This window comes from Leisingera sp. ANG-M6 (assembly GCF_000813905.1).
GTDB lineage: Bacteria > Pseudomonadota > Alphaproteobacteria > Rhodobacterales > Rhodobacteraceae > Leisingera.
The window spans coordinates 1-112,848 of the sequence record NZ_JWLG01000011.1; the positions used below are offsets into that span (position 1 = coordinate 1).

The 112,848-nt window shown below is 63.4% G+C and carries 105 protein-coding genes and 2 tRNA genes (1 of these 107 only partly in view); 43 read left to right on the plus strand and 64 right to left on the minus strand.

Features of this window, described 5'->3' with window-relative positions:
• From RA24_RS08360 to RA24_RS08390, 7 genes are all read right to left on the minus strand, one after another.
• The coding region (locus RA24_RS08360; protein WP_241480920.1) for a phage integrase SAM-like domain-containing protein at positions 1-598 on the minus strand (598 nt) is incomplete at its 3' end.
• 162 nt (positions 599-760) lie between these two features.
• Positions 761-835: transfer RNA gene (locus RA24_RS08365), tRNA-Phe, on the minus strand.
• An 81-nt stretch (positions 836-916) separates the two neighbouring features.
• The gene (locus RA24_RS08370; RefSeq protein WP_019295074.1) at positions 917-1,120 is read right to left on the minus strand and encodes a DNA gyrase inhibitor YacG; all 204 of its coding nucleotides are present in this window, start codon (positions 1,118-1,120) and stop codon (positions 917-919) included.
• Positions 1,117-2,139 (minus strand): ribonuclease E/G, encoded by a 1,023-nt coding sequence (locus tag RA24_RS08375; RefSeq protein ID WP_039190965.1) that lies wholly within the window; start codon positions 2,137-2,139, stop codon positions 1,117-1,119. The genes RA24_RS08370 and RA24_RS08375 overlap by 4 nt, the downstream gene beginning before the upstream one ends.
• On the minus strand, positions 2,136-2,717 hold the full coding sequence (locus RA24_RS08380) for a Maf family protein (protein ID WP_039190967.1): 582 nt from the start codon (positions 2,715-2,717) through the stop codon (positions 2,136-2,138). The genes RA24_RS08375 and RA24_RS08380 overlap by 4 nt, the downstream gene beginning before the upstream one ends.
• A 176-nt stretch (positions 2,718-2,893) precedes the next feature.
• Positions 2,894-3,112, minus strand: a complete 219-nt coding sequence (gene infA / locus RA24_RS08385; RefSeq protein ID WP_005978431.1) for a translation initiation factor IF-1 — start codon at positions 3,110-3,112, stop codon at positions 2,894-2,896.
• Between the two features lie 83 nt (positions 3,113-3,195).
• On the minus strand, positions 3,196-4,074 hold the full coding sequence (locus RA24_RS08390) for a carbon-nitrogen hydrolase family protein (protein ID WP_039173198.1): 879 nt from the start codon (positions 4,072-4,074) through the stop codon (positions 3,196-3,198).
• 254 nt (positions 4,075-4,328) lie between these two features.
• Between RA24_RS08390 and RA24_RS08395 the strand changes: the two genes are divergently transcribed.
• On the plus strand, positions 4,329-5,249 hold the full coding sequence (locus RA24_RS08395; protein WP_039190969.1) for a hypothetical protein: 921 nt from the start codon (positions 4,329-4,331) through the stop codon (positions 5,247-5,249).
• 39 nt (positions 5,250-5,288) lie between these two features.
• Here RA24_RS08395 and RA24_RS08400 read toward each other — a convergent pair whose 3' ends face one another.
• From RA24_RS08400 to RA24_RS08415, 4 genes are read right to left on the minus strand one after another with little or no spacing between them, the layout of a single operon-like run.
• Entirely contained in the window at positions 5,289-5,876 is a 588-nt protein-coding gene (locus tag RA24_RS08400; protein ID WP_039146819.1) for a GNAT family N-acetyltransferase, read from the minus strand.
• Positions 5,873-6,271 carry a ketosteroid isomerase-related protein gene (locus RA24_RS08405; protein WP_039173191.1) on the minus strand — a complete coding sequence of 133 codons (399 nt, stop codon included), beginning with the start codon at positions 6,269-6,271 and terminating at the stop codon, positions 5,873-5,875. Before RA24_RS08405 ends, RA24_RS08400 begins: the two co-directional genes overlap by 4 nt.
• Positions 6,268-6,726: an arsenate-mycothiol transferase ArsC gene (locus RA24_RS08410; protein WP_019295067.1), complete on the minus strand. Its 459-nt coding sequence runs from the start codon at positions 6,724-6,726 to the stop codon at positions 6,268-6,270. Before RA24_RS08410 ends, RA24_RS08405 begins: the two co-directional genes overlap by 4 nt.
• Positions 6,727-6,729: 3 nt before the next feature.
• Positions 6,730-7,209 carry a UPF0262 family protein gene (locus RA24_RS08415; protein ID WP_019295066.1) on the minus strand — a complete coding sequence of 160 codons (480 nt, stop codon included), beginning with the start codon at positions 7,207-7,209 and terminating at the stop codon, positions 6,730-6,732.
• 160 nt (positions 7,210-7,369) lie between these two features.
• On the opposite strand from RA24_RS08415, the gene RA24_RS08420 reads away from it, so the two are divergent.
• Positions 7,370-8,128 carry an SDR family oxidoreductase gene (locus RA24_RS08420; protein WP_039190971.1) on the plus strand — a complete coding sequence of 253 codons (759 nt, stop codon included), beginning with the start codon at positions 7,370-7,372 and terminating at the stop codon, positions 8,126-8,128.
• Between the two features lie 81 nt (positions 8,129-8,209).
• Here the strand turns inward: RA24_RS08420 and hisD are convergent, their stop codons facing one another.
• From hisD to RA24_RS22480, 5 genes are all read right to left on the minus strand, one after another.
• Positions 8,210-9,511 (minus strand): histidinol dehydrogenase, encoded by a 1,302-nt coding sequence (gene hisD, locus RA24_RS08425; protein WP_039147045.1) that lies wholly within the window; start codon positions 9,509-9,511, stop codon positions 8,210-8,212.
• A gap of 123 nt (positions 9,512-9,634) precedes the next feature.
• A complete protein-coding gene (locus RA24_RS08430) occupies positions 9,635-10,147 on the minus strand; it encodes a GNAT family N-acetyltransferase (protein WP_019295063.1) in 513 nt (170 codons plus the stop codon).
• Between the two features lie 3 nt (positions 10,148-10,150).
• On the minus strand, positions 10,151-10,627 hold the full coding sequence (locus RA24_RS08435; RefSeq protein ID WP_019295062.1) for a DUF2948 family protein: 477 nt from the start codon (positions 10,625-10,627) through the stop codon (positions 10,151-10,153).
• Positions 10,624-11,895 carry a UDP-N-acetylglucosamine 1-carboxyvinyltransferase gene (gene murA, locus RA24_RS08440; RefSeq protein WP_019295061.1) on the minus strand — a complete coding sequence of 424 codons (1,272 nt, stop codon included), beginning with the start codon at positions 11,893-11,895 and terminating at the stop codon, positions 10,624-10,626. Before murA ends, RA24_RS08435 begins: the two co-directional genes overlap by 4 nt.
• 6 nt (positions 11,896-11,901) lie before the next feature.
• Positions 11,902-12,057: a hypothetical protein gene (locus tag RA24_RS22480; RefSeq protein WP_019295060.1), complete on the minus strand. Its 156-nt coding sequence runs from the start codon at positions 12,055-12,057 to the stop codon at positions 11,902-11,904.
• Between the two features lie 85 nt (positions 12,058-12,142).
• On the opposite strand from RA24_RS22480, the gene RA24_RS08445 reads away from it, so the two are divergent.
• From RA24_RS08445 to RA24_RS08475, 8 genes are all read left to right on the plus strand, one after another.
• A tRNA-Thr gene (locus RA24_RS08445) sits at positions 12,143-12,217 on the plus strand.
• A 177-nt stretch (positions 12,218-12,394) separates the two neighbouring features.
• Positions 12,395-12,664 (plus strand): hypothetical protein, encoded by a 270-nt coding sequence (locus RA24_RS22225; protein ID WP_152612822.1) that lies wholly within the window; start codon positions 12,395-12,397, stop codon positions 12,662-12,664.
• A gap of 143 nt (positions 12,665-12,807) precedes the next feature.
• Positions 12,808-12,957: a periplasmic nitrate reductase, NapE protein gene (gene napE, locus RA24_RS08450; RefSeq protein WP_019295059.1), complete on the plus strand. Its 150-nt coding sequence runs from the start codon at positions 12,808-12,810 to the stop codon at positions 12,955-12,957.
• Between the two features lie 12 nt (positions 12,958-12,969).
• Complete coding sequence (napF, locus tag RA24_RS08455; protein WP_039146831.1) at positions 12,970-13,485, plus strand: ferredoxin-type protein NapF; 516 nt, start codon at positions 12,970-12,972, stop codon at positions 13,483-13,485.
• Complete coding sequence (locus RA24_RS08460) at positions 13,482-13,760, plus strand: chaperone NapD (RefSeq protein ID WP_019295057.1); 279 nt, start codon at positions 13,482-13,484, stop codon at positions 13,758-13,760. Before napF ends, RA24_RS08460 begins: the two co-directional genes overlap by 4 nt.
• Positions 13,757-16,255 (plus strand): nitrate reductase catalytic subunit NapA, encoded by a 2,499-nt coding sequence (gene napA, locus RA24_RS08465; protein ID WP_039146835.1) that lies wholly within the window; start codon positions 13,757-13,759, stop codon positions 16,253-16,255. The genes RA24_RS08460 and napA overlap by 4 nt, the downstream gene beginning before the upstream one ends.
• 8 nt (positions 16,256-16,263) lie before the next feature.
• Positions 16,264-16,734 (plus strand): nitrate reductase cytochrome c-type subunit, encoded by a 471-nt coding sequence (locus RA24_RS08470; RefSeq protein WP_019295055.1) that lies wholly within the window; start codon positions 16,264-16,266, stop codon positions 16,732-16,734.
• The gene (locus RA24_RS08475) at positions 16,734-17,402 is read left to right on the plus strand and encodes a cytochrome c3 family protein (RefSeq protein WP_019295054.1); all 669 of its coding nucleotides are present in this window, start codon (positions 16,734-16,736) and stop codon (positions 17,400-17,402) included. Before RA24_RS08470 ends, RA24_RS08475 begins: the two co-directional genes overlap by 1 nt.
• 126 nt (positions 17,403-17,528) lie before the next feature.
• Here the strand turns inward: RA24_RS08475 and trhO are convergent, their stop codons facing one another.
• Positions 17,529-18,440 carry an oxygen-dependent tRNA uridine(34) hydroxylase TrhO gene (trhO, locus tag RA24_RS08480; RefSeq protein ID WP_039190972.1) on the minus strand — a complete coding sequence of 304 codons (912 nt, stop codon included), beginning with the start codon at positions 18,438-18,440 and terminating at the stop codon, positions 17,529-17,531.
• 177 nt (positions 18,441-18,617) lie between these two features.
• Here trhO and pncA point away from each other — a divergent pair, with 177 nt between their 5' ends.
• From pncA to pncB, 3 genes are all read left to right on the plus strand, one after another.
• Positions 18,618-19,214: a bifunctional nicotinamidase/pyrazinamidase gene (gene pncA, locus RA24_RS08485; protein WP_039190974.1), complete on the plus strand. Its 597-nt coding sequence runs from the start codon at positions 18,618-18,620 to the stop codon at positions 19,212-19,214.
• A 69-nt stretch (positions 19,215-19,283) separates the two neighbouring features.
• Complete coding sequence (locus RA24_RS08490; RefSeq protein ID WP_039190976.1) at positions 19,284-21,545, plus strand: ATP-binding protein; 2,262 nt, start codon at positions 19,284-19,286, stop codon at positions 21,543-21,545.
• 62 nt (positions 21,546-21,607) lie between these two features.
• The gene (gene pncB / locus RA24_RS08495; protein WP_039146842.1) at positions 21,608-22,897 is read left to right on the plus strand and encodes a nicotinate phosphoribosyltransferase; all 1,290 of its coding nucleotides are present in this window, start codon (positions 21,608-21,610) and stop codon (positions 22,895-22,897) included.
• A gap of 120 nt (positions 22,898-23,017) precedes the next feature.
• On the opposite strand, the gene RA24_RS08500 is transcribed toward pncB, so the two are convergent.
• The 4 genes from RA24_RS08500 to RA24_RS08515 all read right to left on the minus strand — a co-directional run bounded on the left by RA24_RS08500 (position 23,018) and on the right by RA24_RS08515 (position 27,968).
• On the minus strand, positions 23,018-24,469 hold the full coding sequence (locus RA24_RS08500) for an aldehyde dehydrogenase family protein (RefSeq protein WP_039190978.1): 1,452 nt from the start codon (positions 24,467-24,469) through the stop codon (positions 23,018-23,020).
• Complete coding sequence (locus RA24_RS08505; RefSeq protein WP_039190979.1) at positions 24,462-26,069, minus strand: ABC transporter ATP-binding protein; 1,608 nt, start codon at positions 26,067-26,069, stop codon at positions 24,462-24,464. The genes RA24_RS08500 and RA24_RS08505 overlap by 8 nt, the downstream gene beginning before the upstream one ends.
• Entirely contained in the window at positions 26,066-26,881 is an 816-nt protein-coding gene (locus RA24_RS08510) for an ABC transporter permease (protein WP_039190981.1), read from the minus strand. Before RA24_RS08510 ends, RA24_RS08505 begins: the two co-directional genes overlap by 4 nt.
• 139 nt (positions 26,882-27,020) lie before the next feature.
• A complete protein-coding gene (locus RA24_RS08515; protein WP_039190983.1) occupies positions 27,021-27,968 on the minus strand; it encodes an ABC transporter permease in 948 nt (315 codons plus the stop codon).
• A gap of 140 nt (positions 27,969-28,108) precedes the next feature.
• Here RA24_RS08515 and RA24_RS08520 point away from each other — a divergent pair, with 140 nt between their 5' ends.
• Positions 28,109-29,230 (plus strand): acetoin utilization protein AcuC, encoded by a 1,122-nt coding sequence (locus RA24_RS08520; protein ID WP_152612823.1) that lies wholly within the window; start codon positions 28,109-28,111, stop codon positions 29,228-29,230.
• A 39-nt stretch (positions 29,231-29,269) separates the two neighbouring features.
• Here RA24_RS08520 and RA24_RS08525 read toward each other — a convergent pair whose 3' ends face one another.
• Positions 29,270-30,232: a hypothetical protein gene (locus RA24_RS08525; protein WP_237754592.1), complete on the minus strand. Its 963-nt coding sequence runs from the start codon at positions 30,230-30,232 to the stop codon at positions 29,270-29,272.
• Positions 30,233-30,418: 186 nt separating this feature from the next.
• Positions 30,419-31,897: an ABC transporter substrate-binding protein gene (locus RA24_RS08530; protein WP_039190988.1), complete on the minus strand. Its 1,479-nt coding sequence runs from the start codon at positions 31,895-31,897 to the stop codon at positions 30,419-30,421.
• Positions 31,898-32,064: 167 nt separating this feature from the next.
• Here RA24_RS08530 and panB point away from each other — a divergent pair, with 167 nt between their 5' ends.
• From panB to glpK, 3 genes are all read left to right on the plus strand, one after another.
• Positions 32,065-32,895 (plus strand): 3-methyl-2-oxobutanoate hydroxymethyltransferase, encoded by an 831-nt coding sequence (panB, locus tag RA24_RS08535; protein ID WP_039190990.1) that lies wholly within the window; start codon positions 32,065-32,067, stop codon positions 32,893-32,895.
• Positions 32,896-32,903: 8 nt separating this feature from the next.
• Positions 32,904-33,764, plus strand: coding sequence for a pantoate--beta-alanine ligase (gene panC, locus RA24_RS08540; protein WP_039191121.1), 861 nt, complete (start codon positions 32,904-32,906; stop codon positions 33,762-33,764).
• 67 nt (positions 33,765-33,831) lie between these two features.
• Entirely contained in the window at positions 33,832-35,322 is a 1,491-nt protein-coding gene (gene glpK / locus RA24_RS08545) for a glycerol kinase GlpK (RefSeq protein ID WP_039190992.1), read from the plus strand.
• A 126-nt stretch (positions 35,323-35,448) separates the two neighbouring features.
• Here glpK and RA24_RS08550 read toward each other — a convergent pair whose 3' ends face one another.
• From RA24_RS08550 to RA24_RS08605, 12 genes are all read right to left on the minus strand, one after another.
• Positions 35,449-36,705, minus strand: a complete 1,257-nt coding sequence (locus RA24_RS08550) for a flavin-dependent oxidoreductase (protein ID WP_039191123.1) — start codon at positions 36,703-36,705, stop codon at positions 35,449-35,451.
• A 78-nt stretch (positions 36,706-36,783) separates the two neighbouring features.
• Positions 36,784-37,326, minus strand: coding sequence for an isopentenyl-diphosphate Delta-isomerase (idi, locus tag RA24_RS08555; RefSeq protein ID WP_019295038.1), 543 nt, complete (start codon positions 37,324-37,326; stop codon positions 36,784-36,786).
• A 152-nt stretch (positions 37,327-37,478) separates the two neighbouring features.
• Positions 37,479-37,940 carry a c-type cytochrome gene (locus tag RA24_RS08560; RefSeq protein WP_019295037.1) on the minus strand — a complete coding sequence of 154 codons (462 nt, stop codon included), beginning with the start codon at positions 37,938-37,940 and terminating at the stop codon, positions 37,479-37,481.
• Positions 37,941-38,050: 110 nt separating this feature from the next.
• A complete protein-coding gene (locus RA24_RS08565) occupies positions 38,051-39,073 on the minus strand; it encodes a P1 family peptidase (RefSeq protein WP_039190994.1) in 1,023 nt (340 codons plus the stop codon).
• 82 nt (positions 39,074-39,155) lie between these two features.
• Positions 39,156-39,509, minus strand: a complete 354-nt coding sequence (locus RA24_RS08570) for a cupin domain-containing protein (protein ID WP_019295035.1) — start codon at positions 39,507-39,509, stop codon at positions 39,156-39,158.
• Positions 39,506-40,252 (minus strand): SDR family oxidoreductase, encoded by a 747-nt coding sequence (locus tag RA24_RS08575; protein ID WP_039190996.1) that lies wholly within the window; start codon positions 40,250-40,252, stop codon positions 39,506-39,508. Before RA24_RS08575 ends, RA24_RS08570 begins: the two co-directional genes overlap by 4 nt.
• A gap of 76 nt (positions 40,253-40,328) precedes the next feature.
• A complete protein-coding gene (gene arfB, locus RA24_RS08580; RefSeq protein ID WP_039190998.1) occupies positions 40,329-40,748 on the minus strand; it encodes an alternative ribosome rescue aminoacyl-tRNA hydrolase ArfB in 420 nt (139 codons plus the stop codon).
• Between the two features lie 263 nt (positions 40,749-41,011).
• Complete coding sequence (locus RA24_RS08585; protein WP_019295032.1) at positions 41,012-41,647, minus strand: queuosine precursor transporter; 636 nt, start codon at positions 41,645-41,647, stop codon at positions 41,012-41,014.
• 175 nt (positions 41,648-41,822) lie between these two features.
• Positions 41,823-42,734 (minus strand): esterase-like activity of phytase family protein, encoded by a 912-nt coding sequence (locus RA24_RS08590; RefSeq protein WP_039191000.1) that lies wholly within the window; start codon positions 42,732-42,734, stop codon positions 41,823-41,825.
• Positions 42,707-43,576, minus strand: a complete 870-nt coding sequence (gene mepA, locus RA24_RS08595) for a penicillin-insensitive murein endopeptidase (protein ID WP_039173080.1) — start codon at positions 43,574-43,576, stop codon at positions 42,707-42,709. The genes RA24_RS08590 and mepA overlap by 28 nt, the downstream gene beginning before the upstream one ends.
• On the minus strand, positions 43,573-44,970 hold the full coding sequence (locus tag RA24_RS08600) for an MFS transporter (protein ID WP_272946445.1): 1,398 nt from the start codon (positions 44,968-44,970) through the stop codon (positions 43,573-43,575). The genes mepA and RA24_RS08600 overlap by 4 nt, the downstream gene beginning before the upstream one ends.
• Positions 44,971-44,987: 17 nt before the next feature.
• The gene (locus tag RA24_RS08605; RefSeq protein WP_039191002.1) at positions 44,988-45,536 is read right to left on the minus strand and encodes an acyl-CoA thioesterase; all 549 of its coding nucleotides are present in this window, start codon (positions 45,534-45,536) and stop codon (positions 44,988-44,990) included.
• Between the two features lie 133 nt (positions 45,537-45,669).
• Between RA24_RS08605 and RA24_RS08610 the strand changes: the two genes are divergently transcribed.
• The 3 genes from RA24_RS08610 to yaaA all read left to right on the plus strand — a co-directional run bounded on the left by RA24_RS08610 (position 45,670) and on the right by yaaA (position 48,934).
• Positions 45,670-45,957 carry a YggT family protein gene (locus tag RA24_RS08610; protein WP_019295027.1) on the plus strand — a complete coding sequence of 96 codons (288 nt, stop codon included), beginning with the start codon at positions 45,670-45,672 and terminating at the stop codon, positions 45,955-45,957.
• A 125-nt stretch (positions 45,958-46,082) separates the two neighbouring features.
• The gene (recQ, locus tag RA24_RS08615; RefSeq protein ID WP_039191003.1) at positions 46,083-48,140 is read left to right on the plus strand and encodes a DNA helicase RecQ; all 2,058 of its coding nucleotides are present in this window, start codon (positions 46,083-46,085) and stop codon (positions 48,138-48,140) included.
• Positions 48,141-48,169: 29 nt separating this feature from the next.
• The gene (gene yaaA, locus RA24_RS08620; protein WP_039191006.1) at positions 48,170-48,934 is read left to right on the plus strand and encodes a peroxide stress protein YaaA; all 765 of its coding nucleotides are present in this window, start codon (positions 48,170-48,172) and stop codon (positions 48,932-48,934) included.
• 292 nt (positions 48,935-49,226) lie between these two features.
• Here yaaA and RA24_RS08625 read toward each other — a convergent pair whose 3' ends face one another.
• Positions 49,227-51,578 (minus strand): response regulator, encoded by a 2,352-nt coding sequence (locus RA24_RS08625; protein ID WP_039191007.1) that lies wholly within the window; start codon positions 51,576-51,578, stop codon positions 49,227-49,229.
• 150 nt (positions 51,579-51,728) lie between these two features.
• Between RA24_RS08625 and RA24_RS08630 the strand changes: the two genes are divergently transcribed.
• The 3 genes from RA24_RS08630 to RA24_RS08640 all read left to right on the plus strand — a co-directional run bounded on the left by RA24_RS08630 (position 51,729) and on the right by RA24_RS08640 (position 60,201).
• A complete protein-coding gene (locus RA24_RS08630) occupies positions 51,729-57,179 on the plus strand; it encodes an alpha-2-macroglobulin family protein (protein ID WP_193747118.1) in 5,451 nt (1,816 codons plus the stop codon).
• Positions 57,180-57,301: 122 nt separating this feature from the next.
• Positions 57,302-59,323, plus strand: a complete 2,022-nt coding sequence (pbpC, locus tag RA24_RS08635) for a penicillin-binding protein 1C (protein WP_039191009.1) — start codon at positions 57,302-57,304, stop codon at positions 59,321-59,323.
• 29 nt (positions 59,324-59,352) lie between these two features.
• Positions 59,353-60,201 (plus strand): 2-keto-4-pentenoate hydratase, encoded by an 849-nt coding sequence (locus RA24_RS08640; protein WP_039191011.1) that lies wholly within the window; start codon positions 59,353-59,355, stop codon positions 60,199-60,201.
• 147 nt (positions 60,202-60,348) lie between these two features.
• On the opposite strand, the gene RA24_RS08645 is transcribed toward RA24_RS08640, so the two are convergent.
• The 4 genes from RA24_RS08645 to RA24_RS08660 are packed head-to-tail and all read right to left on the minus strand — an operon-like array spanning position 60,349 to position 67,096.
• Positions 60,349-62,391 (minus strand): membrane protein, encoded by a 2,043-nt coding sequence (locus RA24_RS08645; protein ID WP_039191013.1) that lies wholly within the window; start codon positions 62,389-62,391, stop codon positions 60,349-60,351.
• Between the two features lie 9 nt (positions 62,392-62,400).
• Positions 62,401-65,202 (minus strand): DUF4159 domain-containing protein, encoded by a 2,802-nt coding sequence (locus RA24_RS08650; protein WP_039191014.1) that lies wholly within the window; start codon positions 65,200-65,202, stop codon positions 62,401-62,403.
• Entirely contained in the window at positions 65,199-66,092 is an 894-nt protein-coding gene (locus tag RA24_RS08655; RefSeq protein WP_039191016.1) for a DUF58 domain-containing protein, read from the minus strand. Before RA24_RS08655 ends, RA24_RS08650 begins: the two co-directional genes overlap by 4 nt.
• Positions 66,089-67,096 (minus strand): AAA family ATPase, encoded by a 1,008-nt coding sequence (locus RA24_RS08660; RefSeq protein WP_039191017.1) that lies wholly within the window; start codon positions 67,094-67,096, stop codon positions 66,089-66,091. The genes RA24_RS08655 and RA24_RS08660 overlap by 4 nt, the downstream gene beginning before the upstream one ends.
• A 64-nt stretch (positions 67,097-67,160) precedes the next feature.
• Here RA24_RS08660 and RA24_RS08665 point away from each other — a divergent pair, with 64 nt between their 5' ends.
• The 4 genes from RA24_RS08665 to RA24_RS08680 all read left to right on the plus strand — a co-directional run bounded on the left by RA24_RS08665 (position 67,161) and on the right by RA24_RS08680 (position 69,442).
• A complete protein-coding gene (locus RA24_RS08665; protein WP_039191019.1) occupies positions 67,161-67,745 on the plus strand; it encodes a DUF1285 domain-containing protein in 585 nt (194 codons plus the stop codon).
• A 268-nt stretch (positions 67,746-68,013) separates the two neighbouring features.
• Positions 68,014-68,766, plus strand: a complete 753-nt coding sequence (locus tag RA24_RS08670; RefSeq protein ID WP_019295015.1) for a hydroxypyruvate isomerase family protein — start codon at positions 68,014-68,016, stop codon at positions 68,764-68,766.
• 112 nt (positions 68,767-68,878) lie between these two features.
• Positions 68,879-69,115: a DUF2798 domain-containing protein gene (locus RA24_RS08675; protein ID WP_039191021.1), complete on the plus strand. Its 237-nt coding sequence runs from the start codon at positions 68,879-68,881 to the stop codon at positions 69,113-69,115.
• A gap of 90 nt (positions 69,116-69,205) precedes the next feature.
• A complete protein-coding gene (locus RA24_RS08680; RefSeq protein WP_039191023.1) occupies positions 69,206-69,442 on the plus strand; it encodes a DUF2798 domain-containing protein in 237 nt (78 codons plus the stop codon).
• A 395-nt stretch (positions 69,443-69,837) separates the two neighbouring features.
• Here RA24_RS08680 and polA read toward each other — a convergent pair whose 3' ends face one another.
• Positions 69,838-72,645 carry a DNA polymerase I gene (gene polA, locus RA24_RS08685; protein ID WP_039191025.1) on the minus strand — a complete coding sequence of 936 codons (2,808 nt, stop codon included), beginning with the start codon at positions 72,643-72,645 and terminating at the stop codon, positions 69,838-69,840.
• A 175-nt stretch (positions 72,646-72,820) separates the two neighbouring features.
• On the opposite strand from polA, the gene RA24_RS08690 reads away from it, so the two are divergent.
• Complete coding sequence (locus tag RA24_RS08690; RefSeq protein WP_039191027.1) at positions 72,821-73,186, plus strand: hypothetical protein; 366 nt, start codon at positions 72,821-72,823, stop codon at positions 73,184-73,186.
• A 12-nt stretch (positions 73,187-73,198) separates the two neighbouring features.
• On the opposite strand, the gene RA24_RS08695 is transcribed toward RA24_RS08690, so the two are convergent.
• Positions 73,199-73,684 (minus strand): flavodoxin family protein, encoded by a 486-nt coding sequence (locus tag RA24_RS08695; RefSeq protein WP_039191029.1) that lies wholly within the window; start codon positions 73,682-73,684, stop codon positions 73,199-73,201.
• Between the two features lie 43 nt (positions 73,685-73,727).
• On the minus strand, positions 73,728-73,910 hold the full coding sequence (locus tag RA24_RS08700; RefSeq protein WP_039191030.1) for a zinc-finger domain-containing protein: 183 nt from the start codon (positions 73,908-73,910) through the stop codon (positions 73,728-73,730).
• Positions 73,911-73,981: 71 nt separating this feature from the next.
• Here RA24_RS08700 and RA24_RS08705 point away from each other — a divergent pair, with 71 nt between their 5' ends.
• Positions 73,982-74,911 (plus strand): ABC transporter ATP-binding protein, encoded by a 930-nt coding sequence (locus RA24_RS08705; RefSeq protein ID WP_039191031.1) that lies wholly within the window; start codon positions 73,982-73,984, stop codon positions 74,909-74,911.
• 354 nt (positions 74,912-75,265) lie between these two features.
• Here RA24_RS08705 and RA24_RS08710 read toward each other — a convergent pair whose 3' ends face one another.
• The 15 genes from RA24_RS08710 to dctP form a co-directional block, all read right to left on the minus strand.
• Positions 75,266-76,120 carry a DMT family transporter gene (locus RA24_RS08710; RefSeq protein ID WP_241480921.1) on the minus strand — a complete coding sequence of 285 codons (855 nt, stop codon included), beginning with the start codon at positions 76,118-76,120 and terminating at the stop codon, positions 75,266-75,268.
• Between the two features lie 29 nt (positions 76,121-76,149).
• Complete coding sequence (locus tag RA24_RS08715; RefSeq protein WP_039191035.1) at positions 76,150-76,488, minus strand: tRNA-binding protein; 339 nt, start codon at positions 76,486-76,488, stop codon at positions 76,150-76,152.
• Positions 76,489-76,499: 11 nt separating this feature from the next.
• Positions 76,500-77,564, minus strand: coding sequence for a tartrate dehydrogenase (locus RA24_RS08720; protein WP_039191037.1), 1,065 nt, complete (start codon positions 77,562-77,564; stop codon positions 76,500-76,502).
• 12 nt (positions 77,565-77,576) lie between these two features.
• Positions 77,577-79,031, minus strand: coding sequence for an NAD-dependent succinate-semialdehyde dehydrogenase (locus RA24_RS08725; RefSeq protein ID WP_039191039.1), 1,455 nt, complete (start codon positions 79,029-79,031; stop codon positions 77,577-77,579).
• Positions 79,032-79,153: 122 nt separating this feature from the next.
• Complete coding sequence (locus RA24_RS08730) at positions 79,154-79,645, minus strand: Lrp/AsnC family transcriptional regulator (RefSeq protein WP_014873171.1); 492 nt, start codon at positions 79,643-79,645, stop codon at positions 79,154-79,156.
• An 18-nt stretch (positions 79,646-79,663) separates the two neighbouring features.
• On the minus strand, positions 79,664-80,386 hold the full coding sequence (locus RA24_RS08735) for a haloacid dehalogenase type II (RefSeq protein WP_039191042.1): 723 nt from the start codon (positions 80,384-80,386) through the stop codon (positions 79,664-79,666).
• A 3-nt stretch (positions 80,387-80,389) separates the two neighbouring features.
• Positions 80,390-81,745 carry an aminotransferase class III-fold pyridoxal phosphate-dependent enzyme gene (locus tag RA24_RS08740; RefSeq protein WP_039191044.1) on the minus strand — a complete coding sequence of 452 codons (1,356 nt, stop codon included), beginning with the start codon at positions 81,743-81,745 and terminating at the stop codon, positions 80,390-80,392.
• 125 nt (positions 81,746-81,870) lie between these two features.
• Positions 81,871-82,497, minus strand: coding sequence for a TetR/AcrR family transcriptional regulator (locus RA24_RS08745; RefSeq protein ID WP_039191046.1), 627 nt, complete (start codon positions 82,495-82,497; stop codon positions 81,871-81,873).
• Between the two features lie 3 nt (positions 82,498-82,500).
• Positions 82,501-83,811 (minus strand): TRAP transporter large permease, encoded by a 1,311-nt coding sequence (locus RA24_RS08750; protein WP_039191048.1) that lies wholly within the window; start codon positions 83,809-83,811, stop codon positions 82,501-82,503.
• Positions 83,812-83,813: 2 nt separating this feature from the next.
• Positions 83,814-84,308, minus strand: coding sequence for a TRAP transporter small permease (locus tag RA24_RS08755; RefSeq protein ID WP_039191050.1), 495 nt, complete (start codon positions 84,306-84,308; stop codon positions 83,814-83,816).
• A gap of 54 nt (positions 84,309-84,362) precedes the next feature.
• Positions 84,363-85,361, minus strand: a complete 999-nt coding sequence (locus RA24_RS08760) for a TRAP transporter substrate-binding protein (protein WP_039191051.1) — start codon at positions 85,359-85,361, stop codon at positions 84,363-84,365.
• Between the two features lie 37 nt (positions 85,362-85,398).
• Positions 85,399-86,520, minus strand: coding sequence for a M24 family metallopeptidase (locus RA24_RS08765; protein ID WP_039191127.1), 1,122 nt, complete (start codon positions 86,518-86,520; stop codon positions 85,399-85,401).
• Positions 86,521-87,312: 792 nt separating this feature from the next.
• Positions 87,313-88,602 (minus strand): TRAP transporter large permease, encoded by a 1,290-nt coding sequence (locus RA24_RS08770; protein WP_039191053.1) that lies wholly within the window; start codon positions 88,600-88,602, stop codon positions 87,313-87,315.
• Positions 88,599-89,111 (minus strand): TRAP transporter small permease, encoded by a 513-nt coding sequence (locus tag RA24_RS08775; RefSeq protein ID WP_241480922.1) that lies wholly within the window; start codon positions 89,109-89,111, stop codon positions 88,599-88,601. Before RA24_RS08775 ends, RA24_RS08770 begins: the two co-directional genes overlap by 4 nt.
• Positions 89,112-89,249: 138 nt before the next feature.
• Positions 89,250-90,248: a TRAP transporter substrate-binding protein DctP gene (gene dctP, locus RA24_RS08780; protein WP_039191056.1), complete on the minus strand. Its 999-nt coding sequence runs from the start codon at positions 90,246-90,248 to the stop codon at positions 89,250-89,252.
• A 582-nt stretch (positions 90,249-90,830) separates the two neighbouring features.
• On the opposite strand from dctP, the gene RA24_RS08785 reads away from it, so the two are divergent.
• Positions 90,831-92,264 carry an FAD-binding oxidoreductase gene (locus tag RA24_RS08785; RefSeq protein ID WP_039191058.1) on the plus strand — a complete coding sequence of 478 codons (1,434 nt, stop codon included), beginning with the start codon at positions 90,831-90,833 and terminating at the stop codon, positions 92,262-92,264.
• 388 nt (positions 92,265-92,652) lie between these two features.
• On the opposite strand, the gene RA24_RS08790 is transcribed toward RA24_RS08785, so the two are convergent.
• Complete coding sequence (locus RA24_RS08790; protein ID WP_039191060.1) at positions 92,653-93,117, minus strand: DUF1203 domain-containing protein; 465 nt, start codon at positions 93,115-93,117, stop codon at positions 92,653-92,655.
• A gap of 220 nt (positions 93,118-93,337) precedes the next feature.
• Here RA24_RS08790 and RA24_RS08795 point away from each other — a divergent pair, with 220 nt between their 5' ends.
• The 8 genes from RA24_RS08795 to RA24_RS08830 all read left to right on the plus strand — a co-directional run bounded on the left by RA24_RS08795 (position 93,338) and on the right by RA24_RS08830 (position 103,606).
• Positions 93,338-96,301 (plus strand): error-prone DNA polymerase, encoded by a 2,964-nt coding sequence (locus RA24_RS08795; protein WP_052269564.1) that lies wholly within the window; start codon positions 93,338-93,340, stop codon positions 96,299-96,301.
• A gap of 63 nt (positions 96,302-96,364) precedes the next feature.
• On the plus strand, positions 96,365-96,613 hold the full coding sequence (locus tag RA24_RS08800) for a hypothetical protein (RefSeq protein ID WP_019294989.1): 249 nt from the start codon (positions 96,365-96,367) through the stop codon (positions 96,611-96,613).
• Complete coding sequence (locus RA24_RS22230; RefSeq protein WP_039191062.1) at positions 96,610-97,035, plus strand: hypothetical protein; 426 nt, start codon at positions 96,610-96,612, stop codon at positions 97,033-97,035. Before RA24_RS08800 ends, RA24_RS22230 begins: the two co-directional genes overlap by 4 nt.
• A 147-nt stretch (positions 97,036-97,182) precedes the next feature.
• Positions 97,183-98,700 carry a 2,3-bisphosphoglycerate-independent phosphoglycerate mutase gene (gene gpmI, locus RA24_RS08810; protein WP_039191063.1) on the plus strand — a complete coding sequence of 506 codons (1,518 nt, stop codon included), beginning with the start codon at positions 97,183-97,185 and terminating at the stop codon, positions 98,698-98,700.
• Positions 98,697-99,830, plus strand: a complete 1,134-nt coding sequence (locus tag RA24_RS08815; RefSeq protein WP_039191066.1) for a murein hydrolase activator EnvC family protein — start codon at positions 98,697-98,699, stop codon at positions 99,828-99,830. The genes gpmI and RA24_RS08815 overlap by 4 nt, the downstream gene beginning before the upstream one ends.
• Before the next feature lie 7 nt (positions 99,831-99,837).
• On the plus strand, positions 99,838-101,172 hold the full coding sequence (locus tag RA24_RS08820) for a S41 family peptidase (protein ID WP_029204693.1): 1,335 nt from the start codon (positions 99,838-99,840) through the stop codon (positions 101,170-101,172).
• A 629-nt stretch (positions 101,173-101,801) separates the two neighbouring features.
• Complete coding sequence (locus tag RA24_RS08825; RefSeq protein ID WP_039191068.1) at positions 101,802-102,866, plus strand: bifunctional transcriptional activator/DNA repair enzyme AdaA; 1,065 nt, start codon at positions 101,802-101,804, stop codon at positions 102,864-102,866.
• Positions 102,863-103,606 carry an isocitrate lyase/PEP mutase family protein gene (locus tag RA24_RS08830; RefSeq protein ID WP_039191070.1) on the plus strand — a complete coding sequence of 248 codons (744 nt, stop codon included), beginning with the start codon at positions 102,863-102,865 and terminating at the stop codon, positions 103,604-103,606. The genes RA24_RS08825 and RA24_RS08830 overlap by 4 nt, the downstream gene beginning before the upstream one ends.
• Before the next feature lie 18 nt (positions 103,607-103,624).
• On the opposite strand, the gene RA24_RS08835 is transcribed toward RA24_RS08830, so the two are convergent.
• The 3 genes from RA24_RS08835 to RA24_RS08845 form a co-directional block, all read right to left on the minus strand.
• Entirely contained in the window at positions 103,625-104,002 is a 378-nt protein-coding gene (locus RA24_RS08835) for a hypothetical protein (protein WP_019294982.1), read from the minus strand.
• Positions 104,003-104,028: 26 nt separating this feature from the next.
• Positions 104,029-104,790, minus strand: coding sequence for a DUF6478 family protein (locus tag RA24_RS08840; protein WP_019294981.1), 762 nt, complete (start codon positions 104,788-104,790; stop codon positions 104,029-104,031).
• An 82-nt stretch (positions 104,791-104,872) separates the two neighbouring features.
• Positions 104,873-105,565, minus strand: a complete 693-nt coding sequence (locus RA24_RS08845) for a hypothetical protein (RefSeq protein WP_241480923.1) — start codon at positions 105,563-105,565, stop codon at positions 104,873-104,875.
• A gap of 297 nt (positions 105,566-105,862) precedes the next feature.
• Between RA24_RS08845 and RA24_RS08850 the strand changes: the two genes are divergently transcribed.
• From RA24_RS08850 to RA24_RS08860, 3 genes are all read left to right on the plus strand, one after another.
• On the plus strand, positions 105,863-106,753 hold the full coding sequence (locus RA24_RS08850; RefSeq protein WP_019294979.1) for a CPBP family intramembrane glutamic endopeptidase: 891 nt from the start codon (positions 105,863-105,865) through the stop codon (positions 106,751-106,753).
• 63 nt (positions 106,754-106,816) lie between these two features.
• Entirely contained in the window at positions 106,817-107,767 is a 951-nt protein-coding gene (gene accD, locus RA24_RS08855; protein WP_019294978.1) for an acetyl-CoA carboxylase, carboxyltransferase subunit beta, read from the plus strand.
• Between the two features lie 142 nt (positions 107,768-107,909).
• Positions 107,910-109,178: a bifunctional folylpolyglutamate synthase/dihydrofolate synthase gene (locus tag RA24_RS08860; protein WP_039191074.1), complete on the plus strand. Its 1,269-nt coding sequence runs from the start codon at positions 107,910-107,912 to the stop codon at positions 109,176-109,178.
• Positions 109,179-109,347: 169 nt separating this feature from the next.
• Here RA24_RS08860 and RA24_RS08865 read toward each other — a convergent pair whose 3' ends face one another.
• A complete protein-coding gene (locus RA24_RS08865) occupies positions 109,348-110,253 on the minus strand; it encodes a bestrophin family protein (RefSeq protein ID WP_039146953.1) in 906 nt (301 codons plus the stop codon).
• A complete protein-coding gene (gene zapE / locus RA24_RS08870) occupies positions 110,250-111,326 on the minus strand; it encodes a cell division protein ZapE (RefSeq protein WP_029204644.1) in 1,077 nt (358 codons plus the stop codon). The genes RA24_RS08865 and zapE overlap by 4 nt, the downstream gene beginning before the upstream one ends.
• A 150-nt stretch (positions 111,327-111,476) precedes the next feature.
• On the opposite strand from zapE, the gene RA24_RS22235 reads away from it, so the two are divergent.
• Complete coding sequence (locus RA24_RS22235; protein ID WP_152612824.1) at positions 111,477-112,043, plus strand: hypothetical protein; 567 nt, start codon at positions 111,477-111,479, stop codon at positions 112,041-112,043.
• Positions 112,044-112,133: 90 nt separating this feature from the next.
• On the plus strand, positions 112,134-112,848 hold the 5' portion of the coding sequence (locus RA24_RS08875) for an MFS transporter (protein ID WP_039191076.1). The gene runs 533 nt beyond the window's last position; the window shows 715 of its 1,248 coding nt (coding positions 1-715); it begins with the start codon at positions 112,134-112,136; its stop codon lies beyond the right edge, outside the window.

Below are 112,848 nucleotides of genomic sequence, written 5' to 3' on the forward strand. Positions count from 1 at the left end.
AAATCTCTGACGACGGACAGCCACGGACCATATCACCGCGCTTGGCACACTCACCAGCGGCTTTCATGAACCGTTTGTATTCGTCGTCCGTGAAGGTGTGTCGTGGCGTGTCCACGGTCTTCTGCTTCGGCATCACCGGCAGCACGTTCAGAATGCCGTCTTCCACCGCCAGAGTCAGAACTTTGCGGATGATGATTGTGTGTTTGGCCTTGGTCGATTCTGCCAGCCGCTTTGGCCGGTTCTCGTCCAGATGAATCAGGTAATCCCGAACCTTGCCGGTGGTGATTTTCGTGACGTCAAACTTACCGAAATAGCAGATCAGCCCGTCCTTGGAGCGGTTCATCAGCTTGTTGTCGCCGTCCGACCACTTGGACTTGCCCTTCTGAATGCCCATCAGCTTCTTGGCATAGTGCTCGAAGCTGGTGGCTTTCTTCTGAGCATGGTCGCTGTTAGCCTTGCTGCGGTATGAGTCGGCAAACTCATAGGCCACTTCAATCGCTTCGAGACGCGATGTCTCTTTGGACGACCGGTGGACGTATTTCCCTGCAAGGGGGTCTCTGAAGCGAATAAGCCAGTACGGGCTTCGGGCTGTCAGCACGATGGCCAGCCCTTTCCGGAGATGCTTGATCTTGAGTATTCGGTTTTTGGAGTCTTGGGACAAATCGAGCCCGTCAGAGGAGTGTATAACTGTGTGTAACTTTTACGGGTGAAATCTGACGATCTCAACGGATCAAATAAATCAACTATTTCAGTGGTTTAGTGGTGCCCGGGGGCGGAATCGAACCACCGACACGAGGATTTTCAATCCACTGCTCTACCCCTGAGCTACCCGGGCACGGGAAGGCTGTTCGCCTTGGGTGGGGGCCTTCTATGCCGTGGGCGCGGCGGTGTCCAGAGGGTTTTTCAAAGAAAATCGCTAATGGCGCGTCTGCTGCGGTTTTTCTTTGGATGCTTGCGCGCGTTCCGCTTCTTCCAAAGCGTTTTCAATGTCTTCCGGGTCCTGGCTGGGCACTGAGTAGGCGCCGGTCAGCCATTTTCCGAGGTCGATATCGGCACAGCGCTTGGAGCAGAATGGGCGGTAGCTCTTTTGCGATTCCCCGCCGCAGACCGGACAGCTCATTTCAGCACCTCGCTCAGGGCAATTCGGCCGCGCTTGCGCTGCAATTCGTAGTGGCCGAGGTTGGTCCAGCCTGCCAGTACGGTTTCCTCGGAAGCCGCCCGGAAAGCGGCCCGCAGCGCGGTTTCAAACCCGCGGCGGTCCTTTTTCGGCATCGGGGCCAGGTCCAGCACGATCTGTCCACCCAGGCCGCGCACCCGCAGGGCGCGGGGCAGGGCCTTGGCGGCCGCCATATTGGCCTTGATGCCTGCCGCAAGAGAGGTGTCCGAACCGGTGTTCACATCCACCGCGACCAGGGCGCGGGTCGGCTCGATGAACAGGAAAGCACCCCCTGGCAGCGGCTCGCGGATGCCTTGAGCCGTGTCCAGTGCGTCCAGCACGCCGAGGCGCTCAAACCCGCCCGGCTCGCGCTCAATATCCGCAGGTTCTACCCAGTCCCGCCAGGCCAGCAGGTGCGGAGTGTCGCCTTGGGCCAGAACCTCAGGCTCGGTCCCTTCATCCTGCATCACTTGCGCCGCCATGGCCGCCATGGCGGCAACGTCTTCGGCGATCTCTTCACTGTCTGCCCCGGCGCAGGCAGAGCGCAGGATCAAGCCGTAACCAGAGGCGTCCATTTCCTCATGGGCAATCTCCAGCAGCCGGTCGCGTTCATCCTCGTCGCGGATGCTGCGCGAGATGTTCAGCCCCGGCGCCTCCGGCGTGACAATGGCGAAGCGGCTCTTGAACAGCAGCTTCTGGGTCACCGGAATGGCTTTGCCCGGCTCGGCATAGCCGGAGACCTGCACCAGGATCATCTGGCCCGGTGCCAGCCCCTTGACCTGGCGCAGGAAGGCTGGGCCGTCCGGCGTGGTCAGGAACATGCCGCCCTGGCCCTTGACCGGCCGGTCTGCGCGGGCGCGGTAGATGGTGCCGGGGGCAGGGGCGTCGCTTTCGACCAGGATGTCTTCCAGCTTGCCGTCCACCATAAGGGCTGCGGCTTCGCGGTCCTGGATGTGGTCGAGAATGATGGTGCGGCCCTTCATGCGGCGGCCTCCTGATAGAGCGGCAGCCCGGCGGCGCGCAGCAGGTTTGCGGTTTCAGAGAGCGGCAGACCGACGATGCCGGTAAAGGATCCGCTGATCCACGGAATGAAAGCTCCTGCAGGTCCCTGGATGGCATAGGCGCCGGCCTTGCCCTCCCAATCGCCGGTGGCGAGATAGGCGTTCAGTTCCTCGTCAGAGAGGTTTTTCATCTTCACCTGGCTGACCACGTCTTTCTCCCATACCCGGTCCCCGCGGCGCACCGCAACGGCGGTAATCACGCGGTGGCGGCGGCCGGAAAGTGCCAGCAGGAATTCTGCGGCTTCGCCTGCATCGCGCGGCTTGCCCAGGATGCGGCGGCCAAGCGCCACGGTGGTGTCTGCGCAGAGAACGACGTCATCAGGGCCGGCTGGAACAGTTGCGGTCTTTTCCCGCGTGACGCGCGCGCAATAGGCGCGCGGCAGTTCGCCTTTTCGGGGGGTCTCATCGATTTCCGGCGGGCACACCTCGTCCGGATGCACACCCAGTTGCGCCAGCAATTGCAGCCGCCGCGGGCTGCCCGATCCCAGGATAAATGCCATGCCGTGGCCCTCTTATCTCTTTGCGCCTGTCATAAGGCGAAATCCGCCGTCAGGAAAGCGGGCCGGGTCTTTTCCTCTTGCCCGAAATATCCCTGCCGGAAGCTGCGGCCGTCAGGCCGCCAAAAACAAAAGCCCGGCAGAATGCCGGGCCTTGATATTTCTTCCAGATCAAACGCTTACTTGAAGCGGTAGTTGATCCGGCCCTTGGTCAGGTCATAGGGGGTCATTTCCACCTGGACCTTGTCGCCAGCCAGAACACGGATGCGGTTCTTGCGCATCTTGCCTGCCGTATGTGCGATGATTTCATGGCCGTTCTCAAGCTCGACCCGAAACGTCGCGTTAGGCAGGAGTTCCTTCACGACACCGGGAAATTCGAGCGTATCTTCCTTGGCCATGTTGTCTCCATCATTGGGTTAACCCGCAAACTGCGGGACGTGCGCTTAAATGGGGTCATTTTTCCAATATTTCAAGGGCTCAATCAGCAAAGTGCGGCCTTTGTGACCGATTTCACCCGCGGCATTTGCTCCTCCCAGTGCAGCCGGTTCAGCACTCCGCCATCTGCCCTTACATGGGCGATTGCCTCCAGGTCCGCTTCTCCATAGGTCCAGCCCGGCTGGTTCAGGGTGCCTTCGGCCAGAACACCGGTGCCGGGGAAGCCCTTGTCCGGCGGGCCGAAAATGCCGCCTGTGCCGGTGTTCATGTCCACCGCTTCCGACCATTCATTGGCCCCGGTAATAGAGGCCATGGCGGTCACGCACTGGTTTTCCAGCGCCCGCGACATCGCGCCGATGCGCACCCGCCAATAGCCGGCCAGCGCCTCGGTGCAGGATGGGACCAGAATCACATCTGTCTCCGCCAGCGCGCGGCCCAGCAATGGGAACTCGCTGTCATAACAGATCAGCACGCCGATTCTCCCCAGGGACGTGTCAAAGATCTTGAGCGGCCCGCCGCCCGTGATGCCCCATTCCTCGCGCTCGAACCGGGTCATGATCTGCTTGTCCTGATGATCCCGCTTGCCAGTGGGCGTGTAAAGCTCCGCACGGTTCACCGGCCGGTCCAGCCCGCTGTTCACCGGGGCAGAGGCGCCGAGGATATGCACGCCATGTTCCGCAGCCAGTTTCAGGTGCAGCGCTGCCGCATCTTCCATTTTCTCCGATACGGAATGAATCGACTGCTCCAGATCACCTGCAACCGCAGCGCCATCCAGCGTGGACAGCTCCATCGCGCCGTATTCGGGAAACACCAGCAGCTGCGCGCCATTGCCGGCGGCTTCTGCCACCCAGGCGGCCAGCTTGTCTTCGTACTGGGCCCAGCTTTCGAGCCAGTCGAGCGGATAGGCGGCGGTGGCGATTTTCATTCGGTCTCTCCGGCAGTCAGTGGCCGCATCCCGGTGCGGTCCTTCCGAAGGATTGCCCGGCATTGCGGCCCTGCGCAAGGCTATGCGGCACCCTGGTTTCATCTGATGCCGGGCACGCCGGAAAAACTCAAACAGAATGCACATTTTTGCAACGGAAACAGCCGCGTGCTGCGTTCCATCTTGGTGCTGCCCGGCATTTTGGCCATTCTCTCGTGCAGCGGATCATTTGATTTATTGAAAGAAGGACCACTCCCTTGGCGACAAAGCTTGATGACAAGAACCTGAAAGGCGTTATTGCCGACATCCCGAAAAAAGGTTTCCGCACCAAATTCTGGCGCGAATACCGTGCCGGCGCCTGCAAGGGCAGCGGCGTCGGTAAATACATGGACCTGCTGGAAAAACTGGGAGTGCCAGCCTCAGGCGACCCGGCCAAGGCGGATCTGGATAACATGGCCGAGATCGTTCAGGCCTTCAGCATGCTGGCCAACGCGATGCTCAAGGCGCGCGGCAAGTGCGGCAAGCTGCAGTCCCACAGCCGGGAACTGTGCCTGGCCTATGCCAAGCAGATCGAAAAACGCGAAGACGCGGCGGCGGATCTTGCCCGCAATGCGGACAAGATCAAGCAGAAGCAAATGGCGCAGCAGCTGAAGGCCGAGAAGGCCAACGAGGAAACCGACAAGCATCTGGCCAAGCTCAAGAAAGAGCACGAAGAAACCCGCAAGCTGATCATCAAGGAGATCAAGGCAGCCGAGGTGCGTGGCAAGAAGATCGAAGCCGCCTGCCTGGACATTTCCAAGGATGTGAATGCTGCGCTGAACAAGCTGGAAGCAATCAAGAAGGCTTGGAAGTCCGCCTATCACAAGGAGGGCGCGGATCGCTCCAAGATCGAAGCCCAGGCCGACAAGGGCATTCGCGACCTGACCAAGGCCTACAAGATCGATGCCCACGCCAAGAACGTGAAAGGCGCTTTGCCCAAACTGTTCAAGGAACTGGCTGAGAACTACAAGCAGTTCAAACAGGAAGATTACAGCAAGAAGGAATATGTTGCGGCCGGCAGGGCGGTGACAGCAGCCAAGCGCACATTTGATGATGCCCGCGATTCCGTGAAGCTTTATGCCACCCAGCAGAAGATCGCGCTGGAAGAAGTGCAGGCGGCGCGGCCAGAAGGCGTCTGAGCCAAATCAGTCAGGCGCCCGTCGGGGCGCCTGTCTCCGTTACAGATCCCGGATCCAGAACTGCAGCGGCTTGCTGGTTTCCCCGGTTTGATCCACATCCTTCCAGGAAAAATACGCAATGGCACCCTCCAGAGGCGCATACCCGCGCTTGCGCCAGAAGGGATCCAGCGGCGCGTAATCCGAAGGCCGCAACGGATGATCCGCCGGACGCTGCACGCCGCAAAAGGCGGTTTTCTTGAACCCGTGCTTCCGGGCATGTGCCTCGCGCGCGTCAAAGAACCCATGACCGACGCCATGCCCGCGGTATTCCGGCAGCAGCACGGATTCGGCGCAGTAGAAGACGTCGTTCAGGTCAATTCCGGCGCCTTCAAACGCGGCCGCAAAATCATCTGCATGATCCGCCAGCGGTGCGCCAGTGGAGGCCCCCACCAGGGTATCCCCGTCAAAGGCCCCGACCACCACGGCGCGGGCGCTGTCGCGGTAGCTTTGCAGATACTCCCGCTCATAGGCCAGATCCCCGTCGTATAGATACGGCCAGGCGCGGAACACCGTGATCCGCAGGTGCGCCACATCGTCCAGCGCGGCCTCCAGCGCCGCGCCGGTCATGGCTTCAACCCGGATGGTCATCCGGCTGAGACCTGGGCTATCCAGTCCGCCAGGTTGTAATAGGTGGTGACGCGGGAAATCTTGCCGTCCTTCAGCTCAAAGAACGAGCCCGCAGGCAGGCGGTAGGTCTGGCCCTTGGCCTCCGGCAGGCCCTCGTCGGTTGCCAGATAGGTGCCGTTGACGATGAACTCCGCTGCGGCGCGGCTGCCGCCCTCTGCGGAAAAGATCACCATATCGGTCAGCTCTTCCTTGTAGCAGCGGTCCATATGGGCGCAGAACTCCGCGAACTTCTCCTTGCCCACCCGGATTTTGCCCTCGTTCACATGATGGGCAATCTGCTCATCCAGGCAGTCCAGCATGGTGTCCGTGTCGCCGGCGTTGAAGGCTGCGAAATAGCGCGCGATGGTGTCGGTCATGTTCTCTCCGTCGGTTCACCCCAGCGGTTCTTCAGGTGCTGGATGATTTGATCCCGTGTTTGACGGTAGATATCTAACTTGGCCTGGCGCGTCTCGCCGAGCCCGGTAGGGTCCATTATCGGCCAATATTCGACATCGAGGTGAAAAAAACGGGTGAGCTCCAGCGCCCGGCGCTGGCTGGCGGGCGACAGCGCCACCACCAGGTCAAAGGACGACAAGTCATCGCCCCAGCGCTCCATCTCGTCAAAGGAGCGCGACCGGTGGCGCGACAGTTCCACGTCGATCTCCTGGCAGACCGCGATGGAGAAGCCGTCGATCTCCATGTCGTTCTTGACGCCGGCCGACTGCACATAGGTGCCGGTGCCATAGAATTTCTTCATGATGCCCTCCGCCATCGGAGAGCGGACCGAATTGTGGTCGCAACAGAACAGAACGGACTGCGGCAGCTCCTCCACGCGTCAGCCTCCGAAGTGCAGGACGCAGATCAGGGTGAACAGGCGGCGGGCGGTGTCGGTGTCGACCTCGGCCTTGCCCTCCAGCCTCTCCTGCAAAACCCGGCTGCCTTCGTTGTGGATGCCGCGCCGCGCCATGTCGATGGTTTCGATCTGGCTTGGCGGCATTGTCTTCACCGCGGTGAAATAGCTCTCGCAGATCTGGTAGTAGTCCTTGACCACCTGCCGGAAGGGCGACAGCGACAGGTGAAACTCTGCAGCCTTCTCCCCGGCTTCGGTGTTGATGTCAAAGACCAGCCGCTTGTCGCGGATCGCCAGCCCCAAGTGGTAGGGGCCGGCCGGAATATCGCGGTCTTCCCGCTGCGGCAGGGCAAAGCTGTTGTCCTCGATCAGGTCATAGATCGCCACCTTGCGCTCCTGCTCGATCTCGGGCGTCGGGGGCGGCAGGTTGCGGTCGTCCAGTTCGATATGGCTGATGCGGCTCATGGGTCTTTGTCTCTGATATGCGCAGGGGCGTCCGGCCATGAGTATCGCACCGCTTTGCCCGGGGCAATGCAGCAGCGGGCGTCAAACGCCTGCCCGTTTGCGGCAGTGCTTGACAGGCAACGCCTCCGCAACCAGCCTGCCGCCAGCAGGAGACAACACTATGACAGCCCTTGAACAGTTTTCCCTTCACGGTCGCCGTGCGCTGGTGACCGGCTCTACCGATGGTTTCGGCTTCGCCGCGGCCCGCCTTCTGGCAGAGGCCGGAGCCGAGGTCTGGATCAATGGCCGCAGCAGGGCGCGGGTGGATGCCGCGCGCGCCCGGCTGCCCGGCACCGCCCGCCCGCTGGTGCTGGATATCGCCGACGAAAGCGCCGCGACCAAGGCGATGGCCGAGATCGCACAGGAGGGCGGGCTGGACATCCTGGTCAACAACGTCGGCCAGCGCGACCGGCGCAGCCTGCCCGAATTCACCCGTGCCGATCTGCAATCGCTGTGGGAGGTCGACCTGGTCTCGCCCTTCCGCCTGTCCCAGATGGCGGCGGCGCAGATGGCGCCCAAGGGCTGGGGCCGCATCATCAACATCTCGTCGATTGCCGGCCTCATCGCGCAATCCGGCGATGCCGCCTATACCACCGCCAAGGCCGGCATCAACGGCATGACCAAGGCGCTGGCGGCAGAGCTTGGTGCTCAGGGAATTACCGTGAACGCAATTGCCCCGGGATTCTTCAAGACCGCACCCAATATGGCTGCTGCTGCAGACCCTGCGATTGCAGAGAAGCTGAAAAACGCCACTGCGCTGGGCCGCTGGGGTGAGCCGGAGGAACTGGCGCCTGCCATCCTGTTTCTGGCCTCGCCCGCCGCGTCTTACATCACCGGGCAGGTACTGGCCGTGGACGGCGGATACACTGCGCATTATTGATCTGCCAGCCGCTTCTTTCTGGTCGGAAATATCCCGGAGTGAATGCGCGGCACGCGCAGAGGGGCAGCGCCCCTTTCTGCGTTACCCGTTCAGCGCAGCCAGACGTGCAGTTACTGACAGCCCGTGCGCTTCCAGGCTTTCGCTTTTCGCCAGCACCTCGGCTGCAGGGCCGATGGCGCGCAGCGATTCCGGGGTCATCTGGCTCAGCGTCGTGCGCTTGAGGAAATCCATCACTGACAGGCCGGAAGAGAACCGGGCAGAGCGTGCTGTCGGCAGCACGTGGTTCGGTCCGCCAACATAATCGCCAATTGCTTCGGGGGTGTACTGGCCGAGAAAGATGGCGCCGGCGTGCACTGTTTTTTCGCTCAAGGCTACCGGATCGGCGACACACAGCTCCAGGTGCTCCGGCGCAATGCGGTTCGACAGCGCTGCCGCCTCATCCAGGTCCCTCACCGTGATCACCGCGCCGAAATCGCGCCAGGAGGCGCCGGCAATGGCGCGGCGCTCCAGCGTTTCCAGGCGCTTGTCCACGGCCTCAGCTACCGCACGGCCAAAGCCTTCGTCATCGGTGATCAGGATCGACTGGGCGCTTTCGTCGTGTTCGGCCTGGCTCATCAGGTCCAGGGCGATCCAGTCCGGGTTGTTGTCCTTGTCCGCAATCACCAGGATCTCCGATGGGCCTGCAATCATGTCGATGCCGACCTTGCCGAACACCCGCCGCTTGGCCGCGGCGACAAAGGCGTTGCCGGGGCCGGTGATCTTGTCCACCGGCGCGATGCTCTCGGTGCCATAGGCCAGCGCCGCCACCGCCTGCGCGCCGCCGACGCGGTAGATCTCATCCACACCCGCCAGCCGCGCCGCCAGCAGTACCAGCGGGTTCACTTGCCCGTCCGGGGTCGGCACCGTGATGGCCAGCCGGTCCACACCTGCAACCTTGGCCGGGATCGCGTTCATCAGAACCGAGGAGGGGTAGGAGGCCAGCCCGCCCGGCACATAAAGCCCGGCGGCGGAGACCGCCGACCAGCGCCAGCCCAGCGTTGCGCCGCTCTCGTCCGTCCACTGTGCATTTTCCGGCATCTGGCGCGCGTGATAGGCACGGATGCGCTCTGCCGCCAGCTCCAGCGCGCTGCGCTCCTCTGCCGGAACATCAGCGATCGCTGCATCCACCTCGGCTTCGGTGAAACGCAGTTGCGATGCGTCCAGTTCCAGCCGGTCGAATTTCGCCGTCAGCTCCACCAGCGCCGCATCGCCGCGGGCACGTACATCTGCAATGATCCCGGCCACGATGGCATCCACATCCGGGCTGTCCTCGCGTTTGGCACCCAAAAGCGCGGTGAAGGACTGTTCAAAACCGGCATCGGCGGTGTTCAGAAACTGCGGCATCGGGATCTCCTTTGGCCCCCGCATAGCGGCATGGGGGCAGAGCCTCAAGATTTATGCGTGAAGCCGGTGCAATTGGACGCAAGGCAAAAGGACTGGGTATTCCCAGCCAAAGGCGCTGAGACCTTAGTCCAGGGCTTTGCGCATCGGAATGCAGGGGGTACCGCAGCATCCGCCGGTCTCCTCCGAGGTCTCCCAGCCGTGTTTGCGGTAGAAGTCCAGCGCTGTCCGGGTGGCATCAAGGCGGCCCTCGGTATGGCCATCCCGCAGCAGTTCTGTTTCCAAATGAGCCAGCATCGCGGCGCCAGTGCCCCTGCCGGCCGCGGCTGGGGCAACATACAGCAGGGAGATGGCACCGCCCGGAGAGAGCCCGCCTACGGCGGCGGCCTCTCCGCCATGTTCGGCCAGCCAGTAACGCCCCGGTCCGCCAACCCAGCCGCGGATCTCCTCCGGCGTCTTGTTTGCAGTCCACTCCGCGATCCGGGTGGCATCACCGCAGTGGTCGGCCTGGCACATATCGCGGATCGAGGCGATAAGAACCCGGCTCATGGCAAAGACGTCAAAAACCGTCGCGCGGCGGATCTCCAGCGGTGCCGCCGGGGCGGCGAAGGCCTGGGAAATGCCGCGCTTGTTCTGCACGGTTCAGGCGCCGTGGTCCGGCGCCTGGCCGGAAGGGGCCTGGTAGGGCCGTGTGACATCGCGCAGGGAGACCTCCAGCGCCTCCACCGACAGACGCACCGCACCATCGCCTGCAAGGGTCAGCAGCACATGGCCCGCGCCGTCTTCGCCCGGCTCAAAGGTGACAGAGAGCAGCGACAGGATCAGGTCCTTGTCCTTGCGGTCGACCCCTTGTGAGGACACCCCCAGCACATTGTCCACGACCAGCAGCGACTGCACCCGTTCATAAGTCCGGCCCCGGCGCTCTGCCGCGTCGCGGTCTTCCCAGCGAAACCGGTTGACCAGCAGGGCAAAGCGGCGCTCTGCCGCGCGCCAGCTCATTTCAGTCACCGGAAACACCGCGTCCTGCAGCAGCGAGGACAGGACTTTAAGGTCCTCCTCCTCCAGCGCGCCCAGATTCAGCGGCGCCTCGCGGCCATCCTCGAAGCTGGCATCTGTCATGACTGCTCCTTGATCCGCTCGATTTTTGCACCGACACCGGACAGCTTGCGCACCACATGCTCATAGCCGCGGTCCAGGTGGTAGACCCGGCTGACCTTGGTTTCGCCTTCTGCCGCCATGCCGGCCAGGATCAGCGAAACAGAGGCGCGCAGATCGGTGGCCATCACCGGTGCGCCCTTCAGTTTCTCGACACCGGTCACCGTGGCATGGCCGCCGTGGACTTCGATCTGGGCGCCCATGCGCACCAGTTCTGGCGCGTGCATGAATCGGTTTTCAAAAATCTTCTCCTCCAGAACCGCGGTGCCTTCGGCGGTGCACATCAGCGCCATCATCTGCGCCTGCAGGTCGGTGGGGAAGCCAGGGAAGGGTTCGGTCACCACATCCACAGCGCGCACCCGGTCGTTCTTGCGGCTGACGGTTAGGCTGTTCTTGCCTTCGGTGATCTCGATGCCGGCTGCTTCCAGCTTGGTGCAGAAGCTGTCCAGCAGGCTGCGGCGGCCGCCCAGCAGCTCCACCTCGCCGCCGCAGATCGCGGGGGCCAGCATATAGGTACCCAGTTCGATCCGGTCGGTCACCACCTGGTGGGTGGCGCCATGCAGCCGGTCGACGCCCTGGATGGTGATGTCGGGGGAGCCGTCGCCCTCAATCTGCGCACCCATCTTGCGCAGGCAATCGGCCAGATCGACGATTTCCGGCTCGCGCGCGGCGTTTTTGATGACGGTGGTGCCCTTGGCAAGTGTCGCCGCCATCATGATGTTCTCGGTCGCTCCGACGGAGGCAAAGCTCAGCTCCACCACCGCGCCTTTCAAGCCCTTGGGTGCCTTGGCGTGCAGATAGCCGTCCTTCAGCTCAATTTCGGCACCCAGCGCTTCCAGCCCGTGAATGTGCAGATCCATCGGGCGTGCACCGATGGCGCAGCCGCCGGGCAGTGACACAACAGCCTGGCCCAGCCGGGCCAGCATCGGACCCAGCACCAGGTTAGACGCGCGCATCTTGCGGACGATGTCATAGTCGGCGACATGGCTGGTCAGGTCGTGGCTCGACATTGCCAGCACCTGGCCATCCTGCAGGCTCGACACTTCGGCGCCCAGCGATTGCAGCAGCAGCGTCATGGTTTTGATGTCGCTGAGCCGTGGCGCGTTGGTCAGCGTCAGCGGCTCCTCGCTCAGCAGCGTGGCCGGCATCAGGGTGAGGCAGGCGTTCTTGGCGCCGGCAATCGGGATCTGCCCGTTCAGCGGGCCGTTGCCCGTTACCAGAATCGAATCCATCTGACGTTATTCTCCGCTCTTGCCCGTGTCCTGGTCCTGCTTGTCTGCCCGCGCCTTGGCCTGTGCCTTGCGCCGGGCCATGTTAGCCTTCAGCGCCGCCTTCAGCCGGTCTTCGCGCGATGCTGCGGAACCGTCGTTTTTAGGTGATTTCTTCTCTGCCATAAGACTTCTGTAACTTAGTGCGAAAAAACCGTCCAGAATGGTCTTGCACCCCCCCGCGTTTATGCCTAAAAGCCCCCTCACCGGCGCTGCTGTAGCTCAGAGGTAGAGCACTCCCTTGGTAAGGGAGAGGTCGAGAGTTCAATTCTCTCCAGCAGCACCATTAATCACTGAAATTGCTAAGAAATTTCGCATCATTGGGTGCAGTGCACGGTCCTGTGTTCATGGGCTGATTTCTGCCATTTCGAGGGCGCGGAGGGTTCTTCAGGCGGCATTTGCAAAAACAGACCCGCATACGCGCCTGACGAATCGATGGCGCGGACCCGGCGGCGCGGCACAGGTGCGCGCTGACCGTTACTGGCGCCGCAAATCATCCGACAGCAAGGGCGTATCCATCGCGGCAGCACCGGTTTTTGTGCGGTGCCATGCCGGCATATGCTGCAATGGCCGCCGAATCGAGTACAGGCCGGTCAGCCCCGGCCTGTCCACACCGCCGCAATTCAGTTTCACCTTTTTGAATATTTATCTTTTTCAAATCAGCAGCCTGCGAAATGATTCAGATCAAGGTGGCCGCAACAGCACATTTGCATGGTGGCGCTGGCAGAGCTGAAGCCGGCCGGCTGAAAAGGTGGATCTGACATCACTGTTAGACAGCCGTCAGTCACATCCGGATCAGCCCGCCACCGCTTGCACAGCAGGCTGCGGTCATGCCGCAGTCCGATTGTGTGAAAACAACAGCCAAGGAGGACTCATATGTCCGAACAGCCAACCAAAGCCGAAGAGAGGAACACCTTTCTGTTCCTTGCCGTGGTCCTGGCGCCGGTTCTGGCAGTGGGAATCGTCGGCGGATACGGCCTGATGATCTGGATCTCGCAGATCTTCCTGGGACCACCCACAGGTTAAGGGCCCAGGCCAATGCCAGCACATGCCAGCACCGCCCCCTCGCGCCGCGCCTTCCTGACCGGAAGAGTGGCCCGCCCGGACCCGGAATTCCGCCCGCCCTGGACGGATGAGGCCCGGGTGCAGGCCCATTGCACCAGCTGCAATGCCTGCGTGGAAAGCTGCCCGGAGAACATTATCGAGTTCGACAGCCGCAACCGCCCGCGGATCAATTTCCGCGGCGGCGAATGCACCTTCTGCGCGGCTTGCGCCGAAGCCTGCCCCGAACCTGTGTTCGATCTGGAGCAGCCGGCGGCCTGGCCGGTCACGGTAGAGATCACCGGCAGCTGTCTGAACGCCGCCGGCATCGCCTGCCAGCTGTGCACCGATATCTGCGACCCGCGCGCCTTGCGGATGGACCTGTCGGTCCGCCCGGTCGGCGCCATTCAGGTGGACGCCGGCGCCTGCACCGGTTGCGGCGCCTGCCTGTCCACTTGCCCGAACAGCGCCATCGCGATCACCGATCCCCGCCAGCAAAGGAAGTCCGCGTGACAGAAGAAATCCATATCTCCAGCCTGCTGGTGCGCAGCGACCCGGCGCGGATGGAGGCCGTTCTGGCCGACATCAAATCCATGCCCCGCGCCGAAATTTCGCAAACCGATCCCTCGGGCAAGATTGTGGTCCTGTTCGAGGCCGACAGCGACCGGGCCATCGGCGATGCACTCGCCAAAATTCAGCTTCTCGACGGCGTCGCCAGCGCGGCGCTTGTCTTCCATCAAACCTGCGATGCGCAGGACCTCGCCATTGAAGAAGGAGTCCCCCAATGACCGGACTTACCCGCCGTGACGCCATCAAGGCGCAGGCCGCCGCCGCAGCGGCGCTTGCTGCCGGCCTGCCGGTTCCCGCGGCAGCGCAGAACCTTGTTACCGACGCAAACGTGACTGAGCTGAAATGGTCGAAGGCGGCCTGCCGCTTCTGCGGCACCGGCTGCTCGATCATGGTGGCCACCAAGGCCGGCCGCGTGGTCGCCACCCACGGCGACACCCAGGCAGAGGTCAACCGCGGCCTGAACTGCGTCAAGGGCTACTTCCTCTCGAAGATCATGTATGGCGCCGACCGCCTGACCACGCCGCTTTTGCGCAAAACCAACGGCGAATATGACAAGAACGGCGAATTCACCCCGGTTTCCTGGGATGAAGCCTTCGACATCATGGCTGAGAAGTGGAAGAAGACCCTGGCCGAGAAAGGCCCGGAGGGCATCGGCATGTTCGGTTCCGGCCAGTGGACCGTCTGGGAGGGCTATGCCGCCTCCAAGCTGATGAAGGCGGGCTTCCGCTCCAACAACATCGACCCGAACGCGCGCCACTGTATGGCCTCGGCCGTGGGCGGCTTCATGCGCACCTTCGGCATCGACGAGCCGATGGGCTGCTATGACGATTTCGAGAACGCCGACGCATTCGTGCTGTGGGGCTCGAACATGGCGGAGATGCACCCAATCCTGTGGACCCGCATCACCGACCGCCGCTTCAGCCATCCGCACGTCAAGGTGGCGGTGCTGTCGACCTTCACCCACCGCAGCTTCGACCTGGCGGATATCCCGGCGGTGTTCACCCCGCACACCGACCTGGTGATGCTGAACTACATCGCCAACTACATCATCCAGAACGGCGCGGTGAACGAGGACTTCGTCGCCAAGCACGTCAACTTCAAGCGCGGCAACCAGGACATCGGCTATGGCCTGCGCCCGGAGCACCCGCTGGAGCAGATGGCCGAGAACGCGGACAAGGCCGGCGGCGCCTCGGATATGACGTTTGAGGAATTTGCCGAGTTCGTCTCCGAGTACACGCTTGAAAAAGCGTCGGAAATGTCTGGTGTTCCGGCAGAAACCCTGGAGAAGATCGCCAAGCTCTATGCCGATCCGGATACCAAGGTGATGTCGCTCTGGACCATGGGCGTGAACCAGCACACCCGCGGTGTCTGGGTCAACAACATGATCTACAACATCCACCTGCTGACTGGTAAGATCTCCACTCCCGGCAACTCGCCGTTCTCGCTGACCGGCCAGCCGTCGGCTTGCGGCACCGCGCGCGAGGTCGGCACCTTTGCCCACCGCCTGCCCGCGGACATGGTGGTCAAGAACCCGGAACACCGCGCCTATGCCGAAAAGATCTGGAAACTGCCCGAAGGCACCGTTCCGGGCTGGGTTGGCTCCCACGCGGTGAAACAGAACCGCGACCTGAAGGACGGCAAGATCAACTGCTACTGGGTTCAGGTGAACAACAACATGCAGGCCGCTCCCAACATGATGGAGGAAGGGCTGCCGGGCTACCGCAACCCCGACAACTTCATCGTGGTCTCGGATGCCTATCCGACGGTGACGGCTGAAGCTGCAGACCTGATCCTGCCCGCCGCCATGTGGGTGGAGAAGGAAGGCGCCTACGGCAACGCCGAGCGCCGCACCCAGTTCTGGTACCAGCTGGTCAACGCGCCGGGTGAATCCAAGTCCGACCTGTGGCAACTGGCGGAATTCTCCAAACGCTTCACCACCGATGAGGTCTGGCCGGCGGAAATTCTCGACGCCAACCCCGAATACAAGGGCAAGACCCTGTTCGAGGTGCTGTTTGCCAATGGCAAGGTCGACCAGTTCGAGCTGTCCGAGAAGGCCAAGGAATACGGCAACCACGAATCTGAGGACTTCGGCTTCTACATCCAGAAGGGTCTGTTCGAGGAATACGCAGAGTTCGGCCGCGGCAAGGCGCATGACCTGGCCCCGTTCGACACCTACCACGAGGTGCGCGGCCTGCGCTGGCCCGTGGTGGACGGCAAGGAAACCCGCTGGCGCTTCAAGGAAGGCTCCGACCCCTACGCAAAACCCGGATCGGACTATGATTTCTACGGCAAGCCCGACGGCAAGGCGGTGATCTTTGCGCTGCCCTACGAGCCGCCGGCGGAAAGCCCGGATGACGAATACCCGATGTGGCTGGCCACTGGCCGGGTGCTGGAGCATTGGCACTCTGGCTCCATGACCCAGCGGGTGCCGGAGCTGTACCAGGCCGTCCCGGATGCGCTGTGCTACATGCACCCGGACGATGCCAAGGCGCAGGGCTTCCGGCGCGGCACCGAGGTGCGGATCATCTCGCGCCGCGGTGAAATCCGCACAAGGGTTGAGACCCGCGGCCGCAACAAGCCGCCCAAGGGTCTGGTCTTTGTGCCGTGGTTCGATGCCCGCCGGCTGATCAACAAGGTCACGCTGGACGCCACCGATCCGATCTCGAAACAGACGGATTTCAAGAAATGCGCAATCCGTATCGAAGCAGTGTGAGGCCCGTCATGAAACATCTCCGTCTCGCCATCCTGGCTGTTCCGGTTTTTCTGGCCACCGCAGCCTTCGCTCAGAACCAGGTCGCCACGCTGCGCAACACCGCGCCGCTGGACCAAGAGGGCGAAGCTACCCAGATCCCCGGCATCGTCAACACCGACATCCGCCAGGTGCGCAACTACCCGGATCAGCCGCCGCTGATCCCGCACAAGACCGACAACTACCAGGTCGATCTGAACTCCAACAAATGCCTGACCTGCCACAGCCGCACCGCCGTGGAGGTCAGCCAGGCGCCGATGATCTCGGTCACCCACTTCATGAACCGCGAGGGCCAGACCCTCGGCGCGGTCAGCCCGCGCCGCTATTTCTGCAACCAGTGCCACGTGGTGCAGACCAACGCCCGGCCGCTGGTCGAGAATGAGTTCGTCGATGTCGACAAGGTGATCGACTACGTGAAGGCACAGCAGGGCGGGGCGGACTGATGATTGCTTTCCTGAAACGGCTCTGGTGGATCATCAGGCGGCCCAGTGCCTACTTTTCGCTCGGCTTCCTGACCATGGGCGGCTTTGTAATGGGGATCATCTTCTGGGGCGGGTTCAACACCGCGCTTGAAGTCACCAACACAGAGGCCTTCTGCACCAGCTGCCACGAAATGCGCGACAACGTGTTCGAGGAGCTGAAGCCGACGATCCACTATTCCAACCGCTCCGGCGTGCGCGCGTCCTGCCCGGACTGCCACGTGCCGCACAACTGGACCAACAAGATCGCCCGCAAGATGCAGGCCTCCAAGGAGGTCTGGGGCAAGATCTTCGGCACCATCAACACGCGGGAGAAATTCCTGGAGCACCGGCTGGAACTGGCGCAGCACGAATGGGCGCGGCTTGAGGCAAACGACAGCTTGGAATGCCGCAACTGCCACTCGGACGAGTCGATGGACATCACCCGTCAGTCCAAGCGGGCAGCGGACGCGCATGAGCGTTTCCTGTTCACCGGCGAGAAGACCTGCATCAACTGCCACAAGGGTATCGCCCACCAGTTGCCCGACATGGCCGCAGCCGAAGGCGAGGACCACGCAGGCCTGCTGGCCCCGGCGCACGGCGAGGGCCTGCTGGCCAGCACCCGCAGCTACCTGGGCCTGAGCAGCGACTGACGCTGCCAGCGCCGCAAAACACGAAAAGGCCGCTGTCCCGATGGGCAGCGGCCTTTTTTAGTGCCTGATATGCCGAATTTTCCCGGATCGATTGCGATCTGGTTCGGCTGAATGGCTTGTGCGGACCTACAGCGGAATGCTGCCCAGGTGCTCCTCGCCGCGCGCGCGGGCCAGCTGCATCTGCTTCTGCCGCTCGCGGAACCGCACTTTGTCTTCTTCCGAGGTCTGATCAATGCACAGGTGGCAGCTGACACCCTGTTCGAACTCGGGCCGCGCCTTGTCCTCGGGCAGGATCGGGCGGCGGCAGCCGTGGCACAGCTCATGCGGGCCTTCGACCAGCCCGTGGCCGACCGACACCCGGTTGTCGAAGACAAAGCATTCACCTTCCCAGGTGCTGTTGTCCGCCGGCATTTCCTCCAGATAGCGCAGGATACCGCCTTTCAGGTGATAGACATCCTCCACCCCCTGGCCGAGCAGGTAGTTGGTCGACTTCTCGCAGCGGATGCCGCCGGTGCAGAACATCGCAACCCGCTTGTTGTGGAAGCGGTCCTTGTTCTCCTCCCACCAGGCTGGGAAATCGCGGAAGCTCTCGGTCTTGGGGTCGATCGCCCCCTCGAAGGTGCCAATGGCCACTTCGTAATCGTTGCGGGTGTCGATCAGCACCACATCGTCCTGCCGGATCAGGTCGTTCCACTCTTCCGGCTCAACGTAATGCCCGACGGATGCCAGCGGATCGACGTCCGGCTGGCCCATCGTGACGATCTCTTTCTTCAGCCGCACCTTCATCTTGCCAAAGGGCGGCACAGCAGCGGTGGCCTCTTTCCATTCCAGCCCCGCACAGCCCGGCAGCAACTTGATATGCGCCAGCACCGCGTCGATGCCGGCCCGCGGGCCTGCAATGGTGCCATTGATCCCCTCCTGCGCCAGCAGCAATGAGCCTTTGACGTCCTGCGCCTGGCACAGGTCCAGCAGCGCCGGCCGGATCGCGGCAGGATCGGGGAAACGGGTGAAGTGATAGAGGGCAGCAATCGTGTACATGCCCCGCCCTTAGAACCAAGCGCGCGGGTTTTCAAGTCAAAGAACCCGCCCCGCTACACCAATAAAACAAGGGCTTTGGATGCATGTTTTTGTCTTGCGTCTGCGCCATCGTGCAGCAACAGTTCCCATGACCCGCACACACCGCTAGATATTGTGTGCCCAGCATAGGAGATGCCGATGACCCAGGCCCTGATCGTTGTCGATGTGCAAAACGATTTCTGCCCCGGCGGCGCGCTGGCGGTGCCCGGCGGGGATGAGGTCGTGGCCCCGATCAATGCGATGATGGACCGCTTCGATGCGGTCATACTCACGCAGGACTGGCACCCGGCGGGGCATTCCTCTTTTGCCTCCTCGCACCCGGGAAAAGCGCTGTTTGACACCACAGAGATGCCCTATGGCCCCCAGGTTCTGTGGCCGGATCACTGCGTGCAAGGCACTGAGGGGGCGGCCTTTCATAAGGATCTGCGCACCGATGGCGATCTGATTATCCGCAAGGGATTCAGGCCCGTGATCGACAGCTATTCCGGTTTCTTCGAGAACGACCAGACCACGCCCACCGGGCTGGAGGGATACCTGCGCAGCCGCGGTATCACGGATCTGACACTGGCCGGGCTTGCCACCGATTTCTGCGTTGCCTTCACCGCACTGGATGCGGCACGGCTGGGGTTCGGCGTGACCGTGCAACTGTCTGCCTGCCGCGCCATTGATCTGGATGGCTCTCTCAAGGCGGCTTTGGCGCAAATGGAGCAGGCAGGGGTGAAATTGCAATCCTGAGTTGAAGTTTCCAAATATTAACCAGTTACACATAACACTGGCAGGGAGTCCGGACAGCAAGGCTGACTGATGAACATAGGGAAAGGGCCGGCTGACGGCCCATTGGCCAGCTATGAAAGGAAGTACAGCTCGTTTGAGCTGATGATGCGCTATGCCAAGGGGCGCTATAAAACTTTCTGGCCGCGCCAGGTCTTTGTTTTCGGAATTTGCGTGCTGCTCGGCCTGGCGACCGACATGAGGATTGCCGCCCTGGCGTTCACAGCAGCCCTGATTGGTGACATCGCAGATAGTTTCTGCCTGTGGCGCCTTGCAGCCCTGGCGGCCAGAGACATTCCTGAAGCCAGGCTGCGGCTGCTGACGACCCTGTCCGCCGCGGTTTATGGCGCGGGAATGAGCATCTGCGCCACGCTGCCATACTGGCCCTGGGTAGAGGCCGGCGTTGATACCGATCACCATCTCGACATTCTGTTCACCATTGCCTTCCTTGCCGGCATTGCGATGAACGCCGCAATCACCCTGCCGTACCACCGCCCGGCCTCAGTCGTCTGGATGGTTTTCTTTTGTGCGGTGCCTGCTGCGATGCTCGGTGTCGATTTGGTGGAGGGCGGCGGCTTTACCACCGAATGGCAGTTGCATGCTGTTGGTATCGTGACCTTGACCGGTTTCATGTTCTGGCTGGCCGCCTACGGCCGCCGCACCTTTGAAAACACCCGCCAGTACAATCTTGCCACCGCCACCCAGCAGCAGGAGCTGGAGGCGGCAAATGCCCGCTTGCAGGATCAGCGGATGGAGGCCCGGCGCCTGGCGCTGGTCGCTGAAAACGCCAATGACAGCGTGATGCTGATGGACCGGGAGGGGCGGATCACCTGGGTCAATGACAGTTTCACCCGCATCACGGGCTATTCCTTTGACGAGGCGCTGGGCCAAATGCCCGGCGATCTTCTGAACAGCGGTGAAACCGATCCCGGGACAATCAAGATGCTGCAGGACAGTATCCGCTACGCCCAGCCGGTCCGGGTTGAAATCCGCAACCGCCGCAAGGACGGGCGCAAGGTCTGGATCGAAACCAGCCAGGTGCCGATGCTGAACAGCGACGGCAAACTGGAAACCCTGATCGCCGTCGAACGCGACATTACCGCCGCCAAGGAACACGCCCGGCAGCTGGAAAAGGCCCGCATCGCGGCAGAGGAGGGCGCCCGCGCCAAATCGGACTTCCTGGCCACCATGAGCCACGAAATCCGCACCCCGATGAACGGGGTGATCGGCATGGCGCAGCTTCTGCGCGACAGCGGCCTCAGCAAGGAACAGGCGCTTTATGCCGATACCATTCTCAGTTCCGCCGACATGCTGCTGGCTCTGATCAACGATGTGCTCGACTTCTCCAAGATGGACGCGGAGGAACTCACCCTCAGCCCGGTGAACTTCGACCCCCGCAGCTGTTTTGAAACCTCCATCCGCCTGCTGCAGGCCCAGGCGGACGCCAAGGGACTGGACCTGGCGCTGGAGATCCAGGAGGATCTGCCTGCACAGCTGCACGGCGACGACCGGCGAATCCGGCAGATCCTGATGAATCTCGCGGGCAACGCCATCAAGTTCACCAAGCAGGGCCGGGTGGCGGTTGCGCTGGGCGGCACGCCTGCAGCCGGCGGGTATGAGCTGACCTTCACGGTGACAGACACCGGTATCGGCATCGCCGAGGACAAGCTGGGTGAAGTCTTCGAACGGTTCTCGCAGGCAGACGCCGCCATCAGCCGCCGCTTTGGCGGCACCGGTCTCGGGCTGGCGATCTCCCGCCGCCTGGCAGAGGCGATGGGCGGCGGCATTGCGGTGTCCTCAGAATTGGGCACAGGCTCCTGCTTTGCAGTTCGGCTGCACCTGCAGGACGCGCAGGCAGAAAGCGCCGCGCAGACGGAACCTGCAGCGCCAAGCGCCCCAGCGGCGCTGGACGGGCTGCGTGTGCTGGTGGCCGAAGACAACGCCGTGAACCGGCTGCTGGTGGAAAAATTCCTGAACGCATTGCCGGTAGAGCTGACCTTCGCCGAAAATGGCCGCGAGGCGGTGGCAAAGTTTGAGGAATTCGTGCCGGATGTCATCCTGATGGATATGTCGATGCCGGAAATGGACGGGCTGGAAGCCACCCGCGCTATCCGCGCGCTGGCCCGGCCGCAGCCGTTGATTGTGGCGCTGACCGCCAACGCCTTCGACTCCGACCGCAAGGCCTGCCTGGCTGCGGGTATGGACGACTTCATGAGCAAGCCAATCAGCAAGCCCAAGCTGCTGGACCTGCTGGCCCGGCTGGCACCGCAGGCGCAAAGACGCCGCGCGGGCTGACCGCCTTGCCCCGGCTGCCGGGCTGTCCTATCAATCAGTGACCCTTATGCACGAGGCCGACGGTGGATATCGCAACCCGCGTCTACAATCACAAATGGAAGATCGACCCGATCGTCCGGTCGCTGATTGATACTGATTTCTATAAACTTCTGATGTGCCAGTCGGTGTTCCGCAACAAGCCGGACACCACTGTCACCTTCTCGCTAATCAACCGCTCCGCGCAGGTGCCGCTCGCAAAACTGATCGACGAGGGCGAGCTGCGCGAACAGCTGGACCACATCCGTTCGCTGTCCCTTTCCCGCGGCGAAAGCACCTGGCTGCGGGGCAACACCTTCTATGGCAAGCGACAGATGTTCCGCCCTGATTTCATGGAATGGTTCGAGGGGCTGCGCCTGCCGCCCTACCACCTGGAGCGCAAGGGCGATCAGTATGAGCTGACGTTTGAGGGCAAATGGCACGAGGTGATGCTGTGGGAAATCCCGGCGCTCGCAGTGCTGATGGAGCTGCGCAGCCGCGCAGTGATCAACAGCATGGGCCGGTTTGAACTGCAGGTGCTTTACGCCCGCGCCATGACCCGGGTCTGGGAAAAGATCGAACGCCTGCGCGAGGTGGAGGGCCTGACCATCGCCGATTTTGGCACCCGCCGCCGCCACTCCTTCCTCTGGCAGGACTGGTGCGTGCAGGCGATGATCGAGGGGCTGGGAGAGAAATTCACCGGCACCTCCAACTGCCTCATCGCCATGCGCCGCGAGGTGGAGGCGATCGGCACCAACGCGCACGAGCTGCCGATGGTCTATTCCGCGCTGGCCGGCAGTGATGCGGAACTGGCGCAGGCCCCCTATGACGTGCTGTCCGACTGGCATGACGAGCACGAGGGCAACCTGCGCATCATCCTGCCTGACACCTATGGTACTCAGGGCTTCCTCGACCGCGCGCCGGACTGGCTGGCCGGCTGGACCGGTATCCGCATCGACAGCGGCGACCCGGCCAAAGGCGCCGAGGTGGCGATCAACTGGTGGAAGGCGCGCGGCGAGGACCCGGCAGAGAAACGGGTGATCTTTTCAGACGGCCTCGACGTGCAGCAGATCCAGGACCTGCACGCGCAGTTCTCGGGCCGCACCAAGGTTTCCTTTGGCTGGGGCACGCTCTTGACCAACGACTTCCGCAAGCTGGTGCCGGATGACGCGCTGGCGCCGTTCTCGCTGGTGTGCAAGGCGGTTGCGGCCAACGGGCGACCCACGGTGAAGCTGTCCGACAACCCGGAAAAGGCGATGGGTCCGGCAGAGGAAATCGCCCGCTACAAGCGTGTTTTCGGTGTCGGAGAGCAGGAACGGCAGGCGGTAATCGTTTGATAACACTTCGCCGGTCTAGCGGCGGTTTTCCTGCTAAGCAGCATAATTAGTGGCAGCCTCTCTGCCCCAATGTTTCGCGCGCGAAACATTGGCGTAATAGTGCTGACCTAATTTTCTGCCCTAACCGTGATGCGCTGCCACGGTCTTCAGTTGCGAGAAACCGTAGAGCGCCTCAAACCCTTTTTCCCGCCCGTGGCCGGATTTTCCGACCCCGCCAAACGGCAGCTCCACCCCGCCGCCGGCGCCGTAGTTGTTGAGGAAAACCTGGCCCGCGCGCAGTCGTTTCGCCAGCCGCATCTGCCGCGCTCCGTCGCGGGTCCAGACGCTGGCGACCAACCCGTAGTCGGTGGCATTGGCAATCCTCAGTGCGTCCTCCTCGGTGTCAAAGGGGATCAGCACCTGCACCGGGCCAAAAATCTCTTCCCGCGCCAGCACATGATCCTCCGGCACATCGGCAAACAGGGTGGGGCGCACATAGGCGCCGCTTTCCGGGGCGTGCTCCACTATTGCCCCTTGCGCCGCCACCGGCAGGTCCGCGCCTTGTTTCAGATAGTCCTCGACAATCTGCTTCTGCCGGCTGGAAATCAGCGGCCCGACCCGCAGGTCCTCTGACGCCGGCCCCACGGTCAGTGCGCCATAGGCCGCTGCCATCCGTGCCTTCACGTCTTCATACACTCCGCGCTGGACCAGGATACGCGAGGAGGCGGAACAGGTCTGGCCCGCGTTCTGAATGCCGGCGTTTACCAAAAACGGCAGTGCGGCATCCAGATCGGCATCGTCAAACACCAGCTGCGGGGACTTGCCGCCCAGCTCCAGCGTGACCGGCACTACATTGGCCCCTGCCGCCTGCTGGACCAGCGCACCGGTTCTGACCGAGCCGGTGAAGGAGATATGATGCACACCGGGATGCGCCGCCAGTGCCGCCCCGGCTTCAGCCCCCAGGCCCGGTACCACGTTCAGGGCACCCGCGGGCAGCCCGGCCTCCATGGCGATATGGGCGAACGCCAGCGCTGTCAGGCAGGCCTCCTCCGCGGGTTTCAGTACGCAGGCGTTGCCCATCGCCAGTGCGGCGCCGACAGAGCGGCCGATGATCTGCATCGGGTAATTCCAGGGCACGATATGCCCCGTCACCCCATGCGGCTCGCGCAGGGTATAGACGGTGTAGCCATCGAGATAGGGGATGGTCTCCCCCATCACCTTGTCCGCCGCGCCGCCGTAGAACTCGCAATAGCGCGCCAGCGCCACCGCATCGGCGCGCGCCTGGGTCAGCGGCTTGCCCACGTCCATCGCCTCGATCGCGGCCAGCAGGTCCACCCGTTCCAGCACGAATTGGCCGATGCGGGTCAGGATGCGGCCCCGCTCCAATGCAGTCATGCGGCCCCATTCGCCGTCCAGCGCCGCCTCTGCTTCCAGCACCGCGGCCTCGATATCCGCCGCGCCGCCGCGGGGGATCTGGCAGATTTTGCTGCCGTCCGACGGGTTCACCAGCGGCAGAGTGCCGCCGCTGGCCGCGGGCAGCCACTTGCCGCCAATCAGGCAAAGCGCAGGATCGAACCAGAGGGGATCAGACATGTTGGGTGCTCCTTTCGGGATCGGAGAGGTCGGGCAGCACCGGCGCTGCGGCGATCAGCTGGCAGGTGTAGGGGTGCTGGGGATCGCTGAACACGGCTTCGGTTTCGCCCTGCTCCACGATCTCCCCGTTCTGCATCACCAGGCAGCGGTCGGTGACCGTGCGCACCACGCTCAGGTCGTGGCTGATGAACAGATAGGTGAGGGAATAGGCTGCGCACAGCTCCGCCAGCAGGTCGAGGATACGGGCGCGGACCGAAACGTCGAGGGCTGAGACCGCCTCGTCAAAGATGATCAGCTCCGGCCGTGTGATCAGGGCGCGGGCGATGGCGATGCGCTGGCGCTGGCCGCCGGAGAACTGGTGAATGTACTTGCCGGCATCCTCCGGCTTTAGCCCGACTGCGGAGAGTGTTTCGGCAATCAGATCCCTGCGCACCACCCCTGCCGGTGGATCTGGCAATGTGTGGAACGGCTCAGTAATCAGCCGATCCACGCGGTGGCGCGGGTTGAAGCTGCCGTAGGGGTCCTGAAACACCACCTGAATTTTTCGCCGGCTCGCAGGCTTCAGGTGAGTCGTCACGGGTTCCCCGTCCAGCCGGATTTCTCCGCCCTGCAGCGGTTCCAAGCCTAGAATTGCCTTTGTTAGGGTCGATTTTCCGCAGCCCGATTCACCCACCAGCCCCAGCCGCTCGCCGCGGTTCAGGGTGAAGGAGACATCGTTCACGGCGCGGAAGCTGCCAGGTTTGGCAAACAGCGAGGGGCGCGGGGTCTTGTAGTCGCGTATCGCGTTGCGGACCTCCAGCAGCGGTGCCGGGGCAGGTGGTTCCGACAGCGCCACTTGATGGTTTGAGGCTTCAAACAGCATCCGAGTGTAGGGGTGGCGCATGTTGCGCAAAAGCCAGTCCGTTTGGCCGGTCTCCACCACCTCGCCCTGGCGCATGACGACAATCCGGTCCGCCAGATCCGCCACCACCGCCAGGTCATGAGTGATGATCAGCAATCCCATGCCATAGTCCTGCACCAGATCCTTGAGCAGAGCCAGGATCTGCGCCTGGGTGGTCACGTCCAGCGCGGTGGTCGGTTCATCCGCGATCAGCAGTTTCGGGCGCAGGGCGATGGCCATGGCGATCACCACCCGCTGGCGCTGGCCGCCTGACAATTCATGCGGATAGCGCGACAGCGGAAAGCGGTCCTGAGGCAGCCCGACCCGCTCCAGCACCTCGCGGGCGCGGGCCTCGGCCTTCTCGCGCGGCATTGCCTTGTGGATCAGGATGGTTTCCATCACCTGTTCGCCGATGGTCTTCACGGGATTGAGCGCGGTCATCGGCTCTTGGAACACCATGCCGATGGACTGGCCGCGGATGGCGCACATCTGCGCCTCGGACTGCTCCAGCAGCTGGGTGCCGTCCAGGGTGATATAGCCGCGGGCCTCCGCCAGATCCGGCAGCAGCTGCATGATGGCGAGTGCGGTCATCGACTTGCCGGAGCCGCTCTCGCCGGTGACGGCAACAATCTGGCCCGGATCAACGTGAAAGGAGACGTCCTTCAGCACTTGGAAGGCGCCGATGCTGACCGACAGATTGGTGACATCCAACAGGGTCATGCGCGCGCCACCCTCAATTTCGGATCCAGATAGTCGCGCAGGCCGTCGCCCAGCAGGTTCAGCCCCAGCACGGTCAGGATGATGGCCATGCCGGGCACCAGGGCCAGATGCGGGGCAAAGCTGACCATGGTCTGCGCATCGGCCAGCATCCGCCCCCAGCTGGGCGTGGGCGGCTGCGCGCCAAGGCCGACATAGCTGAGGCCCGCCTCCGCCAGAATGCCGAGCGAAAACTGGATGGTGCCCTGCACGATCAGCAGGTTCATGACGTTTGGCAGGATATGCTCAGCTGATATGCGCGCCGAGCCCTTGCCTGCGACCCGCGCGGCCAGGATGAACTCCCGCTCCCACAGGGACAGCGCCGCGCCGCGGGTGATGCGGGCAAAGACGGGGATGTTGAAGATGCCGATGGCGATGATGGCGTTGACGGCGCCTGCGCCCAGAACGGCGGTGATCAGGATGGCGATCACCAGCGAGGGGAAGGCGAAGACCAGATCATTGCCGCGCATGATCAGTTCATCCAGCCACGATCCCTTGCGCGCGGCTGCTGCCAGCCCCAGCGGCACGCCCGCGCCCATGCCAATGCCAACCGCCACCAGGGCGACGGCGATGGAGGTGCGGGCGCCCACCATGATCATCGACATCAGGTCGCGGCCGAAATGATCAGTGCCCAGCCAGTGCTGCGCATTTGGTGTCTGCAGCTTGCCCGGGATGTTCATCGCCGCGTGGTCAAATGGTGTCCAGATGAAAGACAGTGCCGCTAGTAGCAGCACCAGCGATGACAGCACGGCGCCAAGGATCAGGTTGCGGGTCATCTATCGCCTCCAACGGCTTCAATGAACCGAGGGACGCGCCCGAGCCTGGGTGGGTGCGAAGCGCCCTCCCGGGGGGAGGGGAGGGCGCGGCCCGGCGTTGCCGGGCCAAGAGACAGAGGTGGTTTTCCATATTTCCGTGTCATGTCCGGCTCCTCAGACGCGGATCGACCAGCGCATAGGCGAGATCGACCAGGAAATTCACCGTGATGACAGCAAAGACCAAGAGCATCACCACCGACTCCACCACGATCAGATCGCGCGAGGAGATCGCCTGGAATACCAGCCGTCCGAGGCCGGGCAGGTAGAACACCTGCTCAATGATGATGGCGCCTGCCAGCAGGAAGGAGAACTGCAGCCCGATGATGGTCAGCACCGGGATCAGGGCGTTGCGTACCCCGTGCCGCCACAGCGCCTGACGGCGGCTGAGGCCCTTGGCGCGGGCGGTGCGCATGAAATCCTCGCCCAGGATATCCAGCAGCGCTGACCGCATCACCCGGGTCAGGATCGCCGCCTGCGGCAGGGCCAGCGCGATGGCGGGCAGGGTGAGCGCATGGAGGCCCGCTCTAAGCCCCGCGTCCCAGCCCGGAAACCCGCCGGCGCCGAACCAGCGCAGGTTGATGGCAAAGATCAGGACCAGCATCATCGCAAACCAGAAGTTCGGCACCGCGACGCCCAGCTGGGTTGCTCCCATCACCGCCATATCGCCCGGCTTGCCGCGGCGGGCGGCGGCATAGATGCCGGCAGGGAAGGCGATCAGCGTCGACAGCGTCAGCGCATAAAGCGCCAGCGGCAGCGATACCCACAGCCGGTCTGCGATCATTCCCGCCACCGGCGTGCGGTAGGTATAGGAGGTGCCGAAGTCGCCACTCAGCATGCCTGCGGCCCAGCTGAGATAGCGGGCCAGTTTGCCCTGATCCAGCCCCAGCTCTGTCCGCAGGGCGGCGACGGTATCGGGCTGCGCGTTGACCCCCAGCATGAAGGAAGCCGGATCACCCGGAGCCACCTCCACCACGAGGAAAATCACCAGCGAGGCAACAGCCAGGCTGAGGATCAGCGACACCAGGCGTTTCAGGGCATAACGCAGCATGGCTGCCACGTTAGGAGCCGGCGGAGGACGGGTCTAGTCTGCGGCAGAACGAAACCGGAGAAGGCAGGCAAAAAAGGCGCAACGTCAAAGGGTTGAGGTGTGCCCTTTGGCATCCGGCAGAAACCGGCTATCACTGGGCCATGCTGTCCCGCCCCTTGTTCATCGGATCCGAAATCTACCGCGGCTCCTCCTATGGCCGCACCCATCCCTTGCGGGTGCCGCGGGTCTCCACCGTGATGGACCTGTCGCGTGCACTGGGCTGGCTGCCGGATGAGGTCTATGTAAATTCCCCCCGGGCCAGGCCTGCGGCGCTGGCTGCGTGGCATACGCCCGAATATATCGCTGCGCTGCAGGCGGCGGAGGCGGCGCAGGAGGTGAGCGCGGAAGTCCGGGCGCGGCATCATCTCGGCACCATTTCCAATCCTGTATTTCCGGAAGTCTTCCGCCGTCCGGCCACCGCCGCCGGCGGGTCTATTCTGGCGGGGGAGCTGCTGGCCGGGGGCGGTATCGTCTACAACCCGGCGGGCGGCACTCATCACGGGATGCCGGACCGCGCCAACGGGTTTTGCTACTTGAACGATCCGGTGCTGGCGATGCTGTCCCTGCGCCATCACGGCGCGCAACGGATCGCCTATGTGGACATCGACGCCCATCACGCCGACGGGGTGGAGCACGGCTTTGCCGGCGATCCTGACGTGCTGATGATCTCGGTGCACGAGGAAAACCTCTGGCCCAAGACCGGCAGGCTGAGCGATGACGCGGGCGGATCAGCGCTGAACCTGCCGGTGCCGCGCGGCTTCAACGATGATGAAATGGCCCATATCCGCGATGAATTGATCCTGCCCGCGGTAGAGGCGTTTGGCCCGGATGCCATCGTGCTGCAATGCGGGGCGGATGCCGTCACTGAAGACCCGCTGCCGCATCTGGATCTGTCGAACAACGCCCATTGGACGGTGGTGCGGGCGCTGATGGGGATGGCGCCGCGCTATCTGGTGCTGGGCGGCGGCGGCTATAACCCGTGGTCGGTCGGGCGGCTTTGGACCGGGGTCTGGGCCGCGCTGAACGGGTATGATGTGCCGGAGCGATTGCCTGCGGCGGGCGAAGCGGTGCTGCGCGGGCTGGAGTTCAACGGCAACCGGCTGGGCCGCAACCCGCCGGAGCATTGGTTCACGACGTTGCGCGACCAGCCGCGCGGTGGAGAGGTCCGGCAGGAAATCCGGGAGCGGGTGGCCTATCTGCGGAACAGGTATTTCAGGGGCTAGCGCAGCATTGGCAGAATGCCAGGCGCAGACTGTGTCCCGTTAAGACGTGACCAGAAACTTCAGCACCGCAAAGCCGACGATGGCCGCATAGCCGATGGGGTAGATCCACTTCAGCGCGTAGTTGTCGAGCTTCCGGGCCAGGGTCTCGCGCCCGGCCAGTTTAAGCCGGCGCAGCACCACGTTGAAGACGATGACCGCACCGGTGGCAAGGAACATCCACTGCAGGATGAAATCAAGAAAGGTCAGGTATCCCAGCTTAGGCAGGTCCGCTGAAATCGCCCAGTTGAACGCGACAAAGACCAGCAGGTTCGCACCTGAGATTTCGATCCGCTTGCGGTACTCGTCGAGGAAAAAGACCGACCAGCTGACAGCTATCAGCACGAGCATGGGGAGGAACACCCGGATCAGGTAGTAGGTGATGTGCCTGCTGCCTTCGAACACCAGCGTGATCTGGTCGCTGTCATTGCCGGAGATCCCTTCGGCGTTGGACTTGATCAGGCGTGCATTCCCAAGAATCCATTCCTCCTCGCCCAGCAGATCGCCCAGCCCAGAGTGGTCGTTCAGGGGGTAGTAGCTCACGAATTCCGCAGGCAGAACTGAGGCGACTTCGAATTGAAACCGCTGGGTGTCGAACGGGTATTTTCTGAAATCGAAATACGGGGCCTGCAGCGTCAGCGAGGATTTTTCAACATAGACCACATGGCCGTCTGAGCGGACACCGGCTGCGGATTGGTGGATCCAGCGGTTGGATTGCTGGTTCTGGATCACGAAAACCGGGATGACTGCACCGGCAGACTTGGCGTAGTCCGCCAGCGCATCGGGCTGGAATATGCGGTAGTTCCGCCCGAACGCGCCGGCATCGAATGCCAGCGCCGGGTCTGTCCATTCGGCCCGGATGACCGCAACCGCCCCATAGTTTTCAGACTTCTGATCGACGTTGACGATCTGGTCGATCTTGATGCCGATGCCCACTTCCAGCGGGGCTTCGGGTTGTCCGGTCAAACCTTCCAGCCTGCCCGAAAGCTCCTGCTGTGCCCAGGCTGGCCAGGCAAGGCAGGAAAAACACACCGCAGCCAGAGCCAGAAGGCGGATGAGAGGCTGGAAGATACCGGAAACAATCATACTCAAGCTGCCAATTCACAAGGGAAACCGCGAAGCCCGGCCAGCGGGGGCTGCGCGGCAGTACTGTTACTCCGCCCAGCTTAGCGCGCTAAGGTCAATCGCGGCAGTGGGCGCGTTTTCCCACAGCCCTTGCAGCCCTGACTTGGCCACCCCCAGCTTGGCCAGCTGGAACAGGTAGCCGTTCACATAATCCGCCGCGATCACTTCCTGCGCCTCCTGAAGGATGGCGGTGCGGGTGTCCGGATCGGTGGAGGTATTCAGCTTTGTCATCAGCTCCTGGAACGGCTTGCTGTCATACTGGAAGTAATAGTCTGGCCGGGCATAGATGCCGATGTCCATTGGCTCGGTGTGACTGATGATCGTGAGGCCAAAGCTTTTGCCGCGGAACACGCTTTCCAGCCATTGCGCCCATTCGACGTTGATGATCTCGGCCTTGATGCCCACGGCGGCCAGCTGCGCGGCAACGATCTCACCGCCGCGGCGGGAGTAGGAGGTCGGCGGCAGGTGCAGGGTGGTCTCGAACCCATCCGGGAAACCCGCCTCCGCCAGCAGCGCCTTGGCCTGTTCCGGGTCGTATGAGGACATGCCGGTCAGATCCTTGTAGGCCGGGTGGTGCGGCGCGAAATGGGTGCCGATCGGGGTGCCGTATCCGAACATGGCGCCGTCGATGATCGCCTGCCGGTCGATGGCATGGGCCATGGCTTGCCGCACCCGGATGTCATCAAACGGCGGCTGCTTGTTGTTGGTGGACAAGATCGTTTCGCCCTCGGTCGAGCCGACCAGTACCTGGAACCGCGGGTCTGCGTCGAACTGCGGCAGGTTCTCCGGCGCCGGGAAGTTGTCAAAGGCGTCGATATCCTCGGCCATCATTGCGGCGAATGCAGCGGTGGGGTCGGAGATGAACTTGAAGGTGGCAGAGGCCAGTGCGGGCTGATCACCCCAGTAATCCGGATTGCGCGCCAGCGTAATGCGGTCTCCCTGCACCCATTCCTGGAAGGTATAGGCGCCGGTACCGACGGGATTGGTCTTGATGCCGTCAATGCTTTCCGGTGCCACGATCACCGCATCGCCCCAGGCGAGGTTGAACAGCAGGCTGCCGTTCGGTTCCTCCAGGGTGACTTGCACGGTCTGCGGGTCCAGTGCCTCCACCGAGCTGATCCCCTCGAACAGCGCCTTCTGCGCGTTGGTGCTGTCTTCAGCGCGGGCGCGGTCGAGCGAGAACTTCACGTCCGCCGCATCCAGTGCGCTTCCGTCGTGAAAACTCACGCCCTCGCGCAGTTTGAACGTATAGACCGTGCCGTCCTCAGAAATTTCCCAGCTTTCCGCCAGCCCCGGCACCACCGAGCCATCGCCCATGAAGCGCGTGAGCCCCTCGAAGACATTGCTGTAAACCACCGAGTCTATGGCCTGCGCGGCGGCGCTGGTCGGGTCCAGGTGCGGCGGCTCCAGCTGCAGGCCAATGGTGACGCTGTCCTTGGCCCAGGCGCCGCCCGCCAGCAGTGCCAGCGCGGAACTGGCGGCAAAAACAAAGGATCTGAAACCCATCTGAAATCTCCCTGTGTGCAATCTGCGGGCCTGAAAACGGCGCCTATTGGAAACGAGTTTCCCTGTTTCCCGTGCGTAATCAAGGCCGGGCGGCATTTCGCGCACTGGAAGCACGCGGCGTTAATTGGTAATCCGTGTCCACTCTAAGAACCGCGGACAGGACAGCCATGAGCGCGACAGCCAAGAAACAGGCGCCCAACGCCGAAGACATCCGTGCCTGCAAGGGCGGCACTCCTTTGGTGAGCCTGACGGCCTATACCACGCCGATGGCCCGGCTGATGGACAAGCACTGCGACTTCGTGCTGGTCGGCGACAGTGTCGGCATGGTGCTGCACGGGCTGACCTCCACCCTGGGCGTCACAATGGAGATGATGATCCTGCACGGCCAGGCGGTCGCGCGCGGTCTGAACCAGGCGATGCTGGTCATCGACATGCCGTTCGGGTCTTACGAGGAAGGCCCGCAGCAGGCGTTCCGCAACGCCGCCCGGCTGATGGCTGAAACCGGCTGCGCCGCGGTCAAGCTGGAAGGCGGCGTCGAGATGGCCGAAACCATCCGCTTCCTGGTCAAGCGCGGCATCCCGGTGATGGCGCATATTGGCCTCACGCCGCAGTCGATCAACACCCTGGGCGGCTACAAGGTGCAGGGGCGCGATGCGCAGGCTGATGCCGTGCTGGCCGATGCCCGCGCGGTGGCTGAGGCCGGGGCGTTTTCCGTGGTGCTGGAGAAGGTGCCGCAGAAACTGGCCGACAAGATTACCGCAGAGGTTGCAATTCCCACCATTGGCATCGGTGCCAGCGCCGGCTGTGACGGGCAGATCCTGGTGGTTGATGACATGCTGGGCTTCTTCACCGCGTTCAAGCCGAAATTCGTCAAACGCTACGCCGATCTTGGCCCGCTGGCTGAGGCCGGGATTGCCGAATACGCCGCCGAAGTGCGGGCACGCAGCTTCCCCGCAGCGGAGCATGTGTTCGCTGATCAAGCGCCTTCCAAAGGATGAGTGCCGGCATGACTGCTCCGATCCTGCGACGTCTGTCTGATTTGCGCGCCCAGACGGCAGACTGGCGCCGCAACGGTGAAACCATCGGCCTGGTGCCGACCATGGGCGCGCTGCACGCTGGCCATCTGTCGCTGGTGGAGGCCGCCAAACAGGCATGCGACCGCGTGATCGTGACCATCTTCGTGAACCCCAAGCAGTTCAACAATCCGGAAGATCTGGCGAACTACCCGCGTACCGAGAACGAGGACGCGGAGAAGCTTGCGCCCTACGGTGTTGACCTGATCTATGTGCCGGACCCGGACCAGATCTACCCTGACGGCTATGCCACCAATGTCTCGGTCGGCGGCAGCATCACCGCGGTGATGGAAGGCCCCTTCCGGCCCGGCCATTTCGATGGCGTCGCGACGGTGGTCGCCAAGCTGTTCCTGCAAACCAGCGCGGACAAGGCGTTTTTTGGCCAGAAGGATTACCAGCAGCTGATGGTGGTGACCCGCATGGCGCGCGATCTGGACATCCCGATTGAGGTCATTGGCTGCGAAACCGTGCGAGAGCCGTCGGGTCTTGCCATGTCCTCGCGCAACCTGCGGCTTTCGGAGGAGGCTTTGGCCAAAGCCGCCGCCCTTAACGCAGCGATGCGCGAAGCCGCCGCCAAGGCATCGGCGGGCGACTCCTGGGCGCCGCTGGAGGCCGCCGCGCGTCAGGCGCTGGCTGAGGCCGGTTTCGGTGATGTGGAATACTTCGACCTGCGCTGCGCCGAAACGCTGGAGGCGCTGGACACTCCAACCCGTCCGGCACGCCTGCTGGCCGCGGCCTGGAAGGATGGCATCCGCCTGATCGACAATATCGCAGTATCCAAACTAAATTTTTAGTAGGGGCTGGTAGCGGTAGCACCTTTGCGTTTATTGTCCCCGGTCAGAGGAGACTGGAGGGCAGCCGATGACCTATATTCTGGCAATTGATCAGGGCACCACGTCGACCCGGGCAATCCTGTTTGATGCAGGCATGCAGGTCGCGGGCACCGCGCAGCAGGAGTTCACCCAGCATTACCCGCAAGCGGGCTGGGTGGAGCATGACCCGGAGGAGATCTGGGAAACCACCGTTGCGGTCTGCCGCAAGGTGATGGCGGATCAGGATGTCACCGCCGCGGACATTGCGGGCATCGGCATCACCAACCAGCGCGAAACCACCGTGGTCTGGGACAAAGCCAGCGGCAAGGCGATCCACAACGCCATCGTCTGGCAGGACCGCCGCACTGCCGCCATCTGCGAGCAGCTGCGCGCGGCGGGTCACGCGGAAATGGTAGCGGACCGCACCGGGCTGCTGCTGGATCCATATTTCTCCGGCACCAAGGTAAAATGGATCCTCGACACTGTTCCGGGTGCGCGCGACCGCGCCGCGGCAGGCGATCTGCTGTTTGGCACCGTGGACAGTTTCCTGATCTGGCGCCTGACCGGCGGTGCGTCGCATGTGACGGACGCCACCAATGCCGCGCGCACGCTGATGTATGACATCCGCAAGGGCCGCTGGAGCCGCACCATCAGCGATCTTCTGGACGTGCCGCAGCAGATGCTGCCGGAGGTGAAGGACAGCGCCGCTGATTTCGGCACCACCGATCCGGAAATCCTGGGCGGTCCGGTCCCGATCCTGGGCGTGGCCGGCGATCAGCAGGCGGCCACCATAGGCCAGGCCTGTTTCCAGCCGGGAATGATGAAATCCACTTACGGGACGGGCTGCTTTGCGCTCTTGAACACCGGGGATGAACCGGTTGTGTCCAAGAACCGGATGCTGACGACCATTGCCTATCAGCTCGACGGCAAACCGACCTATGCGCTGGAAGGCTCGATCTTCATCGCCGGCGCCGCGGTGCAATGGCTGCGCGACGGGCTGGGGATCATCGAACAGGCGTCGGAATCGGGTGAACTGGCCCTGCGGGCCGATCCGGGCCAGGACGTGATCCTGGTGCCCGCCTTCACCGGCCTCGGCGCGCCCTATTGGGAGCCGGAATGCCGCGGCGGCATGTTCGGCCTCACCCGCAATTCCGGCCCGGCGGAGTTTGCCCGCGCCGCGCTGCAAAGTGTCGCCTATCAGACCCGCGACCTATATGAGGCGATGCGCGCCGACTGGGAGGACGACAGCCACCACACCGTGACCCTGCGCGTCGATGGCGGCATGAGCGCCAGCGACTGGACCATGCAAAGCCTGTCGGACATCCTGGGCGCCGCCGTCGACCGCCCGGTGATGCAGGAAACCACCGCGCTGGGCGCTGCCTGGCTGGCCGGTATGCGGGCCGGGATCTATCCGGACCAGACGGGGTTTGCGGATACCTGGAAGCTCGATCGCCAGTTCTCGCCGCTGATGCAGCCCGCGGCTCGGCAGGCGGCCTATGCCCGCTGGCAGCGCGCAGTGCAGGCGGTGATTGGCGTGTAACCACAGGGGCAGGGCGGGGGCTCCCGCCTGCTCCGCCGCGTTTGCAGAATGCGCCTCACAGTTGGGCGAGGCGCCGCGGTTTGCGCGGCGTTCTCGTTTTGCTGAGAAGCGGATTGTGTGTGCGGTCTAGCTGACGTGGGCGCCTGCCGGGATGGTAGCAGAGCGGGCATTCAGCTCTTTGATGGAGAAGCCCGCAATGGACTTGTACTTGGCGGCGTGGGCGGCCAGCTCAGCCTTGGGGATGACCTCGCCGATGTCAGCAAAGTCGCCACCGCAGAGATCTTCGACCCGCTGCAGCACCCCGTCCGGCCCGCCGCCCGCGCGGTTGGCGAGGCTCACCGCTGCCGTCACTGGGCGCACCTCTGCCTCATAGGCCTTGAGCGCCGCGGCAGTAACCCCGTGCTCCAGCAGTTTCGCGCCGATCACCCGCGCGTCGACGATGGCCTGGCTGGCGCCGTTCGATCCCACCGGGTAGGTTGGGTGCGCGGCGTCGCCCATCAGGGTGGTGTTGCCTTGGGTCCAGCGCGCCAGCGGGTCGCGGTCCACCATCGGGTATTCATAGACCACTTCCGCCCCGCGGATCAGGGCCGGCACGTCGATCCAATCGAACTGCCAATCCTCGAAATCCGGCAGAAACTCCTGAATGTCCGCAGGCCGGTTCCAGTCCTCCCGGCGCCAAGGGGCGGAGGGATCAAAGCTCTTTTCCGCAATCCAGTTCATGGTGACGCGGCCATCAATATCCGGCGCTGAGATCGGATAGGCCACCAGCCGCAGATGATCGTGGCCGATCATTGCCATTGCTGCGCCGCCCTTGAAAGCGGGCGCTTGGGTGCTGGCCCGCCACAGGATGCGGCCGTTCCAGATCGGCGCGCCCTCATCCGGCGCCATCTGCGCACGCAGGGCGGAGTGGATGCCGTCCGCTGCCACAACCAGGGACCCTTCCAACCGCCGCCCGTCCGCCAGTAGCAGCGCTGCGCCTTCGTTTGTGTTTTCAAACCCTGCCGCCCGTGCGCCGGTCTCAATGCAGTCCGCACCGGCACGCTCTGCCAGGGCGCGGTAGAGCATCATCTGCAGCGCTCCCCGGTGCACCGAATACTGCGGCCAGGCATAGCCCGCACCGGTACCGCGGGGCTCTTCCCAGATCGTCTTGCCCAGCTTGCTGTAAAACCCCAGTTGCCGGGTGCGCACACCGATGGCGTCCAGCTCTGCTTCCAGCCCCAGTTCGAACAGCTCCCGCACCGCGTTGGGCTGCAGGTTGATGCCAACCCCCATCGGCTTCAGCTCCTGCGCGGCCTCGAAGATGCGGATGGGCACTCCGATCTGATGCAGCGTCAGCCCCAGGGTCAGGCCGGCAATTCCACCGCCAGAGATGAGAATGGGCATGGTAAGCATACTCCCTAGTTTTGCGCGCAGATAACCACGGCATACGGGGCGGAGCAAGCAGGCAGGGAAGGAAAGAAGTCAGCGCCGTCCGGCGATGATCAGGTCGGGGCCAAAGATCACATCGGCGTAGTTGTGCAGGTAGATCTTCAACCAGGGGGTGAAGCGCTCCGGATGGCGGCTTACCTCCGCCAGCAGGTCGTGATAGTCGACCCAGCGGGTCTCCATCACCTCATCCGGGTTGGCGGCAATCCGCAGCGGCCGGTGGGCATGGGCGAGGAACACATCCACGGCCTCATGCTCGACCAGCCCGTTGCCGACATCGGCGCGGTATTCCAGGTGGTGGCGGAATTCAGGATAAAGGCCGGTCAGCCCCAGTTCCTCATTCATGCGCCGCACGGCACAGGCCGAGGGCTGTTCGTCCCACATCGGGTGGGTGCAGCAGGTGTTCGCCCACAGGCCCGGCGTGTGGTATTTCCCCATCGCCCGGCGCTGCATCAGGATTTCCACGCCCTTCACCACAAAGACAGAGACCGCCTTGTGCTTCAGTCCGCGCTCATGCGCAGCCAGCTTGTCGACCGGGGTCAATTCACCGTTCACCCAGGCGGGGATCATATGGCTCATGCTGTGTCCGTGGCAGTTTTCTGTTCTGCGGCCTGCCGCATTCCGGCGGGTATAGCAACTACCGCTAACGTTTGCGGGCACGGAAAGCAATTACGCGAAAAGCCGCGGCTAAAATGCCGCGGCTTCAGGGCCGTTTTTGACGGCTTCAGGGCTTATTCGGTGGCGGCTTCTGCACCTTCCTCAGCGGCAGCTTCCTCCGCTGGGGCGGGGCCGTTGCTGGCCAGGAAGGCATATATGTCCTCGCCGCCCTTCTTCAGGCGGAACGACATTTTCGACTTGGCCTTGCTGTCGCCGGTTTCAGCCTGCAGGAATTTCTTAGGGTCTGCCGCGAAGGCGACGAATTTCTCTTCGTCCCACACCAGTCCGGCTTCGCCAGCGGCAACCAGGTCATCGCTGTAGTTGAAGCCATCGACGGTGCCCGCCTGACGGCCTGCCAGGCCCCACAGGTTCGGGCCGGTCTTGCCGCCCTTGACGATCACATCGCCCGCGTCGGACACCACCATGTGGCACGACTTGCACTTGTTGAACCCCTTCTCGCCCTTGGCCGGGTCGCCTTCGGCAAAGGCAGGGGCGGCGAGGAGGCCGAAAATGGCGGCAGTCAAAAGAGGTTTCATATTGCTTGCTCCAGTCTATGAGTTGGCAGGTGTGACTCATGATTTATTAGCCGGCAGTGTCAACCGGCAGTTTGACGCGCATCAAAGTCCCGGCAGGAAGCTGCGGTGTTTCAAGGCTCGGCCCAGCAGGGCAGCAGGTCGCCTGGTTCAGGCCAGGCGAGATAGACCGCGCGTGCGATGGCACGGCTCAGGCACAGCGCGGCAGCATGGCAGAACTGGCCCAGTTCCGCGTCCGGTGCCTCCAGCTCTCTGGCGCCGGTGCTGGCGGCAAAGACCAGATCGCCGTCGCCGGGGCAATGGGCAGGCAGGATGGCGCGGCCGATGCCGTCATGGGCCGCCGTGGCCAGCCGCTGGCATTGCGCCTTGGAGAGTGCCGCGTCGGTGGCAACGATGGCGATGGTGGTATTGGCCCCCTCCGGCGGCAGCGGGGCGCCGCTCAGTTTCTGGATCGCTTCGACCTTGCGGCTCTGCTGGCTGCGGCCCAGCCCGGAGGCGGTATCAGGCCCGATCCCGCCGAATTCATCGCCGATTTCAAACGGCGCGGCCCAGAAATGCCGCTCCCCCGGGGTGGTGACGGCGCCCAGCGGGTTGGCTGCAACCAGGGCGCCCACGGTGACGCCGCTGTCCAGCACCAGCGATGCAGACCCCAACCCGCCCTTCAGCATCGCCGTCAGCGCGCCGGTGCCAGCGCCTGCGGTGCCAAGTTCGAATTCTCCCGCCGCCGCCTCAAAAGCCGCCCGGCCCAGGGCGCGGTAGGGGTTCTGGTCCCAGCCCTTATCCCCGCCGTTCAGCAGGTCAAAAAGAATGGCCCCCGGCACCAGCGGCACCCGCACCGGGCCGACCGGAAAGCCGCGGTCCGCCTCATGCAGCGCGTCCATCACACCGGAACAGGCATCCAGCCCGAAGGCAGAGCCGCCCGACAGCACCAGCGCATCGATCCTGGCGACCGATTTGTCGGGTGCCAGCAGATCGGTCTCCCGCGTGCCCGGCGCACCGCCCATCACATGCACCGAAGCAGTGAAGGGTTTGTCCGCCGTCAGCACCGTGGCGCCGGATTTCAATGCCGCATCCTGGGCGTTGCCGACGAGAATGCCGGGCACGTCGGTGATCAGGTTCCTGGGACCGGGGAGCATGGCGGGACGTCCTTTTTCTGGGGAGCGCGCTGGCGCGCGCGGCCTCCGGCGGGAGTATTTGAAGAAAGATGAAAAGGCCGGGTCAGATCCGCGGCTTGGGGGCTGCGGTTGCTGCATCGCCGGTGTTCGGCTCACCCTTCGGCTCTATCAGCAGCACCTTGCATTCCTGTTCGGCACGGGGGCGGTGTGTGACGCCCTTTGGGACCACGAACAGTTCGCCCGCGCGTACGGTTCGGGGCGGCTCACCCTCGATATCCATGACCATCTCCCCTTCGAGCACCAGAAAGAAGTCGTCGGTGTCCGGGTGATGATGAAAGGGAAATTCGCCCTGAAACTTCACCACCATCACATCGTTGCCGTTGTATTCCGCCACCACATGCGGGTCCCAGTGGCTGGAGAACATCGCCAGCTTTTCTGCCAGATTCACAGGCCTCATATGCAACGCCCTCCGTCTACTTCCATGGCGACGCCGGTGACCATGCTGGCCTCGTCCGAACACAGGAAGCAGGCGGCATTGCCCATGTCCTCCGGCGTCGAAAACCGCCCGATCGGGATGGTGGACAGGAACTTGGCGCGCATCTCCGGGGTGTCCTCGCCCATGAAGGACTTCAGCAGCGGCGTCTCCCCTGCCACCGGGTTGATTGCATTGACCCGCACGCCGTGCGGCGCCAGTTCTACCGCCATGGTCTTGGTGGCGGTGATCATCCAGCCCTTGGAGGCGTTGTACCAGTTGAGATTGGGGCGCGGCGAGACGCCTGCGGTGGAGGCGACATTCAGGATTGCGCCGCGCTGGTTGGCCTTCATATGCGGCACCAGGGCGCGGGCGGTCAGGTAGACCGATTTCACGTTGACGCCCAGCACCCGGTCGAAATCCGCCTCGCTGATCTCCTCCAGCGGGCTGGGCAGGTGAGTGACGCCTGCGTTGTTCACCAGGATATCCAGCTGGCCGAAGGCCGCCAGCGCTGCCTCTGCCATTGCGCTGACCGATGAGCCATCCGCGACATTTACTGTCTGCGTAATAGCATTGCTGCCCAGCTCCGCTGCCATTGCCTCTGCTGCCGCACCATTGATGTCTGCGATCATCACCCGTGCGCCTTCTACCAGGAACTTGCGCACAATGCCCGCGCCAAAGCCCGAGGCGCCGCCCGTCACGATGGCGGTCTTTCCGTCCAGCCGCATGATTTCCCTCCCGCATTGTTTGGCGCCAGCATGGGCGGAGAGGAGAGCAGGTGCAATCCCCGGAAGCGGGGCTGGGTCAATCCGGGTCGATCTTACCGCGCGTCGTTTTCAACTCGCCGCGCTGCTTCTTGGCGTCCAGCCGCCGCCGGACTGAACCGCGGGTCGGTTTGGTGGCGATCCGCCGCTTCGGTGCCACCAGCGCCTTGCGCACCAGCTCCGCCAGCCGCTCGCGCACGATCTCGCGGTTCCTTTGCTGGGACCGCGTTTCGTCGCATTGCAGGATGATGGCGCCGTCCTTGGTCCAGCGCCGCCCGGCCAGCCGTTTCAGCCGCGATTTGACCGCGGGCGCCAACGCAGGCGAGCGCTCGGCCTCGAACCGCAGCTCAACGGCGGTCGCCACCTTGTTCACATTCTGCCCGCCGGGACCCGAGGCGCGGATGAAGCTCTCGGTCATTTCCCAGTCGTGCAGGGTAATCTGGTCGTTGATGCGGATCATGGCTTGGGTGGTTTGCGGAAGGGGATCTTAAAATCGAAAGGGCTGTTCCACACGCGGGGAACAGCCCTTCGAGATGATAGGAGGTGCACCGGTTAGGTCAGCACCAATTCAGTGATCTATACGTACCAAGGGCTGCCTCGGCCGCACTCCTTCTGAACTGTTCCGGCACTGCTCTCCATAGCTTCTCTAGACAATGGGCACCTCCTTTCTGATGTTTCGTGTAAGCCCAGCCTGCCACAGATTCGGCAGATGTCAAAACAAAATCATGTGGTCTTTGCGGAGAGCTTACGCACGATGATGCGGAAGGGCACAAGCGCGAGCAGCGCCAGCGACAGTTTCACCAGCCAGTCGGCGAAGGCCAGCGAGACCCAGTAGGGCACCACCGGCCCCTGTCCGATCAGAGGCAGCATGTCGCCCGCCCAGGATACGTCATTGGCCGGTTCGATCCAGGCGAGCGAGACGGAGAAGGCAACAGTGAAGAAGATCGCGGTGTCCACCGAGGAGCCGATCAGGGTGGAGGCCAGCGGCGCCCGCCACCACTTCCCCTCGCGCAGGGCAGAGAAGATGGCAACGTCCAGCATCTGCGCTGTCAGGAAGGCGAGGCCGGAGCCAAGCGCGATGCGCAGCGTCACCGCCGGGTAGGTGAAACCGTCGCCCTGCAGCATGATCTGGGTGCCGATCAGCGAGCAGATCACCCCGGTGATGAAACCCGCAACCACGACCTTGCGCGCGGCGGCAGCGCCGTAGACACGGTTCATCACATCGGTGACCAGGAAGGCCACCGGATAGGTGAAGGCGCCCCAGGTCAGCCAGTTGCCGAACAGGAATTGCACCAGGACGTTGGAGGCCACCACCACGGCGGCCATGGCAAGAATGCCGGGAATATGCGAGCGGGTCATGCGCAGGATCCGTTTGTTTCGGGGCCGCAGAGAGGGCTCCGCAGCAAAAGACCGGATCCCTTAGACTGCCTGTGCCGGTTTCGCAAGGTTTCCGCACCCGGGGGAGGCTCCCGCCCGCGCCGTGTGCCTTCTGCAAAGGCCCCCTTGCGGTTGGGCGCGGCGCGGGTGTGCTGCGTCAGCGGGGCAGGGCGTACTCCACCAGCTCGGTGCGCTGCACCGGCAGGAAGTTATCGTCGGATACCATGGTGGCGCGCATCCGGCCGCTTGCATCGGTCCAGACCGACAGGCCTTCAAGGTTGTCATGAGTACCGGGGCCGGTTTGCAGCAGCACGGTTTCATTCTCCAGACCGCTGTCGGTGATGTCCCAGCGGCGCAGCCGGGAGCGGAAGCCCAGCAGGGTCAGATCGCGCTCCAGGAGGTAGAACCGCCCGTCGGGGCCGAAATCCGCATCCACCGGCAGGAACCCGCCGCGCGGCGGCAGGCTGAAGGGCCGGCTCCAGCGCCGCCCGTTCCAGCGCCAGACCGGGATCTGTCCGTGTTTGTCATAGGCCCGTTCCGGCAGCGTGTAGAGGTGCCCGCGGGCATTGATCGCCAGGGTCTCCAGTGACTTGTTGGGCGGCAGCTTGCGGAATCCCTTGGGCCGCGGAAGCACCTTGGCGCGGCTGTCGGGGCGGCGGTAGCGGGCGACCCGCGCCGCACCCTCAAAGGAGATGTAGCGGTTGCCGTCCGCGGCGATGGCCAGACCCTCGCTGTCGCCGGCAAAGCCGCGCAGTGTCTTGCCGGTGGAGGCGCGCAGCCGGTGCGCGGTTTTGGCCGTGACGCCGGAAATCCTGCCGTCCTTGCGCTGAATGTCCGTCGTGACCAGTGTCGCCCGGTCGCTCAGCACCACCATGGCGCGGCCGCCATCGGTGATCTTCAGCGCCGAGAAGCCGCCGAACCAGGGCTTTTTCAACGTCCAGGTATAGCTGCCCAGATACTGTGCGGTGCTGTCCGCCGCCAGCGGCCGGCTGGCGGCATAGCCTGCTGCCGCCAGTCCGGCGGCAGCGGCAACAGCCAGGATCAGTTTGATTGCAAAACGGCGGCGCATTGCTGAGGCAGGTCCGAAAGGGTGTAGTCCCGCCGTGGTTTAGGCTTTGGCGCGTTCGGGTCAACCGGTTTCGGCGGTGGCGGGTTCAGAATGTTGTTCACCCACTGCTGCGCATCGGCGCAGCCGTCACCCTTGGGCGGGGCCGCCTGATCGACACAGCCGCGGGCGCCCCGCGGGCAGGCCAGCCGCACATGAAAGTGGTAGTGATGCCCCCACCAGGGCCGGATCTTGCGCAGCCAGCGGCGGTCGCCCTTCTCGTCATTGCACATCTGCACCTTGGCGCCGGGAAAGACGAAAATCCGCGCCACCCGCTTGTCCTGTGCCGCCGCCTTCAGGATCTCGTGATGGGCGCGGCTCCAGCTCGCATTCACATAGGCGCCCTTGGCGCGGCGCATGGAGATCGAAGAGATGTTCTCCCGCGCGCTGCGGCTGAGGTTCAGCCGGTCGGGCGGGCGCATCCAGATGTCGATGTCCAGCCCGATCTGGTGGCTGCGGTGGCCCGACAGCATCGGTCCGCCGCGCGGCTGGCTGATGTCACCGATATAAAGTCCCTTCCAGCCGCGCTGCCTGGCGGCGACGCGGCTCAGGTCTTTCACAAAATCAATAGCCGCTGGATGCCCCCAGTTGCGGTTGCGGCTGAGGCGCATCGCCTGCCAGGTGGGTCCGGTCTCGGGCAGCTGCGCGGCGCCGGCCACGCAGCCCTTGGCGTAGGAGCCGAACGGCGCCGGTTTTTGCTGTGAAGCGCTGGGCTTGGCCCCGAACAGCGCCTTGGCGGGGGTCTGCGCGCTTGCCGGAACACTCAGTCCCGCAACCGCCAGACAGATGGCAAGTAACAGTCTCAACCCTGATCTCCTTCTCCTTGAACCCAGAATAACAGTACCAATCCGATCAGAAACAGGCCGATGACCGGGGTGATCCCCAGCCGGGCGCTGCCGGTGACAGTTGTTGCAACGCCGATCAGCATCGGCGCCAGAAACGCGGTGGCGCGCCCTGACAGGCCATAAAGGCCAAAGCTCTCAGTCGCGTCCTTGGGGCTGGTGTGGCGCACCATCAGGCTGCGGCTGGCCGCCTGCAGGATGCCGCCGAAACCGCCGATCAGCATACCGCAGCCAAAGAATACCGTGTCCGGCAGGGTAGAACCCTCCGCCAGCGCAACGCCGAATATCTGGTGCCGGGACATGGAGACGATGATCAGGCAAACGAAAGACAGGATCAGGATCGAGGTGATGATCACCGGCTTGGGTCCGAACCGCCGGTCGGCCTTGCCGCCGAGCCAGCTGAACACCGTGGCGGCGAAGGCGGCGACAATGCCGAAGATGCCGATCTGGGTGATTTCCCAGCCCAGCACCAGCTTGGCATAGACGCCACCGAAACCGTAGAGCCCGTTCAGCGCATCCCGGTACAGCATCGAGGAGCCGAGGTAGCTTGCCAGGCTCAGCCGGCTGCGCAGGCCGGAGACCAGCTTGACCACCATCTGCCAGGCCTTGCCCAGGCTGGCCTTGCGCCCTGTCGCGCCGCGGTCCTTCACCCAAAGGAAGTAAGGGATCATGAAGACGGCAAACCAGATTGCGGTGAAGGGGCCGACGGCGCGGGTGCCTTCCTTGGCCTCCGCATTCAGGCCCAGGGCCGGGCTGAGGCCAATGAGCGTTTTGCCGGTGCCCTGTTCCACAAACAGCAAGAGCATGATGAACAGTGCGATCACCCCGCCCAGATAGCCAAAGGCAAAACCGGAGCCGGAGATGTCGCCCACGTCCTCGCGGCTTGCCAGTGTCGGCAGCTGCGCATTGACAAAGATCAGGGCAAATTCGGCGCCGATGAAACCAAAGCCGAAACTGACCAGCATCCACCACAGGTTGCTGCCGCCCGGGTCCATGTACCACAGCCCCCAGGCGCCGATCAGATACATCAGCGAAAACATCATGATCCAGGGCAACCGCCTGCCGGTGATATCCGCCAGCGCCCCCAGGAACGGCGCCCCGAAGCCGATGATCAGCCCGGTTATGGTCAGGCACATCGACCACACGGTCTGCGCCTGCGCCTTGGCGCCCTCGCTGTCCAATCCCTGGCCCATGAAATACTCGGCGGCCACGGCGGCAAAAAACGGGCTGAACACAAAGGTGACGAGCAGGGTCTGATAAGGCTGGCTGGCCCAGTCAAAGAACCACCACCCCCAGATCCGCTTGCGCGTGGACACCTGCTGCATACCCGGCCTCTTATTCTTGTTGCCTTCAGGTATGGCAGGCGGGCAGGGGCCTAGGCAAGCCCGTCCTGCATCGGCGGCCAGGGCCGGCCGCCATCCGCCGCGCACCAGTCCCTGATCCAGCCAGGCAGCTCGGGCGAGGCTTCCGTGTCCTGTCCCAGCGCCTCCAGAACCTTCCCGGGCGGCACGATACCGTGCTTGTCCGTCACCGCCGTGCGCAACATAACATGGCTGGCGCAGTCGCCGTTTTTCTTCCACATGGATTGCTCGACATAGATGAACTTTTCATCCCAGCCCGCGGTGCGGCTGCGCATCTCGAACTTCTCGAAGCCGCGGATGCGGCGGCGGTAGCGGACGGAGGACCCTGCCACTGTCAGCCCCCAGCGTTTCTGCCGGAGCGCCTTGATCAGCCCCACCCGCTGCGCCAGCATAGTGCGCCCCAGGTCATACAGCGTCATGGTGCGGCCGTTGTTCAGCTCCATCCACATGTCCAGGTCCCAGGGCCAGCAGATGTGGCTGGAGACATGCATGCCAGTGATCGGCAGCCGCTCCATCCGGCTGGCCAGAACGGTATCCTTGATCAGGCGGAAAATCGGGTACATCGGCGCGCGCTCCTAGTTGCCATGTGCCCGTGATGCCACCCGTTTACAGCGCGTCAACCGCAACCTCGCGGAAGCCTTGCGCATTTCGCTGCGTCTGCTTACCTGTGAGGCTGTTCGAAAGAGGGAAATACCGATGGTCTCGCTGTTCCAAATCCTGATGCTGATCCTGGACGTGGTCTGGTTCTTCATCATTGCCCATGTGATCATGAGCTGGCTGATCAACTTCCAGGTCCTGAACCTTCACCAGCAGCTGGTGGGGCAGATTTGGTACGGCCTGAACCGGATCCTGGAGCCGCTTTACGCGCCGGTGCGCCGCATCCTGCCCAACATGGGCGGCATTGATCTGGCGCCGCTGGCGGTGCTGATCGGCGTCTATGCGCTGCGCATCATCCTGGTGAACAACGTCTCGGCGTTCTACTGATCTGAAAATCTCCGGCCCGGCGTTTCCTGCCGGGCTTTTTACCTGCGGGCCTTGCCGCCTCATGCCTCCTGTGGGATTGTGCCTGCCAAAGAAGAGCAGCACTGACCACGAGGCCCTCCGCCCCCATGACGGATATGACCGCCCTCAGCGGCGCGACTCCCATTCTGCGCGAGATTTTCGGCTTTGACGCCTTCCGCCCGGGGCAGGAGGAGATCGTCGACGCCGTGACCGCCGGGGAAAACGTGCTGGCGATCATGCCCACCGGCGGCGGCAAGTCGCTGTGCTTCCAGCTGCCCGCGCTGCTGCGCGACGGAATCACCGTGGTGATTTCCCCGCTGATTGCGCTGATGCGCGACCAGGTCCGCGCGTTGCAGGAGGCCGGAGTCAACGCCGGTGCGCTTACCTCCGGCAACACCGATGAAGAGACCGAACAGGTCTGGGAGGCAATCGAGGCCGGGCGGCTCAAGCTCCTCTACATGGCCCCCGAACGCCTCGCCTCCGGTGCCGCCATGGGGATGCTGCGCCGCATCGGCGTCAGCCTGATTGCGGTGGACGAGGCCCATTGCGTCAGCCAGTGGGGCCATGACTTCCGCCCCGACTACCTGCGCATCGGCGAGCTGCGCCGCGCCCTGGACGTGCCGCTGGCCGCCTTCACTGCAACAGCAGACCAGGAAACCCAGGAAGAAATCGTCCAGAAACTCTTCGACGGCGAGGCCCCCCGCAGTTTCCTGCGCGGCTTTGACCGGCCTAACATTCACCTCGCCTTCGGGGCCAAGGACAGCCCGCGCCGCCAGATCCTGGAGTTCGCCGCCGCCCGCAAGGGCCAGTCCGGCATCGTCTACTGCGGCACCCGCGCCAAAACCGAAGCGCTGTCTGCTGCGCTGCGCGAAGCAGGCCATTCCGCCTGTTTCTACCACGGCGGCATGGAGGCTGAGGACCGCCGCATCGTCGAGACCCGCTTTGCCCGCGAGGACGGTCTGATCGTGGTCGCAACGGTTGCCTTCGGCATGGGCATCGACAAGCCCGACATTCGCTGGGTCGCCCATGCCGACTTGCCGAAATCCATAGAGGCCTACTACCAGGAAATCGGCCGCGCGGGCCGCGACGGCGCGCCGGCCGAAACCCTGACCCTGTTCGGCCCCGACGACATCCGCCTGCGCCGCGCCCAGATCGACGAGGGCCTCGCCCCGCCCGAACGCCGCGCCGCCGACCATGCGCGGCTCAATGCGCTCTTGGGCCTTGCCGAGGCGTTGCGCTGCCGCCGCCAGAAGCTGCTGGGCTACTTCGGCGAAGAGGCGGCGCCTTGCGGCAATTGCGATCTCTGCGACACGCCCGCTGATGTGTTCGACGGCACTACAGTGGTGCGAAAGGCGCTGTCGGCGGTGCTCAGGACAGAGGAATGGTTCGGCTCCGGCCATCTGATTGACATCCTTCTGGGTGCCGACAACGAGCGGATCCGCGCCAAGCGCCATGACGAACTGTCGGTCTATGGCTGCGGTAAGGAATTCGGCAAGCGCCAGTGGCAGGCGGTGTTCCGGCAGATGATGGGCCATGACCTGTTGCGCCCCGACCCGGAGCGCCACGGCGCCCTGCGCTTTACCGAAGCGGCGCTGCCGATCCTGCGCGGCGAGCAATCCATTGACCTGCGCCGCGACACCATCAAATCCGCAGACCGCCGCCCGGCGGTCAAGGCGCTGGTCTCCGAGGAGGACGCCCCGCTGCTCTCGGCGCTCAAGGCCAAGCGCCGCGCGCTGGCCGAGGCGCAGAAAGTGCCGGCCTATGTGATCTTCCCCGACCGCACCCTGATCGAGATGGCCGAGCTGCGCCCGGAAACCCTCGACCAGATGGCGCGCATCAATGGCGTTGGCGCCAAGAAGCTGGAACGCTACGGCGAAGATTTCCTGGGCGTGATCACCGGTGCGGTTGAGCAGCTGCATCCGGCACGGCGCAAGCTGGCGGGCCGGGACTCCGGTTCCGTTTTTGACGGGCTGCTGGAAGCGCAGGCACAGCTCGCCCGCGGTGCATGCGGCACGCTGAAGCCGCTCAGCTGTTCGGCGTCGCTGCTGGCCAAGGTGGCGCAGCTGCGTGCTGGCGACGAGGCCGGCATCACAAGGCTGTTAGGAGAGCGCCGCGCCGAACGTTTCGCGGCGGCGTTTCTGGACGTCCTGCGCGGCGCGGGCTAGGGTCGCGCCAAGAGCAGAAGGGGGCAGATATGCTGGTAGTAACCTCTCCGGCCAAGAAGCTGGACTGGGCGGAACGGGATCAGGAGATGACCTGGCCCGCGCTGCATGACGACGCGGTGGAATTGGCGGATGTGGCGCGCGAACAATCGGTGGCAGACCTGATGAAGCTGATGCACATCAGCGAGGATCTGGCCAAGCTGAACCATGCCCGTTTCCAGGACTTTGCCGCCGACCCCAAGACAGACGCCACCCGCCCGGCGGCGCTGGCCTTTGCCGGCGACACGTATCAAGGGTTGGAGGCCGCCTCGCTGGACGGTGATGAAATGGCTTGGGCGCAGGAGCATTTCCGCATTCTGTCGGGCCTTTACGGCGTGCTGCGCCCGCTGGACGCGATGCAGCCCTACCGGCTGGAGATGGGCTCGCGCCTCAAGAACCCGCGCGGCAAGAACCTCTATGAATTCTGGGGCAGGCAAATATCCGAGGCGCTGAACGCGCAGGCAGAGGCCGTTGGCGCAGAGGTGCTGGTGAACTGCGCCAGCCAGGAATATTTCGGTGCGGTGGATCTGGCGGCGCTGAAGCTGCGGGTGGTCACCCCGGTGTTCATGGAAGACAAGAACGGCACCCCCAAGGTGGTTAGCTTCTACGCCAAACGCGCCCGCGGAGCGATGGCGCGCTATATCATCCAGCGCCGGCTGACGGATAGCGAAAGCCTCAAGGACTTCGATGCCGGCGGCTATGCCTACCAGCCGCAGATGTCGGAGCCGGACAAGCCTGTCTTCCTGCGCAAATCCTGAGTGAGAGCGGGGAGGCTCCCGCCCGCTCCGGCACATTCAAAGAATGCACCGTTCCGGTTGGGCCCGGCAGCGCGCGGAACGCGCGCAGCCGGGCCCAAGGCCGCATAAGGGCGTCTCCGGCGCAGCCGGTGCGCCCGCGGGGGCGGGAGAACCGTCGGGTGTTCCGGCGCGTCAAGACAGGATTAGATTGTGACGGCCGCAGCCTCAGCTGCTTGTGGCGGACCCAAAGCCTTGCCCACCGAGCCTTGGGACGCGGGCAGAAAGCGGCTGGCAATAGGCCCCCGGGGCCTGCTTAGGGTGCGCCGCCCGCTGCAGCCTGGGCAGGCGGACCATCAGTCTCCACCGGTTTAACGCCTGCGGGCGCATGACTGCGGATCTGGTCGTGGATCAGCGCCTTGCGCAGCGGCTTTGTCAGGTAATGGTCCAGCCCGGCAGCCAGAATACCCTCGGAATCGCCTGCCATTGCATGTGCGGTCAGCGCCACCATCGGCACATGGGTGCCTGTCCCGGCTTCCAGCCTGCGGATTTCCATCGTGGCTTCCTTGCCGTCCATCACCGGCATCGAGATGTCCATGAAGATCAGGTCAGGGCGGAAGGTCTTGAACGCCTCCACCGCCTCCAGCCCGTTGCCGGCGAACTGCAGCTCGATGTTCAGCTCCTTCACGATCTTGCGGAACACCAGCTGGTTGGTCTTGTTGTCCTCCGCCGCCAGAACCCGCATCTTGCGCACGACAGGGGCTGCAGGCGGGGCAGCGGCAGCAGGGACAGCAGGTTGTGCCGGCACCGCCGCAGCAGGTGCAGGAGGCACGGGTGAGGGAGCCGGCACCACAGCCGGTGCCGCAGGAGCAGCTGCGGGGGCTATTGAAGCAGGCGCCGCTGGAGCAGGCGCGGCGGGAACCGGGGCCGGAGCCGCGGCGTCACTGCCGATCCGGGCCAGCTGGCTGAACAGATCGCTGCGCGGTGCGGGGCTTTGCAGCACGCCGCTGACCAGCTGCCGCACATCTGGCCCGATGGCAGCATGCGGGCTGGAGTTCAGAAGCAGCACCGGCACCCGGTCCCAGCCGTAAGCCCTGAGGTCGCGGGCCAGCTGCAAGCCGTCCAAACCAGGCAGGTTATGGCCGCTCAGCACCAGGCTGATGCCGCCCTGCATCGCCGCCAGCGCCTCGGCGGCAGTGCCGGCCGTTGTCACCTGCAGCCCCAGCATCTGCAGGTGCTTCTGCAGGATCTCGCAGTTCAGCGGCACATCATCCACCAGCAGCACATGGCGCAGGCTGCCGGGCAGTTTCGGCAGCGCCTGCTCAGCCGGGCCAGTCACCGGCAGCGGCACCCGGAAGCCAAAGCAGGATCCCTTGCCCTCTTCGCTGTCGACCCAGATCTCGCCGCCCATCATCTCGATCAGGCGTTTGGAGATCGCCAGCCCCAGGCCGGTGCCCTCGAACTTGCGGTTGCGCTCGTCCTCGACCTGGTTGAATTCGCCGAACACATGCTCGATTTTGTCGGCAGGGATGCCGATGCCGGTATCCTCGATAGTGACATGCACCGCGCATTGGCCGTCTTCGGGGGAGGTGATGCCGGTCACCCGCAGAGTGACATGGCCCGTCTTGGTGAATTTCACCGCATTGCCGGCCAGGTTCGTCAGCACCTGCCGGATGCGGCCCGGGTCGCCGGTGAAGCGGGTGGGCAGGAACAGGTCGTAATCCACCAGCAGCGCCAGCCCCTTGTCGCGGGCGGTGGGCTGCAGCAGCATCACCACCTCATGCAGGCTGCGCTCCAGGTCGAACTCCTGCGGGTGCAACTCCAGCTTGTCGGCCTCGATCTTGGAGTAATCCAGAACGTCATTGATAATGACCAGCAGCGCCTCGCCCGAATTCTTGATGGTCTTGGCATAAAGCCGCTGCTCATCGTCCAGTTCGGTGTCGTTCAGAAGTTCTGCCATGCCGACCACGCCGTTCATCGGGGTGCGGATCTCGTGGCTCATATTGGCGAGGAAGGCGGATTTGGCGCGGTTTGCCGCCTCGGCCCGGGCGCGGGCATCCTGCAGTTCCTGCTCATAACGCACGGTTGAGGTGATATCGAGCGCCAGCGTCACCACATCACCGCCATGGCCGCGCTGGTCAATCAGCCGCAAGTAACGCTCATCCCAGAGCTGGACCACAACCGGTTCCGGGGAATCGGACTTCCAGCGCTCTGTCATCATCGCATGCCAGTCGCCGGCCTTCATGCTGCCGGTGCTGATCAGCCCCTCTTCGATCAGCAGCTCCAGGATCCGCGCGTAGGTGATGCCCGGCGTGACCTCTTCCAGCCCGTCAAAGATGTTGAGGTAAGCCGTGTTGGCGCCGATCAGATGGCCCGCCGCGTCAAAGAAGGCAAACCCGTCCTGAAACGCCTGGATCGAATGCCACAGCCGCCGTTCGGCGGTCTCGATCTTCTCGTTGGCGGTATGGAGGTCGGATTTCACCTTGGCGTTTTCGTCACGCACGGTGGCGACCTCGGCCTGGGTCTGGCCGATCTGCTTGGTCAGCGCCAGCGCGTGGCGGCCCAGTTTGCGGTTGGCAGCGGACAGCTCGGCTTGCTTCAGCTCAAGCAGCCGTTCGGCGGCGAGCCTTGCCCGCCGTTCCTCCGCCAGTTTGTCAGCAAGGCTCATCCCTGCAAACTCCGCAATCCATCAGCACAAAATAGCGCCCAGCAATTTCTGCGCGCAGGGCAGCGGCGCTGCTCTCCCTTTTTGTTACGCGGAGGAATCTTGCTATGACGTTAAGCCCGTGCCAGCCTGCCCCCAGTATTGGAGGGTGCCATGCCGCGTCTGTTTGCTTCTGCTTTTCTCTATTTCATTGCTTTTGTTGTGTTTCTGCCGGCTGCCCAGGCGCAGCAGGCGGTTCCCGAGTTTCGTTACCAGGCTTACGCGGATACCGATTTCTTCGGATCCGACCTGCAGCCGCTGTTTGACACCGATGCCGCGTCCTGCGCCCGGGCTTGCTCAGCGCAGGCGGACTGCGCTGGATTCGTGTTCAATCAACGGGCAAACGCCTGTTTCCCCAAATCCGCGCTGGGACAATCCAGCCCTTATGCGGGGGCCCTGTCAGCGGTGAAACAGCCCGCCGCGCCCGGGCTGGCCGCCTCCGCAGCATCGCGTGTCGCGCGGCTGGATTTCCTGTCGGATCAGGAACTGCAGCGCGCCGCCGGATTAGCCCGCACTATGGGACTGGACTACCCGCTGGAAACCAATAACGCGGATGAGGCCCGCACCGCTGCCCGCACCCTGCTTCGGGATGGCGAGTCGCTGGCTGCGCTGCGCTGGATGGCGCAGGCCGCGGTGCTGAGCGATGAGGCTGCGGATTGGACCCAATTTTCAGGATATTTGCTGCGTGCCGCCAAGGACAGCAACAGCCGCAGCCAGCAGCGCCGTTACCGTGTGCAGGCTTATTCCGCGGCGCTGAACGGCTACCTGCGGACAGAGGCACCCGAGGCGCAGGCCCAGGCGCTGCGCCAGGCAGCTGAGTCGGTGGAATCACTGGGCCGCGGGCGGGATATGCTGCCGCTCCTGCATCTGGCGGAGGAGATCATTCCTCTCAAGGCCAACGCCGAGCTGCTGAACCATGCCATCCGGAAATACGGCTTCCGAGTCACCTCCAGCACCGTCGAAAGCGACAGCGCCGCACCGCGCATCTGTGCCGAGTTTTCCGAAGATCTGGAACAGGCTGGCACCGACTACGAAAACTATGTCCGTCTACCTGAGGGCAATCTTGCCGTTACCGCTCAGGGCCGCCAGCTGTGTGTGGACGGGGTGGAGCACGGCAAGCGCTACCGCATCACCCTGCGCCGCGGCTTGCCCGCCGCCAGCGGCGAGCAGCTTCTGAAGGACGTGGAGCTGACCCACTATGTCCGCGACCGCTCCCCGCAGGTCCGCTTCCCGGGCCGCGCCTATGTGCTGCCCGCAGGCGGTCAGGCGGCGCTGCCGGTGGAAACTGTGAATGTCACGGACCTCGACCTGCGCCTGCGCCGGGTCAGCAGCCGCAACGTGCTGCGCACCCTGCAGGAGGGCTATTTCGCCAAGCCGCTCTCCCAGTGGGAGGATGAGCATTTTGCCTCGGATATTGCCGAGGAAATCTGGACCGGCAGTGCCAGCGTTGACACCGCCATCAATCAGGTGATGACCAGCCGCCTGCCACTGGAAGATGCGCTGACTGGGCAGAAGAAGCCGGGGCTTTACGCGCTCACCGCCCGGGTGCCGGGCGCTGATCCTTATGACGATGCAGGCGCCACCCAGTGGTTTGTGCTGACCGGCCTCGGCCTCAGCACCATGTCCGGTAGCGACGGGCTGTATGTGCAGGTGCAGGGGCTGCGCGATGCCAAACCGCAGGCGGATGCCGAGGTCAGCCTGATCTCCGCCGCCAATGAAGTTCTGGCGACCGCCAGCAGCGACGCCAGCGGATATGTGCATTTTGCCCCAGGCCTCACCCGCGGCACCAGCGGCGCGGCACCGGCGCTGATCACCGCGCGGGCAGGGGAGGGGGATTTCACCTTCCTGCCCCTCAATGATGCCGCCTTTGACCTCTCCGACCGCGGCGTTTCGGGCCGTCCCGCCCCGGGGCCGGTGGATGTGTTCCTGGCGACCACCCGCGGCGCCTTCCGCGCCGGGGAAACCGTGCATGCGACCGCGCTGGCCCGCGACAGCAATGCGCAGGCCATCGACGGCTTGCCGCTCACCGCAATCCTTTTGCGCCCGGACGGCGTGGAATACACCCGCCAGACCTCCGCCGCAGGCCATCAGGGCGGCCATGTCTTTGCACTTGCCACCGGCCCCGCCGCCCCGCGCGGCACCTGGCGGATCGAGATCAAGAGCGACCTCAAGGCCCCGGCGCTGGCCAGCCGCCAGATCCTGGTTGAGGATTTTCTGCCTGAGCGCATCGACTTTACCCAGAAGGTCGCCAATGCAGATGCCCTCCAGCCGGGCGGTGCAGCCCAGATTGATCTGCAAGCCGACTACCTGTTCGGCGCCCCCGGCGCAGGTCTCAAGGTAGAGGGCAGCATCCGTCTCACCGCTGCCAATACGCTGACTGAATGGCCGGGCTTCCGCTTCGGCCGCTATGATGAGGCCTCCTCCGCCCAGACCGAATACTTCGGCGGCCAGGAAACCGGCACAGACGGCAGCGCTGTCATTTCCGCCAGCCTCCCCGCTGCCACCCCGGCCGAGGGAAAGCCGCTGCTCGCCACCCTAACCACCCGCGTTGCCGATGGATCCGCCCGCCCGGTGGAACGCACGCTGGAGTTGCCTGTGCGGCCCGCGGGCCCGGTCCTTGGCATCAAGCCGCAGTTTGACGAGGTCGCGGCAGAAGGCTCAGAAGCCGGCTTTGAACTGATCGCCTTGGCCCCCGACCTCACCCCTATGCCGATGCGCGTGAAATGGACCCTGAACCGGGTCGAAACCCGCTATCAATGGTATCAGCTCTACGGCAACTGGAACTGGGAGCCGATCACCCGCCGCACCCGTATCGCCACCGGCGAGGCGCAGCTGGGCAGCGACCCGCTTGCGCTCTCCCAGCCCGTCGACTGGGGCCGTTATGAACTGGTGGTGGAGCGTCTCGACGGCGCATATGCCTCTGCCGCCTATGACTTCTACGCCGGCTGGTATGCGCCCGAAGGCAGTACCGAGACCCCCGCCCGGCTGGACCTGTCGCTGGACCGCGAAAGCTACGCCCCCGGCGACACCGCCCGCCTGCGTATCGTGCCGCAGGCCGCGGGCACGGCGCTGATTTCGGTGGTCTCCAACCACCTGGTCCACCGCATCGCGGTGGAGGTTCCGGCAGGCGAAACCGTGATCCCGCTGGAGGTCACGCAGGACTGGGGCAGCGGCGCCTATGTGACTGCAACCGTGATCCAGCCGGTGGCCGGCGACCGTGGCCGCACCCCGCTGCGCGCCCTGGGACTGGCTCACGCCAGCGTCACCCAGCCCGGCCAGCAGCTGCAGGTCGCGATTGACGTCCCCGAAGTCACCCGCCCGCGCGGCACCCAAGTGGCAAAACTCCGCGTGGACGGCGCGGCTGAGGGCGAGGAGGTCTGGCTGACGGTAGCCGCCGTCGACCTCGGCATCCTCAACCTCACCGGCTTCACCAGCCCCGATCCCAGCGCGCATTACTACGGCCAGCGCCGCCTGGGGATGGAGCTGCGTGACGTCTACGGCCGCCTCATTGACCCCGGCAACGGTGCGATGGGACGGATTCGCTCCGGCGGTGATGCGGACAGCGGCATGAAGATGCAATCGCCGCCGCCAACGCAGGACCTTGTGGCGCTGTTCTCCGGCCCGCTGAAAGTGGACGCCAATGGCGAGGCCGTATTCCCCCTGACGCTCCCCGCCTTCAACGGCACCGTGCGGCTGATGGCGGTCGCCTGGTCGGGCAAGGCTGTGGGACAGGCGGAGGCCGACATGCTGGTGCGCGACCCGGTGGTAGTCACCGCCTCGCTGCCTCGCTTCCTGGCGCCGGGCGATCAAAGCCGCGCCCGCATTGAAATCGTCCACGCAGACGGCCCCGCCGGAGACATGCAGCTGACGGCAGCCACCGCCGGCGGCCTGACGCTCGGCAGCCTGCCAGCCTCCGTCACTCTGGCAGATCAGGGCAAGGCAGTGCTGGAACTCCCCGTCACCGCTGAAACCGTGGGCGACCACGCGCTGACCCTCACCCTCACCACGCCGGACGGGCAGGAGCTGCGGCAAGACCTGCGGATGCCCGTCCGTGCCAATGATCCGGTGACCTCGGAAACCCGCCGTTTCACCCTCGCAGCCGGTGACACCTTCCTGTTCAGCAAGGACGTCTTCGTGGGCCTCCGCCCGGGCACCGCCCGCGCCATTATCTCTTCCGGCCCGCTCGCCAAGTTCGACGTGCCGGGCCTCTTGGCGGAACTGGACCAGTACCCCTACGGCTGCACGGAGCAAGTCACCTCCAAGGCGCTGCCGCTCCTCTACCTCAGCTCTGTCGCCCAGGCCGCAGGTCTGGGTGACGGCCCGGCGGTGGATGCCCGTATCAACGCCGCTATCCGCCAGGTGCTGACCCGCCAGGCCCCCAGCGGAGCCTTCGGCCTCTGGCGCGCCGACAGCGGCGAGTTCTGGCTGGATGCCTATGCCAGCGACTTCCTCAGCCGCGCCCGTGCGCAAGGCTATGAGGTGCCGCAACAGGCCTTTGCCCAGGCAATGGACAACCTGCGCAACCGCATCAACTATGCTGCCGATTTCGACATCGGCGGCGAGGAGATCGCCTATGCCCTCCTGGTGCTGGCGCGGGAGGGCGCGGCCCAGATGGGCGACCTGCGCTACTATGCGGATGTGAAGGGTGAGGGTTTCGCCACCCCCCTCGCCGCTGCCCAATTAGGAGCAGCCCTTGCGGCCTATGGCGACCAGCGCCGCGCTGACCGGATGTTCGCCCGCGCAGCGCAGATGATCGGTGCCGAGAGCCAAGGTGAAGCCCGCCTCTGGCGCGCCGATTTCGGCACCCGCCTGCGCGACACCGCGGGCGTTCTGGCTCTGGCGGCGGAAGCCGGATCAGAGGCCGTGGACCGCGTCGGCCTGTCCGCGCGGCTTTCAAACGCCAGCGGCTATCGCTCCACCCAGGAATCCGCGTGGACCCTGATGGCCGCCCATGCGCTGGCGCAGAATCCCGAGGACTCAGGTCTGCTCGTGAACGGCCAGCCGGTCCAGGGCCCGTTTGTGCAGGCGGCTGACGGTCAGGACGTGCCGGAACTTGCACTGACCGCCGCCAGCGGCAAAACAGCTGAAATAACCCTCACCACCCTTGGCGTGCCAGAGGTTCCGCCGGCCGCAGGCGGCTTCGGCTACACCATCGAGCGCAGCTACTTCACGCTGGAGGGGCAGCCGTTGGAGGTGCAGTCCGTGCAAGCAGGCGCCCGCTTTGTCGCCGTCCTGCGGGTGAAACCGCATGAGAAGACTGGCGCGCGGCTGATGATCAACGACCCGCTGCCTGCGGGATTTGAGATCGACAACCCCAACCTCCTGCGCTCCGGCGATCTGCGCGATCTCGACTGGCTGAACCCGGCTGAGGCGGAACACGCCGAGTTCCGCAGCGACCGCTTCCTGGCGGCGGTGAATGTGCGCGACGCCGGACAGGTGACGCTGGCCTATGTGGTTCGTGCAGTGACATCCGGCGTGTTCCTCCATCCGGCGGCCTCGGTCGAGGACATGTACCGCCCGGCCTACCGCGCCCGTACGGCGGCAGGGCGTGTGGAAGTCAGGTGATACGTTGGCACAAAAAAACTGAGGGCATCGCCCGTCCGCGGGGGGGCGAGTATCGCCCGCCCGGGAGGGCGGACGGGCGATGCCCGACCTATCGGCCAGGCAAGTGGCAAAAATGGAGCGCCTTGGTCCTAGCAGTCCTGATTGCAGTGACGTTCGCCGCCTATCGCGCCTTCGACACTTGGATCGACCGCACAAACCTGCCGCTCACCCTCACCGAAACTTCCACCGAAGTCCTCGACCGCAACGGCAAGCTCTTGCGTGCCTACCCGGTCGGCGACGGCCTTTGGCGCCTTGCCGTGCAGCCCGCAAACGTCGACCCGCGCTTCCTGCAGATGCTCCTGCGCTACGAGGACAAACGCTTCCGGTCCCATGCCGGCGTTGACCCCATCGCCCTCCTGCGCGCCGCAGGCCAGGTGCTGTGGAACGGGCGCACTGTCTCCGGCGGCTCCACCCTCACCATGCAGGTCGCGCGCCTTTTGGAGGACGGAACCACCGGCCGATGGGCTGGCAAACTGCGCCAGATGCGGGTGGCGCTGGCGCTGGAACGCCGCCTGAGCAAGGACGAAATCCTCACCCTCTATCTGACCCACGCCCCCTATGGCGGCGCGGCAGAGGGCATCCGCGCGGCAACCTACAGCTGGTTCGGCAAGGAACCAAAGCGGCTGACGCCCGCCGAGGCCGCGCTGCTGGTCGCCCTGCCGCAGAGTCCCGAACGCCGCCGCCCCGACCGTTTCCCCCAGGCTGCCAGCGATGCCCGTGACCGGGTGCTGAAGCGCATGGAAGCCCAAGGCATCCTCAGTGCAGAACAGGCCGCTGCCGGCCGCCAGACCGTACTGCCTTACAAGATGGCCGCCTTCCCGCGCCTCGCGCCGCATCTGTCGGACCGGGTCGCGGCGCAGCATCCCGGCAAACGCCAGCTGCGCCTCACACTCGACGGCGCAGTGCAATCCCGGATGGAAACCCTGCTGGGTGAAGCCGTGCGCAGCTCAGACCCGCGCCTCTCCGCCGCGCTCATCGCCGCTGACCACCAGACCGGAGAAGTTTTGGCGATGGTCGGCTCACCTGGTTACTCGGATACAAGTCGGCGCGGCTTTGTCGATATGACGCAGGCCATCCGCTCTCCCGGCTCCACTCTGAAACCGCTGATCTACGGTCTCGCCTTCGACCAGGGGCTGGCGCATCCGGAAACTCTGGTCCACGACGGCCCGGTCAATTTCGCAGGCTACGCGCCGCAGAACTTCGACGGCGAATTCCGCGGCGACATAACCGTGCGTGAGGCGCTGCACCTGTCCCTCAACATCCCCGTGGTGAAACTGACGCAAGAGCTTGGCCCGGCCCGGGTGATGGCGTCCTTGCGCGCCAGCGGCGCCAGCCCGGAACTCCCCGGCGGCGCGCCAGGGCTGGCGCTGTCGCTCGGCGGCCTCGGCATCAGCCTGCAGGACATGGTGCAGCTTTACACGGGGCTGGCCGCAGGCGGGCAGGGGCCGCGCCTTCGCATGATGCAGGGCAACGCGCTGCAGCCCGCAGGCCGCCTCACTTCCCCCGAGGCCGCCTGGCAGGTCGCTGACATCCTGCGCGGGCTGCCGGTCCCTGCCAGTGCGCGGGCCGGAACCATCGCCTATAAGACCGGAACCTCCTATGGCCACCGCGATGCCTGGGCGATCGGCTGGGACGGGCGCCACGTGATCGGCGTCTGGATGGGCCGTGCCGACGGCACGCCGGTGCCCGGCATCTTCGGCGGCGATCTGGCCGCGCCGGTGCTGTTCGAAGCCTTCGGGCGACTGAAACCCGCTCTCGACCCGCTGCCGCCGCCACCGCCCGCCACGCTGATCGTCGGCTCCGCAGACCTGCCGCAGCCGCTGCAGCGCTTCCGTCCCCGAGATGCGGCCTTCACGGACACCGCGGATGCGCCCGAACTGATCTTCCCGCCTGAAGGCGCCCGGCTGGCACTGGAGGGCGCGGACCTGACGCTGAAACTCCGCGGCGGCACCGCGCCGTTCCTGGTGATGGCCAACGGTTTGCCGGTGCTATCGGGCCAGCGCCGCCGCGAGTTCTCCCTGCCCAATCCCGGCCCCGGCTTCTCCTCCCTGGTGATTGTCGATGGCGCTGGCCGCTCCGACCGGGTTAACCTGCGGATCGATTGATCCCCTGCATTCCTGCGAGGTCCTTTGGCATGCTGAAACCCCTGCTCGCCGCCTGCACCCTGGCCCTGACGGCTCCTGCGGCCATAGCCGCCTGCGCCACGGATGCAGAAATCTCTGCCTTCACAGAAAGCTACCTGGCCAAGACTCCGGCACGGGCGCTGTCCCCCGGCGGCAGCATGCAGGACGCGCTCTGCTCTCAAGCCAAATTGGCTCTAGCCATGGAACCAATTATGGGACCTGTTGTCGGCTACAAGGCAGGCCTCACCAGCAAGCCGGCGCAGGACCTCTTCGGAGCCACCGAGCCTGTGCAAGGGGTGCTTTATCAAAACATGATGCTGGAAGACGGTGCCACTCTTGACGCCCCCTGGGGTGCCATCCCGATGGTGGAGGCGGACCTCGTGCTGGTGGTTGCGGACGAAGCGATCAACGGTGCCACAACGCCTGCGGAAGCCCTCGCCCATATCTCCGCCATCCGCCCCTTTATCGAACTGCCCGACCTGACGCTTGCCAAGGGCCAGCCCTTCACGGCTGAGACGATCACCGCAATGGGGGTTGGCACCCGTCTCGGCGTCCTCGGCGCGCCACTTCCGGTGGAGGACCCGGCAGCAATGGCCCGGATGCTGGAGGAGATGTCGGTTACAATGCGCGATGCGGCGGGCGGCATTCTGGTTCAGGCGCCGGGCAGGGCGGTACTGGGCAACCCGGTCAATGCCGCCCTGTGGCTGCGCTCCAAGGGGGTGGTGTTCAAAGCCGGAGACTTGATTTCCGTCGGCTCCTTCGGTCCGCTGTTTCCGCCGCAAAAGACCAAGGGCGGGGTCAGCGTGACCTATCAGGGCCTGCCGGGTGACCCGGTTGTTGAGGTGTTTTTCCCGGAATAATCCGCTGCCGTTGGGATGAGGTGTTTCGCTTCGGGCTGTGCCCGAAGCGACCCGCGCCGCGCCTTTGGCGCGGCGCTTGGCCCAACGCTCGCGGGTTTTTGCCAGAAAACCTGCGAAAGGCGGGAGAGCCCCGGCTGCGGCAGCCGCCTAGCGCCGCCCCTCACGCAGCCAGCCTGCGAGGAGGAAGAAGGACGCGAGCAGCAGCGCCAGCCAGCCGGGCAGAAGCGGGCCTTGGGACACTGAAAGCGTCTCATAAGCCTCCCGCGGGGTCAGGCCGATCCAGCCGCGCCCGAAGGCAGGCCGCCCGGCCCGCACGCTGCGCAAGGACGGCATCCCGTCCTCCAGCCGCAGGACGCCGCCGCGCAGGGGTTCCAGCAGCGGTGCCAGCACAGACCCGGTGGCAATGGTTTCCTCAAACTCCTTCGGTGCCGCAGGACCTAGCCCCACCACCGTGCTCTCCTCGCCTTCCTGCAGGTGGTACAGTCCCGGCTCCGGCCCCTCATAGCGGGCTTCCCATTGACCCGGCGCAGTTTGACGCAGATTCAGCGCCACGGTAGAGCCATCGGGCGCAGTGACCGTCACCGGTCCCACCCCACCTGCCAGCGTGCGGCGCAGGATGCGCATCCGCTGGCCCGTCACCTCGGCCCACAGCGCCTCTTCTTCCAGCTCCGGCTCTTTCATCATCCAATGCGCAAGACGGCGCAGCAGCTCCAGCTGCGGCCCGCCGCCTTCATATCCGCGGCTCCACAGCCAGGCGTGGTCCGAAGCCAGCAGGGCCACCCGGCCCTCACCCACCCGGTTCAGCACCAAGAGGGGGCGTTCGCCGGCACCGCTCATCAGCACATGGCCCTCCGGCGTCCGCAGCTCGATCTGGCGCAGCCAGCGGCCCCAGTCTGCAGCGCCCTCAAGGCCCGAAGTCACAGGATGCTGCTTGCCCAGATCGGTCACTTCCGGACGGTAGGCTTCCTCCAGCACCCGCGCCGAGGGTTCAGCGGGCAGGATCAGCGACAGCGGCGAGCGATAGATGCTGTCGGCGCTGGCAAAATCGGGGCCCGCCGCCACCAGCACCGCACCGCCACCCATCGCGTAATTGGCGACATTGTCCAGATAGACCGCCGGCAAGATGCCGCGCCGCTTGTAGCGGTCAAAGATGATCAGGTCGAAATCCTCGATCTTCTCCAGGAACAGCTCGCGGGTGGGGAAGGCGATCAGCGACAGCTCCTCCACCGGCACCCCGTCCTGCTTCTCTGGCGGGCGCAGGATGGTGAAATGCACCAGATCCACAGCGCTGTCGGACTTCAGCAGGTTGCGCCAGGTGCGCCCGCCCGCGTGCGGCTCACCCGACACCAGCAAGACCCTCAGCCGGTCGCGCACCCCGTTGATCTGCACCAGCGCCTGATTGTTGCGCGCGGTCAGCTCGCCCGGCTCCTCCGGCACAGAGAACTGGATCACGTTGCGCCCGCCGTGCTGCAGCACCATCGGAAGTTCGAAATCGACGCCGACGGGGAGGGCAAACCGCTGCGGCGGCCCGCCCGCGACTGAAACCTCAAGATCTGCAAAACCGCCCTCAGCCGGCACCGCGCCCTGATCCTCGATCCTCAGCGTCAGCTTGACCGGCTCGCCGATGATGGCAAAGCCAGGCGCGTTCTTCACGATCAGGCGGCGGTCCCAGTCGTCTTCGCGGCCAGTCAGCAGCAGGTGCATCGGGGCGGGCAGGTTCACCGGCTGATCGGCGTCATGCGCCTGCCCGTCACTCAGGGCAATGATCCCCGCCACCCGCGCTCGCGGCTCATCCGCCAAGGCCTGCGCAACGGCTGCCATCAGCCTTGTGCCCTCGTCGCCCTCGCCATCCGGCACGGTGACCCAGCGCACATCGGTGTTGGGCCGGTCCGCCAGCGCCGCCTTCAACTGACTGCGCGCGCGCTCCGTCTGTTCCAGGCGGTCGCGCAACTGCTGGCTGGCGGTCTGGTCTTCCGTCACGATCACGATATCGCTCAGCGGCGCGCGGTCCTCGCTCTGATGCACCGGACCAGACAGGGCCGCCAGCAGCACCAGTGCGGCCAGCGCCCGCAGCGCCCAGCCGGACAGCCCTTTCCACAGGCCCAGCAGCAAGGCGGCCAGGGTCACCGCGCCGGCAGCCCAGATCACCGGCCAGGGCACCAGCGGGTCAAACAGGATCGTCTGTGTCATCGCGCGCTCCTATTGCCCCAGCCGGTCCAACAGGGCCGGCACATGCACCTGGTCGGATTTGTAGTTGCCGGTCAGCACATGCATCACCAGGTTGACGCCGAACCGGAACGCCAGCTCCCGCTGCCGCTCCCCAGCATAGCCGCGCCCGACCGGCAGCAAGGGCCGGCCGTTCTCATCCACCGCCCAGGCCGCGGCCCAGTCGTTGCCGCCGATCACCACCGGCGTCACCCCGTCGTTGAGGTTGCGGAAGGGGATGCCTTCGGCCTGTTCCGCATCCGGCGGCGCCGCTTCGACCCAGACCGGACCGCGCCCGTGGCGGCCGGGGAAGGCCTGCAGCAGGTAGAAGGCGCGGGTCAGCACATGATCCTCCGGCACCACCTCCAGCGGCGGAATGTCCAGCGGCAGCGCAATCTGCTGCAGCCGCCGCGCCGCCGGGCTGGTCGCGCCAGAGGCCGCCAGATCCGCATCTCGGGTGTCAAACAGGATCATCCCGCCCGACCGCAGATAGGTGTTGAGCTTGCCGTAAGCCTCTGACGAGGGCAGCGGCTGATCGCGGGTGACAGGCCAGTAGAGCAGCGGATAAAACGCCAGCTCATCGCGCTCCAGATCAACACCCGCCGGCGCGGCTGGTTCAACCGAGGTGCGGAAGAACAGCGTGTCCGTCAGCCCGCGCAACCCCGCCGCCGCGACCCGGTCGACCTGCGCGTCGCCGGTCAGCACATGCGCCAGCACCAGTTCCGAGGCAATGGCCGCCGCCCGCAGGTCGTCCTGCGTCTGCGCTTGTGCGGGCGCGGTGGCTTCCTGCGCCCGCAACTCCTGCGCAGGTACCAGCGCCGCCAGACCCAGTGCCGCCGCCAGTGCGGCGGTGCGGGCGCGGCCCAGCAGGCCGGAGACCGCCAGCGTTCCCAGCACATCCAGCGCCAATAGCCCCAGCGCCAGCGTCAGCAGCGCGCCGCCCAGCGGCAGCTCCTGCGGCGCGCCATAACCGCTGACCGCAACCGAGGGTGGCCAGCGTGCTGCCATCAGCTCATCACCCGGGCGCAGCACATTGCGCGCCAGCATCCGCCGCCCGCCGTCATAGACCCCGGGCCGCAGCTCCGGCCCCGCGGGCGCCGCCACCAGATCCGGGCCTGCCACGCCGGGCAGCGTCTCCGCCGCTTCCAGGCGGCCGAAACCGTCCAGCACCTCCACCGGCGTCCAGGTGGTGCCCTCCAGATCCTCCGCCTTGGGCTGCGCTGCAGAGGAGGACACCGCCAGCCGCTCCAGCATCGACACGAACAGGCCCGACAGCGGCAGGCTGCTCCACTCCGCGTTGGCGGTCACGTGAAACAGAACCACCTGGCCCTGGCCCAGCGTCTTGCGTGTGACCAGCGGCGTGCCGTCCGCCAGTTCCGCAATCACCCGGCCGGCCAGCTCCGGGTCCGGCTGCGCCACCACCTGCGAACTGATCGAGACTTCGCCCGGCACCTCCAGCCCGTAGAACGGCGAGCCCTCGCCAAAGGGCGCCAGCGTCTTCGGCTCGCCCCAGCTCATGGCGCCGCCGATGCTGCGCCCGCCAATCCGCAGGCGCACCGGCATCAAGGGTTCTTCACTGTTGCGCGCGGTATCGCTCGCGGCCAGCCGAGGTCCGGCAAAGCGCAGCAGGAGGCCGCCGTTTTCCACCCATTCAATCACCGCCTCTTCCTGCGCGGGCGCCAGCCGCGCCACATCGGCCAGCACGATCACATCGGGGTTGGCAGGCAGCAGATCCCGCAGCGCGCCTTCCAGCAGCTCTGCCGAGGGCGCCAGCGCCTGGCGCAGGTAGTGCAGCGGCGACAGCAGCGCCAATCCCTCGTCGGCACTTTCAGAGGAGACCAGCGCCACCTCGCGCCGCCTTAACGAGTCATCGGTCAGCGCCACTGCACCTGCCGAGGTCACGCCGCGGACTTCAAACCGGGACAGCCGCGCGCGCAATTCGGAGGGAAGTGACAGTTCAGCCGAGGCCGTGCGGGCGCCATCCGCAAACCGCAGCGGCAGCGACGCCAGGCTGCGCTCGGTGCCGCCCGGATCCTTGCCCTGCGCCACCACGGAAATCTCCTGCGCTGGCCCGGCGCGGCTGCGCTGCACCGTCAGCTCAATTGCACTGCCTGTGTAGCTCGCGGGCAGCAGCCCCAGCACCGGCAGCGGCTGTTCATAAACCTCGATCCCGCCGCGCTGTCCCAGCGCCTCGATCAGCCCTTCGCGGCCCGGATAGTCCAGCCCGTCGCTGAACCAGACAGTGTCAAAACCGCCCTCGGCGGCGCCAATCGCCTCCAGCGCCTGCGCCAGCTGCTCCGGCCCCGGCTGCCAGGGCAGCGGCACCAGCCCGGCCAGCTGCCTCTGCCAGCCGCTGGCGGCGCGGAACTGCAGGGCCTCCGGTGCACTGAGGCGCAGCACCGCCACCGGGCGTTCTGCCCGTCCGGCCTCGTCCAGCTGCACCGCGGCCTGGGCGCTGGTCTGTTTCCAGCCCGCCGCGCCGCCCCAGCTGGCGTCCATCACAATCAGCAGCGGCCCGCTGCCGCCGGTGTCTTCGGTCGCGGGGTTCAGCACCGGCCCCGCCAGGCCAATGATCGCCGCTGCCACCGCCAGCAGACGCAGCAGCAGCAGCCACCATGGCGTGCGGTCCGACAGGCTCTCATCATCCTTCAGCCCCAACAGCAGCGTCACCGCCGGGAACGGCTGGCGTTTCGGCGCAGGCGGGATCGCCCGCAACAGCAGCCACAGCACCGGCAGCGCCAGCAAGCCCAGCAAAAGCCAGGGCGCGGTAAAGCCGATGCCTGCAATCATGGTCATGGCGCGGTCCGCTCCAGTGCATGGTAAAGCCACATCAGCGCCGCCTGCGCCGCGTCGCCCGTGTGATGCTGCCCGAACCGCCAGCCGGCCTCGCGGCAGAGGCGTTCCAGCGCGTCCCGCCGCTCTGCCAGCCGGTCCAGATAGCGCTCCTGCAGGGCAGAGGCCTTCAGTGTTTCATGTGTGACACCGCCCGCGATGCTCTGAAACAGCGTGCGGCCTGCGAATGGGAAAGCCTCCTCTGCCGGGTCCAGCACCTGCAGCAGCACGCCACGCACCCCACGCGCAGCAGCCTTGGACAGCGCCTGCTCCACCGGCTCAAAAGGACCCAGAAAATCCGAGATAAACAGCGCCCGCGCATGCGGGATCAGCGCCCGGTGGCCGGGTGGGGCGTAATCCTCAGCGTCGTCATCCGACAGCGCCTCCGCCAGCCGCAGGATCTGCACATTACCGCGCCGCGGCGGCAGCGTGCCGCCGGTGAGGCCCACCCGCTCGCCGCCCTGCACCATCAGCACCGCGGCGGCGAGGCCCAGCAGTCGCGCGCGGTCCGACTTCTGCGGCAGCTTGGGCGTCGAGGCAAACCGCATCGAGGCGCCGGTATCGACCCACAGGTGCACCGTCTGGGCAATCTGCCACTCCCGCTCGCGCACGTACTGCACATCACCCATGGCAGAACGCCGGTGGTCGATCATCCGGCGGCTGTCGCCGGCCTGCGCCGGGCGGTACTGCCAGAAATCATCCCCCGTTCCAGCCCGGCGGCGGCCATGCTCACCCATCAGGACAGAGCCCGCCAGATGCCGCGCCTGCACCAGGAGCGGCGGCAGGGCGCTGGCCTCGGCCTCCGCCCGGTGCCGCAATCCGGTTGCAGCGTCAGAGGCCGCAGGCCTTGTCACGCGGCGGCCCCGGTCCGGGCCAGTTCGCTTGCGGTTTCCTCAATGAGCGCCGCCAGGCTCTCACCCCGTGCGCGCGCGGCAAAGTTCAGCTGCATCCGGTGGCTCAGCACCGGTTTCGCCATGTCCAGCACGTCTTCTGCGTTGGGCGCCAGCCGCCCCTGCAGCAGCGCCCGTGCCCGCACCGCCAGCATCAAGGCCTGCGCCGCCCGCGGGCCCGGCCCCCAGGCCACGGTCTGCGCCACATGGTCCGACACGCCCGGCTCATCCGGGCGGAAGGCCCGCACCAGATCCAGGATCATCTCGACAACCGATTCCCCCACCGGCATCCGCCGCAGCAGGGTCTGCGCCGCGATCAGCTCTCCCGCCGTGAACACCTGATAGGCCTCGTCCTCCTCAACGCCGGTGGTCGCCAGCAGGATATCCCGCTCGGTTGCGCGGTCCGGGTAATTCACGTCGATCTGCAGCAGGAACCGGTCCAGCTGCGCCTCCGGCAGCGGATAGGTGCCCTCCTGCTCGATCGGGTTCTGGGTCGCCAGCACATGGAACGGCGCGCCCAAGGACCGGTCCTCGCCCGCCACTGTCACCACCCGCTCCTGCATCGCCTGCAACAGCGCCGATTGGGTGCGCGGGCTGGCGCGGTTGATCTCATCCGCCATCAGCAGCTGGCAGAACACCGGCCCCGGCACAAAGCGGAACGACCGGTGGCCGTCCTCTGCCGTATCCAGCACTTCCGAGCCCAGAATGTCGGCGGGCATCAGATCCGGCGTGAACTGGATCCGGTTGCCATCCAGCCCCATCACCGTACTCAGGGTTTCCACCAGCCGGGTCTTGCCCAGCCCCGGCAGGCCGATCAGCAGCCCGTGGCCGCCGCACAGCAGCACCGACAGCGTGAGGTCCACCACCCGCTCCTGTCCGATAAAGCGTCTGGTGATCGATTCGCGCGCCTTCTGCAGCTTGGCTTCCAGCGCTTCGATATCCCCCAGCAGATCGTCCGTTTCAGGCATGACATTCCTCGTTTCCCGGATATATGCTGTTACTCTATCGTGCTGACAGGAAATGGCAAAAGCAATGAGCGGACAAAAACCCGTGACCCCCGATGCCGAAGGCATTGCCGCGGCGGCAAAAGCAGCCGGAAAGGGCAAGGGATTGCCGCCCGTCCACCTGTGGAACCCGCCGTTCTGTGGCGATCTGGACATCCGCATCGCACGCGACGGCTGCTGGCATTACCTCGGCACGCCCTTCACCCGGTTCGAGCTGGTCAAGCTGTTTGCCTCCATTCTCAAGCTGGAGGACGGCAAATACTACCTGGTGACCCCGGTCGAGAAAGTCGGCATCACCGTTGAGGACGCGCCCTTTGTTGCGGTGGATTTCGATGTGGCCGGGCAGGGGCGCGATCAGATGATCACCTTCACCACCAACATCGGCGACAGTGCCGCCGCCGGGCCGGACCACATGATCCGGGCAGAGCGCGACCCCGAAACCGGTGAACCATCCCCCTATGTCATGATCCGCGCGGGCCTGGAGGCGCTGATTGACCGCAAGAGCTTTTACCGGCTGGCGGATCTGGGCGAACACTACGGCGACTGGTTCGGTGTCTGGTCCGGCGGCAAGTTCTTCCCGCTGATTCCGTCCGCTGAAATTGAGGTGGAGTAATCTCCCGGCCATCCACAAATCTACCGCCCGGACGAAAGGCCGGGCAGCGCCCGTCCCGCCCCCCAACGGGGCGCGCGCTTCTCGCCCTCCCCACGCGGGACGGGCGCTGCCCTCTTCAGCAATTGGTGATCCGGTCAATCGCGTGTGACGTGCGGCAAAAACCAGCCAGCCTCTGGTTAACGAAAGTTTAATAGGAAAATTCTGCTCTTTTGACGCCTTGGCTGCCCCGCCGCGCGGCGCTAGACCATCAGTCAACAAGGAGAATCCTATGCCCCGCTTCGCGGCCAATATCTCGCTGCTGTTTGCTGAGCTGCCCTATCTCGACCGGTTCCAGGCCGCCGCCGCGGCAGGGTTTGAAGCGGTAGAGATCCTCTACCCTTACGAACTCGCCGCCAAGGAAACCCAGCGCGCACTGATGGCCAACGGGCTGCGGCTCCTGCTGATCAACGCGCCGCCGCCCAACTATACCGGCGGCATGCCCGGCTATGCGGCGGTGCCCGAAGGCGTCGACCGCTTCCAGCGCGACATCCGCCGGGTGCTGCGCTACGCCGAGGCGCTGAAGGCGGGCAAGATCCACGTGATGGCCGGCTACGCCAAGGGCGCGGATGCGCAGCGGACCTTCATCGAAAACCTGCAATGGGCCGCCGACCGCGCGCCGGAACAGCAGTTCACCATTGAACCGCTGAACAGCGGCGACCAGCCCGGCTATTTCCTTGACGACTACAACCTGGCAATCGACGTGCTGGAAGCGGTCGACCGCCCCAATGTCGGCCTGCAGTATGACGCCTACCACGCGCAGATGATCCACGGCGACGCGCTCAAAGTGTGGGAGACCTTCGGCCCCCGCGCCGTGCATGTGCAGATCGGCGCCGCGCCGGGACGTTGCGAGCCGGGCACCGGGCCGGTGGACTTTCAAGAGTTGTTCGAAGCCATCGACGCCAGCGGCTATGGCGGCTGGGTCAGCGCTGAATACACCCCTTCGACCCGCCGCACCGAGGACAGCCTGGGCTGGATGGGCTGACCGCCCGCCCGGCCAGCCTGCGCAGATACCTGTGCAGCGGCGCAGATTGTTCCGCATTCAGGGCACCGCATATCTCCGGCAGCACCCCGTATCCGCTGCCAAGGAGGCTGCCATGATCCCCGCCCGCTTTGCCCCGCTTCTGTCCGGCTTCCTGATGTCGCTGATGATGTCCTCGATCGTGTCGGGCATCTCCACCCTGCGGGTTGCCGGCGCAGGCGAGGGCTTTGCCGCCGCCTGGCTCACCGCCTGGGCCTACAGCTGGCCGGTGGCTTTTCCGGTTGTGCTGATGGTGGCACCGCTGGTGCGCCGGATCGTGGCTATCGCCATCCGCCCGCCGGATGCGGCATGATGCCCGCGGCAGGCTGGAATACACATTCGTGAATTGAAATGTGTAATCCAGCAAGGCATAAGATGCCGTAACATTAAAAGGACCCCGCCCATGCTCCCCGCCCGTTTTGCACCCGTGCTGTTCAGCCTGATCCTGTCGGGGATGATGTCCTTCATCGTGACCGGCGTCGCCACCTGGAAGGCGCTGGGTTTCGGCACAGGGTTCGGCGGCGCCTGGATGCAGGCCTGGAGCCTGAGCTGGCCGATTGCCTTCGCTGTCGCCTTCACCGCCGCACCCTTGGTGCGCAGGCTGGTCGCGAAACTAGTCAAAGAGCCGGCCAGCAACTGAGACCGGGCGCTATGAGGGCAGGGGAAACTCCCGCCCGCTGCAAGCAGCATCAAAGATGCCGCAGCAGCCGTTGGGCGTGGCGCCGCTGGCGCGGCGCAAGGGTTTTGCTGAGAAGCCCCTCACGGGCAGGTCTGCCCTTGAGGGGCGTTGCCGATTGTTTTCAGGCGGGCCGCGTCAAGGGCAAGCCGCGCTGACCGCGCGGAGACCTTAGGCTCCGCCCGTTCACAAGCGAAACGCTCCCCCAGAGCGTTTCCAGGAAGCTTGTTCACTCCCTTGACCCGGTGAGGCGAGGGCGCGGCGCAATCCGCGCCGCGCCAGCGGCGCCATGCCCAACGGGATGAGATCGCCAGTTCGAAGCCGGGCGGGAGCGTCCCGCCGGCTTTGCGGGGCGGTTCTTAGTGCGCTTCGGCCCAATTGGAACCGCGGCCTGCGTCCACCACCAGTTTCACATCCAGATGCACCGCCGGATCGGCGGCGTTCTCCATCACCTGGCGGGCGGTTTCGATGGTCTCCTCCACCGCCGCCTCCGGCACCTCAAACAGCAGTTCGTCGTGCACCTGCAACAGCATCCGCGCGGGCAGATGGGCAATTGCCTCCGGCATCCGGATCATCGCCCGGCGGATCACGTCTGCCGCGGTGCCCTGGATCGGCGCGTTGATCGCCGCGCGCTTGGCAAAGCCCGCCTTCGGCCCCTTGGCGTTGATCTCCGCGGTGTGGATTTTGCGCCCGAACAGGGTCTGGACGTATCCGTGCTCCTTGGCGAACTCCACCGTCGAATCCATATACTTGCGGATGCCCGGGAAGCGCTCGAAATAGCGGTCAATGAACCCCTGGGCATCCTTGCGCGGAATGCGCAGGTTGCGCGCAAGGCCAAAGCCCGAGATGCCGTAGATCACACCAAAGTTGATCGCCTTGGCCTGACGGCGGATTTCCGGCGTCATCTCCTCCAGCGGCACCTCGAACATCTCGGACGCGGTCATCGCGTGAATGTCGACGCCTTCGGCAAAGGCCTGCTTTAGCGCGTCGATTCCGGCCATATGCGCCAGAATGCGCAACTCGATCTGGCTGTAGTCGAGCGACAGCAGAACATTGCCCTCTTCCGCCACAAAGGCCTCGCGGATGCGGCGGCCTTCCTCGGTGCGCACCGGAATGTTCTGCAGGTTCGGATCGGTGGAGGCCATGCGGCCGGTGCTCGCCCCGGTCTGGGCATAAGACGTATGCACCCGGCCGGTGTCCGGGTTGATGTGGTCCTGCAGCGCATCGGTGTAGGTCGACTTCAGCTTGGACAGCTGCCGCCAGTCCAGCACCCGCGCGGGCAGGTCGTGTTCGGTTGCCAGATCCTCCAGGATATCCGCCCCGGTGGCATAGGCGCCTGTTTTGCCCTTCTTGCCACCTTCCAGCCCCATCTTGTCAAACAGGATCTCGCCCAGCTGCTTGGGCGAGCCGACGTTGAAGGTCTCCCCCGCCAGCTCGTGGATTTCGGCTTCTAAGCCAGCCATCTTCTGGGCAAAGGCATTGGACATGCGCGAGAGCGTGTCGCGGTCCACCTTGATGCCGTTGCGCTCCATATCCGCCAGCACCGGCACCAGCGGCCGTTCCAGCGTCTCGTAGACCGTTGTCACCCGTTCCTGGTGCAGCTGCGGCTTGAAGACCTGCCACAGGCGCAGGGTGATGTCGGCGTCTTCCGCCGCATAAGGCACCGCGTCCTCGATCGGCACCCGGTCAAAGGTGATCGCCGATTTGCCGCTGCCCAAGAGCGGCTTGATCGGGATCGGCGTGTGATCCAGATAGCGTTCGGACAGCGCATCCATGCCATGCCCGTGCATGCCGGCATGCAGCGCATAGGACATCAGCATGGTGTCATCCACCGGCGCCACATCCACGCCGTAGCGGTGCAGGATCTTGGCGTCGTATTTCATGTTCTGGCCGATTTTCATGATCGCCGGGTCTTCCAGAACCGGTTTCAGCATGGCGACCGCTTCCTCCAGCGGCATCTGCCCCTCGGACAGCCCATCGCCGCCGAACAGATCATCGCCCCCGGCCTTATGCGCCAGCGGGATATAGCAGGCCTCACCCGCCTCCACACACAGCGAGATGCCGACCAGATCGACGACCATTTCATCCAGGCCGGTGGTCTCGGTATCCACCGCCACCCAGCCGCGCTCGCGGATGCGGTCAACCCAGACCTGCAGCGCCGCTGCGTCGCGGACGCATTCGTATTTCTCCTTGTCGAACGGCACCGCCTCCGGCGCCGCTGCCGCACTGGCCGCCGCTGCGGCGGGGGCTTCCGGGATCGCCGGCGCCTCCATGCCCAGCTGATCGGCCATGCGCTTGGACAGTGTGCGGAACTCCATCTCAGACAGGAAGGTCAGCAGAGTCTCCGCGTCCGGCTCCTTCACTTCCAGATCGTCCAGGGTGAAGTCCAGCTCCATATTGCAGTCGAGCTGCACCAGCTTCTTCGACAGCTCGATCTGGTCGCGCTTCTCGATCAGCGTCTGGCGGCGCTTGGGCTGCTTGATCTCTTCGGCGCGGTCCAGAAGCTCTTCCAAAGAGCCGAATTCGTTGATCAGCAGCGCGGCGGTCTTGATCCCGATCCCCGGCGCCCCCGGCACGTTGTCAACCGAGTCGCCAGCCAGCGCCTGCACATCCACCACCCGGTCGGGGCCGACACCGAATTTCTCCACCACGCCGTCGCTGTCGATGCGCTTGTTCTTCATCGCGTCCAGCATCTCGACGCCGCCGCCGACCAGCTGCATCAGGTCCTTGTCCGACGAAATGATCGTCACCCGCCCGCCTGCATCGCGCGCCTGATGCGCCAGGGTTGCGATGATGTCGTCGGCCTCGAAGCCTTCGATCTCCTTGCAGGCGATGTTGAAGGCGCGGGTGGCGTCGCGGGTCAGCGGGAACTGCGGCACCAGATCCTCCGGCGCCGGCGGGCGGTTGGCCTTGTACAAATCGTACATCTCGTTGCGGAAGGACTTGCCGGAATAGTCGAAAATCACCGCCACATGGGTCGGCGCATCCGGGCCCTTGTTGTCCTCCACCTGCTTGAACAGCATGTTGCAGAAGCCCGCCACGGCGCCGATCGGCAGCCCGTCGGACTTGCGCGTGAGCGGCGGCAGCGCGTGATAGGCGCGGAAGATGAAGGCCGAGCCGTCGATCAGATGCAGATGGCAGCCCTTGCCGAATTGTGTTCCGCTCATTGTGCTGCTCCCCGGTTCATTCGCGCATGGTGGTTTGGACAGTGTTATTCAGTATCCAGCCGCCTTCCGCAATCGCCCTGTTGCCCTCTGCTGCCAGCATTCCAGCCACGCAGATGTGATCCGCCCCGGCGTCCGCGCGATTGCGTGACCGCTGCAACCGCAGCTAACTGGGGCGATGCAACGGTTTGCCCTGTTTTCCCTGTTCCTGCTTCTGGCCGCCTGCCGCGAGGACGCCTGGATGCTGTCTGCTGACGAAATGCAGGCTCTCTTGGAGCAGGACCGCAAGATCGCCTTCACCCGGCTGGCGTTTTCCGGCACGGCGGTCCTGCGGACTGACGGCACCTTTGAGGTCACAATCCCGCGGCTGGGAGAGGACACCGGCACCTGGCGGCTGGACGGCGACCGGATCTGCAGCCGCTGGGCAGAGTTCCGCAAAGGGCAGGACCTGTGCGCCCTGGCCGGTGAGCTGCCCGACGGCACCTACCGCAGCTTTCTTGCCGACTCCGGCACCCGGCTGGGCGATTTCTGGTTCATTGATTGATCCGGCCCTGGGTCAAAACACCCCCATTGCCAGCCCCGCGCCCAGTGCCAGCCCCAGCTCGCGGCAGGCCTCAAGCTGATCCTCAGGGATCACTTTTTCTGCCAGAATGGCCTCCGGCGTCTGCGCGTGGGTGCAGATAATCAGCGGCTTCTGCACCTCTTTCAGGCGCCAGCCGGTGGCAATCCGCGCGCATTGCCGCGCCGCGTTTTCGCCGTCGGAGCCGGCACAGACCATCTGCGCATAAGGCCGCCCCTCGATCTGTCCCAGCACCGGGTAATAGCAGCGGTCAAAGAACTCTTTCATCTGGCCGGACAGCGCCGCCAGATTCTCCGGTGCGCAGAAGATATAGCCGTCCACTGCCAGCAGATCCTCCGGCCCGGCATCTTCGGCCCGCTTCAAAACGGTCTCGACCTCATCGCGTGCGGCCTCAAACGCGGCCTCCGCCATCCGGCGGCTGCCGCCAGTGCGTGAGTGGTAGACGATCAGAAGCTGTGCCATCAGCCGCAGCCTGCGCCGTCAGAACCGAGGCCGCAAGACCGGATCACTCCGCCGCCTTGGCCGCGTCCTCGTAGATGAACTTGCAGTCGCAATAGGGGCATTCGACCCAGCCCTGCTCCTCCGGGATCTGCAGATAGACCCGCGGATGCCCCAGCGCGCCCTCGCTGCCGTCGCAGGCCACCTTGCGGCTGTTCACGGTCCTGGTTTCCGGCGCTTCGATGCTCATGGCTGGCAGTCCTTTCACTTTTCGGCTAGGCGCTTTTATGAGCCAAGGAAAAACCGGGGGCAAGTGCGGCGATGAGTGCGGACGCAATCCAGATCAAAGCTTTGCGCAAAATCTACAAGGGCCATAAGGGCCAGCCGGAGAAACACGCGCTGAAGGGCGTTGACCTGACGGTGCCGCGCGGTTCTGTCTTTGGCCTCCTGGGGCCGAACGGCGCAGGCAAATCGACGATGATCAACATCCTCGCAGGCCTCGTGCGCAAGACCTCCGGCTCAGTCTCGATCTGGGGCTTCGACCAGGACGCAAACCCGCGCCAGAGCCGCGCTGCAATCGGCGTGATGCCGCAGGAGCTGAACCTGGATCCGTTCTTCACCCCGCGCGGCGCGCTGGAGGTGCAGGCCGGCCTTTACGGCGTGCCCAAGCACGAGCGCCACAGCGACGAAATCCTGCGGATGATCGGGCTCACGGACAAGGCAGAGGCCTATGCCCGCACCCTGTCAGGCGGCATGCGGCGGCGGCTGCTGCTGGGCAAGGCGCTGGTCCACCGCCCCTCGGTGCTGGTGCTGGACGAACCCACCGCGGGCGTCGACATAGAGCTGCGCCAGATGCTGTGGCAGAACATCCGCAAGCTGAACGCGCAAGGCATGACCATCATCCTCACCACCCATTACCTGGAGGAGGCCGAGGAGATGTGCGACGAGATCGCCATCATCAACCAGGGCGAGGTGGTGGCGCGCGACAGCAAATCCAGCCTGCTGGGCCGGCTCGACGCCAAAACCATGGTGGTGCAGCCCGCGGTGCCGGTCACGGTGCTGCCGCAAGGAGACGGCATCGAGGCCGAGCTGCGCGAAGACGGCGCCGTCGCGCTGCGCTACCGCAGCCGGACGACCAGCGCCGAAGAGGTGCTGGCCGCGGTCCACGCGGCGGGCATCAGCATCCGCGACGTCAAGACCGAGGAAGCGGACCTGGAGGATGTGTTCCTGTCGCTGACCAAGGCAGGGTAAGGGGCACCTCTGCCTGGTGACTGCCGGGCGGACAGACCGCGCTTTCGCTGCAAACTGTCCCAATGGCGGCAAACTGCGCATTGCTTCTGCGGCCTTCCACTAAAGGGGAGGAGGCGGACGTTCTCTACTTTCAGCATTTACGGCAGCTTCAACTAACCGCGCTGCAGCGCCGTTAGCATTCTGCAAACCGCAGAAACCCGAGCGGCAATCAGAGAGTAAACTCAGAAAAGCAGGATTGCGGTACCTACAGAGATCAAAACAAAAAGACAAAAGCCCCAACAAAGCAGAATTTTTAATCTTCGTGAGACGAGCAGCATGTTCAGAGGCAAGTGCGGACGTCGTTCCATTTTCCTGTCACCGGGACTCAGTTTCAATAGCGCCCTTTGTCGAACCTTTTGATCCGGTGTGAACCACGATCCCGCCCACAGTGATGAAAGCTATCGCAGCGAAGATTTCCCAGCCTGGCTGGCCCAACCCGAGCGCGAGCATGAGTATGGTAGAGAATACCGGAGCTGAGTACCCCAGGACGCCAAGCAGAGCAGCATGACCCTGACGCATACCCAGATCCCAAAGAAAAAACGCTCCGCCGGCAGGACCCAGGCCAAGCGCTGAGATGACCCAAACATCCGAGGTGTTCAGCGTCGGCAGGTTCGCACCCTTTGTTATCCACCAAAGGCCGCAAATAAGAGACGACGCAAAGCAGATTGTCGTCATTGCAGAGATAGCGTCTGACTGATCATGGCGGCGAAGGTTTGAGAACAGCGCCCAGAGAATTGCTCCAACAAAGGCAAGACCGTACCCGAAGGTCTCAGATAGCTGGAGCGCAAACCCATCTTTGCCTATCAGGATTAACACCCCGGCAAAACCAAGCGCGGCTCCAATGTAACCCGAGAACCCGCTGTGCAGTTGGAAGAACAAGTTGCCAAGAATGATCAGGCAAGCAGGCCATAGGTAATTGATCAGCGACACCGGGATCGGCGCCGCATGATGGAAGGCTTCCAGATAGGCCAAATGGTAGGCGGCCAAAAGCCCGGCAAACAGGATGGTGCGCCGGTCTAGCAGACGCAAAGGCTTCCGGCCCGTAACGGCACATATTGCAAGCCCCATGCCCGCTGCGATCGCAAAGCAGAACGTCAAGACCAGATAGGGCGGCAGGGAGGCTGAAAAGGCGCCAAGAACCCCCAATGTGCCCCAAGAAAGAATGGCCAAAGTGCCCAATCCTGTGTGCCTGGCTGACATCAGAAGACCTCGCTTCCCAGAACCGCGTCATGCGAGGGTTGCAGCAGGATAGTCTCACCTGCCTCGTTCGGGACACCCATAACAAGGATTTCAGATTTGAAACCTGCAATGTTGCGCGGCGGCATGTTGACGATGCAAACGACATGACGTCCGAGCAGCTCTTCCTCGGAGTAATTCTTGATCTGAGCGCTGGACCAGCGCTGACCCAGCTCACCAAAATTAACACAAACCTTGTAAGAGGGGTTGCGGGCGCGGGCGAAGTCCTTGACCTCGACGATCTTGCCCAGGCGCATTTCCACCTTGGCGAAGTCGTCATAGTCGATCTCTTCTTTTTTCATTTCTTTGTTCCTTACGACAGAGCTTCCAGGATGGCGGCTTCGGACCCGGAAGTATCAGCGGTACCGCCGAGGTCCCGGGTCTTGGTTTCAGATCGCTCCAGCGACGTCTCGATAGCGCGTTCGATTTCTGCGGCGGCCTCGGCCTCGCCTAAGTGCTCCAGCATCATTGCTGCCGTCCACACTGCGGCAACGGGGTTGGCCACGCCCTTGCCGGCGATATCGGGAGCGGACCCGTGAACCGGTTCAAACATCGAGGGATACTTGCCCTCAGGATTGATGTTGGCAGAGGGCGCAATACCGATTGAGCCAGCGACAGCCGGCCCCAGGTCGGACAGGATGTCGCCAAAAAGGTTCGAGGCCACAACCACGTCGAACCAATCCGGATGAAGGACAAAATTCGCGGTCATGATGTCGATATGAAACTGGGCCGTACCGATACCCGGATGACGCTCTGCGGCGGCGGCAAAACGCTCGTCCCAGAACGGCATTGTGTGAATGATACCGTTCGACTTGGTGGCAGAGGACACATGTTTGCGTTTTCGGGTTTTTGCCACGTTGAACGCATAGTCCATGATCCGGTCCGTGCCGCGCCGGGTCAGGATGCTTTCCTGAATGGCGGCCTCGTTTTCCGTGCCTTGATAGACGCGTCCGCCGATCTCGGAGTATTCCCCTTCGACGTTTTCGCGCACGATGACCATGTCGATGTCATCCGCACCGCGCCCTGCCAGGGGCGAGCTGATGCCCTTCAGCAGGCGCACGGGACGGACATTGGCATACTGATCCAATTCGCGGCGCAGTGGGATCAACAGACCCCAAAGCGACACGTGATCCGGAACGCCGGGGAAGCCAACAGCCCCCAGGTAGATGCTGTCAAATGCCTTCATCTGCTCGATGCCATCTTCGGGCATCATCCGGCCCGTCTCGTGATAGCGTTCGCAGGACCAGTCGAATTCGGTCCAGTCCACAGTGAAGTTGTGCTTCTGCGCCACAAGGTCAATGACGCGCTGACCGACCGGCAGAACCTCTTTGCCGATCCCGTCTCCTGGGATGGCAGCGATATGATATGTTTTTGTCATAGCCAGGTTTCCTTACGCAATGCCGCCGATGTGCAGGGTTTTGACTTCCAGGTATTCATCGATACCCTGATGCGCACCCTCACGGCCCAGACCGCTTTCCTTGATGCCGCCAAAGGGCGCGACCTCAGTGGCGAAGCCTCCAACATTGATACCAATCATGCCGGTTTCCAGCTCTTCGCTGACACGGAACGTACGGGTCAGATCGTTAGTATAGAAATAGGCTGCCAGCCCGTATGGAGTGGCATTGGCCGCTGCAAGCGCTTCACTTTCCGTTTCGAATTTGAAGAGAGGCGCAACGGGGCCAAATGTCTCTTCGTCGGCCACAAGCATGTCTGAAGTCACGCCGGTGACAACCGCTGGGCTGATGAAGCGGGTGCTTGTGTCTTCCTGCGTCCCTCCGACAAGGACAGTGCCGCCTTTTGCGGTGGCATCATCAAGGTGGGACTTGATTTTGCAGACGGCCGCTGCGTTGATCATGGGGCCGATTTCGACACCATCGGCAAAACCGTCTCCCAGCTTCATGCCGCCCACCACGGCTGCCAGCTTCTCAGCGAAAGCATCATAGACGCCGGCCTGGACAAAGATCCGGTTGGCACAGACGCAGGTCTGCCCGCCATTGCGAAACTTCGAGGCCATGACACCTTCGACAGCAAGATCCAGATCGGCATCGTCGAAGATGATGAAAGGGGCGTTTCCACCCAGCTCCAAGCTCAGGCGTTTCATAGTGCCTGCGCATTGCTCCATCAGCAGCTTGCCCACGCGAGTGGAGCCGGTGAAGGACAGCTTGCGCACGGCAGGGCTGCCGGTTAGTGCGCCGCCGACACCGGCAGGATCCCCTGTGACAATATTGACCGCCCCGGCGGGAAAGCCTGCCCGCTCAGCCAGAACGCCCAGAGCGAGGGCTGTGAAAGGTGTGAACTCCGAGGGCTTGATGACCACTGGGCATCCAGCGGCCAGAGCCGGGGCAATTTTCCGAGTGATCATCGCCGCCGGGAAATTCCAGGGTGTGATGATTGCACAGACGCCGACAGGCTGTTTCTGAACAATGATACGACGGTCCTGAACCGGGCTGGGGATGGTTTCGCCATAGACGCGTTTACCCTCTTCGGCGAACCATTTCACGAAAGATGCGGCATAGGCGATTTCGCCTTTGGCTTCAGCGAAAGGTTTGCCCTGTTCCAGGGTCATGAGCGTAGCCAGGTCATCCTGAGCTTCCATGATCAGGTTGAACCACTTCTCCAGCAGCGCGCCACGATGTGCTGCTGTGGTTTTGCGGAAGGTCGCAAAGCAAGCCTCGGCGGCTGCAATTGCGCGGTCCGTTTCGCCGGAACTGCAGTTCGGCACAGTGCCGACAACAGAAAGTGTTGAGGGGTTGTCAACTTCGATCGTCGCGCCGTTGTCGGCGTTGATCCATTGTCCTGCGACCAGATTTTGCTGTCGAAACAGAGTGATGTCTTGAAGGTTCATATTTTCCAACTCCAGCAGTTGGAAAAATCCTATCGGGTTTCTGAGGGTGGAAATCTTGAATTTGCCAGCCGGGCGGCAATCTGTGCTGAATTGAGCGATGCTTCAGCATTTTGTGCTGAGGCTTAGTCCCGGTCAACCAGGTCCTGAATTGGCACGCTGTGCTTTTCGACAACCGGCTTTATCACGATATAGGAGAAATACTTATCGATGCCGAGGTTCCGCTCCAGAAGATCTTCCATGATCTCCTGATACTGTGACACACCGCGCGCGACAAACTTCAACAGGTAGTCGTACCCCCCGCTCAGCAAGTAGCAATCCACTACGTTGTCATGCTTGCGGATTTCGTTCTCGAACCGCACGAAGTCCTTGCGGCGGTGGTCAGCAAGTGTGACTTCGGTGAAAACCGTTACGTGCTCAGCCAGTTTCTTGAGGTTGATGACGGCCCGGTAATTCTGGATGTAGCCCGCTTTCTCAAGCCGCTTCACCCTTTGCAGGCAGGGGCTGGGAGACAAGCCCACAGCCTCTGCCAAATTCACATTGGTAATGTTGCCCTGCGTCTGCAGGGTGGAAAGAATATTGATGTCGATCCGGTCGAGCTTCGGCGTCCCCACCATATTCTTTCCTCCCGTTTCTTAGCCCGCCAACTCTGCCTGATGGGCCTTTGCCATGTCCATCATGCTGTTGAATTGGAAGTTATATTTCGGCATCTCGCCAGGGTTCATGGTAGCACCAAAACCTTCCTGGTCGTGGCGGCGGTAGATCCAGCAATTGGCCAGCCCGTATTTGTTGGCGGGTGCGTGGTCGTGGAACATGCTTTCAGCGGTATGCAGAATTTCGTTCTTCTGAATGCCCTGACGCGCGAGCATTTCGAGCATGTAGTCGAAATTGCGGTCGAACGGCTTGTAGCTGCCCACGTCCTCTGCGGTGTAGACGCCGTCGAAATGCACACCCAGGCGAGTGTTGGCCCCCGAGAAGGTGAGGTTGTCAGTGTTGGTCAGTACCACCAGTTTGAAGTGTTTCTTCAGGTAGGTCAGAGCCTCGATGGTATCGTCGAAAGCCGGCCAGTGACGCGCTGACCTTCCGTAGGCCTCACATTCTTCCCAGGTGACTTCGACGCCCCATTCCTCCGCCAGGCGGCGGTACACCACGGGCAGCAGCTCGTAATACTTCTTCGAGGGGGTGTAACGCTGCGTTGTGCTTTCGTAGAAGGCGTGGGCCTCAAGAATGTCGTCGCGCGTCAGGCTGCGGCTCACTCGGTCCGTCAGGGGTTTCAAGCCGGTGACCATTCCGGTTTCCCAGTCGAGCAAGGTGCCATAGACGTCAAAGGTCAATGCTTTGAAATCGCTCAGTTTCATGTCTTATCCTTTCAGATCCAGAAGGGTGTTCAGGGTCGCACGAAGACGGGTAATCAGCAGATCCACCTCAGTCTCAGTGATGCAGATGGGCGGGGCAAGGCCGATCACGTCATCCGCAAATGCGCGGAAAATGACGCCGTTTTCGTAGCCTGCTGTGGCAAGGCGGGCGGCAACGTTCATTTCCTTGGCTGGTTTCGCCTTAGTGGATTTGTCAGTGACGATTTCCACAGCTGCCAGCAGTCCCTTGGCCCGGACATCACCGACCAGCGGATGATCCAGCAGGGTTTTCAGCTGTGCCTCGAAGTAGGCGCCAACCTTCTTCGAGTTTTCGATCATACCGCCTTCGTAGAGCTTGATGACCTCGAGAGCGACAGCTGCGCTGACAGGATGCCCCGAATAGGTGAAACCGTGCCCAAACGGCACGCCTTCCGGCGCGGCATCAGCAATGGTCTGATAGACGCCATCCGAAACAAACACCGCACCCATAGGCGCATAGCCCGAGGTCAGGCCTTTGGCGGTTGTCAGGAAATCAGGCGTCAGCCCTTCGTGCTCGCAGCCGAACATCGGCCCGGTCCGGCCAAAGCCCGTGATGACTTCATCCACTATGAACAGGATGCCCAGCTCGCGGCAGGTGTCCTGCATCGCCTTGGCATAACCTTCCGGCGGCACGATCACACCGCCTGAGCCCTGGACCAGTTCCATGATGAACGCAGCGGTGTTTTCCGCGCCAAGCTTGGCCACCTTGGCTTTCAGGTTGGCTACGCCCTGGGCAATGATGTCCGCGTCAGAGAGTGCGTCGTTGCGATACGGATAGGGCGATGCAATGTGGTGCTGCCATTGCATCGGCAGGTCGAACTTGTCGTGAAACACCGGCAGCGCGGTCAGCCCGGCACCGTTTGAGCTGGAGCCATGGTAGCCCTTTTCCAGCGCAATAAAGTGCTTTTTGCTGCTTTCGCCACGGGCATTGAAGTAGTAGCGCACCATACGGATCACGGTATCCACTGCATCCGAGCCGCCCAGGGTAAAGAACACGTGGTCCAGATCGCCAGGAGACAACTCGGCGAGCTTGGCCGCCAGTTCAATTGCCGGCTCGCTGCCAAAGTGAAAATACCCGGTTGCATAGGGCAGCCGCTGCATTTGTTCAGTGGCAGCAGCGACCACATTCTCATGGCCGTACCCTGCGTTCACGCACCACAGGCCTGCAAAGCCGTCGAGCAGTTCATTGCCTTCTGAATCGGTCAGGAACACCCCTTTGCCGGACTGCATGACAGTGACACCACGTTCCTCATGGGCCCGGATAGGCACAACAGGATGGAAGTAATGGGCGCGGTCTTTTTCGATAAGAGAATTGGAGAGCATCGGTTTCTTTCCCGTATGAGCTTTCTATCGAGGGTAAGGGAAACCGGCGGAAGGAAAGTGCGTTTTGCAGCCGGGAACGGCATTTTCAGCCGTCATTTTCAGTTTGGCAGCATTTTGTGCTGCGGCTACCACGCTGTCTTTGCAGGGATTAAAGTGGATCGTGCTCTGAGAAGCCAGTTTTGCAGCATATCCTGGAAGTATGCCGGATCATCGCGCCATTGGCTTTGGAATGCCATGCCGCGAACAAGGCACATGAATTCGTTCATCATGGCTTGCCGAATGTCTGCGCGGCAGCCGAACGCCGCGAGTTCGACGTGCCAGACGTCATTAAGCGCCTCATTGAATTTTTGGGATTCTGCGGCGACATAGGTCAGCTCGGTTTCATCCACACGGGCTTCGGACAAGTAATCCATGGACACCTGAAAAATTCCGCTTTGGTACCTTTCCCAGATGTATTCGGTCAGTGCCTTCAGGCGGTTCTGGCCAGGTTGCAGTGTCCGGGTGAAACTGCGTAAAAGATATGCCTCCTTGCGAAGCATCTCGGCATAGGCTGCCTGGATCAGTTCCCTGCGTGAGGGGAAGTGGTGCAGCATCGCTCCGCGCGAAACATTGGCCTGGCGGGCGATGTCCTGTGTTGATGTGTGCGCCAGTCCCCGATCAACGATCAGGAACTGTGCTGCTTCCAAAATTCGGGCCTGGGTTGCCGCGGATCTCTCGGCCTGTGTTCGCCTTGGTTTTCTGGCAGCCTTCATCCTTCAGCCTGCCAGGAACGCCGGGAGCCAAAGAGCGATTTGCGGAAAGACGACCATCAGTAGGACGGCAAAACACATCAACAGGAAGAAAGGGATAGCGTAAAGAGCCACCTTGTGGATCGGCACGCCGGAGAAACCCTGTATGACGAACAGGTTGAAACCGACCGGTGGTGTCATCTGGCCCAGCTCGATCATGATCACGAGGAAAATGCCGTACCAGATCGGATCAAAACCGGCGGCGACAACGACGGGCAATGTGATTGGCAGGCTCATCACAATGATCGAAATTCCATCCAGGAAGAACCCGAGCAGAATGTAGAAAAGCGCCAGGGACGCGATCAGGATATAGGGAGACAGGTTCAGGGCATCGATCGCTACGGCGATATTGCGCGGGATGTGCATGTAGCCGATGGCGGACGACAGAAAGGCTGCGCACATCAGGATCGCACAGACCATGCAGGAAGTTTTGAGCGCATTGATCAGCGATTCCGCCAGCATTGTGCGTGACAATTGCCGGCTGAACGCTGCGAAACAAAGTGCAGCGAAGACACCGATGGCTGCTGCTTCAGACGGTGTTGCCCATCCGGTGTAGATCGACCCCAGAACTACAAGGATAAGGCCAAAAACCGGAGCAAGGTTGCCCAGAATAGCACTTGGGCGCGCATCTTCCTTGCTGATCGTGTCTTTAGGTGCCAGCGATGGGGTGACCGCGCATCTTGCAGCCAGATAGACAGCATAAAATGCTGCGATCATGACGCCTGGAACCACACCTGCGATAAAGAGCTTTGCAATCGAAACCTCGGCCAGAACCCCGTAGATGATCAGGACAATGGAGGGGGGAATGAGGAGACCAAGGCTTCCGGCACCAGCAAGGGAGCCAAGCGCGAGGCTTTGAGAATATCCACGCTGGTTCAGCTCATTTGTGGTGATCCGGCCGACAGTGGCAGTCGTCGCCGCGCTGGATCCGGAAACGGCGGCAAAGAGAGCTGACCCTAAAACATTGGTGTGCAGCAGTCCTCCAGGGATTTTGGAAACGAGCGGAGAGAGGCCTTTATAGAGCCGTTCGGAAATGTCCGTCCGGAACATGATTTCCCCCATCCAGATGAACATCGGAACAGCGGCGAGTTCCCAAGAGGAGGCGCTGCGCACAATGATCCGGCTGGCAATCGCTCCGATCTTGTCAGGCGGGAAGCCCATAAAGGCCAAAAGTGAGACTGCCGCAGCAGTGGCAAGGGCAAGAAAAACCCACATTCCAGAAGCCAGGATAGCAAGCAGCAGGATGAAGACGGCAAGTGCAGTGGTAACGGGGTCCATGGTTAGCTCTCCTGTGTCTTAGAGATGAAGGGGCGGATGGCGAGGGCCGACAATTGCAGCACCAGCAGGCAAGCGCCGGCAAAGACAATGGCATCCGGTATCCAAAGGGGAACTTCGGCGACGCTTTCGCTGACTGCGCCCCGCTTCCAGTTCTTGCTGAGGTTGCGCCAAAGGAATGTGCAGAAGTACGCACCTAGGCCTGCAGCACAGGCAGCCACTATGAATTCGATCGCTTGCTTAATTCTATACGGGAGCCTGAGAGTGAGCAGGTTCACCTGGATCATGCCTCCATCCCGGAGTGTCCAAGACAGCGACAGGAAGGTGATAGACAGAACCGCAAAGCCAATGAACTCATCCAGGACGTGGGTCGACGTATCGAACAAAGTCCTCATGACGGTTTCCAGCAGGATGTGTGAAACGGCGTAGATGAGGATGGCGCCCGCGCAAATCAGGGCGGAAAAGGACAAGGCATCAATCGCACGCAGAAGAAGTCGCATGGTATTCTCCGGGATCGCCGGTGGCATCTGGGGACGCCACCGGCTTACTGAGTGTTATTGAGCTTTCGCTGCATTGAAGGCGTTAATCAGGGCTTGACCCCGGTCGCCGGCGGTTTCCAGCCAGTCGTTCAGTGCAGCTTCCCCTGCTGCTTGCAGGGCAGTCCGGTAGGCGTCGTCATCTGATGTGACCACCGATACTTTGTTCTCGGCCAGCTGACCGTAAGTTGCTGCAAGACGATCCGGGATGGCTGCCCAGTTCTGATCGCGGGTTTCGGCGGCTGCTTCGAGGACAGCAGCCTGCTGCTCTGCACTGAGACCATCGAAGATGTCCTTCGAGATGTGGACGAAGTTCAGAGGGATCGCATAGTTGTAGATCTCGGTGAACGTATCGAAGTGTTCCCAAAAGCTGCCTGAAACGCCGCCCTCAGCTGACGTCAGGACTGCATCAATTGCTCCGGTCGAGATCGAAGGAACAACGTCAGCCCAGGACAGGCGAACTGCAGCCGCGCCCAGTTCGTTAAGAGCTGTGGTGCCATTCTTGTCATAGGTTCGGATCTTCAGACCCGCCAATGCATCTGTGGAATTCTTCGGGTCACGGGCCCAAATGCCCGACGGCGGCCAGGGAGAGGCATAAAGCAGGATCTGGTCGTTCTCTTCGAAGACCTTTTTGAACTCGGGTTCAGCCACTTTGTACAGCAATTCCGCCTCTTCCACCGTGGTTACGAAGAACGGCAGGGAAGAGATCAAGAACAGCGGATCAATGCCGCCAAGCGCGCCGCCATAGGTGTCGGCGATTTCAAGGGCCCCTTCGCCCACGGCGTCAAAGTGATCGGCCGACTTGTAGCCGAGGGCGCCGCCATAGTGGACAACGACTTCGACAGACCCGCCGGTTTTTTCGGCGACCAATGAGGCAAAGCGCGCATCGCCAACCCCATGGATAGAAGTGGCCGAATACTCATTGGAAAGGTTCAGCGTGACATTCTCCGCGATTGCAGCGGTGCCAGTGACAGCGAACGAAAGTGCCGCCACGCTTGCGAGAAGCATGTGTTTCATTTGGTTTCTCCTTGTTGGTTTGGTTTTGTTTTGGACGTCAGCTGCCCAGAGTCATTGACGCGATGTCATGGGGCATGTCGGTCAGCAGCTCGTAGCCGTCCGGGGTGATCAGAACGGTATCCGAGTGGCGGAACCCGCCTTGGCCACGCCAGTAGATGCCCGGCTCGATGCTGATCACCATGTTCTCCTGCAGGATGTCGTCACTGCCTTCGGCAACCCAGGGGCCTTCGTGACCTCCCATGCCGATCCCATGCCCAGTGCGGTGCAGAAGATTGTTCCCAAAGCCCTCGGCGCGAAGAAACTCCATCACCTTGTGGTCGACTTCGTGGCAGCTGACGCCCGGGCGCAAAGCTGCGAAGCCAATCCTTCCGGCCTCGACCATGGTGATGAAGACCTCGGCATCTTCTTTGCGGGGAGAGGTCACAAAGAAGGTGCGTTCAGTTTCCGCGGAATAGCCATTCACACGCAGGAAAGAGAGGCCGACATTCGGCCCTTCGATCAGGGTGTCCGAGGGCTCTGGAAAGCGGTGCGGCTGGGCACTGTAGGGTGCGGCCCAAATGCCCTGCCAGATGTTTGAAATGTAGGGGTCAAGATACCCCTCTTTTTGCGCGATCTCCTCCCGCAACAGGCTGTTAGCCTTGTCCGTGTCTGCGATGCGGCCACCGTGGCAGGCCAAGTCCATCGCAAGCTGCAGGCCTCGGTCGGAATACTTCGCCGCCTTGCGGATAGCAGCAACCTCGTAAGAGCTTTTGACCATGCGAAGCTGTTCGACAAAAGGCAGGACCTGAGGCGACCAGTTGGAAAGCGCCACCAGAAGCTCGCCGGTGATCGACATCTCGACGCCGATGTTTGCATCGGCGGGCAGCACAGATTGCAGCGCTTCGATGTAGCTGCCGCCGGCCGGTGCGGGATAGTCAATGTATTCAACGATCCGGTGCGGCACAGCGATAGTCGCCATGTTCTCGGCTTCGATCCTGGGCGTTAGAAAGACCGGTTGGTTCCCAGGACGGACGACAATGAAGAACGGCCGTTCAAAGGGCTCGTATCGGAAACCAGTGAAGTAAAAGATGCTGTCTTTCGTCGAAATCAGAAAGGCGTCCAGGCCTGCCTTCTTGATTTTCTCTTCGAGAGCGGAGAAGCGATTTTGGTGTTCGAGCATGGTCTTCCTCAACTAACAATCAGGACTGACTGTTTATTTATTGAGACCTGTTCTACCCGGCGTTTTCTGCTCTTCTTGACGGGGTTTCAGCACAGGATGCTCTGAGGACGCCTTTTGCCAGCACAATCTGTTTTTGTCCCGGCGTGCGGGAACAATTGGCAACTCGTGACCGAGCTCTGCCTTAGTCCAAGGCTAAAGTGGAAGTTTGGCTCCTTTGTGCCAAACTTGATCCTCCAAAACTATGAAAGCCGGCGGTTAAGCCGGCTCTCAAAAGGTGTGTCTCGGGGTATCAGTGTTGGTACACTTCGCGGAAGAAGTCATGCCAGCGAAGCGACAACCATTGCTCCGATTACGGCGAGGCCAGCTGCAACAAACCCGAAAAGTTCCGCGGTGTCCTTGAGGTCCTTAGTCATTTTGGTCTCCTATGAATGATCTTGGCAAGCTCTGACGTTGAGCTTGGGGGATCTTTTAAGCTATTGCTTTTGCTTAATAAACATTCAATTCATCATCCCCGATATGCCAGCTGCGCATGCCTTGAGAGAGTGAATTTCGTTACACTCTCCTTTGGCGGAATCTTGTGCTGCAACCATGGTGGTTGGAAGCAAAATCTGCGGGAGCTCTCCACCAAGGCCTCTTTGGAACACTTCTGAACTCAAAGGCTCATTTCCGGGATTCGCTGCCGCTAATGGAAGAGTCGAAAGGCGGAGAAGACAAACAGGCCGCACCTGTGGAGGTGCGGCCCGTACTTTCTTCAAAACTCGGAGCCTGACGTTCAGGAGCCGAATTCGGGGATCACCCCAGAAGCAGTTCTGGCAGCCAAAGGGCGATCTCCGGAATAAATGTTGTCAGTGCCAGAGTAGGAAGCCACGCGAAGATGATGAAAATCAGCGTCGGGAGCAGCATGCTGGAAACTGGCGTCTTGGTGATCTTCGCTCCGAGGTACAACAAGGGGGCAGTAGGAGGAGTAATGTTTGCCATTCCGAGATTGACCCCCAGCACCGCAGCAAAGTGGATTGGGTCCATTCCAACACCTTGCACGATCGGCAGCAGGATCGGCGTCGACAGCAGAAGACCGCTGATATCATCCATAAGCATGCCGATAAGGATCATGACCAGGTTGACCATCAGCAGGATAACAATCGGATTGTCAGACACCGAGTAGACCAGATCTTTGGCGATGTTCGGGATATCTTCGAAGATCAGGAATTTACTGACAATCAGCACCATAAAGATCATCACCATAACAACGCCGATGATTACGCCTGAATCCGTCAGAGCCTCAACCAGAGTACGCCAAGTCAGGCCGCGGTAGACATAGATTGCCACGGGGATGGCATATACAACGGCTACGCCGGCAGCCTCAGTCGGTGTCATGATACCGCCGTAGATGCCGCCCAGAATGATGAGGGGCATCAGCAAAGCCGGAAAAGCCAGAGTGGCCTTTTGGCGAAAGGCCATGCCAAACTCTTGCGGGCGTTCCAACAGTTCGATGTCATCATGTTTGCGCAACATGAACTGGTTCACGATAATCAGCAGGGTTATCAGGATGAGCGCAGGAACAACGGTCGACAAAAAGCACTTGAGCACTGATTGCTGCGCGACCCAGCCATACAGAATGTGGTTTCCGCTGGGCGGGATCAGAAGGCCCAGGGGGCTGGCGCATACGATCAGTGCAGCCGATTGACCTTCAGGATAGTTCGCGCGCCGAAGATGCGGCATCATGATGCTGCCGATACATGTCAGCGTCGCGTTGGCGGCACCGGAGATTGACCCGAAAATCCCGCAGGCCAGAACTGTTGCCGCGCTCAACCCACCCTTTAGATGTCCAATGAACAGCTCCGCAAGGCTGACAAGCGGGGCCGCAATCCTTCCGCGTTCCATGATTGTCCCGGCAATCATGAAGAGAGGGATGGCCAGCAGCACCAGGGAACGCAGCTTCGTCGACCCTGATGGGAGATAACCAGACACCTCGTGTCCGCCCATTGCCGCAAGGAATAGCAAAACGGCACCGAATGCCACGTAGACACTGACCCCCAAGAGCAGCATGCCGCAGATAATAACCAGACTGCCTGCAATGATCATTGGCCCGCCTCCTCTTCGTTGTTCATTTCCTTCGTGTCAGCGTCGTCCCCAAGCTCAACTTCTTTGCCTGTGATGTGGGCATAGAGAAATGCCCCCGAAAAAACGGTCATGAAAAAGAAGCCCAGGAAGATCGACAGCCGCCAGGCGAAGTAGGGGATTTTCAGCGCTGGAGTGGTTTTCCAGATCGGGTATTTCGCCAGCTCTTCCGCCAGCATCAGATACCCCCAATACAAAATGGCTGCGGTTATGAGAAATTCGATGGTTAGAACAACCAGTCGCCGCCACCATCGCAGTTTCGGGCTCGTGATGATGATCCCGAGAATATCAGCATTGATGTGGTGGCCACGCTCTGACGCCAGTGCGGCGCCGGCGAAGAACCCCCAGAAACAGGCTGTCAGCAGCCATTCTTCATAGGCGAACAAGTCGCCATTGAAGCCATACCTGATGATGACAACCAGAAAGAACGTGACCGACATCAGCAGCCCGCTGAAGATCACGAACCAGCGCATCACTCTCAGGGAACCCTGAAGGGGTGATGCGATACCCTTTGGTAATATCTCGGCTATGTGCGCCATAGAGTTCACCCTGCTGTATGTGCATACATTTGGGCCGGCCTCGCGGCCGGCCCTTGTTGCGTTGTTTGTTGTTTACTTCAGGCTGGACAAAAGGCGTTCGATGTTTGCCTTGCCGACGCTGTCTTCAAGCATGGGCCAGATTTCAGCGCGCACCTTGCCGGCCATTGCTTGCTGCTCCTCCGGCGAAAGTTTGAGAATGGTGTAGCCGCTGTCGACCAGCTTCTGTTCGAACACGGCATCGTTCTCGCGGTTGTAGGCGAAGAAGTCGTCCGATGCCTTGGTGAACGCGGCCTGCACGGCTTCACGCTGCGCTTCGTTCAGCTTTTCCCAGGTCTTTTCCGAAACGTAGTAGGAGGTATTTTCCGGGATCGAATTGTACTGGACGAAATGGGTGCCGACGTCGCTCTTCGCAAAGATCGAGTAGGTTGCAGTCTTTGTGCAGCAGATTGCGCCATCAACGATGCCCGACTGAATTGCAGGGAAGATGTCCCCCCAGGACATGGTGGTCGCCTGATAGCCGAGGGTCTCGACCATAGACTTCACCACATTCGAAGACCAAACACGAATGTTCATGTTCTTGGCGTCGAAGTTGTTCCAGTTCGCCGGCTCTTCAGTGGCCACGATGCCGACAAAGCCTTCAGGGTTCTGGCCGAGCAGGCGCACACCGTGGTCGGAAAGGGTTTCCTGAATGATGGTGTTGAACTCGGAATCGAGGTCGCGCATGACCGAGTTCATTTCATCCCAATCGCTCACCAGAAACGGCATGGACAGGATTTCAAGACGCGGGTCTGTGTCTGCATAGAGGAAGGCTGCGGCAAAATCGATGTTCCCGCGGGCGACATCTTCGAGCAGTGCTTCACCAGACCCAAGCTGGTTGGCCGGGAATACGGATATTTTCAGGCCCACATCCGCAGCCTCGATGTCTGCTTTGACCTGTTCCATCATTTTGGAACCCTGGTGATCGACCGGGAATACCCCGGCGAACTTCAGCCGCATGTCGGCTGCAAAAGCGGGTGTAGCGAGTTGCAGCGCAACAGAACCTGCTGCCAGATATTTCAGGAATGTTTTCATCTTCAGTATCTCTCCTCATGACCGAAGGTTGTCGTGGTCGAGGGTGTTCCCGGTCGCGGCTTCGTCGTGCCCTGCTGTGAGAGCGTCAGCAGTGTGAACAATGTCAGCAGCGGATTGCGGGCCAGCCAGCCGTTGCCACCGCGAGCCAATCCTCTGATTTTGTAAGGTCAGAAAACTGTGGTGCTTCCAGCATCGCCAAAGGTTCCCCTCCTCCTCTTTGGTCCAATCAGAGTAGGATCCGGGCTGTTGATGATTATGCTGAAGGCTGAAGTGAAACGGCAGAAACTGTGGGTTCAACCAGCTTCCGCAGTGCAATCTGTGGCACTTCGCCGTCCGCTGCTGGTTTGGCGATTCCTGAGCTTGTATTGTTTGAACAGTAAGTCTGACCTAAGTGGGCTGCCTTTTCACAGCGAAGTTTAGAGGCCTTGGCTTAAGGAGCTTTCACTGATCCTGAAGACGGCACGCAGTTTGATGGTCTAAAATGCAGGCAATGCGGCACAGAATGCCTAATCCGGACAGGAAAACGAAATTTCATGAAGCGCGCGCGCCTTAGCATGCCAGTCGAACACAAGAGGGCGCGTGATGACACCATATGAGCAAGTCCTGGCAGCGTTGCCGGCAGAAATCGTAGTGAGCGATAAGGACATTATCGACGGATACACAACTGATTTCCGGAAGAAGTACAGGGGCGAAAGCCCAGCACTGTTGCGGCCCCGCTCGACCGAGGAGGTCTCCTCAATCGTCAAGCTTTGCAACAAGCACAAAGTTGCCCTTGTCCCGGTTGGGGGCAACACCGGTTACTGCGGTGGCGCTACTCCTGACGAAAGCGGCCAACAGCTGTTGATCAGCTTGCAGCGCATGAAGACGATTCGGGAGGTGGATACCGACAATCTTTCAGTCACCGTGGATGCGGGGTGCATTCTATCTGAGATCCACGAAGCGGCAGAACAGGAGAACCTGATGTTCCCCCTGTCGCTGGGCTCTCAGCAGTCATGCCAAATCGGCGGGAACATTTCCACCAATGCCGGAGGGGTTTCTGCCGTTCGGTATGGGATTACCCGGGATTTGGTTTTGGGCCTCGAGGTTGTGCTGCCGGATGGCCAGGTACTCAGCAACCTGTCCCCGTTGAGGAAGGACAACCGGGGCTACGCCCTGCATCAGCTTCTGATCGGCGCGGAAGGCTCGCTGGGCATTGTGACGGGCGCTTCACTGCGTTTGTTCCTTCCCCCTGTCAATCGGGTCACAGCCTTTCTGGCGATCAGCGGTATCAGTGATTTGATGCCGCTCTTGGCAAAGGCCCAGCAGTACTCTGGCGAAGCAGTCACGTCGTTCGAATACATCTCTGGAGCTTCCCTCGACCTGCTCTTCGCTGGCAAGCCTGAGTTGCGGCGGCCGGTTCAAACCCCGTCCAAGCACTATGTTCTCATCGAAGCCGCAACGTCCTCTCCTGTTCTGGCGATGGACCAGGCCATTGAAGCCTTCTTTGAGGAAGGGATGTCTGAAGAGATGATCCTGGATGGCGTGATTGCGGCAAGCGAGCAGCAAAGACAGGATTTCTGGAACCTGCGTGAACACATCCCCGAAGGGGAGGTGCTCAGCGGCGGCTCGGTGAAGCATGATGTATCCGTCCGCATCTCCGATATGGCCAGGTTCATTGAACTTGGTACCGAACTTGTCGATCGATACGGGCAAGGAGCCCGCCTCTCAGTTTATGGGCATGTGGGAGATGGTAACGTACACTTCAATGTCCTTGCCCCCGAGGGTGTCAAAGCTCCTACCTTCCTCGAAGAGGTGAGTGCTGAGGTTTCTCCTTGCGTCTATGATCTTGTTGCCAAGCTCGATGGGTCGTTCAGCGCAGAGTATGGCCTCGGGCAGGACAAGCTGCCACTTGATCAAATCTATGGAGACCCGGTCAAACGGCAATTCATGAACGCATTGAAGCATGCCTTTGACCCTCTCAGTGTCATGAACCCAGGCAAAGTGGTTAGTGGCCGCACAGGTACTCATTTGAAATAAAGCTGCTTTTGGGCGACAATGGCTAACCTTACCAGGCTGTGTGTATGAAACGGTAGGCCACACAGTCCAACAATTGGCACTTGAGATATGTCAGCCGCCTATCCCTGAAAGGGACGCCACTAATACAGAAGACGTGAGGGTTCGGTCTTATCCATACATTCATTTCCTAAAGTACTGCATCATGTTCAAACGGCCGGTTGAAGGGGAGGCGAACCGGCTTTTTTTACGATTGGTGGGCGTCTCCTTTGTTCCGAACTTGCTTTGGCCGATGGCGGCTTTCCTCGCTTCCTTCCTGTTACTGGCTTGCGCAGCATTTGGTAGTTTCGGGCTCAGAGCCGTCGTCAACCCGACGGGGCTTTCTATCAGCCCGAAACCCTGACCTCCGCCCTCACCCCCGGTCGATCCGCGCCTGATAGCAGTTGTTGCGCGATGACCGGATGTGGATGTAGTCCACCCGCTCATCGGCAAAAATCGCCTCGGCCCGCCCCATCATCTCCGCCTGCGGGATCACGATGCCGGTGCCGTAAACGATCCGGTGATCGGCGCTGTAGCCCTTGATCAGGTAATCGGGAGAGCCTTCCAGAGCCTCCGGCACCGCCACGCCGTCATGGCGTTCGCAATGATCCGCGCACAGGAAGATCGGCCCGGTCTCGGCATAGGGCTGTGCCTCGGGGAAGGGGCGGTGGGCGAGGATCAGCATTTCCTTGCCTTCAGGGATATATGTCAGGCAGTGGCGGCAGGGGTTGGCGCCGCCGTCGGACACCGCGCGTTCCGGCACTTGGCCGTGGGCGTCAGGGCCGCCATCCTGCAGGGCGCGGACGGTATCGGTGGGCAGGGCGGTGATCTTGGTCATCGGGTTTCTCCTTTGCTGCCAGCACCCTGCCCGAACTGCAGGGCGGCAATCGACCCGGATCTTGCGCATCCTGCATTGGAACAGGGAGAGTGCTCCCGCCCGCCGTGCAGGCATTGAAAATGCCCTGCGGCGGTTGGGCGTAGCGCCGCGCAGGCGCGCGGCGCGGCACCGCATTCCAGCAGGACTCCACATGAGAACAAAACGGGAATATCATACCCTCATGTTTGCCGAATTCGCCTGCCTCTCGAACTTCACCTTCCTCACCGGCGCCTCCCATCCGGAGGAGTATGCGGCGCGCGCGCTGGAACTGGGGCTTGGCGCCTTTGCCATCGCGGATGAGAACTCGGTGGCGGGCATCGTGCGCGCCCATGCACAGTGCCGCGACATCGCGCGAAGGGTGCAGGAGCGGCAGGCCTGGGACCGCACACACACACCCATCGGCCCGCCGCGCCCCGCAGGTATTGCGCAGCCCGCCTCCTTCCCGGTTTACGAAACCGTGCGGCTGATCCCGGCCGCAAAGCTGATCTTCACCGACGCGCCGGAAGTGATCGCGCTGCCGGTGACCCGCGTGGGCTGGGGCAGCCTGACCCGGCTGCTCTCAACCGGGCGGCTCAGGGCAGAGAAGGGCAGCTGCACCCTGCATCTCGCTGACCTCCTGGAATTTGCGGACGGCCTCCACCTGCTGCTGCTGCCGCAGGCGGGACATGCGCCCTGCGGCGCGGGCGGATGGGGGCCGCATATGGACGCGCTGACGCGCCGCTTTGCCGGGCGGATGCACCTGTTGATGACGCCAGCCTATGACGGCGGCGACCGGGCCCGCTTTGCCGCGCTTGCAGAGCTGGCGGAACATCTCAACCTGCCCCCCTTGGCCAGCGCCGCGCCCAAAATGCACCATGGCAGCCGCCGCCGCCTGGGCGATGTGCTGAGTGCCATCCGGCTGCGCTGCAAGGTGGAGGAGCTGGGCCGCGCCGCCATGGCCAACGCGGAGCAGCGCCTGCGCTCGGAGGCCGAGATGCGCCGCCTGTTCCGCGGTTATGAACACGCGGTGGATAATGCCGCCCATCTGGCAGCGCAGCTGACCTTCTCGCTGGATGAGCTGCGCTATGACTACCCGGACGAGGGGCGCGAGAGCGAAACCCCGCCCCAGCGGCTGCGGCGGCTGGCCGAGGAGGGCCTCAGCTGGCGCTACCCCGGCGGCGCGCCGCAGCGGGTGCGCGCCCTGCTGGAGCATGAACTCGCCCTGATCGCCAAGCTGAAATACGATCCCTATTTCCTCACCGTGCGCGACATCGTCGCCTTTGCCCGCTCCCGCGGCATTCTCTGCCAGGGGCGCGGCTCGGCGGCAAACTCGGTGGTCTGCTACTGCTTGGGTGTCACCTCCGTCAGCCCGGAACTGGGCACCATGGTGTTCGAGCGCTTCGTCAGTGAAGCCCGCGACGAGCCGCCCGACATCGACGTGGATTTCGAGCACGAGCGGCGCGAGGAGGTGATCCAGTGGATCTATGAACGCTACGGCCGCCACCGGGCGGGCCTCTGCGCCACGGTGATCCACTACCGCGGCAAGCGCGCCATCCGCGAGGTGGGCCGCGCCATGGGCCTGACGGAGGACACCATCTCCGCCATGTCCTCGCAGCTCTGGGGGTTTTTCAGCGCCAAGGGGGTGGAGGCCGAGCGGATGCGCGAGATCGGCCTGGACCCGAACAGCCGCCGCCTGCAGCTGACCCTGCAGCTGGTGGAGCAGATCATCGGCTTCCCCCGCCACCTCAGCCAGCATGTGGGCGGTTTCATCATCACCCAAGGGCGGCTCGATGAACTGGTGCCCATTGAAAATGCCACCATGGAGGGGCGGACGGTCATCTGCTGGGACAAGGATGACATCGACACGCTGGGCATCCTCAAGGTCGATGTGCTGTCGCTGGGCATGCTCACCTGCATCCGCAAGGCGTTTGATCTGATGCGCCAGCACCACCAGCTGGACTACAGCCTGGCCACCCTGCCGCCGGAGGACCCGGCGGTCTACAACATGCTGTGCCGCGCCGACAGCATCGGCGTCTTCCAGGTCGAGAGCCGGGCGCAGATGAACTTCCTGCCCCGGATGCGGCCGCGCAATTTCTATGACCTGGTGATCGAGGTCGCCATCGTCCGCCCCGGCCCGATCCAGGGCGACATGGTGCACCCCTATATCCGCCGCAGGAACGGCGAGGAGCCGGTGCATTTCCCCTCCGACGCGCTGGGCGAGGTGCTGGGCAAGACCCTCGGCGTGCCGCTGTTTCAGGAGCAGGCGATGCAGATCGCCATCGTCGGCGCCGGCTTCACGCCGGAACAGGCCGACCGGCTGCGGCGGTCGCTGGCGACCTTCAAGAAACACGGCAACGTCAGCGAATTCCGCTCTCTGTTCCTGCGCGGCATGGCCAGGAACGGCTATGACGCGGAGTTCTCCGAACGCTGCTTTTCCCAGATCGAGGGCTTCGGTTCCTACGGCTTTCCCGAAAGTCATGCCGCCAGTTTCGCGCTGCTGGTCTATGCCTCGGCCTGGATCAAATGCCACCATCCGGGGATATTTGCCTGTGCGCTGCTGAATGCGCAGCCGATGGGCTTCTACGCCCCCGCCCAGATCGTCCGTGATGCTCGCGAGCACGGGGTGGCGGTGCGCCCGGTCTGTATCAACAACTCCTACTGGGACAACGTGATGGAGCCCGACGGCCACGGCGGCCTGGCGCTGCGGCTGGGGTTCCGGCAGGTGAAGGGCCTGCGGGACGAGGACGCCGCCTGGCTGACCGCCGCGCGCGGCAACGGCTATCACGAGGTGGAGGACGTCTGGCGCAAGGCCGGCATCGCGCCGCCGGTAATCGAGCGGCTGGCCGAAGCGGATGCCTTTGCCGCCCTTGGCCTCAACCGGCGCGAGGCGCTGTGGGCCGCCAAGGCGATCACCGCCCGCAAGCCCCTGCCGCTGTTTGCCCGCGAGCTGGAAGGTGAGGGGATTTATGAGCCGGAGGCGGACCTGCCGCAGATGGGCCTGGGCGAGGAAGTGGTGGAGGATTACGTCGCCATGCGGCTGAGCTTGCGGGCGCATCCGGTGGCGCTGATCCGGCATCTGCTGACGCCGCAGGACATGGGCGGCGGCGCGGAGGGGGGCCGGGGGATTGAGTATTTGGGGAAAGATGAAGCAGGGAATGGTGTTTGATACCTTGGTACCTTGATAACTATTTGAACTCCTCATATATCAGCCTTCTGAAAGGAGGGGGCGATGAAATCAGTAACCCGTGTGCAAACCGGCTTGCGCCTGGAGGCGCGGCTGCTGAAGACCATGAAGGCGCTGGCGGAATATCTGGATATCTCGGTGGCGGAGCTGGTCGAGGGCATGGCGCTGCACGCCTTTGAAGGCAAGGCGCCCTTCTCGGAAGAAACCCTGAGCAAGATCGAGGCGCTGCGGGCCGTCTACGGGCTGGACCTGACCGCCGCCGACAGCCATAGCCTGACGGAGGATCCGCAATGAGCGAACGCACCGACTATGCCGTGATGGCAGAAGAGCTGGTTGCGGGCAACTTGCAGCCGCAGGGCTTCAGCCACCGCGCGCACTTGGGCGTGGCCTATGAAATCCTCTCCCGCCAAGAGGTGTTCGAGGGCATGGCGGTCTATGCCCGCGGCTTGCGCCGGCTGACCGAGGCCGCTGGTGTGCCGGAGAAGTTCAACGCAACGGTGACGCTGGCGTTCCTGAGCCTGACGGCAGAGCGGATGGCGCAGCGTGATTACCCGGACACGGACGCCTTTCTGGACGGCAACGTCGACCTGCTGCGGCCCGGTGTGCTGGGCCGCTACTTCCCGGCGGACACGCTGGCCAGCGATCTGGCGCGGCGGGTGCCGGTGCTGGTGCCGCAGAACGCCGGCAGCGGGGATGCCGCGCCGGCCCGGAGTTGAGTATTTGACGAAAGATGAAGCGGCATTGCCGGGGTGCCGCGCCGTGATAACGCCAACTGTGGCAGGAAAGCCGGTTCACCCCGGCGCGGCAAGGCGTTAGAAGGCTTGCGAACATTGCCCAACCTTGCCCTGCCCCGGAGCTGATCCATGACCGCACCCAAACCCGTTGTCCTGTGCATTCTTGATGGCTGGGGCAGCGGCGAACCCGGCAAGGCAAACGCGCCCTATCTGGCGCAGACCCCAACTTTTGATGCGATCATGGCCAAGGGGCCGAGCGCCAGGCTGATCACCCATGGGCCGGATGTGGGCCTGCCGACCGGGCAGATGGGCAACTCCGAGGTGGGGCACACCAACATCGGCGCGGGCCGGGTGGTGGCGATGGACCTGGGCCAGATCGACCTGGCGATCGAGGACGGCAGCTTTTTTGAAAACGCGGCGCTGCAGGCGTTTATCGCGCAGCTGAAGGAAAGCGGCGGCGCGGCGCATCTGATGGGGCTGGTCTCCGACGGCGGCGTGCATGGGCATATCAACCACATCCTGGCGGCGGTGAAAGCCATTCATGAGGCCGGCGTGCCGGTCTGGCTGCATGCGATCACCGACGGCCGTGACGTGGCGCCGAAATCGGCCTTCCGCCATTTCCGCCGGCTGGAGGAAAAACTGCCGGAAGGTGTGCGGATTGCCACCGTCACCGGGCGCTATTTTGCAATGGACCGCGACAACCGCTGGGGCCGCGTCAGCGAAGCCTATGACGCGATGATCCACGCCAAGGGCCGGCCCGGCCAGACAGCGCACAGCGCGGTGGACCACGCCTATAACCAGTCGGAGACGGATGAGTTCATCGGCGCCACCGTGCTGCAAGGCTATGACGGCGTGAAGGACGGCGACGGGTTCTTCTGCCTGAACTTCCGCGCCGACCGCGCGCGGGAGATCCTGCGCGCCATCGGTGAGCCGGGTTTTGAAGAATTCGACACCGGCGTGCGCCCGAAACTGGCGGCGCTGATGGGCATGGTGGAATACTCCGATGCCCACAATGATTACATGACCACCGCCTATCCGAAGGCGGCAATTGTCAACACGCTGGGCGCCTGGGTCGCCAAGCACGGCAAGACCCAGTTCCGTCTGGCCGAAACCGAAAAATACCCGCATGTGACGTTCTTCCTCAATGGCGGCAAAGAAGAGCCGGAAGAGGGCGAAGACCGTTTCATGCCGAAGTCTCCCAACGTGGCGACCTATGATCTGCAGCCGGAGATGTCGGCGCCGGAAGTGACGGAGAAATTCGTCGAGGCGATCGAGGCAGGCTATGACCTCATCGTGACCAACTACGCCAACCCCGACATGGTGGGCCACACCGGCGATCTGAAGGCGGCGATCCGCGCCTGCGAGGCGGTGGACCAGGGGCTGGCCAAGGTGGTTGCGGCGCTGGAGAAGGCAGGCGGTGCGATGATCGTCACCGCCGACCACGGCAACTGCGAGGTGATGGTGGACCCGGAAACCGGCGGCGCCCACACTGCCCACACGCTGAACCTGGTGCCGGTGGCGCTGGTCGGCGGGCCGGAGGGCGCGGCTTTGCGCGATGGCCGCCTGGCCGATCTGGCACCGACCATTCTGGAGCTGATGGGGCTGGAGAAACCGGCGGAGATGACCGGGGAGAGCCTGCTGTCATGATCCGGCGTGCGGGCCTGATGCTGCTGGCCCTGCTGGCCGCGCCGCTGCAGGCGGCAGCGGACCCGGCGGATGCCGCGCGCGACGCGGCAGAACAGCTGGAAGCGGCCTCTGTCCAGCTGCAGGAGGCCGACAGTTCCCGCGACCGGGTGAAGGCGCTGACCTCCACCGTGCAGGCCTATGAAGCCGGCCTTGCGGCGATGCGCGACGGCCTGCGCCGGGTGGCGCGGCGCGAGGGGCAGCTGAGCGCGCAATTGGCGGCGCGGCAGGAGGAGGTCTCGGGCCTTCTGGGCATCATCCAGACCATTGAAACCTCGCCGCCGCCGGTGCTGATGGTGCATCCCTCCGGGCCGCTGGGCGCGGCGCGGTCTGCGATGATGCTGGCAGAGGTGACGCCGGCGCTGCAGGCGCGGGCGCAGATGCTGAAGGCGGATCTGGACGAAGTGCAATCCTTGCGCCTGCTGCAGCAGAATGCGGCCAGGACGCTGGAGGAGGGGCTGGCCGGCGTGCAGAGCGCGCGGGTGCAGCTGTCCACCGCCATTGCCGACCGCACCACCCTGCCGAAACGGTTCACCGAGGATCCGGTGCGCACCGCGATCCTGATCTCCTCGACCGAGACGCTGTCGGGTTTTGCCGACGGGCTGGCCGAGATTGCCGGCGGAGAAATCTCCGCCAGCGAGGCCGACATCAGCGGTTTGCGCGGCACGCTGCCGTTGCCGGTGGAGGGGCTGGTGCTGCGCGGTTACGGCGAACGCGATGCCGCGGGCATTGCCCGGCCCGGCTGGCTGATTGCCGCCCGCCCGCGGGCGCTGGTCACATCGCCCACCGCGGCCACCATCCGCTATCGCGGGCCGCTGCTGGACCTGGGCAACGTGGTGATTCTGGAACCGCAGCCGGAGACGCTGTTTGTGCTGTCGGGCCTGGCCGAGGTGTTCGGCGAGGCGGGCCAGGTGATCCCCGAGGGCACACCGGTCGGATTGATGAGCGGAGAAAACCCGAAACCGGACGCAATTCTGTCAACAAGCGGTGAAGGGGGTGGAACTGACCGGACAGAAACGCTCTATATAGAAGTCAGAATGGACAACAGCCCGGTGGACCCCGAAACGTGGTTCCGCACTGGAAAAGGTGGATGAAGGCTTGATGAAAAAATTTGCGATGGCCGCCGTTGGCGGTACGCTGGCAGGGATCGTAGCGACAACCTATGTGGCAGGCCCCTTGCTGGCGCAGGAAGGCGCGCGCGAGGCTAACGTCTATGAGCAGCTGGACCTGTTCGGCGATATCTTTGAGCGCATCCGGGCGCAGTATGTCGAGGAAGTCGACGAGAAGGAGCTGATCGAGGCGGCGATCGGCGGCATGCTGGCGTCGCTGGATCCGCATTCCAGCTATCTGTCGCCGGATGATGCGGCCAGCATGCGGGTGCAGACCCGCGGCGAGTTCGGCGGCCTCGGGATCGAGGTCACTCAGGAGGAGGGCTTTGTCAAAGTTGTCTCCCCCATTGACGGCACCCCGGCGGATGAAGCCGGGATGGAAGCCGGCGATTTCATCACCCACGTGGACGGCGAAAGCGTTCTGGGCCTGTCGCTGGACGACGCGGTGGAGCTGATGCGCGGACCGGTTGGATCGGAGATCGTGATCACCGTTGTGCGCGAGGGCGAGGCGGAGCCGTTTGACGTGTCGATCATCCGCGACACCATCAAGCTGACTGCGGTACGCGGCCGCACCGAGGGCGACACCGTGGTGATGCGGATCACCACCTTCAACGACCAGACCACGCCGAACCTTGAGGAAAACCTGAAGAAGCAGATCGAGGAAGCCGGCGGCATGGAGAACGTCAACGGCATCGTGCTGGACCTGCGCAACAATCCGGGCGGCCTGCTGACCCAGGCGATCAAGGTGGCCGACAGCTTCCTGGAGTCGGGTGAGATCGTCTCCACCCGCGGCCGCGATCCGGAAGACGGCGAGCGGTTCAACGCCACCCCGGGCGACCTGGCAGAGGGCAAGCCGATTGTGGTGCTGATCAACGGCGGCTCGGCCTCGGCGTCAGAAATCGTTGCAGGTGCGCTGCAGGACCACCGCCGCGCTATCGTGGTGGGCACCAAGTCCTTCGGCAAGGGCTCGGTCCAGACCGTGATGCCGCTGAAGGGCGAGGGTGCGATGCGCCTGACCACCGCGCGCTATTACACGCCGTCGGGCCGGTCGATCCAGGCGCTGGGCGTGTCCCCCGACATCGTGGTGGCTCAGCCGCGCCGGGTGGCTGCGGCTGAGGAGGAGAATGACTCGCCCGCCCGCCGTTCCCGTTCGGAAGCCGACCTGCGCGGCAGCCTGAACAACGACAGCCTGTCCGAGGATGAAATCCGCCAGATCGAGGAAGAACGCGAGAAGGCCGAGAAAGCCGCGGAACTGCGCGAGCAGGATTACCAGCTGGCCTATGCCATCGACATCCTGAAAGGGATGGTGGCGCTGGGGCCGAAGTAAGCCCGCGCAAACACGCATCAGGAAGGGGCCGTCCGGTTGGGCGGCCTTTTTCATTTTTGCTGTGCCGCCGGGTCTGGCGGGGTTTGGGTGCTGTACCGTTGTTGCGCTGTGTCCCAGTTAAGGGGGCGGCGCCGCCGGGGTGGAGGTGGACAGACCCCGCCGGGGGCCTGCTCGGACAGGATATCCTGGACGACCCCCTTTTTTATCAGGGCCGGTCTCCGGGGTGTCGCGCAGGCAGCCTCACAGATGCCTGCGCCTCGTATCATGGCCCATGCGCGGAGCCATGGCGGGGGATCGCGATCTTTTGGGAGTATGGCAGAGGGGAATGAGAATTGCGTGAAGGGGGCGTACGGTGGGTACGCAACACCTTGGCGGAAGTGAGCTTTTCCGCCCGGAACAAGGCGCGCAGCGCCGCCGGGCGAGCGCCTGCCCGCCCGCACGGGCTGGCGCTTTCGAGAGGGTAATGCTCCCTTGAGAACTCGTACGGACGCGGCTGGGATAAACTGCCCCACGCAAGCGTTGCAGCGCCACCCCGCGGGCAGGCGCCCGCCCGGCTGGGTCGCAATGATTTGAAAATCAACGCCCGATATCCGGCGTACTGACGGGGCGGGCTGGTCTATGCTCCGCCCATGATGTTTGACCTGCCTGATTCCCGCACGCTTTACCAAGCGTTGCTAGACCGTGATGCCGCCTATGAAGGGCGCGCCTATGTCGGTGTGACTTCCACCGGCATCTTCTGCCGGCTGACTTGCCCGGCGCGCAAACCGAAGTATGAGAACTGCCGGTTTTTTGCCACGCCGGGCGAGTGCATCGAGGCGGGCTTCCGCGCCTGCAAGCGCTGCAAGCCCTTGGCCGCCGCCGCGGGCGATGATCCGATGGTGCAGGACCTGCTGGCGCGGCTGGAGGCGCGGCCTGCCTATCGCTGGGGCGAGGATGATCTGCTGCGGCTGGGGCTGGATGCCTCCACTGTGCGGCGCGCGTTCAAGCGGCATTTCGGCATGACCTTCCTGGAGATGGCGCGGCAGCGCCGCTTGCGTGAGGGGTTCACAGCGCTGAAAGCCGGCGAGCCGGTGATTGCGGCGCAGATTGATGCCGGTTTTGAAAGCGCCAGTGCCTTCCGCGCGGCATTCGCGAAACTGGTGGGGATTGCACCGGGGGCGTTCCGCAAGGATGCGCTGCTGCTGGCGGATTGGATTGACACGCCCTTGGGCGCGATGATTGCGATCAGCTGCGCCCATCAGCTGCACCTGCTGGAATTTGCCGACCGCAAGGCGCTGCCGCGGGAGGTGGCCAAGCTGCAAAAGGCGCAGCCCGGCGGATTGGGCTTTGGCCGTCCCGCACCGACCGCGCAGATTGCAGAGGAGCTGCGCCACTTCTTTGCCGGTGAGGGCGCGGATTTCCGGACCCCGCTGGCGCTGCACGGCACCGCGTTCGAGCGCGAGGTCTGGCGCTATCTGCTGACCATCCCGGCGGGGGAGACGCGCAGCTATTCGCAGATTGCGCGCGAGCTGGGGCGGGCCTCCGCCACGCGGGCGGTGGCGCGCGCCAACGGCAGCAACCAGTTGGCGCTGGTGGTGCCCTGCCACCGGGTGCTGTCGGCGGATGGATCGCTGACCGGCTATGGCGGCGGCTTGTGGCGCAAGCAGCGGCTTATTGAAATTGAAACAGGCTACAGACAGAGGATTTCAGCATGACTTATTCCGAGCGCGCCAAGGCATTTGCGGCGCTGCACCAGCCGGGTGATCCGGTGGTGCTCTACAACATCTGGGATGCGGGCAGCGCCAAGGCGATTGCCGGGGCGGGCGCCAAGGCCCTGGCGACCGGCAGCTTTCCGGTGGCGGCGGCGCAGGGGTTCCCGGATGGCGAACAGGTGCCGCTGGATTTTGTGCTGGGCAATGCGGAGCGCATCGTCGCCGCTACCGACCTGCCGGTGACGATTGATTTCGAGGGCGGTTATGCGCGGGAACCGGAGCAGTTGACCGCCAATGTGAAACGGCTGGCAGAGACCGGCGCGGTGGGGCTGAACTTTGAAGATCAGGTGGTCGGTGGCGAGGGCTTTTACAGCATCGAGGAGCAGGCGCGGCGGGTGGCTGCGGTGCGGGCGGCCCATGCGGACATCTTTGTGAATGCGCGTACAGATCTGTTTCTGAAGGAAAAGGATGCCGCCAAACACGCCGTCCTGCTCGGCGAAGCGCTGGAGCGCGCGGCGGCTTATGCCGAGGCTGGCGGCAACGGGTTCTTTGTGCCGGGGCTGACCGATCCCGATCTGATTGCGCGGGTCTGCGAGGGCTGTTCGCTGCCAGTCAACACGATGATGCGCGGCATCACGCTGGAGACCGCGCGGCAGGCCGGTGTGGCACGCTGCAGCTATGGTCCGATTCCGCACGCCAAGCTGATGCAGGTGCTGGCGGAGCATTTCCAGGCGCTGGAATAAACCCTTAGGGCCAGGCCCTTACATCGTTTCCAGGCAGTGGCGGCGGAAGGCGCGCTTCAGCATGTCGAGCTCAGCGCGCAGCAATTCGACTTCAGCTCGCAGGTCGTCGGCCACTGCCTCCCCTGCGATCAGGGTGAAATCGCCCAGCCGGGTGCTGTCTGCGGCATCAAAGATCACAAAGGTCTGCACCCCGTCGGCCACAGCCTCTGGCGGCACCGGCACGGCCACCAGCCAGTCGCGCTCTGCCGTGCCTTCCGTCAGGATCACGTTTTCGACCGGTTGATCCTGAAACATCACGGTGATGTCCGGCTTGGCACCGCTGACCGGGGCATTGCCGATCTTGCCTTCCCAGATACCGTTGCGGAAGCGGATTTTGGTCAGTGTCAGGTCGCTCATGTCAAATCCCTCATGGGGCTGGCTCCTCAGATCGCCGCGCGGCGGTGGCGCGAGAACGTCAGGTCGCGCAGGATCACCTGGTTCAGGTCCGGCGCCTCAAAGATCAGGTCGAGCCAGATCTTCTCGATCCGCTTTTCGTTCAGCTTGGAATAGGCCAGGTCGAACTCCACCACGATGTTCTTTTCCTCCTGCGGCAGCTCGCGCACCAGCTGTTCGGTGTTGGGGCCGTGCTGGATGTTGAGCCGGGCGAAGATCTCAATCGGCTTTTCGGATTCGATGATGCTGTCGATGCGCAGAAGGTGCTGGCGGGTGATGCCCTGCACAGCCTCCGGCGGCAGGTCGATCACCAGCGACAGGAAGGAGCCGTCGAATTTGAACACATCCATGCGCAGGCCGAAGGGGGCGAGGTCTTCCTCGCGGGTATTCCGGAGCTGGCGCAGGGTCAGTTCGGAGAAGGCGCAGTCGTGAAACAGCTGCACCTCATCGCCCAGCCGCGCCTTGGGTGGTACCGAGGCGAGGCCGCGTTCGGGCAGGGGGCCGCGCCACATTTCCGGGCGCCAGGACCAGTCGGTGCCATGCGGGCGCGGAAAGAAGGAGGAGCCGATCTGCGGCAGCGCCAGGCGGCCGTCGGCGGTATGGATCAGCCGGTCCAGATGGGTGCGCAACTGGCGGGCCTGGTTGCGCTGGCGGCGCAGTTCCGACAGCGGCGCGCGCGAGGACTCCTCTGCCGCGGCGCGCCAGCGTCGCAGGCTGCGCAGGTGAAGCAACCGGTCCATGATCCTGCCCATCGTGCTCTCTCTTGCCTGTTATTGGGTCTTCTTTGCCCGTGCTGCCCCGCTGCGGGGCTGGCGGCAGTGTAACCGCGCGGGCCTATTGAAATAAACCGGCAATCCGCTGGTGGAGCCTGCGTTTTTTGCGCGGCTCCGTGTTGTCTTTGGTGTTCTGTGCCAGCATCTGCACCGGGCGGGGCTGCGGGCGCAGGCCGGGTGCGGGTACTGCGGCGGCCGGGCGCGGCGCCGCCGCCGCGGTCTCCAGCGACGGCAGGGTGGAGGCCTCCAGCGTGCGGTGAGTCATCTCGTTCAGGAGCGCGGCGCCGTGGCTGCCAAGCGCCTGGCTGCCCTCTGGCGCGTAAAGCGCCAGCGCAACCAGGTGGCGGTCCAGCACGAATGCACCGCGCCAGTGCACCGGGCTGGCGCTGTCAGCGACGGCGCCGGGGAACTCCAGCTTGACCAGCGGCAAGAGCTGATCCTCGCGGGTTTCCAGCACCTTTGCGTCCGGGAACATGGCGGCGATGTCAGCCGCCTGCGGCGCGGTAGCGGCTGCTTTGGCGGGGCCGATGGAGGCGGTGAGCACCGCGGACTTGCGGGCGCCGAACCAGTTCTGGCGGCCCATCCGGCTGCAATGTGCGAGGAGAGCAAAACCGCCGTCCTTGTCCGGCTGGCTGCTGCGCCGGTCAAAGCAATAGGCATCGGGTGCGGCCAGCAGCACATCACCGCCGCCAAAAGACATCACCTGAACCCCGGCCTGCGGCGCCTGGCTGGCGGTGCGGGAGGCAAAGGGCATGCCTTGGGGGGACGGGCTGCATCCCGCCAGAGCGAGGGCTGCGAGCACAATCGCCGCCGCCGCACCGCACCGCATGGGCGCCTTTCCGCCGGGCGCGGCAAAAGGCACGGATTTCCCGTTGCTTGTTCTGGTCACTGCTGGTCCTGCCGGTCTTGTTTTTTGCAGGAATCATTACGGAGCAGGGGGCGGGGCGGCAAGCCTGAACCGCCACCAGGCGTGCCTGCCTTGCCTTGGCGTTGCAGCAATGCATAACGTGGGCCGGATTGCCGCCGGCTCCTGATGCGGCGCGGAGGACCTATGCACGACTGGCACAGCTACAGAGCGCATGAGGCGATGGTGCGCTTTGCCCGGCAACAGCCGGCGCTGTGGCGCCTGATGCTGGGGCTGGTGCTGGTGGCCTCGGTCAGCTTTGCCCTGACGGCGGCGCTGCAGGTGATCCTGGCCGGGCTGTTTCCGGGCGATTGGCTGCAGGGGCTGGCGGATGGCAGCACGCCGGGCGCGATGCTGGTGCTGCTGGGCAGCTTTGCCTTTCTGTCGCTGGGCGTGGCGATGGCGGCGCGGCTGTTCCACCAGCGCGGCTTTGCCACCGTGACCGGCCATCTGCGTCCGCTGGTGCATCAGTTCGGACGGGTCAGCCTGTACCTGCTGGGCCTCAGCCTGCTGCTGATGGCCTTGCCGCCCTATGACATGGGGCCGCCGATGACCCAGAACCTGCCGTTCTGGACCTGGCTGGGCATTCTGCCGCTTTCTATCGTTGCAGTGCTGGTGCAGACCGGATCGGAGGAAATCCTGTTCCGCGGCTATATCCAGCAGGCGCTGGCAGCGCGGTTCCGTCATCCTGCGGTCTGGCTGCTGGTGCCCTCGGCGCTGTTTGCGCTGGGCCACTACCTGCCGGCAGAGGCCGGGGGCAATGCGCTGGTGATCACCGTCTGGGCCGGGCTATTTGGGGTGCTGATGGCGGACCTGACGGCACGGGCCGGCACGTTGGGACCCGCGATGGCGGTGCATTTCTTCAACAACGTCACGGCGCTGCTGCTGTTCGGCTCGCCCACCAGCCTGAACGGGCTGGCGCTCTATCTGATCCCCTTTGATCTGGCGGACGTGCAGGCGCTGCGGCCATGGATGGCGGTGGATTTCCTTCTGATGGGTGTCAGCTGGCTCTGCGCAAGGCTTGCCATACGCCGCTGATTGCAATTGCGGCAAATGCGCCTTATCTGGGGGACAAACCGCGCCCCCGGAGAGGCAAGCAATATGAACTGGATCACCAACTACGTCCGGCCCAAGATCAACTCGATCTTTTCGCGCCGCGAAGTGCCCGAGAACCTTTGGCAGAAATGCGATGAATGCGGCACCATGCTGTTTCACCGCGAGCTGAGCGACAATCAGAACGTCTGCACCAGCTGCGGCCATCACATGAACATCACCCCGCGCGACCGTTTCACCGCGCTGTTCGACGGCGGTGTGTTCACCGAGGTCGCGGTGCCGGAGCCACTGGCCGATCCCTTGAAGTTCAAGGATCAGAAAAAATACCCCGAGCGGATCAAGGCGGCACAGAAGAAGACCGGCGAGAAAGACGCGATGCTGGTGGCCGCCGGTGAGATTGGCCGCACGCCGATCATCGCTGCCGCGCAGGACTTCTCCTATATGGGCGGCTCGATGGGCATGTATGTGGGCAACGCGATCATCGCCGCCGCTGAGGAAGCCGTGAAGCTGGGCCGCCCGCTGGTGCTGTTCTCGGCGGCTGGCGGCGCGCGGATGCAGGAAGGCATCCTGTCGCTGATGCAGATGCCGCGCACCACTGTTGCGGTGGAGATGCTGAAAGAAGCGGGGCTGCCCTATATCGTGGTGCTGACCCATCCGACCACCGGCGGGGTGACGGCGTCCTATGCGATGCTGGGCGATGTGCATATCGCCGAGCCGAACGCGCTCATTTGCTTTGCCGGCCCGCGGGTGATCGAGCAGACCATCCGCGAGAAGCTGCCCGATGGCTTCCAGCGCGCCGAGTACCTGCTGGATCACGGCATGCTGGACCGGGTGACCCCGCGCACCGAAATGCGCGAAGAGCTGATCACCATTATCCGCATGCTGATGGGCCTGCCGCCGCAGGTGGCGGGCGATCTGCCCGCGCCGGAAGCGGAAGAGGCGCCCAAGGCCGCAAACGCGCCGGCGGATGGCGCAGTCAGCGAAGAAGCTGCCGAGTAACTTCGATTAAATACCTATGCCTGGCCGAAGGCCGGGCAGCGCCCGTCCCGCCCCCCACGGGGCGGGCGCTTCGCTTCCACCCCGCCGGGACGGGCGCTGCCCTTTGCGTTTGAGGCAAGCCGGCTGAACAGGACCCAGGCTGATGACCCAGACCTCCGACGCGATCCTCGCCCGCATGATGGCGCTGCACCCCAAGATCATCGACCTGACGCTGGACCGGGTCTGGCGGCTGCTGGCCGCACTGGACAACCCGCAGGAAAACCTGCCGCCGGTGATCCACCTGGCGGGCACCAACGGCAAGGGCTCCACCCAGGCGATGATCCGGGCAGGGCTTGAGGGCATGGGCAAGAGCGTGCACGCCTATACCTCGCCGCATCTGGCGCGCTTCCATGAGCGGATCCGGCTGGCGGGCGAGCTGATCTCGGAGCAGCATCTGACCGAAGTGCTGGACGAGTGCTATGCCAGGAACGGCGGCGAGAACATCACCTATTTCGAGATCACCACGGTGGCGGGGCTCTTGGCGTTTTCGCGCACGCCTGCGGATTATACCCTGCTGGAGGTTGGCCTGGGCGGACGCCTGGACGCCACCAACGTGATCACGCCGGAGGTTTCGGTAATCACCCCGATCTCGATCGACCACGAGCAGTTTCTGGGCAACACGCTGGCCAAGATCGCAGGCGAAAAGGCGGGCATCATCAAGCGCGGCGTGCCGGTTGTGGTCGGCCCGCAGCCCGAGGAGGCAATGGAAGTGATCGAGGCCACTGCCGCCCGCCTGGGCGCGCCGCTGATTGCCTATGGCCAGCACTGGCACGTCTGGGAGGAGCGCGGCCGGCTGGTGTTCCAGGACGAAAACGGCCTCTTGGATCTGCCGCTGCCGGCGCTCTTGGGCGCGCATCAGATCCAGAACGCCGGTGCCGCACTGGCAGCGCTGCGCCATCTGGGCGCCGATGAGGCCGCCTGCGAGGCCGCTATGGCGAACGCCGAATGGCCCGCGCGGATGCAGAAACTGAAAACAGGTCCGCTGATCGAGGCCGCACCGGAGGCAGAGCTATGGCTGGACGGCGGCCACAACGCCGCGGCGGGCATTGCGCTGGCGGATGTGCTGGCAAAACTGCCGGCGCGCCCGACGCATCTGGTCTGCGGCATGCTGAACACCAAGGACGTGAGCGGCTACATGGCCCCGCTGGCGCCGCATGTGGCAAGCCTGACCGCGATTTCGATTCCCGATGAGATCAACACGCTGAGCGCCGAAGAAACCGAGGCCGCGGCTAAATCCGTGGGCATCGAGGCTGGCACGGCGGAGAGCACCCTGGCGGCGCTGCAGGCGATCACCGCCAAGGATCCGCAGGCGCGGGTGCTGATCTGCGGGTCGCTTTACCTGGCGGGCCATATCCTGCGCGAAAACGGCTGAATTACCCCGGGGCGGGGGAGCTCTCCCGCCCGGTTTCGATCTGAAGATCTCATCCCCTTGGGCACGGCGCCGCTGGCGCGGCGCGGCCTGCTGCTTCTTTCTGGTTTGAAGTACCCCGGGGGTGAGGCCAAAGGCCGAGGGGGCAGCGCCCCCTTCTTCCCTCCGCCCCCTAGTCCAGAACGTAGTCCACGGGTTCCAGCCTTGGCGGCGCCTCGCGGCCCAGAGCGTTGCAGACCGAAATTTCCATCACCCGGCACATGGCGCTGAGCGGTACTGAGTTGGCCTGCTTGCGGAACGGGTGTTCCAGCTCATGGGTGACCTCGGCCAGGCCGAAGAACACATAGGCCACAACCGCGGCGACCAGCGGCTCGAACCAGCCGGCGCTGTCCAGGAGGGCGAAGGGCAGCAGCAGGCAGTAGAGATAGGTGGTGCGCCAGACCAGCAGCGAATAGACGAAGGGCAGGGGCGTTGTCAGCAGCCGCTCGTTCCCGGCCTGGGCGGTGGGGAATGCTGCCAGGCGTTCGGCCAGGGCGCGCTGGCCGAAGCCGTCGATGCGGCCGTCCTCTGCCATCTCGCGCAGGCGGGCGGCGATGTCGCGCAGGGCGGCGTTGGGGCTGTTTTCCGCCTGCATCAGCTGCTCAGCTGCCTCCGGCCCGACCCAATGCTCCACCGTCTCCCGTACCTCATCGCCGCGCAGCTGGGCGCGGTGCAGATGGTGAAAGGCGAGGATGCGGGTCAGGATGAAGTCCTCGTCGGGGCCTTTGCCCGCGAAGATCCGCAGCTCCTGCGCCAGGCTGCGCACGTCTGAGACCATGCGGCCCCAGATCCGCCGCGCCTCCCACCAGCGGTCATAGGCGGCGTTGTTGCGGAAGCTGAGGAACAGCGAAAGCGACAGGCCGAAGACACCCATCGCGGCGATGGAAATCTGCGGCATCGCAATGACATAGCGGTCCAGCACCAGCACCAGGAGCGCCCAGAGCGCGGCGCCGATGATGTTGGGCAGGATGCGCGGCACCACCGATCCGTTCAGGATCAGGAAGATTTCCCGCCGCCGGGGCGTATCGCGGACGATCATGGGGTTTCGCTGCCCCAGTCCTTGTCCTGCATCTCGCGCAGGCGCGAGGCGGTGCGTTCGAATTCAAAGGTGCCCTCGCCCTCGACATAGAGCATTTCGGGCTGCGCCGCCGCGGAGCAGATCAGCCGCACCTTGGCCTCGTACAATGCGTCGATCAGGGTCACAAACCGTTTGGCCTCGTTGAAGTTGTTGCGGGAAAGGCGGGGAATGTCCTCCAGCAGCAGCACCTTCACCTTGTCGGCAATGACCAGATAGTCGCCCGGCCCCAGCATCTTGCCGCAGAGGTCATAGAAGCTGGCGCGCGCCACGCCGTTGCGGAAGGCGGGCAGGGTGACCTCGCGGCCGGTCACCTCCAGCGTCAGCGGCTGTGCCGCGCCGCCGCCGGTGAGATCCTGCCAGATCTCCCGCATCCGGGCGCGGGATTCGGCATTTGACGGTGTGAAATAGACCGGCGCGCCAGTCAGCCGGTGCTGGCGGTAGTCGGTCTTGCTGACCATCTCATGCACCGCCATGTGCTCCTTGATCAGGTCGATGAAGGGCAGGAACAGCTGCCGGTTCAGCCCGTCCTTGTAGAGGTCATCCGGCACCCGGTTGGAGGTGGTGATCACGGTGACTCCGGCGGCAAACAGCGCCTCGAACAAGCGTCCTACGATCATTGCATCGGTAATGTCAGTGATCTGCATCTCGTCAAAGGCCAGAAGGCGCACGGACTCCGCCACCTCTGCCGCTGCCGGAGCCAGCGCGTCCTCGACACCGTCCTGGCGGGCCTGATGCATCCTGGCGTGGATTTCCTGCATGAAGGCATGGAAATGCACCCGCCGTGAGGGGATACCGCCGAGGCTGTCGACAAACAGATCCATCAGCATCGACTTGCCGCGCCCGACCCCGCCCCAGAGATAAAGCCCCTGGACCGGTTCATATTCCGCCTTGCGGAAGAAGCCGCGTTTCACCGGCGGCGCCATTAGCCCTTCGGCGATGCGGTCGAAATGAGGAAGGACGGCTTCCTGTGCCGGGTCGGGCTTCAATTCGCCCGCGTCGATTTTCTGCCGGTAAAGCGCGCTCAAATGGGTCATGGGAAAGGGATAGCGCGGGGCGCGGGGGATGGGAAGCGGGGAGCAACTGGTCTCACATTTCTTATGGCAGAGTTCAGATTGAACGTTTACGCTCGGCTATGCTGCTTAGGGGTTCTTACATCCCCGCAAGACAGGCGTCGTGCACCCGGATTGCCAGAACAGATTATTCAGGAGAAAGGCCTTTTGCTGCGATACTCAAAAGCTAAAGCATATCGTTTGTTTTTTGTTTTTGTCATGTTCAGTCTGACTGCTCTCCTGCTGTTGAAACCTGTTAAAGGCCATGCAGCATCATTTTTTGAAAGTGTGACAGACACGATAGATGACACTTATCTTTTTGAGGGGCACTGGCCGCAAGAAGCCAGGGATGAAACGCTTTACCCGATTGTAACAATTCACAAAGTGATTAATCGGGACGGCAGAACGTACGTATGTGCTGCATACATTTCTGCACACAGTAAGGCGCATTTGTTCTTTAAACGATCTAAGGTCTACGCTGGGAAAAGAAACTTGAAAGCGGCCCTTTGGCGCCTGAAGACGCCTGCCATAGGTCGCTCATATACTGGGACCACAGAGATTCAGGCAATAACAGAATGGTTTTCAGGAAGAACAATCAACTGTGCCCGGGCGCGTGCCCGATGGCGACCGGAGTTTTCCAGCAAACCTTCACGGTTTTCAGTTCCTGAAACGGTTTGGATCAAAGAGCAAAAACGCTGGTGATCAAAATTTCTTAACCTGAGCCGCAAAAATCCTGATTTGACCGCCTGGCAAATTTCCCTGAGAGTTTCGCAGCTTATCAGGAGAGAGCCCATGGACCGTTCCGCGCCGCTGTTTACCCCCGTTCTGATCGTCGGCTGCATCATCATCATGGTGAGCTTTGCGGTGCGCGCCTCCTTCGGCGTCTTTCAGATCCCGATTGCGGATGAATTCGGCTGGCTGCGGTCGGAATTCTCCTTGGCGATTGCCATCCAGAACCTGGCCTGGGGCATCGGGCAGCCGATTTTCGGCGCCATCGCCGAAAAGATCGGCGACCGCAAGGCGATCATCATGGGCGCCATCGTCTATGCCGCCGGTCTGGTGCTGAGCGCGGCGTCGACCACACCGTTTGAGATGCAGGCTTATGAATGGCTGGTGGGCTTTGGCATTGCCGGCACCGGGTTCGGCGTGGTGCTGGCGGTTGTGGGGCGGGCCAGTTCCGACGAGAACCGGTCGATGTCGCTGGCGATTGTCACCGCAGCCGGCTCTGCCGGGCAGATTTTCGGCGCGCCGACGGCGGAGTGGCTGCTGGGCTTCCTGCCCTGGCAGACGATTTTCCTGCTGTTTGCGGGCGTGGTGCTGGCGCTGATTGCGCTGCTGCCCTTGATGCGCGCGCCGGAGGCCGCCAGCAAGGCGGAGCTGGAGGAGAGCATGGGCGCGATCCTGAAAAAGGCGTTCAAGGACCCCTCCTACACGCTGATCTTCCTGGGCTTTTTCAGCTGCGGCTATCAGCTGGCCTTTGTCACCGCGCATTTCCCGGCCTTTGTCA

Excerpts from the sequence above, each read along its gene's own strand:
- RA24_RS08695 (WP_039191029.1), bottom strand. The coding sequence starts at position 73,684 with ATGGCACAGCTTCTGATCGTCTACCACTCACGCACTGGCGGCAGCCGC.
- RA24_RS08830 (WP_039191070.1), top strand. The coding sequence starts at position 102,863 with ATGACTTATTCCGAGCGCGCCAAGGCATTTGCGGCGCTGCACCAGCCG.
- RA24_RS08420 (WP_039190971.1), top strand. The coding sequence starts at position 7,370 with ATGACAGCCCTTGAACAGTTTTCCCTTCACGGTCGCCGTGCGCTGGTG.
- RA24_RS08510 (WP_039190981.1), bottom strand. The coding sequence starts at position 26,881 with ATGACCCGCAACCTGATCCTTGGCGCCGTGCTGTCATCGCTGGTGCTG.
- RA24_RS08665 (WP_039191019.1), top strand. The coding sequence starts at position 67,161 with ATGAGCGGACAAAAACCCGTGACCCCCGATGCCGAAGGCATTGCCGCG.
- RA24_RS08400 (WP_039146819.1), bottom strand. The coding sequence starts at position 5,876 with ATGACCATCCGGGTTGAAGCCATGACCGGCGCGGCGCTGGAGGCCGCG.
- RA24_RS08490 (WP_039190976.1), top strand. The coding sequence starts at position 19,284 with ATGAACATAGGGAAAGGGCCGGCTGACGGCCCATTGGCCAGCTATGAA.
- RA24_RS08375 (WP_039190965.1), bottom strand. The coding sequence starts at position 2,139 with ATGAAGGGCCGCACCATCATTCTCGACCACATCCAGGACCGCGAAGCC.
- RA24_RS08515 (WP_039190983.1), bottom strand. The coding sequence starts at position 27,968 with ATGCTGCGTTATGCCCTGAAACGCCTGGTGTCGCTGATCCTCAGCCTG.
- RA24_RS08720 (WP_039191037.1), bottom strand. The coding sequence starts at position 77,564 with ATGACAAAAACATATCATATCGCTGCCATCCCAGGAGACGGGATCGGC.
- RA24_RS08475 (WP_019295054.1), top strand. The coding sequence starts at position 16,734 with ATGATTGCTTTCCTGAAACGGCTCTGGTGGATCATCAGGCGGCCCAGT.
- RA24_RS08825 (WP_039191068.1), top strand. The coding sequence starts at position 101,802 with ATGATGTTTGACCTGCCTGATTCCCGCACGCTTTACCAAGCGTTGCTA.
- RA24_RS08765 (WP_039191127.1), bottom strand. The coding sequence starts at position 86,520 with ATGCTCGAACACCAAAATCGCTTCTCCGCTCTCGAAGAGAAAATCAAG.
- RA24_RS08845 (WP_241480923.1), bottom strand. The coding sequence starts at position 105,565 with ATGCCCTTTGCCTCCCGCACCGCCAGCCAGGCGCCGCAGGCCGGGGTT.
- RA24_RS08470 (WP_019295055.1), top strand. The coding sequence starts at position 16,264 with ATGAAACATCTCCGTCTCGCCATCCTGGCTGTTCCGGTTTTTCTGGCC.
- RA24_RS08505 (WP_039190979.1), bottom strand. The coding sequence starts at position 26,069 with ATGACCCTGTTGGATGTCACCAATCTGTCGGTCAGCATCGGCGCCTTC.
- RA24_RS08565 (WP_039190994.1), bottom strand. The coding sequence starts at position 39,073 with ATGCTCCCCGGTCCCAGGAACCTGATCACCGACGTGCCCGGCATTCTC.
- RA24_RS08705 (WP_039191031.1), top strand. The coding sequence starts at position 73,982 with ATGAGTGCGGACGCAATCCAGATCAAAGCTTTGCGCAAAATCTACAAG.
- RA24_RS08585 (WP_019295032.1), bottom strand. The coding sequence starts at position 41,647 with ATGACCCGCTCGCATATTCCCGGCATTCTTGCCATGGCCGCCGTGGTG.
- RA24_RS08560 (WP_019295037.1), bottom strand. The coding sequence starts at position 37,940 with ATGAAACCTCTTTTGACTGCCGCCATTTTCGGCCTCCTCGCCGCCCCT.
- RA24_RS08785 (WP_039191058.1), top strand. The coding sequence starts at position 90,831 with ATGACACCATATGAGCAAGTCCTGGCAGCGTTGCCGGCAGAAATCGTA.
- RA24_RS08690 (WP_039191027.1), top strand. The coding sequence starts at position 72,821 with ATGCAACGGTTTGCCCTGTTTTCCCTGTTCCTGCTTCTGGCCGCCTGC.
- recQ (WP_039191003.1), top strand. The coding sequence starts at position 46,083 with ATGACGGATATGACCGCCCTCAGCGGCGCGACTCCCATTCTGCGCGAG.
- RA24_RS08520 (WP_152612823.1), top strand. The coding sequence starts at position 28,109 with ATGCTGTCCCGCCCCTTGTTCATCGGATCCGAAATCTACCGCGGCTCC.
- accD (WP_019294978.1), top strand. The coding sequence starts at position 106,817 with ATGAACTGGATCACCAACTACGTCCGGCCCAAGATCAACTCGATCTTT.
- yaaA (WP_039191006.1), top strand. The coding sequence starts at position 48,170 with ATGCTGGTAGTAACCTCTCCGGCCAAGAAGCTGGACTGGGCGGAACGG.
- RA24_RS08820 (WP_029204693.1), top strand. The coding sequence starts at position 99,838 with ATGAAAAAATTTGCGATGGCCGCCGTTGGCGGTACGCTGGCAGGGATC.
- RA24_RS08775 (WP_241480922.1), bottom strand. The coding sequence starts at position 89,111 with ATGCGCTGGTTCGTGATCTTCAGCGGGCTGCTGATGTCGGTCACGTTC.
- RA24_RS08795 (WP_052269564.1), top strand. The coding sequence starts at position 93,338 with ATGTTTGCCGAATTCGCCTGCCTCTCGAACTTCACCTTCCTCACCGGC.
- gpmI (WP_039191063.1), top strand. The coding sequence starts at position 97,183 with ATGACCGCACCCAAACCCGTTGTCCTGTGCATTCTTGATGGCTGGGGC.
- RA24_RS08630 (WP_193747118.1), top strand. The coding sequence starts at position 51,729 with ATGCCGCGTCTGTTTGCTTCTGCTTTTCTCTATTTCATTGCTTTTGTT.
- RA24_RS08860 (WP_039191074.1), top strand. The coding sequence starts at position 107,910 with ATGACCCAGACCTCCGACGCGATCCTCGCCCGCATGATGGCGCTGCAC.
- RA24_RS08650 (WP_039191014.1), bottom strand. The coding sequence starts at position 65,202 with ATGACCATGATTGCAGGCATCGGCTTTACCGCGCCCTGGCTTTTGCTG.
- RA24_RS08435 (WP_019295062.1), bottom strand. The coding sequence starts at position 10,627 with ATGACAGATGCCAGCTTCGAGGATGGCCGCGAGGCGCCGCTGAATCTG.
- RA24_RS08575 (WP_039190996.1), bottom strand. The coding sequence starts at position 40,252 with ATGCGGCTGGACGGAAAGACCGCCATCGTGACGGGCGGCGCCTCGGGC.
- RA24_RS08405 (WP_039173191.1), bottom strand. The coding sequence starts at position 6,271 with ATGACCGACACCATCGCGCGCTATTTCGCAGCCTTCAACGCCGGCGAC.
- panC (WP_039191121.1), top strand. The coding sequence starts at position 32,904 with ATGACTGCTCCGATCCTGCGACGTCTGTCTGATTTGCGCGCCCAGACG.
- RA24_RS08750 (WP_039191048.1), bottom strand. The coding sequence starts at position 83,811 with ATGGACCCCGTTACCACTGCACTTGCCGTCTTCATCCTGCTGCTTGCT.
- RA24_RS08730 (WP_014873171.1), bottom strand. The coding sequence starts at position 79,645 with ATGGTGGGGACGCCGAAGCTCGACCGGATCGACATCAATATTCTTTCC.
- RA24_RS08700 (WP_039191030.1), bottom strand. The coding sequence starts at position 73,910 with ATGAGCATCGAAGCGCCGGAAACCAGGACCGTGAACAGCCGCAAGGTG.
- napE (WP_019295059.1), top strand. The coding sequence starts at position 12,808 with ATGTCCGAACAGCCAACCAAAGCCGAAGAGAGGAACACCTTTCTGTTC.
- panB (WP_039190990.1), top strand. The coding sequence starts at position 32,065 with ATGAGCGCGACAGCCAAGAAACAGGCGCCCAACGCCGAAGACATCCGT.
- RA24_RS08865 (WP_039146953.1), bottom strand. The coding sequence starts at position 110,253 with ATGATCGTCCGCGATACGCCCCGGCGGCGGGAAATCTTCCTGATCCTG.
- RA24_RS08715 (WP_039191035.1), bottom strand. The coding sequence starts at position 76,488 with ATGAAAAAAGAAGAGATCGACTATGACGACTTCGCCAAGGTGGAAATG.
- hisD (WP_039147045.1), bottom strand. The coding sequence starts at position 9,511 with ATGCCGCAGTTTCTGAACACCGCCGATGCCGGTTTTGAACAGTCCTTC.
- napA (WP_039146835.1), top strand. The coding sequence starts at position 13,757 with ATGACCGGACTTACCCGCCGTGACGCCATCAAGGCGCAGGCCGCCGCC.
- napF (WP_039146831.1), top strand. The coding sequence starts at position 12,970 with ATGCCAGCACATGCCAGCACCGCCCCCTCGCGCCGCGCCTTCCTGACC.
- RA24_RS08850 (WP_019294979.1), top strand. The coding sequence starts at position 105,863 with ATGCACGACTGGCACAGCTACAGAGCGCATGAGGCGATGGTGCGCTTT.
- RA24_RS08570 (WP_019295035.1), bottom strand. The coding sequence starts at position 39,509 with ATGAGGCCTGTGAATCTGGCAGAAAAGCTGGCGATGTTCTCCAGCCAC.
- RA24_RS08605 (WP_039191002.1), bottom strand. The coding sequence starts at position 45,536 with ATGTACCCGATTTTCCGCCTGATCAAGGATACCGTTCTGGCCAGCCGG.
- RA24_RS08645 (WP_039191013.1), bottom strand. The coding sequence starts at position 62,391 with ATGACACAGACGATCCTGTTTGACCCGCTGGTGCCCTGGCCGGTGATC.
- RA24_RS08680 (WP_039191023.1), top strand. The coding sequence starts at position 69,206 with ATGCTCCCCGCCCGTTTTGCACCCGTGCTGTTCAGCCTGATCCTGTCG.
- RA24_RS08840 (WP_019294981.1), bottom strand. The coding sequence starts at position 104,790 with ATGGGCAGGATCATGGACCGGTTGCTTCACCTGCGCAGCCTGCGACGC.
- RA24_RS08740 (WP_039191044.1), bottom strand. The coding sequence starts at position 81,745 with ATGCTCTCCAATTCTCTTATCGAAAAAGACCGCGCCCATTACTTCCAT.
- RA24_RS08770 (WP_039191053.1), bottom strand. The coding sequence starts at position 88,602 with ATGATCATTGCAGGCAGTCTGGTTATTATCTGCGGCATGCTGCTCTTG.
- arfB (WP_039190998.1), bottom strand. The coding sequence starts at position 40,748 with ATGATCCGCATCAACGACCAGATTACCCTGCACGACTGGGAAATGACC.
- RA24_RS08370 (WP_019295074.1), bottom strand. The coding sequence starts at position 1,120 with ATGAGCTGTCCGGTCTGCGGCGGGGAATCGCAAAAGAGCTACCGCCCA.
- RA24_RS08835 (WP_019294982.1), bottom strand. The coding sequence starts at position 104,002 with ATGAGCGACCTGACACTGACCAAAATCCGCTTCCGCAACGGTATCTGG.
- zapE (WP_029204644.1), bottom strand. The coding sequence starts at position 111,326 with ATGACCCATTTGAGCGCGCTTTACCGGCAGAAAATCGACGCGGGCGAA.
- dctP (WP_039191056.1), bottom strand. The coding sequence starts at position 90,248 with ATGAAAACATTCCTGAAATATCTGGCAGCAGGTTCTGTTGCGCTGCAA.
- RA24_RS08815 (WP_039191066.1), top strand. The coding sequence starts at position 98,697 with ATGATCCGGCGTGCGGGCCTGATGCTGCTGGCCCTGCTGGCCGCGCCG.
- RA24_RS08725 (WP_039191039.1), bottom strand. The coding sequence starts at position 79,031 with ATGAACCTTCAAGACATCACTCTGTTTCGACAGCAAAATCTGGTCGCA.
- RA24_RS22480 (WP_019295060.1), bottom strand. The coding sequence starts at position 12,057 with ATGGCAGAGAAGAAATCACCTAAAAACGACGGTTCCGCAGCATCGCGC.
- RA24_RS08745 (WP_039191046.1), bottom strand. The coding sequence starts at position 82,497 with ATGAAGGCTGCCAGAAAACCAAGGCGAACACAGGCCGAGAGATCCGCG.
- RA24_RS08390 (WP_039173198.1), bottom strand. The coding sequence starts at position 4,074 with ATGAAAATCGCCACCGCCGCCTATCCGCTCGACTGGCTCGAAAGCTGG.
- RA24_RS08550 (WP_039191123.1), bottom strand. The coding sequence starts at position 36,705 with ATGCCCATTCTCATCTCTGGCGGTGGAATTGCCGGCCTGACCCTGGGG.
- RA24_RS08610 (WP_019295027.1), top strand. The coding sequence starts at position 45,670 with ATGGTCTCGCTGTTCCAAATCCTGATGCTGATCCTGGACGTGGTCTGG.
- murA (WP_019295061.1), bottom strand. The coding sequence starts at position 11,895 with ATGGATTCGATTCTGGTAACGGGCAACGGCCCGCTGAACGGGCAGATC.
- RA24_RS08590 (WP_039191000.1), bottom strand. The coding sequence starts at position 42,734 with ATGCGCCGCCGTTTTGCAATCAAACTGATCCTGGCTGTTGCCGCTGCC.
- RA24_RS08640 (WP_039191011.1), top strand. The coding sequence starts at position 59,353 with ATGCTGAAACCCCTGCTCGCCGCCTGCACCCTGGCCCTGACGGCTCCT.
- RA24_RS08735 (WP_039191042.1), bottom strand. The coding sequence starts at position 80,386 with ATGAAACTGAGCGATTTCAAAGCATTGACCTTTGACGTCTATGGCACC.
- RA24_RS08790 (WP_039191060.1), bottom strand. The coding sequence starts at position 93,117 with ATGACCAAGATCACCGCCCTGCCCACCGATACCGTCCGCGCCCTGCAG.
- RA24_RS08415 (WP_019295066.1), bottom strand. The coding sequence starts at position 7,209 with ATGAGCCGCATCAGCCATATCGAACTGGACGACCGCAACCTGCCGCCC.
- RA24_RS08670 (WP_019295015.1), top strand. The coding sequence starts at position 68,014 with ATGCCCCGCTTCGCGGCCAATATCTCGCTGCTGTTTGCTGAGCTGCCC.
- RA24_RS08500 (WP_039190978.1), bottom strand. The coding sequence starts at position 24,469 with ATGTCTGATCCCCTCTGGTTCGATCCTGCGCTTTGCCTGATTGGCGGC.
- RA24_RS22230 (WP_039191062.1), top strand. The coding sequence starts at position 96,610 with ATGAGCGAACGCACCGACTATGCCGTGATGGCAGAAGAGCTGGTTGCG.
- RA24_RS08755 (WP_039191050.1), bottom strand. The coding sequence starts at position 84,308 with ATGCGACTTCTTCTGCGTGCGATTGATGCCTTGTCCTTTTCCGCCCTG.
- RA24_RS08660 (WP_039191017.1), bottom strand. The coding sequence starts at position 67,096 with ATGCCTGAAACGGACGATCTGCTGGGGGATATCGAAGCGCTGGAAGCC.
- RA24_RS08675 (WP_039191021.1), top strand. The coding sequence starts at position 68,879 with ATGATCCCCGCCCGCTTTGCCCCGCTTCTGTCCGGCTTCCTGATGTCG.
- glpK (WP_039190992.1), top strand. The coding sequence starts at position 33,832 with ATGACCTATATTCTGGCAATTGATCAGGGCACCACGTCGACCCGGGCA.
- RA24_RS08380 (WP_039190967.1), bottom strand. The coding sequence starts at position 2,717 with ATGGCATTTATCCTGGGATCGGGCAGCCCGCGGCGGCTGCAATTGCTG.
- infA (WP_005978431.1), bottom strand. The coding sequence starts at position 3,112 with ATGGCCAAGGAAGATACGCTCGAATTTCCCGGTGTCGTGAAGGAACTC.
- polA (WP_039191025.1), bottom strand. The coding sequence starts at position 72,645 with ATGAGCGGAACACAATTCGGCAAGGGCTGCCATCTGCATCTGATCGAC.
- trhO (WP_039190972.1), bottom strand. The coding sequence starts at position 18,440 with ATGTACACGATTGCTGCCCTCTATCACTTCACCCGTTTCCCCGATCCT.
- RA24_RS08760 (WP_039191051.1), bottom strand. The coding sequence starts at position 85,361 with ATGAAACACATGCTTCTCGCAAGCGTGGCGGCACTTTCGTTCGCTGTC.
- RA24_RS08625 (WP_039191007.1), bottom strand. The coding sequence starts at position 51,578 with ATGAGCCTTGCTGACAAACTGGCGGAGGAACGGCGGGCAAGGCTCGCC.
- RA24_RS08800 (WP_019294989.1), top strand. The coding sequence starts at position 96,365 with ATGAAATCAGTAACCCGTGTGCAAACCGGCTTGCGCCTGGAGGCGCGG.
- RA24_RS08530 (WP_039190988.1), bottom strand. The coding sequence starts at position 31,897 with ATGGGTTTCAGATCCTTTGTTTTTGCCGCCAGTTCCGCGCTGGCACTG.
- pncA (WP_039190974.1), top strand. The coding sequence starts at position 18,618 with ATGACCCAGGCCCTGATCGTTGTCGATGTGCAAAACGATTTCTGCCCC.
- idi (WP_019295038.1), bottom strand. The coding sequence starts at position 37,326 with ATGAGCCATATGATCCCCGCCTGGGTGAACGGTGAATTGACCCCGGTC.